This window comes from Arthrobacter sp. ov118 (assembly GCF_900116495.1).
Lineage (GTDB): Bacteria > Actinomycetota > Actinomycetes > Actinomycetales > Micrococcaceae > Arthrobacter.
This window is the reverse complement of sequence record NZ_FPAY01000003.1, coordinates 340,668-447,959: the sequence shown is the minus strand read 5'-3', so window position 1 is coordinate 447,959 and position 107,292 is coordinate 340,668. Positions and strand designations below refer to the sequence as shown.

101 protein-coding genes and 1 tRNA gene (1 of these 102 cut by a window edge) are annotated in these 107,292 nt (G+C 68.0%); 52 read left to right on the top strand and 50 right to left on the bottom strand.

What is annotated here, in order from left to right; genetic code table 11:
* The 6 genes from BM372_RS09620 to dhaM form a co-directional block, all read left to right on the top strand.
* The coding region (locus BM372_RS09620) for an AAA family ATPase (protein WP_143111452.1) at positions 1-942 on the top strand (942 nt) is incomplete at its 5' end.
* A 194-nt stretch (positions 943-1,136) separates the two neighbouring features.
* Positions 1,137-3,275 (top strand): S9 family peptidase, encoded by a 2,139-nt coding sequence (locus tag BM372_RS09615; protein WP_177235947.1) that lies wholly within the window; start codon positions 1,137-1,139, stop codon positions 3,273-3,275.
* A 57-nt stretch (positions 3,276-3,332) separates the two neighbouring features.
* Entirely contained in the window at positions 3,333-3,851 is a 519-nt protein-coding gene (locus BM372_RS09610; RefSeq protein WP_177235946.1) for an amino-acid N-acetyltransferase, read from the top strand.
* Positions 3,852-4,295: 444 nt separating this feature from the next.
* Complete coding sequence (gene dhaK / locus BM372_RS09605) at positions 4,296-5,297, top strand: dihydroxyacetone kinase subunit DhaK (RefSeq protein ID WP_090954508.1); 1,002 nt, start codon at positions 4,296-4,298, stop codon at positions 5,295-5,297.
* A gap of 2 nt (positions 5,298-5,299) precedes the next feature.
* Entirely contained in the window at positions 5,300-5,929 is a 630-nt protein-coding gene (gene dhaL, locus BM372_RS09600) for a dihydroxyacetone kinase subunit DhaL (RefSeq protein WP_090954506.1), read from the top strand.
* Positions 5,926-6,597, top strand: a complete 672-nt coding sequence (dhaM, locus tag BM372_RS09595) for a dihydroxyacetone kinase phosphoryl donor subunit DhaM (protein ID WP_090954504.1) — start codon at positions 5,926-5,928, stop codon at positions 6,595-6,597. Before dhaL ends, dhaM begins: the two co-directional genes overlap by 4 nt.
* A 52-nt stretch (positions 6,598-6,649) precedes the next feature.
* On the opposite strand, the gene BM372_RS09590 is transcribed toward dhaM, so the two are convergent.
* The gene (locus tag BM372_RS09590) at positions 6,650-7,486 is read right to left on the bottom strand and encodes an HhH-GPD family protein (protein ID WP_371261719.1); all 837 of its coding nucleotides are present in this window, start codon (positions 7,484-7,486) and stop codon (positions 6,650-6,652) included.
* 447 nt (positions 7,487-7,933) lie between these two features.
* Between BM372_RS09590 and BM372_RS09585 the strand changes: the two genes are divergently transcribed.
* Positions 7,934-8,515, top strand: coding sequence for a hypothetical protein (locus BM372_RS09585; RefSeq protein ID WP_090954595.1), 582 nt, complete (start codon positions 7,934-7,936; stop codon positions 8,513-8,515).
* Between the two features lie 20 nt (positions 8,516-8,535).
* On the opposite strand, the gene disA is transcribed toward BM372_RS09585, so the two are convergent.
* Complete coding sequence (gene disA / locus BM372_RS09580) at positions 8,536-9,612, bottom strand: DNA integrity scanning diadenylate cyclase DisA (RefSeq protein ID WP_090954502.1); 1,077 nt, start codon at positions 9,610-9,612, stop codon at positions 8,536-8,538.
* 365 nt (positions 9,613-9,977) lie between these two features.
* Between disA and BM372_RS09575 the strand changes: the two genes are divergently transcribed.
* Both BM372_RS09575 and BM372_RS09570 read left to right on the top strand, forming a co-directional pair.
* The gene (locus BM372_RS09575; protein ID WP_090954500.1) at positions 9,978-11,591 is read left to right on the top strand and encodes a peptide chain release factor 3; all 1,614 of its coding nucleotides are present in this window, start codon (positions 9,978-9,980) and stop codon (positions 11,589-11,591) included.
* Between the two features lie 189 nt (positions 11,592-11,780).
* Positions 11,781-13,139, top strand: coding sequence for a protein kinase domain-containing protein (locus BM372_RS09570; protein WP_090954497.1), 1,359 nt, complete (start codon positions 11,781-11,783; stop codon positions 13,137-13,139).
* Between the two features lie 52 nt (positions 13,140-13,191).
* Here BM372_RS09570 and BM372_RS09565 read toward each other — a convergent pair whose 3' ends face one another.
* On the bottom strand, positions 13,192-14,406 hold the full coding sequence (locus BM372_RS09565; RefSeq protein ID WP_090954495.1) for a PucR-like N-terminal domain-containing protein: 1,215 nt from the start codon (positions 14,404-14,406) through the stop codon (positions 13,192-13,194).
* Between the two features lie 97 nt (positions 14,407-14,503).
* Between BM372_RS09565 and BM372_RS09560 the strand changes: the two genes are divergently transcribed.
* Both BM372_RS09560 and BM372_RS09555 read left to right on the top strand, forming a co-directional pair.
* A complete protein-coding gene (locus BM372_RS09560; RefSeq protein WP_090954493.1) occupies positions 14,504-15,577 on the top strand; it encodes a ferredoxin reductase in 1,074 nt (357 codons plus the stop codon).
* 13 nt (positions 15,578-15,590) lie between these two features.
* Complete coding sequence (locus BM372_RS09555; protein WP_090954491.1) at positions 15,591-16,793, top strand: fatty acid desaturase family protein; 1,203 nt, start codon at positions 15,591-15,593, stop codon at positions 16,791-16,793.
* 234 nt (positions 16,794-17,027) lie between these two features.
* Here the strand turns inward: BM372_RS09555 and BM372_RS09550 are convergent, their stop codons facing one another.
* The 4 genes from BM372_RS09550 to BM372_RS09535 all read right to left on the bottom strand — a co-directional run bounded on the left by BM372_RS09550 (position 17,028) and on the right by BM372_RS09535 (position 22,663).
* Positions 17,028-17,663, bottom strand: a complete 636-nt coding sequence (locus tag BM372_RS09550; RefSeq protein ID WP_090954489.1) for a class I SAM-dependent methyltransferase — start codon at positions 17,661-17,663, stop codon at positions 17,028-17,030.
* Positions 17,664-17,678: 15 nt separating this feature from the next.
* Complete coding sequence (locus BM372_RS09545; RefSeq protein WP_256214147.1) at positions 17,679-19,847, bottom strand: copper-translocating P-type ATPase; 2,169 nt, start codon at positions 19,845-19,847, stop codon at positions 17,679-17,681.
* A gap of 248 nt (positions 19,848-20,095) precedes the next feature.
* The gene (radA, locus tag BM372_RS09540; protein WP_090954487.1) at positions 20,096-21,469 is read right to left on the bottom strand and encodes a DNA repair protein RadA; all 1,374 of its coding nucleotides are present in this window, start codon (positions 21,467-21,469) and stop codon (positions 20,096-20,098) included.
* Positions 21,470-21,529: 60 nt separating this feature from the next.
* The gene (locus BM372_RS09535) at positions 21,530-22,663 is read right to left on the bottom strand and encodes an FUSC family protein (protein WP_090954485.1); all 1,134 of its coding nucleotides are present in this window, start codon (positions 22,661-22,663) and stop codon (positions 21,530-21,532) included.
* 237 nt (positions 22,664-22,900) lie between these two features.
* Here BM372_RS09535 and pstS point away from each other — a divergent pair, with 237 nt between their 5' ends.
* The 4 genes from pstS (at position 22,901) to pstB (ending at position 27,089) form a co-directional block, all read left to right on the top strand.
* On the top strand, positions 22,901-24,022 hold the full coding sequence (pstS, locus tag BM372_RS09530; RefSeq protein ID WP_090954483.1) for a phosphate ABC transporter substrate-binding protein PstS: 1,122 nt from the start codon (positions 22,901-22,903) through the stop codon (positions 24,020-24,022).
* 195 nt (positions 24,023-24,217) lie between these two features.
* A complete protein-coding gene (gene pstC / locus BM372_RS09525) occupies positions 24,218-25,150 on the top strand; it encodes a phosphate ABC transporter permease subunit PstC (RefSeq protein ID WP_090954481.1) in 933 nt (310 codons plus the stop codon).
* Positions 25,151-26,260, top strand: a complete 1,110-nt coding sequence (gene pstA, locus BM372_RS09520; RefSeq protein WP_090954479.1) for a phosphate ABC transporter permease PstA — start codon at positions 25,151-25,153, stop codon at positions 26,258-26,260.
* 49 nt (positions 26,261-26,309) lie between these two features.
* Entirely contained in the window at positions 26,310-27,089 is a 780-nt protein-coding gene (pstB, locus tag BM372_RS09515; RefSeq protein ID WP_090954477.1) for a phosphate ABC transporter ATP-binding protein PstB, read from the top strand.
* Positions 27,090-27,141: 52 nt separating this feature from the next.
* Here the strand turns inward: pstB and BM372_RS09510 are convergent, their stop codons facing one another.
* The 3 genes from BM372_RS09510 to BM372_RS09500 all read right to left on the bottom strand — a co-directional run bounded on the left by BM372_RS09510 (position 27,142) and on the right by BM372_RS09500 (position 29,802).
* Positions 27,142-28,155 carry an inorganic phosphate transporter gene (locus BM372_RS09510; RefSeq protein WP_177235955.1) on the bottom strand — a complete coding sequence of 338 codons (1,014 nt, stop codon included), beginning with the start codon at positions 28,153-28,155 and terminating at the stop codon, positions 27,142-27,144.
* Between the two features lie 4 nt (positions 28,156-28,159).
* Positions 28,160-28,777 carry a DUF47 domain-containing protein gene (locus BM372_RS09505; protein ID WP_090954473.1) on the bottom strand — a complete coding sequence of 206 codons (618 nt, stop codon included), beginning with the start codon at positions 28,775-28,777 and terminating at the stop codon, positions 28,160-28,162.
* Between the two features lie 371 nt (positions 28,778-29,148).
* Entirely contained in the window at positions 29,149-29,802 is a 654-nt protein-coding gene (locus BM372_RS09500) for a hypothetical protein (protein WP_090954471.1), read from the bottom strand.
* A 192-nt stretch (positions 29,803-29,994) separates the two neighbouring features.
* Here BM372_RS09500 and BM372_RS09495 point away from each other — a divergent pair.
* The 3 genes from BM372_RS09495 (at position 29,995) to BM372_RS09485 (ending at position 31,206) form a co-directional block, all read left to right on the top strand.
* Positions 29,995-30,067: transfer RNA gene (locus BM372_RS09495), tRNA-Lys, on the top strand.
* Between the two features lie 150 nt (positions 30,068-30,217).
* Positions 30,218-30,715: a MarR family winged helix-turn-helix transcriptional regulator gene (locus BM372_RS09490; RefSeq protein WP_090954469.1), complete on the top strand. Its 498-nt coding sequence runs from the start codon at positions 30,218-30,220 to the stop codon at positions 30,713-30,715.
* Positions 30,716-30,840: 125 nt separating this feature from the next.
* Positions 30,841-31,206: a hypothetical protein gene (locus BM372_RS09485; RefSeq protein WP_143111451.1), complete on the top strand. Its 366-nt coding sequence runs from the start codon at positions 30,841-30,843 to the stop codon at positions 31,204-31,206.
* Positions 31,207-31,272: 66 nt separating this feature from the next.
* Here BM372_RS09485 and BM372_RS09480 read toward each other — a convergent pair whose 3' ends face one another.
* Positions 31,273-32,352 (bottom strand): lactonase family protein, encoded by a 1,080-nt coding sequence (locus BM372_RS09480; protein ID WP_177235944.1) that lies wholly within the window; start codon positions 32,350-32,352, stop codon positions 31,273-31,275.
* A 270-nt stretch (positions 32,353-32,622) separates the two neighbouring features.
* On the opposite strand from BM372_RS09480, the gene BM372_RS09475 reads away from it, so the two are divergent.
* On the top strand, positions 32,623-33,468 hold the full coding sequence (locus tag BM372_RS09475) for a putative protein N(5)-glutamine methyltransferase (RefSeq protein ID WP_090954465.1): 846 nt from the start codon (positions 32,623-32,625) through the stop codon (positions 33,466-33,468).
* A 45-nt stretch (positions 33,469-33,513) separates the two neighbouring features.
* Here BM372_RS09475 and BM372_RS09470 read toward each other — a convergent pair whose 3' ends face one another.
* The 6 genes from BM372_RS09470 to BM372_RS09445 all read right to left on the bottom strand — a co-directional run bounded on the left by BM372_RS09470 (position 33,514) and on the right by BM372_RS09445 (position 37,656).
* On the bottom strand, positions 33,514-33,936 hold the full coding sequence (locus BM372_RS09470; protein WP_090954463.1) for a YtxH domain-containing protein: 423 nt from the start codon (positions 33,934-33,936) through the stop codon (positions 33,514-33,516).
* Between the two features lie 162 nt (positions 33,937-34,098).
* Positions 34,099-34,362 carry a GlsB/YeaQ/YmgE family stress response membrane protein gene (locus BM372_RS09465; RefSeq protein ID WP_090954461.1) on the bottom strand — a complete coding sequence of 88 codons (264 nt, stop codon included), beginning with the start codon at positions 34,360-34,362 and terminating at the stop codon, positions 34,099-34,101.
* 241 nt (positions 34,363-34,603) lie between these two features.
* The gene (locus tag BM372_RS09460) at positions 34,604-35,575 is read right to left on the bottom strand and encodes an aldo/keto reductase (RefSeq protein WP_090954459.1); all 972 of its coding nucleotides are present in this window, start codon (positions 35,573-35,575) and stop codon (positions 34,604-34,606) included.
* Positions 35,576-35,668: 93 nt separating this feature from the next.
* Positions 35,669-35,878 (bottom strand): dodecin, encoded by a 210-nt coding sequence (locus BM372_RS09455; RefSeq protein ID WP_090954457.1) that lies wholly within the window; start codon positions 35,876-35,878, stop codon positions 35,669-35,671.
* Between the two features lie 52 nt (positions 35,879-35,930).
* The gene (locus BM372_RS09450; RefSeq protein WP_256214155.1) at positions 35,931-36,857 is read right to left on the bottom strand and encodes an SGNH/GDSL hydrolase family protein; all 927 of its coding nucleotides are present in this window, start codon (positions 36,855-36,857) and stop codon (positions 35,931-35,933) included.
* An 88-nt stretch (positions 36,858-36,945) separates the two neighbouring features.
* Complete coding sequence (locus BM372_RS09445) at positions 36,946-37,656, bottom strand: FadR/GntR family transcriptional regulator (protein ID WP_090954454.1); 711 nt, start codon at positions 37,654-37,656, stop codon at positions 36,946-36,948.
* A gap of 219 nt (positions 37,657-37,875) precedes the next feature.
* Between BM372_RS09445 and BM372_RS09440 the strand changes: the two genes are divergently transcribed.
* The 8 genes from BM372_RS09440 to BM372_RS09405 all read left to right on the top strand — a co-directional run bounded on the left by BM372_RS09440 (position 37,876) and on the right by BM372_RS09405 (position 46,261).
* Positions 37,876-39,360 carry a four-carbon acid sugar kinase family protein gene (locus BM372_RS09440; RefSeq protein ID WP_090954452.1) on the top strand — a complete coding sequence of 495 codons (1,485 nt, stop codon included), beginning with the start codon at positions 37,876-37,878 and terminating at the stop codon, positions 39,358-39,360.
* Between the two features lie 31 nt (positions 39,361-39,391).
* Positions 39,392-40,291: an NAD(P)-dependent oxidoreductase gene (locus BM372_RS09435; protein ID WP_090954450.1), complete on the top strand. Its 900-nt coding sequence runs from the start codon at positions 39,392-39,394 to the stop codon at positions 40,289-40,291.
* A gap of 118 nt (positions 40,292-40,409) precedes the next feature.
* Entirely contained in the window at positions 40,410-41,876 is a 1,467-nt protein-coding gene (locus tag BM372_RS09430) for a GntP family transporter (protein WP_090954448.1), read from the top strand.
* The gene (locus BM372_RS09425; RefSeq protein WP_090954446.1) at positions 41,876-42,787 is read left to right on the top strand and encodes a class II fructose-bisphosphate aldolase; all 912 of its coding nucleotides are present in this window, start codon (positions 41,876-41,878) and stop codon (positions 42,785-42,787) included. The genes BM372_RS09430 and BM372_RS09425 overlap by 1 nt, the downstream gene beginning before the upstream one ends.
* Before the next feature lie 132 nt (positions 42,788-42,919).
* The gene (locus BM372_RS09420; RefSeq protein ID WP_090954444.1) at positions 42,920-44,260 is read left to right on the top strand and encodes an acyltransferase family protein; all 1,341 of its coding nucleotides are present in this window, start codon (positions 42,920-42,922) and stop codon (positions 44,258-44,260) included.
* Positions 44,257-44,601, top strand: a complete 345-nt coding sequence (locus BM372_RS09415; protein WP_090954442.1) for a GNAT family N-acetyltransferase — start codon at positions 44,257-44,259, stop codon at positions 44,599-44,601. Before BM372_RS09420 ends, BM372_RS09415 begins: the two co-directional genes overlap by 4 nt.
* 135 nt (positions 44,602-44,736) lie before the next feature.
* A complete protein-coding gene (locus tag BM372_RS09410) occupies positions 44,737-45,453 on the top strand; it encodes a hypothetical protein (protein WP_090954440.1) in 717 nt (238 codons plus the stop codon).
* Positions 45,454-45,478: 25 nt separating this feature from the next.
* A complete protein-coding gene (locus BM372_RS09405) occupies positions 45,479-46,261 on the top strand; it encodes an SDR family NAD(P)-dependent oxidoreductase (RefSeq protein WP_090954438.1) in 783 nt (260 codons plus the stop codon).
* Between the two features lie 9 nt (positions 46,262-46,270).
* On the opposite strand, the gene BM372_RS09400 is transcribed toward BM372_RS09405, so the two are convergent.
* Positions 46,271-47,329, bottom strand: coding sequence for an FUSC family protein (locus tag BM372_RS09400; protein ID WP_090954436.1), 1,059 nt, complete (start codon positions 47,327-47,329; stop codon positions 46,271-46,273).
* Positions 47,330-47,504: 175 nt separating this feature from the next.
* Positions 47,505-49,106, bottom strand: a complete 1,602-nt coding sequence (locus BM372_RS09395; protein ID WP_090954434.1) for an MFS transporter — start codon at positions 49,104-49,106, stop codon at positions 47,505-47,507.
* Between the two features lie 407 nt (positions 49,107-49,513).
* Here BM372_RS09395 and BM372_RS09390 point away from each other — a divergent pair, with 407 nt between their 5' ends.
* Positions 49,514-49,771, top strand: a complete 258-nt coding sequence (locus BM372_RS09390; protein ID WP_090954432.1) for a hypothetical protein — start codon at positions 49,514-49,516, stop codon at positions 49,769-49,771.
* A gap of 8 nt (positions 49,772-49,779) precedes the next feature.
* Here BM372_RS09390 and BM372_RS09385 read toward each other — a convergent pair whose 3' ends face one another.
* Positions 49,780-52,350 (bottom strand): ATP-dependent DNA ligase, encoded by a 2,571-nt coding sequence (locus BM372_RS09385; RefSeq protein ID WP_371261718.1) that lies wholly within the window; start codon positions 52,348-52,350, stop codon positions 49,780-49,782.
* A 109-nt stretch (positions 52,351-52,459) separates the two neighbouring features.
* Here BM372_RS09385 and BM372_RS09380 point away from each other — a divergent pair, with 109 nt between their 5' ends.
* A complete protein-coding gene (locus BM372_RS09380; protein ID WP_090954428.1) occupies positions 52,460-53,575 on the top strand; it encodes a non-homologous end joining protein Ku in 1,116 nt (371 codons plus the stop codon).
* 59 nt (positions 53,576-53,634) lie between these two features.
* On the opposite strand, the gene BM372_RS09375 is transcribed toward BM372_RS09380, so the two are convergent.
* From BM372_RS09375 to BM372_RS09350, 6 genes are all read right to left on the bottom strand, one after another.
* Complete coding sequence (locus BM372_RS09375; RefSeq protein ID WP_090954426.1) at positions 53,635-53,922, bottom strand: DUF7218 family protein; 288 nt, start codon at positions 53,920-53,922, stop codon at positions 53,635-53,637.
* A 337-nt stretch (positions 53,923-54,259) separates the two neighbouring features.
* Positions 54,260-54,541 carry an HPr family phosphocarrier protein gene (locus tag BM372_RS09370; RefSeq protein WP_090578960.1) on the bottom strand — a complete coding sequence of 94 codons (282 nt, stop codon included), beginning with the start codon at positions 54,539-54,541 and terminating at the stop codon, positions 54,260-54,262.
* Between the two features lie 59 nt (positions 54,542-54,600).
* Positions 54,601-56,688, bottom strand: a complete 2,088-nt coding sequence (locus BM372_RS09365) for a PTS fructose transporter subunit IIABC (RefSeq protein ID WP_090954424.1) — start codon at positions 56,686-56,688, stop codon at positions 54,601-54,603.
* 2 nt (positions 56,689-56,690) lie between these two features.
* Positions 56,691-57,677, bottom strand: a complete 987-nt coding sequence (locus tag BM372_RS09360; RefSeq protein WP_090954422.1) for a 1-phosphofructokinase family hexose kinase — start codon at positions 57,675-57,677, stop codon at positions 56,691-56,693.
* Positions 57,674-58,492, bottom strand: a complete 819-nt coding sequence (locus BM372_RS09355; RefSeq protein ID WP_090954420.1) for a DeoR/GlpR family DNA-binding transcription regulator — start codon at positions 58,490-58,492, stop codon at positions 57,674-57,676. Before BM372_RS09355 ends, BM372_RS09360 begins: the two co-directional genes overlap by 4 nt.
* A gap of 921 nt (positions 58,493-59,413) precedes the next feature.
* The gene (locus tag BM372_RS09350; RefSeq protein ID WP_090954418.1) at positions 59,414-59,677 is read right to left on the bottom strand and encodes a DUF6458 family protein; all 264 of its coding nucleotides are present in this window, start codon (positions 59,675-59,677) and stop codon (positions 59,414-59,416) included.
* Positions 59,678-60,031: 354 nt separating this feature from the next.
* Here BM372_RS09350 and BM372_RS09345 point away from each other — a divergent pair, with 354 nt between their 5' ends.
* The 4 genes from BM372_RS09345 to BM372_RS09330 all read left to right on the top strand — a co-directional run bounded on the left by BM372_RS09345 (position 60,032) and on the right by BM372_RS09330 (position 65,269).
* Positions 60,032-60,649, top strand: a complete 618-nt coding sequence (locus tag BM372_RS09345) for an alpha/beta hydrolase (protein WP_090954417.1) — start codon at positions 60,032-60,034, stop codon at positions 60,647-60,649.
* 291 nt (positions 60,650-60,940) lie between these two features.
* A complete protein-coding gene (locus BM372_RS09340; protein WP_256214145.1) occupies positions 60,941-61,951 on the top strand; it encodes a LacI family DNA-binding transcriptional regulator in 1,011 nt (336 codons plus the stop codon).
* 190 nt (positions 61,952-62,141) lie between these two features.
* On the top strand, positions 62,142-62,885 hold the full coding sequence (locus BM372_RS09335; RefSeq protein ID WP_090954413.1) for an HAD family hydrolase: 744 nt from the start codon (positions 62,142-62,144) through the stop codon (positions 62,883-62,885).
* 53 nt (positions 62,886-62,938) lie between these two features.
* The gene (locus BM372_RS09330) at positions 62,939-65,269 is read left to right on the top strand and encodes a glycoside hydrolase family 65 protein (protein ID WP_090954411.1); all 2,331 of its coding nucleotides are present in this window, start codon (positions 62,939-62,941) and stop codon (positions 65,267-65,269) included.
* Between the two features lie 77 nt (positions 65,270-65,346).
* Here BM372_RS09330 and BM372_RS09325 read toward each other — a convergent pair whose 3' ends face one another.
* The 5 genes from BM372_RS09325 to BM372_RS09305 all read right to left on the bottom strand — a co-directional run bounded on the left by BM372_RS09325 (position 65,347) and on the right by BM372_RS09305 (position 70,392).
* Complete coding sequence (locus tag BM372_RS09325; RefSeq protein WP_090954409.1) at positions 65,347-65,955, bottom strand: response regulator transcription factor; 609 nt, start codon at positions 65,953-65,955, stop codon at positions 65,347-65,349.
* Positions 65,952-67,088 (bottom strand): sensor histidine kinase, encoded by a 1,137-nt coding sequence (locus BM372_RS09320; protein ID WP_218160860.1) that lies wholly within the window; start codon positions 67,086-67,088, stop codon positions 65,952-65,954. Before BM372_RS09320 ends, BM372_RS09325 begins: the two co-directional genes overlap by 4 nt.
* Positions 67,089-67,114: 26 nt before the next feature.
* The gene (locus BM372_RS09315; RefSeq protein WP_090954591.1) at positions 67,115-67,930 is read right to left on the bottom strand and encodes an ABC transporter permease; all 816 of its coding nucleotides are present in this window, start codon (positions 67,928-67,930) and stop codon (positions 67,115-67,117) included.
* Between the two features lie 19 nt (positions 67,931-67,949).
* A complete protein-coding gene (locus tag BM372_RS09310; protein WP_256214144.1) occupies positions 67,950-68,897 on the bottom strand; it encodes an ABC transporter ATP-binding protein in 948 nt (315 codons plus the stop codon).
* A 190-nt stretch (positions 68,898-69,087) separates the two neighbouring features.
* Positions 69,088-70,392 carry an MFS transporter gene (locus BM372_RS09305; protein ID WP_090954402.1) on the bottom strand — a complete coding sequence of 435 codons (1,305 nt, stop codon included), beginning with the start codon at positions 70,390-70,392 and terminating at the stop codon, positions 69,088-69,090.
* A gap of 136 nt (positions 70,393-70,528) precedes the next feature.
* On the opposite strand from BM372_RS09305, the gene BM372_RS09300 reads away from it, so the two are divergent.
* Together BM372_RS09300 and BM372_RS09295 are read left to right on the top strand one after the other, a co-directional pair.
* Positions 70,529-71,353, top strand: a complete 825-nt coding sequence (locus tag BM372_RS09300) for a hypothetical protein (protein ID WP_256214143.1) — start codon at positions 70,529-70,531, stop codon at positions 71,351-71,353.
* Complete coding sequence (locus BM372_RS09295) at positions 71,344-72,093, top strand: LamB/YcsF family protein (RefSeq protein WP_090954400.1); 750 nt, start codon at positions 71,344-71,346, stop codon at positions 72,091-72,093. Before BM372_RS09300 ends, BM372_RS09295 begins: the two co-directional genes overlap by 10 nt.
* A 24-nt stretch (positions 72,094-72,117) precedes the next feature.
* Here BM372_RS09295 and BM372_RS09290 read toward each other — a convergent pair whose 3' ends face one another.
* Complete coding sequence (locus BM372_RS09290; protein WP_090954398.1) at positions 72,118-73,455, bottom strand: DUF445 domain-containing protein; 1,338 nt, start codon at positions 73,453-73,455, stop codon at positions 72,118-72,120.
* Between the two features lie 50 nt (positions 73,456-73,505).
* Here BM372_RS09290 and BM372_RS09285 point away from each other — a divergent pair, with 50 nt between their 5' ends.
* The 5 genes from BM372_RS09285 (at position 73,506) to BM372_RS09265 (ending at position 76,363) form a co-directional block, all read left to right on the top strand.
* Positions 73,506-74,405, top strand: a complete 900-nt coding sequence (locus BM372_RS09285; RefSeq protein ID WP_090954395.1) for a glycerophosphodiester phosphodiesterase — start codon at positions 73,506-73,508, stop codon at positions 74,403-74,405.
* Between the two features lie 121 nt (positions 74,406-74,526).
* Positions 74,527-74,973 (top strand): DoxX family protein, encoded by a 447-nt coding sequence (locus tag BM372_RS09280; protein ID WP_090954393.1) that lies wholly within the window; start codon positions 74,527-74,529, stop codon positions 74,971-74,973.
* On the top strand, positions 74,934-75,776 hold the full coding sequence (locus BM372_RS09275) for an AzlC family ABC transporter permease (protein WP_256214142.1): 843 nt from the start codon (positions 74,934-74,936) through the stop codon (positions 75,774-75,776). Before BM372_RS09280 ends, BM372_RS09275 begins: the two co-directional genes overlap by 40 nt.
* On the top strand, positions 75,773-76,084 hold the full coding sequence (locus BM372_RS09270; RefSeq protein WP_090954391.1) for an AzlD domain-containing protein: 312 nt from the start codon (positions 75,773-75,775) through the stop codon (positions 76,082-76,084). The genes BM372_RS09275 and BM372_RS09270 overlap by 4 nt, the downstream gene beginning before the upstream one ends.
* 87 nt (positions 76,085-76,171) lie before the next feature.
* Complete coding sequence (locus BM372_RS09265; protein ID WP_090954389.1) at positions 76,172-76,363, top strand: hypothetical protein; 192 nt, start codon at positions 76,172-76,174, stop codon at positions 76,361-76,363.
* A 52-nt stretch (positions 76,364-76,415) separates the two neighbouring features.
* On the opposite strand, the gene BM372_RS09260 is transcribed toward BM372_RS09265, so the two are convergent.
* Positions 76,416-77,048: a TetR/AcrR family transcriptional regulator gene (locus tag BM372_RS09260; RefSeq protein WP_090954387.1), complete on the bottom strand. Its 633-nt coding sequence runs from the start codon at positions 77,046-77,048 to the stop codon at positions 76,416-76,418.
* Positions 77,049-77,223: 175 nt separating this feature from the next.
* Between BM372_RS09260 and BM372_RS09255 the strand changes: the two genes are divergently transcribed.
* The 6 genes from BM372_RS09255 to BM372_RS09230 all read left to right on the top strand — a co-directional run bounded on the left by BM372_RS09255 (position 77,224) and on the right by BM372_RS09230 (position 82,198).
* Complete coding sequence (locus BM372_RS09255; protein ID WP_090954383.1) at positions 77,224-77,571, top strand: thiamine-binding protein; 348 nt, start codon at positions 77,224-77,226, stop codon at positions 77,569-77,571.
* A 68-nt stretch (positions 77,572-77,639) separates the two neighbouring features.
* A complete protein-coding gene (locus BM372_RS09250) occupies positions 77,640-78,317 on the top strand; it encodes an O-methyltransferase (RefSeq protein WP_090954381.1) in 678 nt (225 codons plus the stop codon).
* A 187-nt stretch (positions 78,318-78,504) separates the two neighbouring features.
* The gene (locus tag BM372_RS09245) at positions 78,505-79,650 is read left to right on the top strand and encodes an acyl-CoA dehydrogenase family protein (RefSeq protein ID WP_090954379.1); all 1,146 of its coding nucleotides are present in this window, start codon (positions 78,505-78,507) and stop codon (positions 79,648-79,650) included.
* Positions 79,644-81,119: a bifunctional PIG-L family deacetylase/class I SAM-dependent methyltransferase gene (locus BM372_RS09240; protein ID WP_090954377.1), complete on the top strand. Its 1,476-nt coding sequence runs from the start codon at positions 79,644-79,646 to the stop codon at positions 81,117-81,119. The genes BM372_RS09245 and BM372_RS09240 overlap by 7 nt, the downstream gene beginning before the upstream one ends.
* A 5-nt stretch (positions 81,120-81,124) precedes the next feature.
* A complete protein-coding gene (locus tag BM372_RS09235) occupies positions 81,125-81,937 on the top strand; it encodes a glycosyltransferase family 2 protein (RefSeq protein WP_090954587.1) in 813 nt (270 codons plus the stop codon).
* A 42-nt stretch (positions 81,938-81,979) separates the two neighbouring features.
* Entirely contained in the window at positions 81,980-82,198 is a 219-nt protein-coding gene (locus tag BM372_RS09230; protein ID WP_090954374.1) for a three-helix bundle dimerization domain-containing protein, read from the top strand.
* Between the two features lie 69 nt (positions 82,199-82,267).
* On the opposite strand, the gene BM372_RS09225 is transcribed toward BM372_RS09230, so the two are convergent.
* The 4 genes from BM372_RS09225 to BM372_RS09210 form a co-directional block, all read right to left on the bottom strand.
* Positions 82,268-83,275, bottom strand: a complete 1,008-nt coding sequence (locus tag BM372_RS09225) for a zinc-dependent alcohol dehydrogenase family protein (protein ID WP_090954372.1) — start codon at positions 83,273-83,275, stop codon at positions 82,268-82,270.
* Between the two features lie 75 nt (positions 83,276-83,350).
* Positions 83,351-84,379, bottom strand: coding sequence for a universal stress protein (locus BM372_RS09220; protein ID WP_090954370.1), 1,029 nt, complete (start codon positions 84,377-84,379; stop codon positions 83,351-83,353).
* 197 nt (positions 84,380-84,576) lie between these two features.
* Positions 84,577-84,984 carry a (R)-mandelonitrile lyase gene (locus BM372_RS09215; RefSeq protein WP_090954368.1) on the bottom strand — a complete coding sequence of 136 codons (408 nt, stop codon included), beginning with the start codon at positions 84,982-84,984 and terminating at the stop codon, positions 84,577-84,579.
* A complete protein-coding gene (locus tag BM372_RS09210; protein ID WP_090954366.1) occupies positions 84,981-85,853 on the bottom strand; it encodes a helix-turn-helix transcriptional regulator in 873 nt (290 codons plus the stop codon). Before BM372_RS09210 ends, BM372_RS09215 begins: the two co-directional genes overlap by 4 nt.
* 165 nt (positions 85,854-86,018) lie before the next feature.
* Here BM372_RS09210 and BM372_RS09205 point away from each other — a divergent pair, with 165 nt between their 5' ends.
* Positions 86,019-86,342 (top strand): carboxymuconolactone decarboxylase family protein, encoded by a 324-nt coding sequence (locus tag BM372_RS09205; RefSeq protein WP_090954364.1) that lies wholly within the window; start codon positions 86,019-86,021, stop codon positions 86,340-86,342.
* 23 nt (positions 86,343-86,365) lie between these two features.
* On the opposite strand, the gene BM372_RS09200 is transcribed toward BM372_RS09205, so the two are convergent.
* From BM372_RS09200 to BM372_RS09175, 6 genes are all read right to left on the bottom strand, one after another.
* A complete protein-coding gene (locus tag BM372_RS09200) occupies positions 86,366-87,019 on the bottom strand; it encodes an IclR family transcriptional regulator (protein ID WP_090954362.1) in 654 nt (217 codons plus the stop codon).
* 22 nt (positions 87,020-87,041) lie between these two features.
* Positions 87,042-88,730, bottom strand: coding sequence for a thiamine pyrophosphate-binding protein (locus BM372_RS09195; RefSeq protein ID WP_177235943.1), 1,689 nt, complete (start codon positions 88,728-88,730; stop codon positions 87,042-87,044).
* Positions 88,731-88,767: 37 nt separating this feature from the next.
* Positions 88,768-89,304 carry a gamma carbonic anhydrase family protein gene (locus tag BM372_RS09190; protein WP_090954358.1) on the bottom strand — a complete coding sequence of 179 codons (537 nt, stop codon included), beginning with the start codon at positions 89,302-89,304 and terminating at the stop codon, positions 88,768-88,770.
* A gap of 90 nt (positions 89,305-89,394) precedes the next feature.
* A complete protein-coding gene (locus BM372_RS09185; RefSeq protein ID WP_256214141.1) occupies positions 89,395-90,828 on the bottom strand; it encodes a 2-hydroxycarboxylate transporter family protein in 1,434 nt (477 codons plus the stop codon).
* A gap of 117 nt (positions 90,829-90,945) precedes the next feature.
* Positions 90,946-91,821, bottom strand: a complete 876-nt coding sequence (locus tag BM372_RS09180; RefSeq protein WP_090954357.1) for a hydroxymethylglutaryl-CoA lyase — start codon at positions 91,819-91,821, stop codon at positions 90,946-90,948.
* 2 nt (positions 91,822-91,823) lie between these two features.
* A complete protein-coding gene (locus BM372_RS09175) occupies positions 91,824-93,059 on the bottom strand; it encodes a CaiB/BaiF CoA transferase family protein (protein WP_090954355.1) in 1,236 nt (411 codons plus the stop codon).
* Positions 93,060-93,247: 188 nt separating this feature from the next.
* Between BM372_RS09175 and BM372_RS09170 the strand changes: the two genes are divergently transcribed.
* Positions 93,248-94,552, top strand: coding sequence for an MFS transporter (locus BM372_RS09170; RefSeq protein WP_090954352.1), 1,305 nt, complete (start codon positions 93,248-93,250; stop codon positions 94,550-94,552).
* A 99-nt stretch (positions 94,553-94,651) separates the two neighbouring features.
* Here the strand turns inward: BM372_RS09170 and ctaD are convergent, their stop codons facing one another.
* Together ctaD and BM372_RS09160 are read right to left on the bottom strand one after the other, a co-directional pair.
* On the bottom strand, positions 94,652-96,382 hold the full coding sequence (gene ctaD, locus BM372_RS09165; RefSeq protein ID WP_090954350.1) for an aa3-type cytochrome oxidase subunit I: 1,731 nt from the start codon (positions 96,380-96,382) through the stop codon (positions 94,652-94,654).
* 305 nt (positions 96,383-96,687) lie between these two features.
* Complete coding sequence (locus BM372_RS09160) at positions 96,688-97,602, bottom strand: hypothetical protein (protein ID WP_177235942.1); 915 nt, start codon at positions 97,600-97,602, stop codon at positions 96,688-96,690.
* A gap of 187 nt (positions 97,603-97,789) precedes the next feature.
* Here BM372_RS09160 and BM372_RS09155 point away from each other — a divergent pair, with 187 nt between their 5' ends.
* Positions 97,790-98,701, top strand: a complete 912-nt coding sequence (locus BM372_RS09155) for a spermidine synthase (RefSeq protein ID WP_090954348.1) — start codon at positions 97,790-97,792, stop codon at positions 98,699-98,701.
* A gap of 52 nt (positions 98,702-98,753) precedes the next feature.
* On the opposite strand, the gene BM372_RS09150 is transcribed toward BM372_RS09155, so the two are convergent.
* On the bottom strand, positions 98,754-99,671 hold the full coding sequence (locus BM372_RS09150; protein WP_090954346.1) for a LysR family transcriptional regulator: 918 nt from the start codon (positions 99,669-99,671) through the stop codon (positions 98,754-98,756).
* 199 nt (positions 99,672-99,870) lie between these two features.
* Between BM372_RS09150 and BM372_RS09145 the strand changes: the two genes are divergently transcribed.
* Complete coding sequence (locus BM372_RS09145; RefSeq protein WP_090954344.1) at positions 99,871-100,620, top strand: 3-hydroxybutyrate dehydrogenase; 750 nt, start codon at positions 99,871-99,873, stop codon at positions 100,618-100,620.
* Between the two features lie 87 nt (positions 100,621-100,707).
* Here the strand turns inward: BM372_RS09145 and BM372_RS09140 are convergent, their stop codons facing one another.
* From BM372_RS09140 to BM372_RS09125, 4 genes are all read right to left on the bottom strand, one after another.
* Positions 100,708-101,343 (bottom strand): LysE family translocator, encoded by a 636-nt coding sequence (locus BM372_RS09140; RefSeq protein WP_090954343.1) that lies wholly within the window; start codon positions 101,341-101,343, stop codon positions 100,708-100,710.
* A gap of 96 nt (positions 101,344-101,439) precedes the next feature.
* On the bottom strand, positions 101,440-102,933 hold the full coding sequence (locus tag BM372_RS09135) for an amino acid permease (protein WP_090954342.1): 1,494 nt from the start codon (positions 102,931-102,933) through the stop codon (positions 101,440-101,442).
* A 251-nt stretch (positions 102,934-103,184) separates the two neighbouring features.
* Positions 103,185-103,625, bottom strand: a complete 441-nt coding sequence (locus tag BM372_RS09130; protein WP_090954340.1) for a protein-tyrosine phosphatase family protein — start codon at positions 103,623-103,625, stop codon at positions 103,185-103,187.
* 35 nt (positions 103,626-103,660) lie between these two features.
* Positions 103,661-104,578, bottom strand: a complete 918-nt coding sequence (locus BM372_RS09125; RefSeq protein ID WP_090954338.1) for an SDR family oxidoreductase — start codon at positions 104,576-104,578, stop codon at positions 103,661-103,663.
* A gap of 224 nt (positions 104,579-104,802) precedes the next feature.
* Between BM372_RS09125 and BM372_RS09120 the strand changes: the two genes are divergently transcribed.
* Both BM372_RS09120 and BM372_RS09115 read left to right on the top strand, forming a co-directional pair.
* Positions 104,803-105,765 (top strand): IclR family transcriptional regulator, encoded by a 963-nt coding sequence (locus BM372_RS09120; protein ID WP_256214140.1) that lies wholly within the window; start codon positions 104,803-104,805, stop codon positions 105,763-105,765.
* 223 nt (positions 105,766-105,988) lie between these two features.
* Positions 105,989-107,292 carry the 5' portion of a urocanate hydratase gene (locus BM372_RS09115; protein WP_090954337.1) on the top strand. 394 nt of this gene lie beyond the right edge of the window, so the window shows 1,304 of its 1,698 coding nt (coding positions 1-1,304); its start codon is at positions 105,989-105,991; its stop codon lies beyond the right edge, outside the window.

The window sequence follows — 107,292 nt, the reverse complement described above, 5'->3', positions numbered from 1 at the left end:
GTCGGCCAGGACGAGGCCATCAAGGCCCTGTCCCAGGCGATCCGGCGCACCCGTGCAGGGCTGAAGGACCCCAAGCGTCCCGGCGGCTCGTTCATCTTCGCCGGCCCCACCGGCGTCGGCAAGACCGAGCTGGCCAAGGCACTCGCGGAGTTCCTGTTCGGCGAGGAAGATGCGCTGATCACGCTGGATATGTCCGAGTACTCGGAGAAGCACACCGTGTCGCGGCTCTTCGGCGCCCCTCCGGGCTACGTGGGCTACGAGGAGGGCGGGCAGCTGACCGAAAAGGTCCGCCGTCGTCCGTTCTCGGTGGTCCTGTTCGACGAGGTGGAGAAGGCACACGCCGACCTCTTCAACTCGCTGCTGCAGATCCTCGAAGACGGCCGCCTGACCGACTCCCAGGGCCGCGTGGTCGACTTCAAGAACACCGTGATCATCATGACCACCAACCTTGGCACCCGGGACATCTCCAAGAGCGTTGCCACCGGCTTCCAGTCGGGCACGGACACGAAGACCGGCTACAGCCGGATGCGCGCCCGCGTCACCGAGGAGCTCAAGCAGCACTTCCGCCCCGAGTTCCTCAACCGTGTTGACGACGTTGTGGTGTTCCCGCAGCTGACCCAGGACGAGATCATTGAGATCGTGGACATGTTCGTCGGCCGGCTCGAGAAGCGCCTCAAGGACAAGGACATGGGCATCGAGCTCACCCCGGCGGCCAAGGTGCTCCTGGCGACCCGCGGCTACGACCCCGCGATGGGTGCCCGGCCGTTGCGCCGCACCATCCAGCGCGAGATCGAGGACCAGCTCTCCGAGAAGATCCTGTTCGGTGAGCTGCACTCCGGCGACATCGTGGTGGTGGATGTGGAAGGCGAGGGTGACGACGCGAAGTTCACGTTCGCCGGCAACGCCAAGCCGCGCATCCCGGAGATCGCTCCGAGCGTCTAGGCAGTACGGCGGCAAGGCCGTCCCGCTCCGTCAAAGGTCCCGTCCGCTCCGAGAGGAGCGGGCGGGACCTTTGCTTTTTCCCGGCCCCAGACCGGGATCCCTTCGAGTCGTCGCCGGGAAAGCTATCTGAAAGCAGTGTTTCACTCTGAGTGAACTTTCTGTGATCAACGCCACAGACGGTGTTGAATCGGTGCATGGCTGCCAAGGACTCAGAGACCCTGAGCGAACAACCCGAGACCCCTTTCCACGATCTGGACCATTACCTCGCCATCCCCAGGGTGAGCGGTCTGACGCTCAGTCCCGACGGCGGGCGGCTGGTCACCACCGTGGCCACCCTCAATGCCAAAGGCACCGAATACTGCACCGCGCTGTGGGAAGTGGACCCGAGCGGAGCCCAGCAGGCCCGCCGGGTCACGCGTAGCGCCAAGGGGGAAGCGGGCGCCGTGTTCGCCGCCAACGGCGACCTCTACTTCACTTCTGCCCGTCCCGACCCGGAAAGCCCCGACGCCGACCCCGTCAACGCGCTTTGGGTGCTCCCGGCCGGCGGCGGCGAGGCCCGTGTGGCCCTGTCCCGCTTTGGCGGCATCGGCAAGGTCAGTGCCGCCAAGAATGCCGACGCGTTGATCGTCACGGCCTCGGTTCTGGCCGGGTCCACCGGCGAGGACAACGATGAGGAACGCCGCAAGGCCCGCAAGGACAACAAGGTCGCGGCCATCCTCCACAGCGGCTATCCCGTCCGCTACTGGGACGCAGACCTCGGCCCGGAGCAGCCGCGGTTGTTCGCCGTCGAGCCCGGAGAGCAGCCGGAGGCCGGAAAACCGACGACGGTCGACGCCGCGCCGCGGCTGTTGCTTCGCAACCTGACTTCCGACGTCGGCAACAGGCTCAGGGACGCCGAATCGGTGGTCAGCCCCGACGGCAGGACCATCTACAGCAGCCTGACGAAGCCGTTGGCGAACGCGGATTCACGCACCGTGCTCGTCGCGATCGACGTCGCCACCGGCGCCCGGACGGTACTGCTGGACACCGAGAACGTGAACTATTTCCCCGGGCCGGTCAGCCCGGACAACCGCAGCCTGGTGGTGGTCAGTGAAAGCGACACCACACCGTTTGCGGCCCCGCAGGTCAAACTGCACCTCCTCGACGTCGCCGGCGAGGCAGCAGCGGGCCACGGAGCCGGGGAAAGTGCCTTGACGCCGCTGGCCGCCGACTGGGACCGCTGGGCCAGGCCCGCGGCCTGGCTGCCCGATGGTTCGGCGCTGCTTGTCACCGCCGATGAGGACGGCGCATCGCCGGTCTTCCTGATCCGCGTGGCAGGGGACCGGGGCGAAGCTGGCGGGGTGACCCGGCTGACTCCCGACGCCGCCGCGTACACCGATGTCGTGGTGGCGCCGGACGGGCGCAGCGCGTACGCCCTGCGCAGCTCCTACGAATTCCCCGCCGAGCCCGTGCGGATCGATCTCGACGGCGGCGCGGCGGTCCGCCTGCCCGCACCGGCGGAGCGCCCGCAGTACAACGGGACGCTCGAACGCGTGGAGGCGACGGCCGCCGACGGCGCCCGGGTGCCCGCGTACCTGGCCCTTCCCGAGGGGGCATCCGCTGCGAGCCCGGCGCCGCTGCTGCTCTGGATCCATGGCGGGCCGCTGGGATCCTGGAACGCCTGGACCTGGCGCTGGAATCCCTGGCTGCTGGTGGCACGCGGCTACGCGGTGCTGCTGCCGGACCCTGCCCTGTCCACCGGTTACGGGCAGGATTACATCCAGCGCGGCTGGGGCGCATGGGGCAAGGCTCCGTTCACCGACCTCATGGCCGTCACTGACGCCGTCGAGCGGCGCCCTGACATCGACGAGGCGCGCACTGCAGCCATGGGCGGCTCCTTCGGCGGCTACATGGCCAACTGGGTGGCCGGGCATACGGACCGCTTCAAGGCGATCGTCACGCACGCCAGTCTCTGGGCCTTCGACCAGTTCGGCCCCACCACCGACGCGGCACAGTATTGGCTCAAGGAGATGACGGCGGAGATGGCGCTGGAGAACTCCCCGCATCTGCACGTGGAAAACATCCGGACTCCCATGCTGGTCATCCACGGCGACAAGGACTACCGCGTGCCGATCGGTGAGGGGTTGCGGCTCTGGTACGAACTGCTCGCCAAGTCACAGCTCGCGGCCGACGAGAACGGCGAAACGGACCACCGCTTCCTGTACTTCCCGGACGAGAACCACTGGATCCTGCAGCCGCAGCACGCCAAGATCTGGTACGGCGTTGTGGAGCACTTCCTGGCCAGGAACCTGCTGGACAAGGACATTCCTGTCCCCGACGAACTGGGTCTCTGAGCTTCCCGGTCGGGCCGGCGGAAGCGACGCGACAGGCCCGCCCGTAAGATTGGGGCTGTGACTGAGACCGCCGAGACGATCCGCATCCGACCTGCCCGCACCGGCGACGTCGCCGCCATCAAGACTCTGGTGGCGCCGCTGGCCGAGCAGCGGATCCTCATGGCCAAGGAGACCGTGGCCTACTACGAGAGCTTGCAGGAGTTCCGGATCGCCGAATCGGACCGGGGCGAGGTGATTGGTTGCGGGGCGCTGCACGTCATGTGGGAGGATCTCGCCGAGGTGCGCACCCTCGCAGCCTCCGATGCCTGGCGCGGCAGGGGCGTGGGCCACGCGCTGGTGGAACGCCTGCTGGAGGACGCCCGGGACCTGGGCGTGTCACGTGTCTTCTGCCTGACGTTCGAGGTGGATTTCTTCAAAAAGCACGGCTTTGAAGTCATGGCCGACCAGACCGCCGTCGACCCCGTGGTGTACTCGGAGCTCCTGCGCTCGCACGACGAGGGCGTGGCCGAATTCCTGGACCTGGCCAGGGTCAAGCCGAATACCCTTGGCAACACACGAATGATCAGGCAACTCTAGGGCGCGCCGAATACGCCGGGTCTCTCAATCCAGCGGTGGAGGTTGAGGAAATAACGCCGCGCTTCCCTTCAGTAAATTTGGTGGATAAACTGGGCCTGGCTCAGGGGGTGGGCCGCCATATTTTCGGAGGCACGATATTGCATAAAGACGAGATTTTTCCCGAATTCTTCGCTTTCCGCAGTACGGACGCCGGTTCCCCGGCGGCGCCGCCAGCCCGGACGGAAGCTCCGGCCCAGCCACCGGCGGAACCTCTGAACCACTCGTCGCCAAGTTCGCCCCGGGCCCTGCAGGGCCGGCTCGCCGCGCCGCCGTTCTCGTGGCTGGGCGACGACGCCTGGCCGCACCTTCCGGACCGACAAGCAGGCTTGTAGTCCGCCTACCGCCTGTCATGCCCCGGTAGTAGGGTCTAAGCAAGCAGCCAGGACACCATCCAGGAGCACCGCCATGAAGAAACTCATCAATGATCCCAAAGCCGTGGTCGACGAGTCGGTGGAAGGGTTCGGGCTTGCACATGCCGATCTCGTGACCGTCTTCCCGGACCCGAAGTACATCGTGCGCAAGGACGCCCCGGTGGCAGGGAAAGTCGGCCTGGTCTCCGGCGGCGGCAGCGGGCATGAGCCGCTGCACGGCGGTTACGTCGGCAAGGGGATGCTCGACGCCGCTGTTCCCGGGGCGGTGTTCACCTCGCCAACGCCGGACCAGATCCTGCCGGCCACGCTGGCGGTGAACTCCGGCGCCGGCGTCGTACACATCGTCAAGAACTACACCGGCGACGTCCTCAACTTCGAAACCGCCGCCGAACTCGCGCAGGCCGAAGGCGTCGACGTCCGCACCGTCCTGGTCAACGACGACGTCGCCGTGGAGGACTCGCTGTACACGGCCGGCCGGCGGGGCGTCGGCGGCACGGTCCTGGTCGAGAAGATCGCCGGCGCCGCGGCCGAGCGTGGCGACAACCTGGAGGCCGTCGCGGCGATCGGCGACCGGGTCAACCAGAACGTGCGCAGCATGGGCGTCGCCTTGACCGCCTGCACTGTGCCGCATGCTGGAGTGCCCAGTTTCGAGCTGGAGGAAAACGAGATCGAGATCGGGATCGGCATCCACGGCGAGCCGGGACGGCACCGCATCCCGATGGAAAACGCCGACGGCATCACCGACCGCCTGCTCGACCCGGTGGTCGGCGACCTCGGGCTCGGCTCCGGAGACAACGTGCTGTTGTTCGTCAACGGCATGGGCGGCACCCCGCAGAGCGAGTTGTACATCGTCTACCGCCGGGCCGCCCAAAAACTGGCCGAGAAGGGCGTCACGGTGGCGCGCTCCCTCGTGGGCAACTACATCACGTCCCTCGAAATGCAGGGCTGCTCCATCACGGTCCTGCGCCTTGACGACGAGTTGACCGCGCTCTGGGACGCTCCCGTGCACACCCCGGCCCTTCGCTGGGGCGTCTGACCGTGGGGCTGGATGTCGGCTGGGCCGTGCGCTGGCTGACGCTCTCAGCGCAAGCCATGGCCGAGCACCGGGTGGAGCTGATCGAGCTGGACCGGCCGATCGGGGACTCGGACCACGGCGAGAACATGGACCGTGGCTTCCAGGCCGTCCTGGGCAAACTCGCCGAGGCGCCGCCGGAAACCCCGGGTGCGGCCTTAAAACTGACGGCGATGACGCTGATGTCCAAGGTTGGCGGGGCGGCCGGCCCCCTGTACGGCACCGCGTTCCTGCGGGCTGCCACCGCATTGGGTGACACTTCCGACGTCGACGCCGCCACGCTCGCCGCCGCATTGCAGGCGGCCCGCGACGGACTAGTCGCCCGCGGCAAGGCCGAACCAGGGGACAAAACCATGGTGGACGCCTGGACGCCCGCGATCGAGGCTGCCGCTGCTGCTGCGGCCGGTGATGGCGACGTCCGGAAGGTGCTGCTGGCCGCCGCCGAAGCGGCCGAGGCCGGCGCCGTGTCCACGGATCCGATGTTGGCCCGCAAGGGCCGTGCCAGCTACCTGGGGGAGCGCAGTATCGGGCACCGCGACCCGGGAGCCGTCTCCAGCGCACTGATCCTGCGCGCCGCGGCCGAGGCGGCCGAATGACCGTCCGGCTGGTCGTCGTCTCGCACAGCGCCAAAATTGCCGACGGCGCCGTCGAACTGGCGGCGCAGATGGCGCCCGACGTCGTCATAGTCCCCGCCGGGGGAACCGACGACGGCCGGATCGGGACGAGCCTGGACAAAGTTCTGGCGGCGCTGGAGCAGGCTGGTGATGACGGCGTCGTGGTGCTCACCGACCTCGGATCCGCGGGCATGACTGCGGAATCCGCGGTGGAGTTCGCGGCGGACCCGGAATCCGTGCTGATCGCGGATGCGCCCCTGGTGGAAGGACTGGTGGCAGCCGCGGTGGCTGCCCAGGCAGGGGCCGATGCGGCGGCGGTGAAGGACGCGGCCGAGGCCGTGTACCGGCCCCCGGCCCACCCTGCGGAGGCTGGGCACGGGCACCAGCAGCCACCCGATGTCACGGCGGACTTCGAACTCGTCAACCAGGCCGGCATGCATGCCCGGCCGGCGGCGAAGATTGCGGGCGGACTGTCCGCCATGGACGCCGATGTGACCCTCAACGGTGCCGATGGTGCCTCCATGACGGAGCTCATGATGCTGGCCGCCGGCAAGGGCACCGTCCTGCACGTGGAGGCCAGCGGCCCGGACGCGGCCAAGGCGGTCGGCTACCTGGAACGCCTGGTCAGATCCGGGTTCGGCGAGCCGTAGGCTGGCTGGCGGAGACCAAGACCTGGCGGTCATCCTAAAGAATCCGGGCCCGTCAGGCGGGGAGCCGGAAGCCGCCTCGGTGCAGTTCCGCGAGGCCGTCGTCCAGCAGGCCGGCCAGCGCGCGCTCCAGCTGCTCGGGGGCCGCATTGAGCCGGTGCAGGGCCGCGAGCGGGATTCCGATTCCGTGCGGTTCGAACCCCAGGTCCGCCGGGGCCCGGTGGAACAGCTCCGGCGCCACGGGCTCCTCGGCTACCCGCAGGACAGCCATAATGGTGCCGCGCACCTGCCGGTCCGTACCGTGCCAGGCCTGCCCCTTCGGCGTATACGTCGGCGGCGGCTCGCCGGCAGCAAGCCAGGCACAGGAGTTGCGGACCGGGCACTGCCCGCATTTGGGGGCCCGCGCCGTGCAGACCAGCGCACCGAGTTCCATGACGGAGGCGTTCCAACGCACCGACGCATCAGGATCCCGCGGGAGCAGCGCCGCCGCCAGCCGCATTTCGGCGGCGGTGAGGGCCTGCGACGGCAAGGCCGAACCGGAGACCAGCCGCGCATGAACCCGGCGAATGTTGGTGTCCACCACCGTTTCGCGGCCGCCAAAGGCGAAGGCAGCAACAGCGGCGGCCGTGTAGCTGCCTACGCCCGGGAGATCCAGGAGGTCGGCGTAGCCGGCGGGGACGGCGCCGCCGTGGCTGTCCCTGATGGCGACGGCTGCCGCGTGCAGCCGCAGCGCGCGCCGCGGATACCCCAGCCGGCCCCAGGCCCGGACGGCTTCCCCTGCAGGCTCGCGGGCCAGGTCGGACGGCTCCGGCCAGCGGCGCAACCACTCCTCCCAGACCGGAAGTACTCGGACCACCGGCGTCTGCTGAAGCATGACCTCGCTGACCAGCACACCCCACGGCGTGCACTCCGCCGCTCGCCATGGCAGTTCCCTCGCGCTGGCCTCGAACCAGTCGTCCAAGGCAGCATGCAGGGCGGGGAGTTCCGGCCCGCCAGGCGTAGCCGCGCCGCTAACTGACGCGGCTGCAGCAGGGCCGGCGGGCGCGGGCCCGGGCGGTTGAGCGGCGAACGCGGAGGGGGGTGGGGTTAGAGTCTCGATCCATTCAGCGTAATAGATCCGGCAACCGGTTCGGGACCTCGGATCCGGATGGTGGAGGGCCGCGCGGCGTGGTCGGCCGCCATAGCCCGCGCCGTTCTCTAGGCTAGAAGAATGGTCAGGCAAGGCAATTCAGGAACGGGCAGTTCGCGGCGGACGGGTTCGGGCCGAGGACAGCCGGCGCGCAAACCCGGCCGGCGCCCGCTCGCCCCTGTCTATCGCCGCCGTCGGTTGCTTGCCAGCTTGGTCCTGCTGCTCGTCATCGCCGTGGTCTTTGGCGGCTTTATCGCCGTCTCGAGCGCTATCAGCGGCGCTCAGCCTTCTGGCGGTCAGCCGTCCGGGACCGGCGCCGCGTCGGACAGCAAGCCGAACGTCTCGGCGTCGGACGGGGAGTCCACCTCCGCGTCGGCCGCCCCCACCGCCTCATCGGACGATGGCTGCGAGCAGAACCTGGTGACCGTCACGGCCGCCACCGACAAGGACAGCTACGCCGCCGGTGAGAAGCCGCTGCTGACCCTCAAAGTGACCAACAACAACAAGGTCCCCTGCGAGGTCAACATCGGGACCTCGCAGATGGAGTACATGATCACCAGCGGCTCGGACCGGATCTTCTCCTCCAAGGACTGCCAGGCCGAGAGCACGGACCTGATGAAGACCATCGCCCCGGGCAAGAGCGAGACCGCGAACTTCCCGTGGCAGCGCAACCGCACGGTGCAGGGCTGCCAGTCCGTTGAGGCCGCGCCCGGAGCCGGCGGCGCCTACTACGTCTTCACAGCCAGGCTGGCGAACAAGACCAGCACCAAGGCCGTGTTCCAGCTCAACTAATCGGTGGTCAGGGGAAAGGGTTAGAGGAAGCGGTCCAGGAGGCTGGCTTCGGCCATGCGGCTCAGGCCCTCCCTGACGGTCCTGGCGCGCTGGTCACCGATCCCGTCCACGGTCATAAGGTCATCGATCGTTGCCGCCATCAGGAACTGCAGGCCGCCAAAGTGGTCTACGAGGCGGTCAGCGACGGCCCGCGGCACGGCCTTGAGGCCGGACAACAGGCGGTAACCGCGCGGCTGCACGACGGCGTCGAGGTTGGCCTCTCCGCCGGCGAACCCGACGATCCCGGCGATCTTGCCCAGATCAATCAGCTCGGTGGGACCCAGGCCGACGAGGGCCTTGACCGCGTTGTCGATGTCCTTCGCGGATGCATCCGCCCCGGAGTAGTCACGGATGATCACGTCGCTGCCCGGGCCGCGGCCCACAGTGAGTTCGTCGAGCTGCAGCGACAGCAGACGGCCGTCCTCGCCCAGTTCCAGGACGTACTGGGAGATTTCTTCGGAGATCCGGCGGACCATTTCCTGGCGCTGAAGCGTCACCGCGACGTCGCGGACCGTCACCATGGCTTCGATTTCCAGTGCCGAGAGCGAACTGGTCACCTGATCCAGGCGCGAGCGGTAACGTTCCAGGGTCGCCAGGGCCTGGTTGGCACGGGCCAGGACCTTCTCGGAGCCCTCCAGGACGTGGCGCAGGCCGTTCACGTACAGCGCGATGATCTGCATCGACTGGCTGACCGAAATGACCGGGACGCCCGTCTGGATTGCCACGCGTTCCGCGGTCCGGTGCCGGGTGCCCGATTCCTGCGTTTCGATGCTCGAGTCCGGAACGAGCTGGACCGCCGCGCGCAGGATGTTGCTGGCATCCTTGTCGCAGACAATGGCGCCGTCCATCTTGGCCAGTTCGCGCAACCGGGTGGGGGAGAAATCGATGCCGATCTCGAAGCCGCCCGAACAGATGGACTCGATAGTCCGGTCGATGCCCAGAACGATCAGCGCGCCGGTGCGTCCCCGCAGGATGCGTTCCAGGCCGTCGCGGAGGGCGGTGCCCGGTGCCACCCTGGCCAGAGTGGCCTTGAGTGCATCTTCAGGGCTCCGAGCCATAGATTTCCCTTCAAAGGTGCAGGCAAGAACCTGCAGGTACGCCGGTTTCGAGGGTCTACCGGCAGGATCAAAAGTACTCAGTTCCCCGCTCCCCCAATGATAGAGGTAAAGCGGGGCCACTTCCGCACAGACAAGCCCTAAAGTGGCCCATTGCGACGTGCCGCCGGGCGCATCCGGAGTGGCCGCAGGCGGTGAGGTCCGCGGCGGCATTTTGGGGATTCTGCCGCCCGATAATTCAGGCTGCCTCGCGGGCGCCGGGCGGCCGCTTCGCGCGGGTTCAGCCGCCTGAGATAAACTGGATCCTTGGGTGTACCGCGGGCTCTCCGCGCCGTGACCCCGTCCACAGCCGCAGCGAAAGTAGCATCGTGTCTCAAGAAGTCCTTAGCCCCGCCCGAGTCCAGGAGATTCACAAGCAGGCGGCCCGGCGTCGGACATTCGCTGTCATTTCGCACCCCGACGCCGGCAAATCCACCCTGACCGAGGCCCTGGCGCTGCATGCAAAGGTGATCGGCACTGCCGGCGCCTCTAGCGGCAAGGCCAACCGCAAGGAGACGGTCTCGGACTGGATGCAGATGGAAAAGGACCGTGGCATCTCCATCAGCTCCGCCGCGCTGCAGTTCGCCTACCGGGATACCGTGATCAACCTCCTGGATACCCCGGGCCACGCGGACTTCTCGGAGGACACCTACCGTGTGCTGGCGGCCGTGGACTGCGCCGTGATGCTGGTGGACGCCGCGAAGGGCCTGGAGACCCAGACCATGAAGCTCTTCGAGGTCTGCAAGCAGCGCAATCTGCCCATCATCACCGTGATCAACAAGTGGGACCGCCCGGGCCTGGACGCACTGGCCCTTATGGACGAAATCACCGAGCGCACCGGGCTGCAGCCCATGCCGCTGACCTGGGCCGTGGGCATCTCCGGCGACTTCCGCGGCGTCTGGGACCTGCGCAATGACCGTTTCGCGCAGTTCAAACGCAATAACGCCGGCGCCAACATCGCCCTCACCGAGTACTTCACCCCCGAAGAGGCCGCCGCCAGCCAGGGTGACGACTGGTCCAATGCTGTCGACGAAGCCGGGCTCGTGATTGAATCCAACCTCGCGTTCGACGTCGGGGCCTTCCACGCAGGCAAGGCGACCCCGATCCTCTTCAGCTCGGCCGCATTGAACTTCGGCGTGAAGGAAATCCTCGACGCCCTGGTCGACTTCGCCCCGCCCGCTGCCCCGCGTCCCGACGTCGACGGCGCCGCCCGTCCCGTCGACGCGCCCTTCGCCGGGTTCGTCTTCAAGGTCCAGGCCGGCATGAACAAGGCCCACCGCGACCACGTCGCCTTCATCCGCGTCTGCTCCGGCGTGTTCGAACGCGGCATGGTGGTGACGCAGGGCCGGACGGGGAAGTCGTTCGCCACCAAGTACGCCCAGCAGGTGTTCGGGCGCGAACGCGAGGTCATTGACGAGGCTTTCCCCGGTGACGTCGTGGGCCTGGTGAACGCGTCCTCGCTGCGGGTCGGCGACAGCCTGTTCCTTGACCACCCGGTGGAGTTTCCCGCCATCCCGCTGTTCGCGCCGGAACACTTCCAGGTGGCGCGCTCCAAGGACCCCAGCCGGTTCAAGCAGTTCCGCCGCGGCATCGAACAACTCGAGCATGAAGGTGTCATCCAGGTGCTCCGCTCCGACATCCGCGGTGACCAGGCGCCCGTTCTTGCCGCCGTCGGCCCCATGCAGTTCGAGGTGGTCGAAGACCGGATGGCGCACGACTTCAGCGCACCCATGCGGCTGGAACGGCTGCCGTACTCCCTTGCCAGGATCTCGACGGCGGATGCCATGCCGGCGCTGGCCAACGTGCCCGGCGCCGAGGTGCTGCTGAGGTCCGACGGGGAGTACCTGGCCCTGTTCAACGACGTCTGGGCGCTGCGCCGGATCGAAAAGAACCACCCGGATCTGACGCTGGTACCGATCGGCACCCACAACCCCGCCAAATAGGGCGGGCAGCCCGGCCGGAAAGCCCGGTTAGGGCCGGGGATAGGGCTTGCCGGTTCCGGTTTCCGCGTTATCATAAGTAGGCTTGCTTTTTCTGCGGGCGCCGGGTTCAGCTATCCGGCTTCGGACCGATCCGCCCGATCCCATCGGCGGGCCCCATCCAAGGGACCACGTAGCCTTTTGACAACAACCATGGAACCCGGGCACCTCCTCAGCGGGCGCTACCGGGTCGAAGAACTCATTGGCCGCGGCAGCCAGTCCAGCGTCTACCGGGCCACCGACGAGACGCTGGGACGCGAAGTGGCAGTGAAGCTCTTCCGCGACGGCGCTGTGGACGAAGAACGGACGCGCCGGCAAAGCGACGAAGTGCGGATCCTCGCAGGCATGGCCCATCACGCCCTGATCACGCTGTTCGACGCCGGCGCGGACACCACCGACCCGGACCGCACCCTCAGTTACCTGGTAATGGAACTCGTCCGCGGCCCGGACCTCCGCCGCCGCTTCGCCGAGGGCCCGCTATTGGCCGCCCACATGGCGCTGATCGGCCACGATCTCGCCGACGGCCTGGCACACATCCACCGCCACGGGATCATTCACCGCGACGTCAAGCCGGCCAACGTCCTGCTCGTGGACTACAGCGCCGAGCACCCGCGACCGCGCGCCAAACTCAGCGACTTCGGCGTGGCCATCACCATCCGCAAAGACCACCACGGCGCCTCCGACGACAGCTCCGGCACCCCCGCCTACCTCAGCCCCGAACAGGCCGCCGGCGAACCCGCCGGCCCCGCCAGCGACGTCTACTCACTGGGACTGGTCCTGCTGGAAGGGCTGACCGGGAAGATGGCCTACCCCGGCGCACCCATCCAGTCCGCCCTTGCCCGGCTGCTGCAGGACCCGGACATCCCCGACGGACTCGCGCCCATGTGGGTGGCACTGCTGTCCTCCATGCTGGACAGGGACCCCGCGGCCCGCCCGCCGGCCCGCGAAGTGTCCCTGGCCCTGCGCCAGGAAGTCATCAACGGCGCCGGGCGCCACCGCCGCGACGCGGCAACGCTGCTGACCGATGAGGAAGGGCGCATGCGGGCAGTTGAGCGCTACGAGATCCTGGACACCCCGAAAGACGGCGTCTTCGACCGCATCGCAGCCCTGGCCGCACGCCTGTTCTCGGTGCCCGTGGCGATCGTCAGCGTGGTGGACCATGACCGCATCTGGTTCAAGGCGCACTACGGCACGGACGTCACGGAGATCGACCGCGACCCCGGGTTGTGCGCCTCCGCCATCCTGCAGGACGATGCCTGGATCGTCGAGGACGCCGCCGTCGATCCCCGGACACTGGCCAACCCGCTCGTGGCCGGCGAGTTCGGCCTGAAATTTTATGCCGGGGTGCCTTTGCGCACCCCGGACGGCTACAACCTGGGCACCTTCTGCATCCTGGACCGTGAACCGCGCAAATTCAGCGCCGGGGACATTTCCGCGCTGGAGGATCTGGCCGCGCTCGTCATGCACGACCTGGAGTTGCGGCGCCACAGCCGGCAGGCACTCGTCGGCTAGCCGCCGACGTCGTCTGCCGGGCTCCCGCTGACCGCCGCCGTTGCGCCTCGGTCTACCGCCGGCCGGCGTGCAGGGCCAGCTCCAGTTCGAAGCGGGCAGTGGGATCCTCCAAGTCATCGCCGAAGAGCTCGCGCAGCTGTGCGGTCCGGTAACCCACGGTCTGCGGGTGGATCCCGAGTTCGGCGGCCACCGGGGCCCGCTGGCCCCAGTGGCGCAGCCAGGAGAGCAGGGTTTCGGCGAGGCGTTCCCGCTGCGCCGGCCGGAGCCCCTCCAGCGGCGCCAGCCGCCGGTTGGCCAATTCTGTGATCGCTGACGGTTCGGCCCCGAGAATCACCTGCGCCAGATGCTCGTCGGCCCAGATCGGGGGATCGTCCGGTCCTTCGCGCGGAGGCAGCGCTGCCGCTGCCAGCACTGCCAGCCGCAGCGAATCCGGAATCCTCTCCCAGCCGCCGGACGGCCCCACGGAAGCGCCGCGCCCCTTCAGGGCGCGGCCCAGCTCCTCCCGGGCGGAGCGGGACTTGCGTGCCGGCATCAGGGCCACGACGTCGGTCTCCCGCTCGATCACCAGGGCGCCCTGGCCGAGCCGCAGCCGCAGGCCGGCAGCCCGGTCCAGCGGCAGCGTCACCACGGCCATGCGCGCCGGCAGCGACCAGTCGGCCATCGCCGCGGTGTGGCGGAGGGCCGCCTCGTCGGCCTGGCCGAGCAGGAGCAGGTCGAGCAGTTCGGTGCGCCGCCGGTCGACTGCCCCGGCGCGTTCGGACTGTTCGAAGGCATAGGCCTCGGCGCTCACAGCCGACAGTTCGTCGATGTAGGCGAGGATCGATTCGCCCAGGTCCACCACCACGCCTTGGCCCAGTTGGTGTTCCACCGAGACCCTGGACATCTCCCGGAACGTCACGCGGGCACCCATCCGGTAGGCGCTCAGCAGGGCGTCCATGCTCCGGCCCTGGCGGAACTCACCGCTGCCCAGCCCGGCCACCAGGTCGCGGCTTTCTTCGGACAACGCCGGCAGCCGGGTCCCGGGCAGTTGCAGGAATCGGTCCAGCGCCGCGGCGACGCCCCGCCTCAGGCCGCGACCGAACCTTCCCTCAATCGGCCGGGCATAGGCCGGAACCAACTGAGGGACGGCGTCGATGATGGCCTCGACGATTCCGGGCATCCTGGGACGAAGCATGTCGCTGACCTCCCTCGGCAAGGCCAGCCACGGAGGATCGTGGGCGGGGGCGGGGGCGGGGACTGCGGGTTCCCGGGCTGCGGAGACGTTCATGGAAAATCCAAAGAGTTGTTACGGCGGGATAGTTTTATAGTGTCGATCGTATGCCTTGGGTGAAGAACTATGGCGCAATCTGACATAAGGTTGATGAATGATCCGGTTCCGTAAGCTGGCGCGTGCCGCATCTCTACTGACCACCCCGCTAGCTCCAGAAGACATTCTGTCGCTGTTCAATCCTGTGTACTCCGCTCGCCAGTTGCGCGGCGTGGTCACCCGGGTGGTTCCAGAAACGGCCGATTCCGCCACCATTTTCTTCCGTCCCGGCCGCGGCTGGCAAGCTCACCTTGCCGGCCAGTGGGCCCGAATCGGCGTCGAGCTCGACGGCGTCCGGCACTGGCGGTCGTATTCGCTCAGCGCCCCCGCAGGTCAGGACCCGGCCATCACGGTTACCGACCTGGGCGCCGTGTCCGCGGCCCTCGTGCGGAACACCAAGCCCGGCGACGTGCTCTTCCTGGCGCCGCCGCAGGGCGACTTCGTCCTTCCGGAGCACCCGCGGCCACTCCTGATGCTGACCGCCGGCAGCGGAATCACGCCGGTTATGTCGATGATTCGCACGCTCGTCCCGCACCGCGCGGACTCCGACGTCGTCCTCATCCACACCGCTCGGACCCCGGCGGACGCCATCTTCCGTGAGGAACTGGCCGAACTGGCGGACCAGTTTCCCCATTTCCGCGTCATCCACTGGTTCACCGGCGAACGAGGCCGCCTGGACTTCAGCTCGGCTGCCGGCTTGGAACAGCTTTGCCCGGACTGGCGCCAGCGCGCAGCGTACGCCTGCGGCCCCGAAAGCTTCCTGGACGATGCCGAGGCGCTGTGGGAGGCCGAGACCGCCACCGCCGAGCCCTCCTCGGAGGCCACCCTCACCATCGAACGCTTCAGCACCAAGCTCGCCGGCGGCGAAGGGCACGACGGCGGCCTGGTCACGTTCGAGGCGTCGGACCGGGAAGTCGAAGCCGACGGCGATACCCCGCTTCTCGACGTCGGCGAGGACGCCGGTGTCCTGATGCCCAGCGGCTGCCGTATGGGCATCTGCCACAGCTGTCTCATCCCCCTCCGGGCCGGCCAGGTCCGTGACCTGCGCACGGACGAAGTCCATGGCGAGCCCGGCCAACTAATCCAGACGTGTGTTTCGGCAGCCGCCGGACCCGTTAACCTCGACCTCTGAGGAGTACCAACGCATGACGATTGTTTCCGACAAGACCGACGTTTCCGAGGAAGCTCCCACGGGCGACACTGCCCGGCCCAAGGCGTCCGCTGCCGCAAAGCCGCGGCCCGGTGCCCTGGCGGAGTCCGGCAGCCCGCTGGTCCGCCCGGATGCGGCCGCGCACCTCTCCGACGAGCAGGTCGCAGAGCTCGGCCGCGAACTCGACGCCATCAAGGACGAGGTCCTCGCCAAGCGCGGCGCCAGCGACGCCGCGTACATCCGCCGGGTGATCAGGGTCCAGCGCGGGCTTGAGATCACCGGCCGCGCCACCCTGCTGGTGAGCAAGCACAAAGCAGCCTGGGTCGCTGGCACGGCGATGCTTAGCTTCGCCAAGATCTTGGAAAACATGGAACTGGGCCACAACATCCTGCACGGACAGTGGGACTGGATGCGGGACCCGGACATCCACTCCACCACTTGGGACTGGGACTTCGTCACCCCGACGCGATCCTGGCAGCACACCCACAACGACCTGCACCACCGCTGGACGAACGTCGTGGGCAAGGACAACGACATCGGGTACAACCTGCTGCGGATGGATCCCCAGCAGGAGTGGAAGCCGTTCAACCTGGGCAACCCGCTCTACAACGCCTTGTTGGCGCCGGTCTTCGAATGGGGCATCGCGCTCTACGATCTTGAGTTGCCTGACTACCAAGAAGGCAAGAAGAGCAAAGAGGCCATGACCCGGGACTTGAAGGCGCTGGGGCTCAAGGCCCTGAAGCAGTTCACCAAGGACTATGCCGCCACACCCGCCGTCGCCATGTTGACCGGTTCGGGCAAGCAGGCGCTGTATGGCACCTTGGCCGCCAACGCGATCCGGAACGTCTGGGCGCATGCGATTATCTTCTGCGGGCATTTCCCCGACGGCACCGACACCTTCACCGAAGAAATGGTCGAAGGCGAAACCCGCGGCGACTGGTATGTCCGGCAGATGATCGGATCGGCCAACATCTCCGGGTCCAAGTTCATGCACCTGATGAGCGGCAACCTCTCGCACCAGATCGAGCACCACCTCTTCCCGGACCTTCCGTCCAACCGCTACGCCGAAGTGGCTCCCAAGGTGCGGGAAATCTGCAAGCGCTATGGATTGCCGTACACCACCGGGCCGCTGCTGAAGCAGGTCGGCTCCACCTGGGCCAAGGTCTTCAAGCTGGCGTTGCCGCCCAAGAAGGCCTAAGCACCGCGGTTCAAGCCGGTTTGAACTCGTTGAAGGGGCGTCTGCCATCGCGGCAGGCGCCCTTTGCCGTGCCTTTCCCGGCGGAGTCCGACGCTCCCGCCCAGTTACTTTGCCCGTGAGCGCCCCTAGCGGCGGATAACCCCCGGGAACCCGCCCCGTGGAAGTCCGGCGAACCGCGGTAACCGGGCAGGAGCGTCGTGCCCCCGGGCGGCGTGCGCGCGGTGGGGCGCGCGCTCAGGTCTTGCTGGCCACGCCCAGAACGTGGGCCAGCCGCGGGTTGCCGGGCAGGACCGAAAATCCGAAGCGATCGAGGCCCTGCACGGTTAGGCCGGCCCCGGCAATCATGGCGGCGGTGTCACGGTTCGGGTGGCACCCACCTGCCACCCGGCTCCACAGCGGTGTGACCAGGTCCTCGGCGGCCCCCAGCACGCGGTGTGCGGAGCGGACGTGTTCATAAAACAACAGCAGGCCGCCGGGGCGCAGGACCCGGACCACCTCCGCCAGGGCGACGGACTGGTCCGCCACGCTGCACAGCACCAAGCTGGAGACGACGACGTCGGCCGAGGCGTCCGCAGCCGGCAGCGCTTCCGCCACGCCGTCTTTCACGGTGACTGGCACCGGTGCCCTGCTGGCGGCGGCGAGGGCCAGCGCCCGGAGCGTGGGGTCCGGTTCGAGGGCCAGCACACCGGACACGGCGGACGGGTAGAACGGGAAGGTGGCCCCGTAGCCTGCCCCGATTTCGATGACGACACCACGCGCCGCTGCCACCAGCCGGCGGCGGTGCTCTGCTGCCCCGCGGGCGTCCATCCGCGGGCCTACGCGGGCATAGGATCTCCCGAAGGATGAATCGCGGCGGTTGGTTTCCGGCATGGGGCCTCCTTGCGGTCAGCCGACGGCGGCCGGGTTGAGCTTGAGCCGGCGCAGCAACTGGGCGTTCAGGGCAACCACAATGGTCGACGCCGACATCATCACGGCGCCCGCGGCGGGGGAGAGGACGATCCCCGCGAAGGCGAGGACTCCGGCCGCCAGCGGTACCGAGATGATGTTGTAGCCGGTGGCCCATACGAGGTTCTGCCACATCTTCCGGTAGCTCGCCTTCGACAGATCCAGCATCGACAGCACGGCCCGGGGATCATTGCCGGCCAGGACCACTCCGGCGGATTCCACTGCCACATCCGTGCCGCCGCCAATCGCGATCCCCACCTCCGCCCGGGCCAGCGCAGGGGAGTCGTTGACGCCGTCGCCCACCATGGCCACTTGCAGCCCTCGGGCCTGCAGTTCCGCCACCTTCTTGTCCTTGTCCGCCGGGAGGACCTCGGCGAACACTTCATCGATGGCGAGTTCCGTAGCGACTGCATGCGCGACCTGCCGGGCGTCGCCGGTGATCATGGCCACCTTGATGCCGCGTGCCTGGAGGGACCGGACGGCCTGGCGGGACTCGGGCCGCACCGCGTCCTCGAGGCTGACCGCACCCAGGACCATGCCGTCATCCACCACGTGGAGTACCGCGGCGCCGCGCTCCAGCCAGGCCCCGGTGACAGCGGCCATGTCCGGTGGGACCGTCAAGCCCAGCTCCCGGAGCAGGGCCGGGCCGCCCACCTGGACCGTCCGACCGTCGACAGTGGCGCGGACACCCCGGCCGGTCAGCGAGGCGAATCGCTCCGCCGTCGGGACAGCCAGACCCCGTACCCGGGCGGCGGCAACGATCGAACGGGCCAGCGGATGCTCGCTGTCGGCCTCCACGGCGGCGGCGAGGGCGAGTACTGTATTCTGCGCGGCGTCCTGGCCGGCGGCTGTGTCCGTGCCTGCGGCGGTGACCTCCTTCACCTCCGGCTCGCCCCTGGTCAGGGTCCCGGTCTTGTCGAACAGCACGACGTCGACTGTCCGCATGCGCTCCAGCGCCATGCGGTTCTTGATCAGTACGCCCGCGCGGGCCGCCCGCTCGGTGGAGATGGCGATGACGAGCGGGATGGCAAGGCCCAGGGCATGGGGGCAGGCGATCACCAGGACAGTCACGGTGCGGGTCACGGCGTCGGTGACGCTGCCCGCCAGGGTCCAGAAGATGAAGGTCAGTACACCGGTGCCGGCGGCAAAGTAGAAGAGGAACGCCGCGGCCCTGTCGGCGAGGGCCTGGGCCCGGGAGGATGATGCCTGCGCCTCGGCCACGAGGCGCTGGATGCCGGCCAGGGCGGTGTCTTCGCCGACGGCCGAAACCCGGACCCGCACGGCGTTGTCCGTGGCGATGGTGCCGGCCACCACCGGATCACCGGGCGCTCGCGGGACGGTCTTTGATTCGCCGGTGATCATCGATTCGTCGAATTCGGCCTGGCCGTCGCTGACTGTCCCGTCGGCCGGCATGCGGCCGCCCGGGCGCACCAGGATGGTGTCTCCGGCGCGGAGCTCGGCGACACCGACGGTCTCCGTTCCGGTGACGGTGACGCGTTCGGCCGTATCAGGCAGCAGTGCCGCCAGGGCGTCCAGTGCGCCTCGGGCCGAGCCGAGGGCGCGCATCTCGAGCCAGTGGCCCAGCAGCATAATGGGTACCAGCAGTGCCAGCTCCCACCAGAAGTCGAGGTCGAAGCCGCCGAGGCCCAGGGTGGTCACCCACGAGGCGATGAAGGCGACGCTGATGGCCATGGCAATCAGCAGCATCATTCCCGGTTGGCGCGTTCGCAGTTCGTTAAGCCCGCCCTTGAGGAACGGCTGGCCGCCGTAAAGGAAGATCGCCGTGCCGAGCGTGGGCGGAATCCAGGCCGCGCCCGGGAACGCGGGAGGTTCGTAGCCGAGAAGATCCGCGAACATCGGGCTGAAGAAGACCACCGGAACGGCCAGACCCAGCGTCAGCCAGAACCTGTCCCGGAACATTGCGACACTGTGCCCGGCATGCTGGCCGTGGCTGTGCACCGCGTGGTCGTCGTCGGCGGGGCCTGCCACAGCCGGGGTGGGGGTCCCCTTTGATGTGTGCCCGCTGCCGCCGACCTCGTGCCCGTGCTGTCCGGCGCGGGCGGTCTGGCCGGCCGGTCGGGCAGCCGGTCCGATGTGCTGGTGATCCATGATGACGCGCTCCTCGGAAGTAGGGCCAGTCTTTTCCCAACATACCCCCGGGGGGTATCATTGGCAAGGCATTTCCTTCGGAGATCGATCCCACCGCACCCCGGCAGACGCTCCTTCCCGGTTGCCCGCGCGTCTAGGGCAGTGCGGTGCCGGCAAGCCCCGGAAACCCGGGGTTGAGCAGGGGCGGGGGCGGCAGCAACTGGGATGGAGCGCACGATTGTCCATGGCCCCGCGTTGCCCGGCAGGCGTCAGCCGATCAGCAGCCCCAGGGCCTCGGCCAGGTGGCTGACTTCCTTTACCGAGAACCCCGCGGGAACCGGACCGTGCCCGTTGACGCTGGCCGGTACCACCGCATGGGTGAAGCCGAGCCGGTGGGCCTCGTGGATGCGCTGGTTGATGCCGGGCACGGGACGGACTTCGCCCGCCAGGCCCACCTCACCAAAGGCAATCAGCCGCTGGGGGAGCGGCTTCCTGGCCTTCGCGGAGGCCACAGCCAGGGCCACGGCGAGGTCCGTGGCGGGTTCGCTGAGCTTGACGCCGCCGACGGTCGCCACATACGAGTCGTCCTTGTTCAGCAGGCAGCCGGCGCGCTGCTGCAGCACCGCCAGCAACATCGCCACGCGTGAGCTGTCCAGCCCGCTGGTGGCGCGGCGGGGCTGCGAGCTGGCGCTCTCGGCAAGCAGCGCCTGGACCTCGGCCAGCAGCGGCCGCCGACCCTCCAGCGTCACCGTGATGCAGGTCCCGGAGACCGGATCCTTGGTCCGCGAGACGAACAGGCCGCTGGGATCGGCCAAGCCGGTGATGCCGTCCTCGTTCAGGTCGAAACAGCCGACGTCATCGGTGGGTCCATAGCGGTTCTTCACGGCGCGCAGCAGCCGCAGCCGCGAATGCCGTTCGCCCTCGAACTGGCACACCACATCCACGAGGTGTTCCAGCAGGCGGGGCCCGGCGATGGAGCCGTCCTTGGTCACGTGCCCCACCAGCAGCGTGGTCATGTTGCGGCGCTTGGCCGCGGCGATCAGGGACGCCGCAACCTCGCGCACCTGGGACACACCGCCGGCGCTGCCCTCGACGTCGGCGCTGCTCAGGGTCTGGACGGAGTCCACCACCAGCAGTCGCGGTTCAAGCTTCTCAACCTGCCCCAGCGCCTGTCCGAGGTCCGTTTCGGCAGACAGGTACAGGGATTCGGCGACGGCGTCGATCCGGTCAGCGCGGAGTTTGACTTGGGCCGCTGATTCCTCGCCGGTGATGTACAAGACGTCCTGGGCCGTGCGGGCGAACTTGGCCGCGACGTCCAGCAGCAGCGTGGACTTGCCCACGCCGGGCTCGCCCGCGAGGAGGATGACGGCGCCCGGCACCAGGCCGCCGCCGAGCACGCGGTCCAGTTCGTCCACGCCGGTGGGCAGGAACGCCGCCGTCGTGGCGTCGACGTCGGCGATCGGGCGGGCGGGTTCAAGGACGGTGGTGGCCGCCGTCGTCCGGGCGACGGCGGTGCCGGTCTCCTCCACGGTGCCCCATGCCTGGCACTCGCCGCAGCGGCCCACCCACTTAGCCGTCGTCCAGCCGCATTCGGCGCATTTGTAGCCGGGCGCCTTCGGCCCCCGGGAAGTCTTCGTAGCCATTGGTCAACAGTATCGGGGACCACGGACAATCAAGGGCCCAGAGGCAACCCCCGGAGCGGCCTATGCCTGCAGCGGGGGAAGAATGTCCCGGGCTTCCTTAGAATCCACGCCGGCCGCCTCGAGCAGGTCCACCATGAGCGGACGGAAGAGCATGACCACCGTTTCGCCCTCGAGCAGCCGCACGTCCAGCATCCGCGGATGCAGGCGGCCGGCGATCTCGCGCAGCTCGGACCGCGCCGTCCGCAGATGGGCGCGACGAACGCCGTCGTGCACCTCCGCCAGGCCTAGCGACAGCTCATCGACGGCGGCCGCCGTCTCCTGCAGGACGTCTGCGATGTTCTCCGTGGCCTCGTCCGAGAGCGCCGCATGGTTGATGGCGCTGGTCAGGCGGCGGGCAAAGACCCGGCTGTTTCGCAGCGCGAGGTCGAGATAGTCCAGCGACTGCTCCATCTGGTCCAGCTCGTCCCGGTGCCGGCGGTAGGCGGGAGCCAGGGTGGCCACTTCCCCGGAGGCCCGCAGGGACTGGCGCATGGCGTCCACGAGGGGCTGGCAGTTCCGCCCGCGGATAAGCGCATGCCAGGCCTGGGTGGAATCGCTGTAGCTCAGCGCCGAGGCGCATTCGCGCAGCACCTCGGCGAGCTCGTGCAGGAGCTTCCTGACGTCGTTGCGGGGCTCACGGCGGGGGTCCTTGGGAACCAGGATGGTCACCAGCAGCGCGAACACCCCGCCCACGACGGCGTCGATGCTGCGGGTGAACGGCCCCCCGGCCGGCGCCGGCAGGAGCACGACGAGCACCGACTGCAGGCCCAGCTGGGTGGTGAAGATGGTCCCGCTGTCCAGGAACCGGGCCAGCAGGATGGAAAACAGCAGCACGACGGCGGCCTGCCAGATTCCCGAGCCCAGCCAGTGCAGCAGCAGATCCCCGACCACGATGCCGATCGTGCAGCCCAGGCCCACCTCGATGACGCGGCGCAGCCTGGGGTCGCGGGAAAAGCCGAGGGCAATCAGGGAGGACGTGGCCGCAAACAAAGGACCGCTGTGGCCCAGGACGTATTCGGCGAAGGCGTAGGCGCTGACGGCGCAAGCGGTCATCTGGATGGCCGGGACCAGGGAGTTCCGGCTCCGGACCATGCCGGTGCGGAACCGGCCGCGCAGGAATCGTGCGCTTGCGGAAAGTCCAGTCACGGCGGCCATGCCCTCCAGTCTATTTGCTGCCCAAGCGCCGACATGGCCGATACGACTGTGACTCAGAGAACACAATGGCCCGCCGGCAGATGTAAGCCATTGGCCCGGCGTCGTTAACCGGCTGTTCACTTTGGACCGCCATTGTCTTCATCTGGGGCACCTACCTTCGGTAAAGGTACAAACCGTACGCATCCTTGCTGGTCCTCTCCGGCCATGCACGCAAAGCCCTGGAAGGGGTACATCAAAGTGAAGGCACTCCGCTTCGGCCGCAACGCGGCTATCGCTGTCATCGCCGCCGGCGCCCTCGCGCTGACCGCTTGCGGTTCGGACAACGCAACCAACACCGCCCAGACCGCCGCGCCGTCCGCCTCGGGCCCCGCGGTCACCGGCACTCTGACCGGCATCGGTTCTTCCGCCCAGGGCGCCGCCATGGACGTCTGGAAGACCAACTTCGCTTCCGCGAACCAGGGCGCCACTGTGCAGTACTCCCCGGACGGCTCCGGCGCCGGCCGCAAGGCGATCCTCGATGGCTCGGCCCAGTTCGCCGGCTCTGACGCCTATCTCAAGGACGAGGAACTCGCCAGCTCCAAGGACAAGTGTGGTCCCGACGGTGCCATCGACATCCCGGTCTACATTTCCCCGATCGCCGTGGCCTTCAACGTGCCCGGCATCATGGACCTGAAGCTCGACGCCGCCACAGTTGCCAAGATCTTCCGTGGCCAGATCGCCAACTGGAACGACCCCGCCATCGCGGCCCTGAACCCGGGCGTCACGCTGCCCGACCTCAAGGTCACCCCCGTGAACCGCTCGGATGACTCCGGCACCACCACGAACTTCACCGACTACCTGGCCGCCGTCGCCCCCGAGGTTTGGACCGACAAGGCTGCCGGCGTCTGGCCCGCCAGCCTGAAGGGCGAGAACGCCAAGGGCACTTCCGGCGTCGTCAAGACCGTCACCGACACCCCCGGTGCCGTGACCTACGCCGACGACTCCGCGGTCAGCGGCAAGCTCGGCACGGCCCAGATCAAGGTCGGCGACTCCTTCACGAAGATTTCCGCCGACGCGGCTGCCAAGGCAGTCGACGCCGGGAAGCCGGTTGAGGGCCGCAACGCCAACGACCTCGCCATCAAGCTGGACCGCACCACCACGGCCGCGGGCGCCTACCCGATCGTCCTGGTTTCCTACCACATCGTTTGCACCACCTACGACACGCAGGCCACAGCTGACCTGGTCAAGGCCTTCGTCAAGTACGCCGCCTCCGATGCGGGCCAGAAGGCCGCGGCCGACGCCGCCAAGTCGGCGCCGTTGTCCAAGACCCTCCAGGACAAGGCAGTGGCAGCCGTCGATTCCGTCAAGGCCAAGGCCTAGGGATAGCCTGCGCCGCGAGGCATAGTGGAAACACCATCCTGACGAAGGTTCCCTGCTCCGAAACGGACGCCACAGGCGGCGCCACGGAGCAGGGAACTGACGCGTTTGTTCAGAACAACAAGAATTGCCGGACACCGGCTGCGCAGGCCTCCGCAGCCGGCCCCCGGCCCCCTATCCAAACCGAAGGACCGTGAAGTGACCACCACCTCCCTGACCAAGTCCCGGGGCGCGGGCCGCGCCGGTGACAAAGTCTTTTCCGCCGCCACCTTGGCAGCAGGGTGTCTGATCCTCGCCGTGCTCTTCGGCGTGGCACTGTTCCTGGCCATCCAGGCGTTCCCGGCCCTGGTTGCTCCGGCGGACAAGATCCAGGGCGGCGAAGGATTCTTCACCTACATCTGGCCGCTCGTCATCGGCACCCTCATTGCATCTGTGATCGCCCTGGTGATTGCCACGCCGATCGCCATCGGTGTGGCGCTGTTCATTTCGCACTATGCCCCGCGAAAGCTCGCCTCCGGCCTCGGCTACGTGGTTGACCTGCTGGCCGCTATCCCTTCGGTGATCTATGGCGCCTGGGGCGTTGCGTTCCTCGCCAAGGAGATCTCCCCGGCCTACGACTGGCTGGCCGAAAACATGGGCTGGCTGCCGATCTTCCAAGGCCCCGCCTCCGCCACTGGCAAAACCATCCTGACGGCCGGCATCGTGCTCGCCGTCATGGTCCTGCCTATCATCACCTCCCTGACCCGCGAGATCTTCCTGCAGACCCCCAAGTTGCATGAAGAGGCCGCGCTGGCACTCGGTGCCACCCGCTGGGAGATGGTCCGGATGACCGTGTTGCCCTTCGGCCGGCCTGGAATCATCAGTGCCGTGATGCTGGGACTCGGCCGCGCCCTCGGCGAGACCATGGCCGTGGCGCTGGTACTGTCCTCCGGTGCCCTGACCGCCAGCCTGATCCAGTCCGGCAACCAGACCATCGCCGCCGAAATCGCCCTGAACTTCCCCGAGGCCAGCGGGCTGAAGGTCAGCACGCTGATCGCCGCGGGCCTGGTGCTGTTCGTCATTACCCTCGGCGTGAACATGATCGCCCGCGGAATCATCGCCCGGCACAAAGAATTCTCGGGAGCCAACTAAATGACCTCCACCCTGACCCCGGTACGCAAACGCTCGGCACTGACCAAAGGGCAGTTGCCCAAGGCCGCTCCCTATATCGTCCTGGCCGTTGCCCTGGTCCTCGGCGCCGCCATCCTGGCGCTGATCGGCTTCAACGCCTTCGGCTGGGGAATCGTCTCCGCCATCCTCTTCGCCGCCGGACTGGTGGGCTGGAGCCTCGTGGTGGAAGGCTCCCGCAAGGCCAAGGACAAACTGGCCACCTGCCTGGTTGTGGGCTCGTTCCTGGTTGCCCTGCTGCCCCTGTTTTCAGTGATCTGGACTGTGTTGGTGAACGGGATCCCCGGGCTCCTGGATCCCGGCTTCCTCAGCACCTCCATGAACGGCGTCACCGGTGCCTTTGACAACAAGACTGTCGAGGAAGGCGCCCCGTTAGTGGGCGGCATCTACCACGCGTTCATGGGCACCCTGCTGATCACGGTGCTCGCGACCATCATCTCCGTCCCGGTGGGCCTGCTCACCGCGATCTACCTCGTCGAATACGGCGAAGACCGCCCGCTGGCCCGTGCCATCACCTTCTTCGTGGACGTCATGACCGGCATCCCGTCCATTGTCGCGGGTCTGTTCGCCGCGGCAGCCTTCTTCGCGGTGGTCGGGCCGGGCACCAAGACAGGCGCCGTTGCCGCCGTCGCATTGTCCGTGCTGATGATCCCTGTGGTGGTCCGCTCCAGCGAGGAAATGCTCAAGATCGTGCCCAACGAACTCCGCGAGGCGGCCTACGCCCTGGGCGTCCGCAAATGGCGCACCATCCTCAAGGTGGTCCTTCCGACGGCGATCTCCGGCATCGCGTCCGGGATCACCCTCGCGATCGCCCGCGTGATCGGCGAAACCGCGCCGATTCTGGTCACTGCCGGGTTCGCGACCACCATCAACACCAACGTGTTCAGCGGCTGGATGGCCTCGCTGCCCACGTTCATCTACACCCAGATCCTGAACCCCACCTCGCCGTCCAACCCGGACCCGTCCTCCGTGCGGGCCTGGGGCGCGGCCCTGGTGCTTATCATCCTGGTGATGCTGCTCAATCTCGGCGCACGCCTGATTGCCCGCATCTTCTCCCCCAAGACCGGCCGCTAGGCCCAGCCCCGCGTCCGCCGTTTATACCTCCAGCAAGTGAAGGAACACCATGTCTAAGCGCATCGACGTCAAGGACCTGAACGTCTACTACAGCAAATTCCTGGCCGTCGAGGGCGTCAACATTAACATCGACGCCAAGTCCGTCACGGCCTTCATCGGCCCGTCGGGCTGCGGCAAGTCCACCTTCCTGCGCACCCTGAACCGCATGCACGAGGTCATTCCCGGGGCCCGCGTTGAAGGTGAGGTGCTGCTGGACGGGGATAACCTGTACGGCCCCGGCGTCGACCCGGTCACGGTCCGTGCCCAGATCGGCATGGTGTTCCAGCGGCCCAACCCGTTCCCCACCATGTCCATCCGGGACAACGTGCTGGCCGGCGTGAAGCTGAACAACCATAAGATCTCCAAGGGCGAGGCCGATGTGCTGGTGGAGCGTTCCCTGCAGGGGGCGAACCTGTGGAACGAGGTCAAGGACCGGCTCGCCAAGCCTGGATCCGGCCTGTCCGGCGGTCAGCAGCAGCGCCTGTGCATTGCCCGGGCGATTGCCGTGGAACCCCAGGTGATCCTCATGGACGAGCCCTGCTCAGCCCTGGACCCGATTTCGACGCTGGCCATTGAGGACCTCATCAATGAGCTCAAGGACCAGTACACGGTGGTGATCGTGACCCACAACATGCAGCAGGCGGCGCGCGTGTCGGACAAGACGGCCTTCTTCAATATTGCCGGCACCGGCAAGCCGGGCAAACTGATCGAGTACGGCGACACCCCGACTATCTTCAGCAACCCGGCTGAGAAGGCCACCGAGGACTACGTCTCCGGCCGCTTCGGATAAACACCGGTGGGGACTTGCGAGGCAAGGGACCGGTGGGGGCAATCGATGCGTGCTACCGTCCTGCGAGCGGCGAGAGGGCCAGCTGCAGGACGAACGCGGCGGCGGCGCAGGCAACCGGCGTGAGGACCCAGAAGGCCAGGATGCGGATCACCAGCAGGCGGTTGGTGCCCGGGAAGCTTTGGTTGGCGCCGGCGCCGAGGGTCGCCGCCGTCACCGTATGGGTGGTGGAGACGGGCCAGTGCAGCCCGATCGCGCCGACGAGCAGCATCACCGAGCTGTAGATCTGGGCAACAAATCCGCGGATCGGGTCGATCCGGGTTAGCCGGTGCCCGATCGTGTAGGAAATCCGCCAGCCGCCGGCCAGCGTCCCGGCCGACAACAGGAGGGCCGTCAGCAGGGCGACCCACACCGGCACCGAACCGCCGTCGGAGAGCCCGGCCGCCAGCAGCGCCAGAACCACGACCAGGCTGGTGCGCTGGCCGTCCTGCAGGCCGTGTCCGAACGCCACGGCGCCTGCGGCAACGGCCTGGGCCATCCGGGACCGGGTGTTGACGACGTTCGGTGGCGTGTACCGGGCGGCCCAGCTGGCTGGCCAGGTCAGCAGGTATGCCCCGACATAGGCGATCACCGGCGAGACCAGCAGCGGCAGCGCCACCTGGTACAACAGGGACGCGTCGACCCCGGTGACGGAATGACCGCCGACGGCGACGCTCGCGACGCCTGCTCCGGCGAGCCCGCCAACCAGGGCGTGCGTGGAGGACGCCGGGATACCGCGCCACCACAGGTAGACGCCCCACAGAATGGCGCTGAGCAGTCCCGCCAGGAGGATGGTGAGGCCGTTCGTGCCGGCCGGCAGCGTCAGCCAGGCCTGGCTGACGGCCAGTACCAGGGCAGCGCTCAGCGCGGCGCCGATGAAGTTGAACAGTGCGGCCAGCAATACCGCCACCGTGGGGGTGAGCGCCCGCGTCCGCACGGCGAGGGCAACGGAGGAGGATGCGTCCCGGAAGCCGTTGAGGAACGCGAAGGCCCCGGCGCACACCAGCACCAGGGCAAGGAAAAAGAACATCACGTCAGGATTCCTTGACGATGATGCTGCCCACCTGGGTGGCGATCCGGCGCATGTCCTTCGTGACATCCACGAGCTGGTTCGCGATGTCGCGATGGCGCGCGTACGTCATCGCCTTCATGTCGTGGAGCATGTCCGCAACCCAGACTCTGTGCGTGCGTTCGGCACGTTTGGCCAGGCGCAGGATCTCGATCCAGTAGTCCTCGAGATCATCGAGATTGTTTAGCTGCCGCATGGCCTCGACGGTGAGTTCGGCCTGCCTGCTGATGATTTCAAGCTGGTCCGCCGCACGCTTGGAGAGCCGCTCGAGCTTGTAGAGGGACACCAGCTCGGCGGCGGCATCGAGTTTCTCCAGGGCTTCGTTGAGGTACCGGGACAGCGCGTACATGTCCTCGCGGGGGAGCGGGTTTATGAAGCTGGTCCGCATGTGGGTCAGGAGGGCGAAGTGCAGCTCCGCCGATTTGGCCTCATGGTTGTGCATGTCCTCCACGAGCCGGGCATGCTCGCTGGCCGGTGCGCCGAGGATCTCCGAGAGGGTTCCGGTGGCCAGCGTGATCTGGCGCGCCATCTGGGCGAGCAGGTTAAGTCCGGCGGTCTCCTGCGGAAACAGGCGCAGCTTCACAGGGTGTCACCGGTCTTCCGAGGAGAGTTTTGCGGGTGCAGTCGGCCGCCCGTGTGACTTGACGGTGGCCTGCGCATGCCCCTTACTTTACCGTCCGACGTCGCCGGCACGTGCGCAGGCGACGCGACTGTCCCATAACCAAAGGGCTCGGCGCAAAGAGGCACAAAAAATGGTGCCGAACCGGATACGCCTCTCGGCGGTAGGCCGCTCTAGGCGGCTAAATGTTGAAGCCCGGGGGTTTCGCGGTTCGGCACCGCTTTTAGTTTTCTACGTCGCTTCATCCAAGTCAACATTGACAGTGGGGCCCGGCCGTGCGTTCCCGGGCGGCGCCTGGCGCCCATCCGCGGCCTCGCGGACGCCCGGCCGCCCGCCTAATCGAGTTCGCCGAGCCGCCACGCGTTCGCGGCGTGCTCAAGGTCCTCCGCCGTCTTGACCAGCAGGTGCGAGTTGCGGGTGAGCTTGCTGGCATGGACTTCGTTGCTGTGCTCGGCCCCATCGGCCAGGGTTGCCTGGCCCAGGGCCACCACCCGGCAAAACGCTGCGGAGCGTTCAAGCGCAACGTCGAAATCGCCGTCGAACGCGCCGGAGAGGATGGCGTCGGCCATGGTTTTCATCTCGTCCGCGCCCGGCGGTTCAGCGGCACCTGCCACTACATGCGACACCTGGGCCGTGTCCTTTCCCGCCTTGAAATACACGGAGATCCGCTCCGGATCCTGGATGGTAGCTGCCCGCAGGGCATACAGCCGCCACAGGGCGCCGGGGAGTGACCGGGCCGGGCTTTCGGCCCACATTTCGGCGATCGCCTCCAGGCCCTGCTCGTCGGCAAGCTTCACCAGCCGCCTGGTCACCTTGGGGTCGTCGCTGTCTCGGCCGCGGCGCACCAGGGCCTGGGCGGCAAGATGGGCCGCCTCCGAGACGCGGGCGGGATCGGCCCCGCCGGCAAACGGCTCAAAGTCGATCGGCGCGAAGGGTTTCGGCTTGTGGTGCCGTGGGCCGGGGACGCTGGATCCTGCGTGCTCGTTCATCCCACCACGCTACTCCTGTGCCGCCGGGGAATCGAGGACGGCCGGCCGGTGCAGCCGATGAAGCCCCACGCCGGTGCGGACCGGAGTCATAAGCCGGGCCAGGTCTGGGGTACAGTGTTAACGTTCAGAAATGGACTGGGCTGAAACGCGCCGTCGCCACGGATTTATCCGCTGCTTCGGAGCTATCAGTTGGGGCCTTTAGCTCAGTTGGTAGAGCATCGGACTTTTAATCCGTGGGTCGTGGGTTCGATCCCCACAGGGCCCACTCTTTTAGCGAAGAGTGGAACACCCCGGTTTCCTGGCAGCAGGGACCGGGGTTTTTTGTGTCCGCCGCCGGACCGTGCGGACTGGCCGCGGCGCTGCGGCCGCCGGGATTGTTCGGCTGGCTAGATATCAGTTCAGCTAGGATTGCCGGATGGATTCCCATGGTGCGCCGCCTTCCGGAAACGTGCATGGCCGCGAGGGCGGGGTGGACGCCGCTGCGGCCGTCCTCCAGGCCCTTAGGGAGTACGCGACCTCGGAAGCGGCGACGAGGCGGTCCTCCCGCGACTCGATGGGAATGGGGGAGACCGACCTCCTGGCCCTGCGCTACCTGCTGCGTGCCGAAGCGATTGGGGAGCGGGTCGGCCCCAAGGATCTCAGCCGCGTCCTGGGCATCACTACCGCTTCAACGACTTCTCTGATCGACCGCCTGGTGGCCAGCGGGAACGTCCGGCGTGAACCGCATCCAACCGACCGGCGCTCGCTCGTGATCGTGCCGACGATCGCCACTGATTCCGACGTCCGTGCGGCTCTCGGCCAGATGCACCGGCGGATGATGGACGTGGCTGAGTCGATGAGCGCTGACGAGGCCCGGGTGGTCATTTCGTTTCTGCACCGGATGGGATCGGCCATGCGAGATCACCGGCCTTAGGGCGCGCCGCCCGGAGATGCGGGACCAGCCGGCGCGTCCAGCTAGTTAGCCAGTCTAATTATATGTATGCTTACTACTTGGTTTTTTCGATCTCAACTGTTCGACCTCAACTGAGAGTAGGCGTCGTGGCTGAAACCCTAACCATTGCCGGGGAACCCTGTGATGACCCGCCGCTGAAGGGGCGCGGGGCACTGGCGCTCGTGGATCCCGGTGTAACACTCCCGGATCCGATATTCCCGCACATGACGCTCCCGGACACGGTTGCCCGGGATGTCTTGCCCTGGACGCCGGAAGGCCGGGCACCGCTGCACTGCGGGTCACCCATGGAGTGGCGCTCGCCGGAGCCGGCCGCAATGGCGTCCTACTCGTTCGAGCCCGCCGGCCGGGCCGCGGCCCTCCCTGCCCTGTGGCGCTGCCGATGCGGCTTCCAGCTGGACGGCTCCGGCCAGGAGGCCGTGGTGCCGGCGGCGGCCGCCTGGCAAAGCCGCTGACCCGCCTCGCCGCTGCGGCAACGGGACCTTAACCCCTCAATCCCGCAAACCTCAATCGCGCATACTTCAATCTCGCGGCGCAGGCCCGGTTCGCGCCGGCACCAGCGCGGTAGGGGACGGCACCTGCAGGCGGCCCCGGGGCTTGCCCGGCAGCCCGGTTTCCGCGTCGAGCGGGAACGTCACGATGTCACCGGACCGTTCGTGGGCCACGTGGAGCCATCCATCGCGGACCAGGTGGTGCCGGGGCCAGTCGCCGCCGCTGGCAACGTCGGCCAGCGGGCGCAGCGCCGCGCCGTCGGCCTCAACCTCCAGCGCACTGACCCGGTTCGAGCCGCGCACGCCGACGTAGGCGTGCCGGCCGTCGGCTGTCAGGGCGATTTCGGCCGCCGAATCTCCCGGCAGCGCCCCGCCCGCGGTGGCCGGTCCGACGAAGACGAGCTGGAAGTCCCCGGAGTCCGGCGACTTCCCGGCCACGGCCACCTGAATCGAATATTCGGTCACCACAAAGACATGCCCGCCCTGGTGCTGGACCAGGTGCCGGGGTCCGCTGCCCTGGGGCAGGACCACCTCATGATCCAGAACCAGCCCCGGCGCCGGTCCGCGGCGGACAGTCCAGATCCGCAGCAGGTCGTGACCGAGATCGGTGGTCATCACCCGGCCGTCGGCCAGCATGAGCGCGGCGTGGGCGCGGCTGGGCCGACGTTCTGCGCCCGGCGCATCACCGTAGGGGTCGCGGGAGGGTGCGGCGGCTGCCCGGTGCAGGATTCCGCCGTCGCCGTCGAGCTCGTACAACAGCACCTGGCCGTCGCCCCAGCAGCAGACCACAAGGAAGCGGCCGGAAGGCTCGACGGCGGCATGGCAGGCCGCCTCGCCGGCCTGCCATGCCGGGCCGGCGGGCACGAGGCCAAACCCGCCGGAGTGGCGGTAGGCCCGGGCCGTCCCCGCCTGCTCGGCCACGGCATAAACCATCGGAAGTGAGGGGTGGACGGCCAGGAAGGACGGGGAGTCGGCCGCCGCCGCGTCACCGAGCCAGCGCAGGGCGCCGTCGGCCATCATGGTGACTGCGCCGATTCCCGTCGCGCTGCCGCCCGAGTCTGCCGTGTAGGAGCCGGTCCAGATGAGGTCCTGTTCAGGGAAGGATTCCATGATGACATCCTGCCAGCCACGGACGGCGCGGCGTCGTTAGGCCCCCGGATCAACAGCCGGTTTCGCCCCGACCAGGCGCCGCGGAATTGTTTCATCTCCCAGGCGCCGCGCGCGGCTGCCTTGGGTAGCATGGGGAGTCCGAGCAACTGAAGCGCAAGGAGGTGGGTCGCATTCACGCAAGTCCAGAAAGGGTGCCCTCCCTGCGCTGCCGGCCTGCCGGCCGCGGCTAGCTCACGTGGGGCGTCTGAGAACAGGCCATAGGGCGCTCCCATGCCAGTAGTCCGTCCGCATTCCCCGCACCGGGATTCCCCGCGCGACACCCTCACGGCCAGGCTTCGGGCGGCGGGATGCGTTTTCGCCGAAGACGAGGCCCGCCTGCTGATCGACGCGGCCCGGACGTCCGAGGAACTCGAGGCCATGGCCGACCGGAGGGTTGCCGGCCTGCCCCTTGAACACATTTTGGGCTGGGCGGAATTCTGCGGACTCCGCATTGCCGTCGCTGCCGGAGTCTTCGTGCCGCGGCGACGGACGGAATTCCTCGTCCGGCAGGCGGCCGTGCTCCTGGACGCATGGCGCCAGGAGGCGGGCGGGGCCAGCCGCGCAGCACCGGTAGTCGTCGATCTGTGCTGCGGGTCCGGTGCCGTCGGGGCGGCGCTTGCCGCGCGCTGCGGGCCCGTCGAGCTTCACGGCGCCGACGTCGACCCCGCAGCCGTGCGCTGTGCGCGCAGCAACATTCTGCCCCTGGGCGGGGCGGCCCACGAAGGCGATCTCTATAATCCGCTGCCGCCGGAACTCCGGGGCCGCGTCCGGTTGTTGGCCGTCAATGCCCCTTATGTTCCGTCGGCGCAGATCGAAACCATGCCGCAGGAGGCGCGCCTGCATGAGCCGCGGGCCTGCCTCGACGGCGGGCCCGACGGGCTGGACCTGCAGCGCCGGGTAGTCGCCGGTGCGCCGCAATGGCTGGCGCCCGGCGGCCACGTGCTGATCGAAACCAGCCGCCGGCAGGCCGCGGAGACGGCCGCGATTCTTCGCTGCCACGGACTGGCACCCCGGGTGCTGCGGTCGGAAAAGCTGGGGGCCACGGTGGTGGCCGGCCTGCTGGATTCTCCCGCTTAAGGGCGGCTACGCCGCCGCTTAGGCCAAGCGGCGGCGTACTCCGGCCTAATAGGGGCGGATATCCGGATCGATGTTGGTGGCGGGGCTGGCCGGAGAGGGCCCGCCTTCGTCAGGCCGGTCCTGTCCTTCCCTGTCACTAAGGGCCGGGTCGGAACGGAGGCCGGGGGCCGTCGGAGGGGTTTTATCCGCCGCGGATCCGCTGGTGGCGTTCGGCTGGCCGGCGTCGCGGTGAACGGCGGAACTGATCACGGTCCCTGCCCGGCGGGCGGCCTCGGTGAGCTGCTCGGAGACCTCGGGTGCCTTGTCCTTGACCACCCCGGCTGCCGCCGCGACCTTGTCCTGGACAGGCTTGCTCTGCCAGAGTTCCGTGCTGCGGGCCTTGAGCTTTTCATACGCTGCGCGGCCGGACCGTGAGCCCAGCACGTAGCCTGCGGCCAGCCCGACGCCGAGAAGAAGTTTGCCCTTCATTCTGTGCTCCTGTTCCTTGAAGACTTAAATGAATAATAGACGTTCCTGACAATGAGCGCGCGGCCCAAAATATACGGTCATGATGCCGCTGCGCTCGGAGGGAATTGTGCGAAAAAGCCGGCCCCGGGAAAACCCGGGACCGGCTTCCGGCCTCACTCCGCGTTAGCGAACCGAACGCTTGGAGATCATGCCGTAAACGAGCAGGACGATGATCGCACCGCCGATGGCCAGCAGCCAGGTCGACAGCGAGAAGAACTCGTTGATGCCCACGTGGAACAGTGCATTGCCAATGAATCCACCCAGGAGTGCGCCGACGACGCCCAGGATCAGGGTGATCAAAATGCCACCGCCCTGACGTCCCGGCAGGATTGCCTTAGCAATTGCTCCGGCGATGAGGCCCAGAATCAGAAATGCGAAAAAACCCATTTTATCGTTCCTTCTTCTTCATTGAGGAGGCACCCGGATCCCGGGTGCGCTTCATCCTTCTGCCCTAATACTAATCATGCTTACTATCAAAGTTCCACCCGGCACCCCGCAGGATTCTTTGAGGCGGGGCAAAAAGCACCGAATTTACCGGGCCCATTCACCCGTTTCACGCCGCATTCATGCAGCGTCCACACGGCGTAAGTGGTTTCCTCCCACGCAGGCCGCCGCCGCAAGTAGCGGCCTACCAGGCGTAGTCTTCGGGGGCGGTGCGGTGGCCCGGGAAAATCTCGTCGAGACGCTTGAGTGCATCGGCGTCGAGCCTTAGTTTGTGGGCCCTGATCGCTGCCTGGAGCTGCTCCAGGGTGCGCGGGCCGATGACCGGAGCGGTGACTGCCGGCTGGTGGAGCAGCCACGCGAGGGCCACGTCGCCCGGTTCCTGGCCCAGTTCATCGGCGAAATCCTCGAAGCGCCGGATCTGCTTCTGGTGCGCCTTGAGCGCCTCGAGGGCGCGCCCGGCGGTGCGGCGGACGCCGGCGCCCTCCTTTTTCAGCACCCCGCCCAGCAGCCCGCCATGCAACGGCGACCACGGAAGGAGCCCCAGCCCATACTGCTCGGCGGCAGGAATGACTTCCAGTTCCACGTCCCGGGTCAGCAGATTGTAGATCGACTGTTCGCTGACCAGCCCATTATAGTTGCGGCAGGCGGCTGTTTCCTGGGCACGGGCAATGTGCCAGCCGGCAAAGTTGCTGCTGCCGGTGTACAGGATTTTTCCTTGCTGGACGGCCACCTCGATGGCCTGCCAGATCTCCTCCCAAGGCGTGTTTCGGTCCACATGATGGAACTGGTAGAGATCGATGTAGTCCGTCTGCAGCCGCTTCAGACTGCCGTCGAGCGCCCGGCGGATATGCAGGGCCGAGAGCTTGGACTCGTTGGGTCTGTCCGTCATGGTGCCGAACAGCTTGGTGGCGAGCACCGTGCGCTCACGACGCTCGCCTCCCTGGGCGAACCAATTGCCGAGTATTTCCTCGGTCCAGCCGCGGTGGCTCGAACCGCCGTATACGTTGGCGGTGTCGACGAAGTTGATTCCGGCAGCCTGCGCGGTGTCCAGGATTTCGAAGGCCTCCGCCTGCCCGGTCTGCGGACCAAAGTTCATGGTGCCCAGGCACAGGCGTGAGACGGTGAGGCCGGAGCGGCCCAGATGCGTGTAGCGCATTAGCGCTCCTCTCCGTCCTGACCTCCTCCGCCCTGACGTGTCGCGGGTTCCCTCCGGCGGTGGATCGGCGCGTGGTCTGGCCGGAGGCTGGTGTCAGCGCTCCAGGCGGAAGCCGAGCTTGATAGTGACCTGCCAGTCGGCGACCTGCCCGTTTTCAAGGTGGCCGCGGATTTCCTTGACCTCGAACCAGTCCAGGTTCCGCAGGGTTTTGGCGGCCTCCGCAACGCCATTCCGGACGGCTGCATCGACGCCCTCGTTCGAGGTTCCGACAATTTCAGAAATGCTGTAAGTGTGATTAGACAACTTCGCTCCTCGTGATCGCCATCGATGCCCGGCTGCGGGCCGTTCCTGCAGACTAGCCGACGGAACCCGGCCGGACTAGGGGTGCGGGACCGGGGGTCCCGGGCGGCGGGCCCGGCAGCGGGCGCTTGGCCTGCCGGGGCAGGATGTCGGCCCGCGGCCTGATCCGGTTCACCATCCAGGGCAGCATGTAATGGGCCACCCAGGCCAGGTCTCCGGCCCGGGCTTCCCGCCAGTTTCCGGGCGGCATGGGACGGGGCTCCAGCGGCCGCAGGCGGTGCGGCGCGTTCAGGGTGTCCAGGACCATGGCGGCAATGGTGTGGTGTCCCAGCGGCGAAAAGTGGAGACGATCCGGATCCCACATTCGCGGATCGGTCAGTTGCCGCAGCGCCCACAAGTCAGCGATGACGCTGTTGTGCCGGGCGGCGATGACGCGGATGTTTTCGTTGAAAACCGCCACCTTCCCCCGGACGTGCCCGAGCACGGCGGTCTCGCCCCAGTCCGGCCCGGTGAACAGGACCACGGTGGCCCCGGTGGCGGAGAGCGCCGCCACGGCGTCGTCGAGGGTTGCGACGAGACGGTCGGGATCGCCGCGGTGGAACAGGAGGTCGTTCCCGCCGGCGGAGAGGGTGACGAGGTCCGGTTTCAAGTTCAGGGCCGGTCCGAGTTGCTGCTCAAGGATGTCGCGCATGACCAGGCCGCTGATGGCCAGGTTTGCGTAGCCGAAATCGCCGCGGCCCTCGCCGAGTTCCTCGGCAACCCGGTCCGCCCACCCTCGCATGCCGCCCGGGCTCAGCGGCTCCGGGTCTCCGACGCCCGCCGTAAAGGAATCACCCATGGCCACATAGCGGCCCCAGGGAGCTGAGCGCCTGTCTGGATGCCCTCCTGAGGAACTCCGATCCCCGGGTTGCCACGGCCCCGCGGTGTGGAGTTTGGCGCCGGTATGGCCGGCGTCTGGTTCAGGGAACCTGGCGGCGTTCACATCATCAGCAATACGCCGATAATGCATGCCGCGGTAGGTACTTATGCCCCTAGCGAGGCGTTGCAGCGCATCCCCAAACGCATCCGCCTCAGGCGGTACCTTGGGCCAGGACGTAGGTCTTCAGGTCATCAAGGGTCTGCTGCATGTGGGCGTCCATGGCGTCGCGGGCGCGGTGCGGGTCGCGGGAGGCCAGGGCGTCCACGATGTTCTGGTGGTGCCCGATGGCATGCTTCTGGATGTCGGGCACTTTGGACGTCTCGGTCCGCCGCTTCTCCAGGACGCGGTGCAGCGGTTCGAACAACGCGGCGACGAAGACGTTTTCCGAGGCCTGCAGGATGAGGTCGTGGAAGGCGAGGTCTGCCTCGACGAAGGCCGCCAGATCGTTGCCGTCGTGCGCCAGCCGCATCCGTTCGACGTGCCCGCGCAGCATCTGGATGTCCGGATCCGGCATGCGTCCGGCGGCCAGTTCGCAGGCGCCGCTCTCCAGCATCCGGCGCAGCTCAATGAGCTGAATGGCCGCTGAGGCGTCGTTGGTGCCTTCCGAGGCCGCCCGCAGCACGGCGTCAAGGGAACCCCAGCGGTTCACCGGGTTCACGAACGTGCCGCGGCCGCGTTCCACGCTCAGGATCCGCTGGGCTTCGAGGGTTTTCATGGCCTCGCGCACGGTCATCCGGCTGACTTCGTGCCGGGAACTGAGCTCCAGTTCGCCGGGGACGCTCGCGCCGGGCGGAAATTCGCCGGCAATGATCCGGTCCAGCAGTTCGTCGGCCACAACGCCGACCAGCGATTTCCTAGCCAATTCTCCCCGTCCAGCGACTCCGCTTTGACTGATGTCGTACCCGGTGCGTTGCCTGTCGGCGTGCTCCCTGACGGCCAAGTCTACTTGCGCGTCCTTGTGCCATATGCCACACTAGCACCTGAATATAAGATGTCTGACATCTTACATTTAGACCCTTGTGGCGGTTCCCCCAAGAGCCGCGGCTTTCCACCGATTGATCCCCACACAATGGAGTGAATAGTGCCCCTCGAAGCAGACGTGCTGGCCGCCTTCCCGGCGGAAGTACAGATCCCCGCCCGGCTCGTGGCAGACAGCGTGGCGGCCTCGTCAGAGGCATCCCCGCGCGTCCTGGTAGTGCTCGACGACGACCCCACCGGCACGCAGTCCGTGGCGAACCTGCCCGTGCTGACCCGCTGGGAAGTGGCGGATTTCGCCTGGGCCTTCGCTTACGAAGTCGACGGCCAGCACCCCCGCGCCGTCTACGTGCTGACCAACACCCGCAGCCTTGACCCGGCAGAGGCGGCGTCCCGCAACGAGGAAATCGTCCGGAACGCCCTCGCCGCCGCATCGGCTGGTCCGGCGCTGCGGCTCAGCTTCGTCAGCCGCAGCGATTCCACCCTCCGCGGCCACTTCCCGCTCGAACCGGACGTCATTGCGGCCACCGTCACCGCCGTCAACGGCGAGGCGACGGACGGCGTCGTGATTGTTCCCGCGTTCCCCGACGCCGGACGCGTGACGATCGGCGGCGTGCACTTCACCCGCGGCACCGGCGAGAACGCCGGGCAGCTCACGCCGGTGGCCGACACCGAATTCGCCCGCGACGCGAGCTTCGGCTTCGCCAATTCGGAGATGGCCAAGTATGTGGAGGAGAAGTCGCAGGGCCGGTTCCCCGCGGACTCGGTGATCGTGCTGGACCTGGACATCATCCGGGCCTCCACCGATCCGCAGATCTCCGCCAAGGCCATCGCCGACGCCATCGACGCAGCCGCGAACTCCACGCCGATCGTGGCCGATATCGTCACCGAAAACGATCTCCGCGCCCTGTCACTGGGGCTGGAAGAAGCAGAGCGCCGCGGCAAAAAGCTGCTCTACCGCGTCGGGCCGCCGTTCGTCCGCGCCCGGATCGGCCAGGAAATCCGCAGCGAACTTACCGGCGAAGAGGCCTACGCCGGCAACACCCCTTCCGTTGCCGGCGGCCTCATCGTGGTCGGCTCACACGTCGGCGTCACCACCCGCCAGCTCAACGCCCTCACCGAACAGCACAGCGCGGCACGGATCGTGGAGATCGACGTCGAGAAGCTGCTGGGCGACAAGGCAGCGGAGTACCTCGACGAAACCGTTGACACGGTGGTCGCGTCCCTCCGCGGCGGCGACGTGATCGTCCACACGAGCCGGCTGCTGATCAAGACGGACGACGCCGCAGCGAGCCTGAAGATCGCCCGCACCGTTTCCGCCGCCGTCGTCGCGGTGGTGAACCGCACGCTCAAGACGTTCCCGCCCCGCTTCGTGATCGCCAAGGGCGGCATCACGTCCTCGGACGTCGCCGCGCACGGCCTGGAAATCCGGCACGCCATTGTCCGCGGCCCCATGCTGCCGGGCATCGTCAGCCTCTGGGAACCGGTGGACGGCCCGGCCAAGGGCATCCCGTACATCGTCTTCGCCGGCAACGTGGGCGATGACCAGTCCCTTGCCGATGTCACGCGCAAGCTCAGCAACACTTTCTAGTCGACCAACACGTCATTCGATGGAGAACACCATGACCAGCAACTACACCCTCACCGTCCTGGGCCTCGGCGCCATGGGCCTGCCCATGGCCACCCGCCTGGCAAGCCAGCTCACCGTCCACGGCTTCGACATCGCCGAGCCGCGCCTGAAGCTGGCTGAAGAGGCCGGCATCCGCACGTTTGACTCCGCCCGGAAAGCCTCGGAAGGCGCCGACGCGCTGCTGCTGGCAGTACGCAACGGCGAGCAGCTCAATGACGTCCTCTTCGGCGAGGACGGCGTGGCGTCCGTGCTGAAGCCGGGCGCCGTCGTGATCCTGGGCAGCACCGTGGGCACCGACGCCATCCCGGCCACAGTGGACCGCCTGGCCGAATTCGGCGTCGAGCTGGTCGACGCCCCGCTATCCGGCGGGCCCAAGCGTGCCGGCGAAGGCGACCTGCTGATCGTGGTGGGCGCATCGCCGGAGGCCCGGGAAAAGGCCGCCCCGGCCCTGGACCTGCTGGCCTCCACCCTGACCGTGGTGGGCGACAAGCCCGGCGACGGCCAGGCCCTCAAGACGGTCAACCAGCTGCTGTGCGGCGTCCACATCGCCGCCGCCGCAGAGGCCCTGGCCCTGGCGGACGCCCTTGGACTGGACCAGGCCAAGACCCTCGCCGCCCTCGAAGCCGGCGCGGCAGGCTCCTTCATGCTCTCAAACCGCGGCCCGCGCATCCTGGAGGCCTACACCGAGGATGGCGCCGAAGTCCTCAGCCGCCTGGACATCTTCGTCAAGGACATGGGGATCGTCGGCAAGGCCACCCGCACGGCCGGACTCGCCGCGCCCGTGGCCGCGGCAGCCGAGCAGCTCTACCTCCTCGGCCAGGCCCAGGGCCTGGCTGCAGCGGACGACTCCGCCGTCATCAAGGTCGTCGCCCCCACCAAGCGCACCGCCTAAGACGGAAATTCCGCGGACGACGGCGGCGGCCCCTCCGCCGTCGTCGGTCCTTCCTTCACACCTTCCTGCTTGAGACCTTTCCGGTCCGAAATTTTTCCGTCCGAGGAGACAACCCGTAATGACCCCCCTGCTCAATTCCCTGATGGTGCGCGCCGCCGACGCGCCCGTCATCAAGCCCGCCGTGGAGCTGGGAACTCCGCTGCTGCTGACCATCGCGGCTGCCGGCGTCGCCCTGCTGCTGCTGATGATCATCCGCTTCAAGATCCAGGCCTTCGTGGCCCTGCTGACCGTCAGCATCCTGGTGGCCGTGGCCGCGCAGATCCCGCTCAAGGACGTCTTCACCGTCGTGGCCAACGGGGTGGGAAGCACCATGGGCAAGGTGGCCCTCCTGATCGCCCTCGGCGCCATCCTCGGCCGGATGATCGAGGTCTCCGGCGGCGTGCAGTCCCTCGCCGACCACTTCACCGCCAAGCTCGGCGCCCGGCGGGTGGCCGTGGCCCTCACCGCCGTCGGCTTCCTCGTCGCGATTCCGGTGTTCTTCGAAGTCGGCGTGATCGTCCTGGTGCCGATCGTCTACGCGTTTGCCAAGATCGCCAAGGTCCATCCGGTGAAGTTCGGCCTGCCCATGGCCGGCATCATGCTGGCCATCCACGTGGCCGTGCCCCCGCACCCGGGGATCGTTGCCGGCGCCGGCGTGCTTGGTGCTGACATCGGACTGATCGCCCTGATCTCGCTGACGATCTGTGTGCCCCTCGGTTTCCTGTCCTACTGGGTTGCATCCATCATGAACCGCAAGACCTACGAACTGCTGCCGTCCGTCAAGAAGCAGGTGGAGGAGTTCGGCTCCGGCGCCATGGTCCGCGTTGGTCACGAGGGCCCGGGCAGCAAAGCGATTGCACCGCCCCGGCCCGGAATGATCATCTTCCTCATCGCCACCCCGATCGCGCTGATCCTCCTTGGCACCGTGGGCACCCTAGTGATCGACAAGAACGACTTCTGGTACGGCGTCGCTGCCTTCGTTGGCAACCCGGTTTTCGCCCTCCTCGTCGCCGTTGCGCTCTCCTTCTTCCTGCTGGCCGTCCGCCGGCAGTGGTCCCTCGTGGAAACCGGGGAGATCTTCGAAGGCGCGCTCCCTCCAATTGCCTCCATCCTCATGGTGGTTGCCGCAGGCGGCGTCTTCGGCAGCGTCCTGCAGGTGAGCGGAATCGGCAAGGCCCTTTCCGAGTCCCTGGACACCCTGGGCGTGCCGCTGCTGCTGCTTGGCTTCATCATCTCGCTCGCCCTCCGCGCCGCCCAGGGCTCGGCCACGGTGGCCATCGTCACCACGGCCGGCCTGCTCTCCTCGGCCGTCACCGGCGGCGGATACTCACCGGCGCAGATTGCCGTGATCACGATCGCCATCGGCTTCGGCGCCCTCGGCCTTTCGCACGTGACCGACGCCGGCTTCTGGGTTGTGGTGCGCTACTACGGCCTGACCGTCGCCGATGGCCTCCGGACCTGGACGGTCCTCACCACCGTGCTGGGCCTAGCCGGCTTCGCCCTGACGTTTGTGGCCTGGATGCTGGTGGGGGGACTGAGCGCCTGATGCGGACCCGACTCGACACCCTGGTCAGTGCCGCCCTGCAGCAGGGCGCGGCGGTGCCCGCGTTCACCTGCTACGACTTCACCACCGCGCTCGCCGTCGTGGGGGCCGCGGAGGAGGCGGGACGCGGCGCCATCCTGCTCGTCGCGCCGAAGACCGCGGCCGCGCCCAACGGGCTGCGGCTGATCACGGCGCTCCGCGGACTCGCCGACGCCGCCGCCGTCCCGATCGCGGTGCAGCTGGACCACGCCGCCGACCTGCAGGTGATCGGCGAAGCCGTCAGCGCCGGGGCCGACTCGGTGCTGGTGGACGGATCCTCACTGCCCTACGAGGACAACATAGCCCTGGTCCGGGACGCCCGTGCGGCCCTGGCCGCGCAGGGGAGCACCGACGTCGTGATTGAAGCTGAACTCGGCGGACTTGCCGGCGACGAGGACCGGGCCTTCGGGACCGGCGCCGAGGCCGACGCCGCGCACAACGCCGCCGGCAACGCCGCAGGCAATGCAGAGGCGGATGAACCGGCCGGCCTCACCGACTCCGCCCAGGTGGAGGACTTCGTTGCCCGCACGGGCGCGCAGCTGCTCGCCGTCGCCGTGGGCAACGTCCACGGAAAGTACAAGGGGGAGCCCCGGCTGCGCTGGGATGTGCTGCAAGACATCGCCGTGCGGACCCGGATCCCGCTGGTCCTGCACGGGGCCTCGGGCATCCCGGCCGAAGAACTGGTCAAGGCCGCTTCCATGAACGTGGGCAAGGTCAACTTCAATACCGAACTGCGGACCGGCGTTTTGGCGGTCCTGGAGGAACAGACCCCCGCCCACCGCGCCGACGGCGAGAACCTCCAGGCGCTGCTCGGCCACTGGAATGCCTCCGCAAGGACCTTCGCGGCCACCGCCCTGGCGACGCTCTCCCGCTAAGGACAGCCAGAGGCACCACACGGCGGACCCGGGCCCTCCTGCTTAGGAGGACCCGGGTCCTCCTGCTCTGGCCGACGGGCAACTCCCGGGCCGACAATGGAGGCATCACAGCCGGGCTTCCTAGGGGGCGCCATGGTTCCACAGCAGCGGGCAGCCGGTGGGCCACCTCCGGCGCCGGACCGCGACCCGGTGATCGACCTTGCCCGGTTCTTCTGCCTGGCCCTGGTGGTGGTGGGGCACAGCATGATGGTGAGCCCGGTGCTGCACCCTGACGGCACCGTCACGTCCGAGAACACCCTGGGCGACCAGCGCTGGTTTGAGCCCGTGGTGTGGGTCCTGCAGATCATGCCGCTGTTCTTTGTGGCCGGCGGGATCACGGGCCTGCAGTCCTGGCGGCGGCTGCACGCCAGGGGCGGCACGGCTATGTACTTCGTGCAGGGGCGGCTGCTGCGCCTGATCCGTCCGGCCGCCGTCCTGCTGGCCGTCATGTTCACCGGCCTGTCGGCGGCCCTGCTGGCGGGTGTTGACCCGCAGGTCATCCAGTTGCTCACCAGCGGCGCCGGGATGCCGCTGTGGTTCCTCGCCGCGTACCTGGCCGCGCAATTCAATCTGCCCTGGCTGGCGGCCCTGCACGGCCGGGCCCCGTGGCTGACCCTCGCCGGGCTCACTGCCCTCGTGGTGGCCGTCGATTGCCTGCGCGGTGTGCTGCCGCCGCTTGCCTACCTGAACATGGTGTTCGTCTGGTGTGCCGTGCAGCAGCTCGGGTTCATCGTGGCCGACAGCCGGCAGTTGAAACCGGGACGTTCAGCACTGTTTGGCATCATGGTCGCCAGCAACGCGCTGTTGGGGCTGCTGGTCCTGCTCGGGCTGTACTCGGGCAACATGCTGGTGAACCTCAACCCGCCCAATTTGACCTTGCTGCTCCTGGGCGTCTCGCAGGCCGCAGCCCTCCAGCTGTTCCGGCCGGCGCTGTTCCGGATCGCGTCACAGCCCTGGGTGCGCCGGTTGGTGGGCCTGGCCGGACGGTGGTCCATGACCGTGTATCTGTGGCACCTGCCGCTGCTCGCGGCGATGTCCGGGATGCTGCTGCTGACCAACTTTCCCCAGCCGGCGGGTGGAACCGCGGCCTGGTGGTGGGGGCGGCCTTTGGTGCTGATATGCGTGATCGCCCTGCTGCTGCCGGTTGTGGCGCTGTTCGGCAGGCTGGAGGGGCGGCCGACGCCGTACGATCCTTTGACGGGGCGCCCGGCGGCCGCCGTGCTGCTGGCCGCCGTGGCCGTTTTTGTCCCGGCGGTCGACGCGGTGTTCAACGGGCTCACCCTCGGGCTGCTGGGCGGGGGTGCTGCGTGCTTCGCGCTCGCCGTCGTTCTTTTGGCACGGATTCCGGTCCGGCACACACCGCGGACAGCCCGGTCCGGCGCATCAAAACCGCCATTGCCACACCCGCCATTAAGTGCCAATGTCGAACCATGACGGAGAACTCGGCAGCCACGGAAGACACTTTCAGCCCGGACGTCGCCACCACCCGGAACGACGAGCTGCACCGGTATGAGCTCCACGTCGGCGGCAAGCTCGCCGTCCAGGTGCGCTTCATCGACAGGCCGGGCCACATCGACTTCATCCACACGGACACGGCCCCGCAGTTCCAGGGCCAGGGGCTCGGCAAGGTGCTGGCGCACTTTGCCCTCGACGACGTGGTGGCATCCGGCAAACGGATCATTCCGAACTGCCCTTTCATGTACCGCTACCTGCGCCGGCATGAGACGTACCACCAGTACGTGGACTGGCCGGATCAGGTACCTGAGGGCGCCTAGGCCCCTCCGCCGGCGTGCCGGTACTGCCCGTACGCGCGGGCGTCCGTGACCGGCTTGTGGGCCGGACAACAACCTCGTAAGGTTTGAGAAGAGTTATGCAGCTGGCTCTTGGACAGGCCCCCTTTTGGAGAACCCATGAACCACAAACTTCGCGTGCTCGTCCGGGTGGATGTCGATCCCGCACATGTCACCCTCGAAATCACCGGTTGCGTGACCCAGTCGGATTCGGCGACCCTCATGCACATCGTGCGCCGCGCCTGCCGGCTCGAGGCCGGGGCGGAGGTGGTGATCGACCTCCACGGCGCCTCCCACCTGGACCCCGAAGTGCTCCTTGACCTCCGCCGGCTCGTGGACTCCAAACCCCTGCCGATCGCTGAGGGGGATGCGCCGGCCGTGCCGTTCCGCCTGGTGCTGGACGAGCCGACTGTACTGCCAATCTGCCTTCTGCACGTCGGCGCCGACGGTGAAGTCCTGCATGTCGCCGCCGAGGGCGAAGTCCTCCCCGGACTCGACGTGGCGCCGGACTCCGCGGCCGCCTACGGGCCGGGGGATGCCGACAGCGCGCTGGCCGCGGAAACCGGCGTCCTTGACCTTGACAGCATCAACGGGCTGGCCCTCTCGGAGTACTTCGAGGGCGCGCTGGATCCGGCGGCCACGGTCCGGGCGTTATCTGACACTGCGCTGTGCCAGCTCGCCGACGCCCTGTACCGGCACCTGGACACCAGCACCCCTTATTTTGGGGCGCACACCTGGTACGAACTCGCCGCCGAGGAGCTTCAGAACCGCCACCTGACGGGCGGGGACGGTCCGGAGGAAGACGAAGAATTGTCGCCGGACACGGCGGTGGCCTGAGCCCGACCGCGGCTACGCTGTCGGTATGAACGCACACGCACCCTCGACGCCAGGTACCGCCGCTCTGATCACGGGCGCAACGGCAGGCATCGGCGCCGAATTCGCCCGCCAGTTGGCTGAGCAGGGCCACCGTGTGGTCCTTGTGGCCCGCGACGCCGGCCGCCTCGCGGCGATGGCGGCGGAACTGGAGAACCGCTATGGTGCTGCAGCGGAGACGATCGCCGCGGACCTGACCGAGGACGCCGGGGTTGCCGCCGTCGTTGCCCGCCTCACTGATCCCGCGCGGCCGGTGGAGATCCTGGTCAACAACGCAGGGATCGGGTTGCTGAAGTCCTTCGAGGACAACGACATAGCGGACGAGAAAAAGCACCTCAGACTGCACGTGGAAACCGCCATGGAGCTCACCCACGCCGCCCTGCAGGGCATGCTCGCGCGCCAGTCCGGCAGGATCATCAACGTGGCCAGCGTGGCGGCGTTCCTGCCGCGCGGATCGTACTCGGCCGCGAAGGCGTGGCTGCTGAGCTTCTCGCGCTCGGCCAACTTGGTCTACAAGACGCGCGGCGTGCAGGTTACTGCGGTCTGTCCCGGGTTCACCCATACCGAATTCCACGACCGGATGGGTATGGACAAGACGGTGGCGCCGCGCTGGATGTGGCTGGACGCCCGGCAGGTGGTCAGCGAGGGACTGGCGGACAACGCCAAGGGCAAGGCCGTCTCGATCCCCAGCCGGCGCTACAAGGTCCTGACGGCGGTGACCCGGGTGCTGCCTGCCCGGCTCGTCGCCGGGCCGCCGCGGCGCGCAAAATAGGCGCGGAGCCTACGTCCGGGAGGGGACCATGCGCCTTCGCCTGACCAGCACCACCACCAGGATCCCGACGCCGGCGCCCACCAGCGTCTCGACGGCCCGTTCGGCTATCAGCACGTAGGGGTCGGTTGGCGCCGCCAGCTGCCCGATCAGCAGGATCACCGGGGTGAAGAAAACCATGGCGAGGCCGTAGTGCCGGGTCATGAACAGCTCGGTGCTGAACTGCAGGACGATCACCAGGCAGGCCAGGACGGCGGCCTCGTGACCGGGGAAGGCCGGCAGCGGTGACCCCGGCCAGGGCAACAGTATGGCTGCGACCACCACGAGTCCCAGGAGCGTGCCGACGATCCGGTGGATGCCGCGATAGACACTGCTGGGCAGGTCCGCCCCGGAGAGCGGCACCGCCGCCGCGGCCATGGCCCAGTGCGGGTGGCCGCTGCCGCTGAGCACCCCGATGCTCCCGGCAGCACCGACGGCGGCCACGTAGCGGAGGGCGTGCAGGCGTGCCGCCCGGCGACGTGCCCCGCGCAGCGCCGCGACTTCCCGCCGCCAGCCGCGCCGCCAGGTGCCGCCCCGGAACCAGCCGCCAAAGCCGACCATGATCGAGAACGCGACCGACCCGGCGGCGATGAGGACGGCGGCAGGCCAGGGCACGGGGGCCGGGACGGACGCGCACGCGCCGAGGGCGAGGATCCCGAAAAACGGACCGGCAGGTTTCAGGGTGGTGCTGTCCGCGAACAGCGACCCCGCGCCGGCGAACATGGCTTCCACGATCACCAGCACCCATGAATCGACGTGATGGGCGGAGAGGAAGACGCCGAGGCCTACGCCGGTGAGCAGGAGGACGGCGGCCTGGCCCTGGTGGCGGAGCCTGAGCTGATGGGGCTCGGTGCGCCCGTACATGCCTGTCAGTGCGCCGAAAACTGCGTAACCGATCAGTTCCGGATGCCCGGCGGACAGCAGCGCCAGGCACGGCACGGCCACGCTGATCGCCACCCGCCACGCCGAGACGTGGTCCTTGTTGGCCGGGGCCAGGCTGTGCAGCGAACGGACGTGGCCTAGCAGGGACATGGCACGGCCTCTCCGTTCTTGTGGAACTTACCGGTTTCGGGGATTTCTGACAGTGGTCCGGACACGCCTAAGGCCTGGTCCGTATGCTTCCCCCCGAGGGGTAAGCATACGGACCAGGCTTCAAAGGGCGGGGCTGTGTTACGAAGTCTGGCTACTGCTGCCGGCTGGGGCCCGTTTAGGCCCCGACGGAGACTTTCGCGGCGTCGCCGCGCCCTGTGACGGGGTCTGCGGTCTGCGCGACCATCGGCATGTCCATGTGCTCGAGGTCGATCAACGGGTTCTCATCCTGGGTGGCGACCAGCTCGCGGGCCTCTGCTTGGGTGTCCACGCTCGGCATGGAGCCAGGCAGCGGCATCTGGGCGGATTCCTTGAGGAAGTAGATCGCTACCGCGCCGATCGCCGAGGTGGCCATCAGGTAGTAGGCCGGCATCATGTCGTTGCCGGTGGCATTGATGAGGGCGGCAACGATGAACGGCGTGGTGCCGCCGAAAATGGCCACCGAGAAGTTGTAGGCGATGCCCATGGCGCCGTAGCGGCTGGCCGTCGGGAACTGTGCCGGCAGCGCTGATGCCAGGTTGGCGACGTAGAACGTCACCGGGAAGGCAATCAGGGAAAGGCCGGCCAGCGTGGACCAGATTTCGCCGATGCCGATCAGCAGGAACGCCGGCGTGGCCAGCACGACGGTGCTGATGGCGCCGATCCACAGCACGGGGCGGCGGCCGATCCGGTCAGAGAGCTTGCCGGTCAGCGGGATGCAGAGGCTCATGATGACCAGCACGGGGATGGTCAGCAACGTGCCGTGCAGTTCGTCGAAGCCCTTGGATTCCGTCAGGTACGTCGGCATGTAGGAGGTCAGCGCGTAGCCGGCCGTGTTTGCCGCCGCTACCAGGATCATCGCGACGATGATGGAGCGCCAGTAGGCCTTCACGATGCCCACCGGGCCCTTGGAGGCTGCCGTGTCTGCGGCGGCGGCGTCCTTGGCCAGGTTCTCCTGGGCATCCAAAGTGGCCTGGAACTGCGGCGATTCCTCGATCTTGCTCCGGAAGTACACGGCGATCAGGCCGAGCGGGCCGGCAATGAGGAACGGGAGGCGCCAGCCCCACTGTTCCATGGTGTCCTGGCCGAGGGTCAGCTGCAGCACCGACACGAGGGCTGCGCCAAGGGCGAAGCCGAGGTAGCTGCCCATGTCCAGGAAGCTGGCGAAGAATCCGCGCCGCTTGTCCGGGGCATATTCGCTGACAAAGGTGGTGGCGCCGGCGTATTCGCCGCCGGTGGAGAAGCCCTGGATGACTTTGAAGAGGACCAGCAGCACCGCGGCCCAGATGCCGATCTGGGCATAACCGGGCAGCAGGCCGACGGCGAAGGTGCTGGCCGCCATGATCATCAGTGTTGCGGCGAGGACCTTCTGCCGGCCCACCTTGTCGCCGAGCCAGCCGAACACGACTCCGCCGAGGGGGCGGGCGATGAAGGTGGCGGCGAAGGTTCCCAGCAGGAACAGGGTCTGGACGGACTTGTCCGCGTCCGGCAGGAACACCGGCCCCATCGTGGTGATCAGATAGCCGAACACGCCGACGTCGTACCATTCCATGGTGTTGCCCACAATGGTGCCGCCGAGGGCTTTTTTAAGCATGGGCTGGTCGACAACGTTAACATCGGACTCACGGAGTCGACGGCGGCGTAGCTTCGGTTTCCGTGCGCCCTTGGGTGCGCCTTGGTTAGTTCCGCTGGCGTGCAAAACGCCTGCTGAAGAGTCGGTCGTGCTTCGGTCAATGGGCATTTGGGCCACTCCTGTGGAGGTCATTTGCTTGCGACTTGTAGCTGCCCCGCTCCGGGCAGGCCTTCAATTTTACGGGATTTCTCTGGAGTTTCCGACTCAGGTGCCGTAGGATGCCCGATTTTAGGTGCGATTTGGCGTGGATCTGCCAATTTCTTTTGCCCTGTCTGACCGCATGGTTACTGGGAACAGCAGCAGCCGGCCGTGTCGCGGCCAAAATTTTCTGCTCGAGCCCCCGAAAGCACGCATTTTGCCGAGGATCCAGCCCTCGGAAGGTTCGCCCGCCGCCCCTACAGACATCTCATCCCAGCAGTCCTAGGATGGATGGACACTTCATTTCACAGCACTCATTCGTAGCGCCCCTCGTGGCGCTCAGCCACGGCGGTCGTTTGCAGCGGAAAGGAAGATCAATGGCGGTTCATCAGTTCGGAGAAGAAATCCAGCCCGAGGTCGCGGGCCATCTGGCGCAGTCCATGGCTGAAGCTCCCGGACCCGAGGCCTTGCGCCACGCGCTCCCGTCGGGGGCCCAAGGGCAACAATGGCCCGACGGCAGCGGGAAACACCGTCATCCCAAGGACCGCGACACCGCCCGCGGGCGGCAGGGCCAGCAGGTGGCGACGGGAGCCATGCACCGGCAGAGCCGACCGCAGATGCCCCACCACGACTAGGTCCGCGATTAGGAGCCGGCGGCAGGTTCAACCACGACGTCGGACGGCGTCTTATCCAGGCGCCAGCCGCGCCAGACGGGGTGCCTCAGTTTCCCGCTGCCGGTCCAGTCGCCGAAGGTGACCTCGCCGACGAGTTTGGCGCTCACCCAGTGGGCGTCTGCCGCATCGGCGTGCGGCACGTCCCGGAACGGTGAGGTCTTCCTCGGCAGTGCGTCCAGCTGCTGCCTGAGTTCCTTCAGTTCACGGGTGCTGAAGCCGCTGCCCACCCGGCCCACGTACCGCAGTTTCGCGCCGTCCGGAACGCCCAGCAGCAGCGAGCCCACCGAGTCTTGGCGGCCGCCTTTTCCGGGCCGCCAGCCGCCCACCACCACCTCCTGGGTCCGCTCCACCTTGAGCTTGAGCCAGGACCGGCTGCGTTGCCCGACGTACCGGCCGTCCGTGCGCTTGGCCATAATGCCTTCCAGCCCCAGCTCCGCGGCGCTTTCGAGGATGTGGGCGGCATCGCCGTCGATGACGAAGGACAGTTCCACCGGGCAGGCTGAGGGGCGGAAGAAGGCGTCGAGACGTTTCCGGCGCTCGCTGAGGCGCAGGCCCCGCAGGTCCTCGCCGGCGTCGGAAAGCAGGTCGAAGAGCATCAGCTTCACCGGGATGGACGTCTGGACCTTCGCGACGTCGGCGGCCTTGGTGAGTTTCATCCGGCCCTGCAGCAGCCCGAAATCGGACCGGCCACCGCGGCCGACCGCGATGATCTCGCCGTCAGCCACGAAGTCCTGTTCGGGCCAGCAGGAACGGTCCGTCAGCTCGGGGTAGCTCGCGGACATGTCGTTGCCGTTGCGGCTGATCAACCGGATTTTCGTGGCGTCGCCCACGATCAGTGCCCTTACGCCGTCCCATTTGAGCTCGTACTGCCAGTCTTTGTCCGGCAGGTCCGCCAGTGTTCCTGAGCTGGCCAGCATGGGGCTGAACTCGGAGACGTCCCCGGGGGGCGGCGGATTCGCAGTGCCGGCGTCGGTATCTGCGTCGGCAGTGTCGCGCTCGGCGGTGTCACTGTCCGCACGGTCTGTGTCCGCCGTGTCACTTTCCGCGGTTTCCACGGCGCGGCCCGGCCCCGCGTGCCCCTTCCTCGAGCCCTGCGGGTCCATCAGGTGGATGAGCCACTGGTCGTTGCCTTGTCCGGTGTGGATCAGGGCGAACCTGCGCGTGCCGCCGAGGCCGCCGCCCTCTTCGCCGGTCAAGGTGGCGATCACTTCCTTGCCAGCGATCCATTTTTCGCATTCGTAGTGGCCCCGATCCCAGATCGTGACCGTGCCGGCGCCGTACTGGCCCTTGGGAATGGTGCCCTCGAAGTCGGCGTAGTCCATCGGGTGGTCCTCAGTCTGGACCGCGAGGTGGTTTTTGGTGCCCGTCGTAGGAACGCCTTTGGGCAGCGCCCAGGAGACCAGGACGCCGTCGCGCTCCAGCCGGAAATCATAGTGCAGCCGGCTGGCGTGATGTTCCTGGATCACAAAGGTTTCCCGCAGCGTCTCGCCGTCCTTCCCGGCTAGATGGCGTTCCGCCGTGAACGGCTCGGGCGTGGCCGCTTTGTCCCTTTTCGTGCGGTACAGATCCAGGCGGGGATCGGCGTCGCCGCCGTCGCCAGCCTCCTTCGGGGAATCTTCAGCGCGGGAACCACCAGCCCGGCCGCCGGAACCCAGGTCTTCCCTGTGGTCGGGGCCGTAGTCCGAAGCGCGTCCGCCGGTACCGTGTCCGCCGGTACTGGCGCCCCCGGAGATGGGCGCGAACGGTTCCTTGCCGGCTGCCACCCGTTTCATCACTTCGTGGTAATCCAGGTGCTGCAGGGAAGCGGATCCGAGCTCCCGCCAGGTCCGTGGCGCTGCCACTGTCGGGTGGTGGCGGCCGCGCAGCGAATACGGCACGATCGTCGTCTTGGCGGCGTTGTTCTGGCTCCAGTCCACGAGCACCTTGCCGGTGCGGAGCGTCTTTTTCATGTCGCTGACGGCAAGATCCGGGTGGTCGGCTTCCAGGGCGCGCGCCAGTTCGTGGGCAAAATCGGAGATCTGGTCCGAGCTCTGGGACCCGTCCAGGGCGGCGTAGAGGTGGATGCCCTTGCTGCCGCTCGTCACGGGAACGGGGTCCAGGCCCACGTCCTGCAGGATGGTGCGGGCCAGTTTGGCCACTTCCACGCACTCCGCCAGTCCTGCGCCCTCGCCGGGGTCCAGGTCCAGGACCAGCCGGTCCGGCGGCAGCGCATTCCCGTGCGAGTCCACCCGCCACTGCGGGACGTGAATCTCCAACGAGGCGATCTGGGCGAGCCACGTGAGGGTGGCCGAATCATTGACCAGCGGGTACTGGATGGTCCGCTCCTTGTGCGTAATAGCGGCGCGGGGCACCCATCCCGGGGCCGAATGGTCGAGGTTTTTCTGGAAGAACATTTCTCCGGGGGCGCCGGCGGTCCCGACGCCATGGACCCAGCGCTTCCGGGTGGCCGGCCGATTCCGGGCCGCCGGAATGAGCACGGGCGCCACCGCGGCGTAGTACGCCAGGACGTCCGCCTTGGTGGTGCCCGTCTCCGGATACATGATTTTTTCCAGATTCGTGAGCACCAGTTCGCGCCCGTCCACCCGGACACGCTCCTTACCCTTGGGCAAAACCCTTCACCTCCGTGCAACTGTGATGTTCACTTGATCCATGAGAGCCATCTGGAAAGGTGCCATAGCGTTCGGGCTGGTCAACGTGCCGGTCAAGGTCTACAGCGCGACCGAGGACCACGACATCAGCCTGCACCAAGTCCACAACGACGACGGCGGGCGGATCCGTTACCAGCGCCGCTGCGAGGTCTGCAGCAAGATCGTTGACTACGAGGACATCGACAAGGCGTATGAGGAGGACGGCCGCACGGTGGTGCTGACCCGTGATGAGCTCAAGTCCATTCCCGCGGAGAACAGCCACGAAATCGAAGTGGTGCAGTTCGTCCCGGTCGACCAGCTCGATCCGATGATGTTCGAGAAGAGCTATTACCTCGAACCGGACTCCAAGTCGCCCAAGGCGTACGTGCTGCTGCGCCGGGCTTTGGAAGACACGGACCGGGTGGCGATCGTCCAGTTCGCGCTGCGGGACAAGACCCGGCTCGGCGCATTGCGGATCCGCGACGAGGTCCTGGTCCTGCAGTCGCTGCTGTGGGCCGACGAGGTGCGTGAGGCCAGCTTCCCGGCCCTCGAAGCCTCGATCCGCATCTCCGCCCAGGAACGGGAAATGTCCGCGGCCCTGGTCGATTCGATGGCTTCCGATTTTGAGCCGGACCACTTCACGGACGAGTACCAGGAGCAGCTGCGCCAGCTCATCGACGCGAAGCTGGAGAAGGGCGAGTCGCTGGACACCGAGGAGACCTTCGGCGTTCCGGCCGAGGCGGGCGAAGGCGAGGTCATCGACCTCATGGAGGCCCTCAAACGCAGCATCGCGAAGAAGCGGGGCGGGGCAGACGCCGAACCCGAGGCGGAACCGGACGAGGAGGCCGCTCCGGCGACTGACAAGGCCCCGGCCAAAGCTCCCGCGAAGGCGGGGGCGTCCAAGGCCGCTGCGTCGAAATCCGGCGCCGCCAGGTCCACAGCCGCTGCTAAGACGTCCGGTGCGAAGACAAGCGCCGCGAAGACCTCCGCTGCCAAGAGCTCCACGACGAAGAGCTCCGCCACCAAGACAGCTGCTGCCAAGACCTCTGCCACGAAGACCCCTGCCGCCAAGACCGCGGCGGCTAAATCCTCGGCTACCAGGACTCCTGCCGCGAAACCGGCCCGGAAGGGTGCATGAGGCAGGACGCCGGAGGGTGCATGAGGCAGGACGCCGGCCAGCGCCGTCGACCACGGTGATCAGGAGTTCCGCAGGGCGGAGATGAGTTCGCTCTTCTTCTTCGCCGAATAACCCTTGAGACCGATTTCCTTGGCCCGTGCCTTCAGCTCCGGGACCGTCCAGTCCTCGTAGTCGCCCGCATGGCCGCCCTTGCGGCCGACCGCCGAACGGCCGCGCTTGGCGGCGGCGTTGGAGACCCGGGCAGCTTTTTGTTTCGAGGCGCCGTCCTCGACCAGCTTCTCGTACAGTTCGGGATCCTTGATGCCGGGGCTCTCGGAGCCGCGGGGCTCGCCCTTCTTTGTAGGCATGGCTACTGCGGCCTCCGTTCGCCGTCCGCCGGGCCGATCGCGTCTTCGCGCAAGGCGTCATTGACTGCAGTGGCCACCGGGGCGTCGACGTGGATGCTTTCCTGCACACTTGCCATGGGCTGGTCTCCTTTGGCTTGATTTCGGGGGCGACGAACACCTGCTGTAGCTGCCCGCGGGGGACAGCTCCACCGTTTCCAAACTATCGGCGAGGATTCGCTAAAACAAGCATCTACTAAGCCCGCTTATGAAATCCTTTCGAGGCTGTGCCCCCTCCAACGACGGCGGCCCGGCAGCACCTCAACGAGGTGCTGCCGGGCCGCAGGGATTGGCGGTGCTGCTATTCGGCGTCGTGGTCCGTCTCAAGGATCTGCACGAGGCGGTCCAGGGCGGCGTCGGCGCCTTCGCCCTCGGCACGCAACACTACAACCTCGCCGTGAGAAGCGCCCAGGCTCATCAGGGACAGGATGCTGGCGGCGTCCATGGCCTCGTCCTCGGGCTCACCCAGGCGGGCGATGGTGATGTCGAGGTTGTCGAACTCGCCCGCAGCCTCGGCGAAGATGGCGGCCGGACGGGCGTGGAGCCCAACACGGCTGGCAATGGTGGCGTTACGTTCGGTCATTTCTGCTCCTTGAAGTCAGCTTGGTGAGTAGGTGTTTTGAAAGATCCGTCCGGGCGGACTCAGGCGGCTACGGGAACGGTCTCCACCGTATCAACCGGCTTCTTGACTGCCCAGCGCTTGAGTCCGATCACGGCAAAGGCGCTCACGACCGTACCGGCCGCGATGGCGACGACGAACATCAGGAAGTTATCGATCGCGAAGAAGACGAAGATTCCGCCGTGCGGGGCCTTCGACCCTACGCCTGCCGCCATCGAGATTGCACCCGTCACGGCACCGCCAAGCATGCTGGCGGGGATGACGCGGAGCGGGTCCGCGGCGGCAAACGGGATGGCGCCTTCCGTGATGAAGGAAGCTCCCAGCAGCCAGGCGGCCTTGCCGTTTTCCTGTTCGGCCAGGCTGAAGAGCTTCCTGTTCAGCACGGTCGCAGCCAGTGCCATGGCCAGCGGCGGAACCATGCCTGCGGCCATGACGGCTGCCATGATCTGCCACGGAGCCTGGTTGGTGATGGAGGCTGCACCCAGGCCGGCGACGGCGAAGGAGTAGGCAACCTTGTTGACCGGGCCGCCGAGGTCGAAGCACATCATCAGGCCCAGGATAACGCCCAGAGCGACGGCGCTGGCGCCGGTGAGGCCAGACAGGAATTCGTTGAGCCCGACAGTGACCCGGGCGATGTAGGCGCCCAGGAACACGAACAACAGACCCGACGCCACGAGCGACGCCACTAGCGGGATGATGACGACCGGCATCAGGCCGCGCAGCCAGCGGGCCACATGGAGCTTGCCGATCGAATGGGCGACGTAGCCGGCGATCAGGCCGCCCACGATACCGCCGAGGAACCCTGCGCCCATGAAGACGGCAACGGCGCCGGAAACGAAGCCCGGGGCGATGCCGGGCCGGTCAGCGATGGCATAGGCAATATAACCGGCCAGCGCGGGCACGAGGAAGCCCAGGGACAGGGCGCCGATCTTGAAGAGCACGGCCCCCAGGTAGGCGCCCAGCGGGCCCCACGCCAGTTCCGGGTACACGGTGGGCAAGTTGAAGAGGCTGTTCTCCGCCAGGATCTTGTCCGCGAAGGCGGTGATGTCGTAGCCGCCCAGCAGGAAGCCGAGGGCGATCAGCAGACCGCCGCCCGCCACGAACGGGATCATGTAGCTGACACCTGTGAGCAGCGCCTTCTTCAGCTTGGTGCCGATGTGCTCGCCCTTTTCCTCGGCCTCGAGTTCGGCCTGCTCCTCCGCGCCGAAGTGCGGCACGCGGCGGGCATGCGGGTTATCAGCAGCGGCGAGTGCTTCCGCGACCATCTTGTCCGGCTCGTCGATGCCGCGCTTGACCGGGGCGTTGATCACGGGCATGCCGGCGAAGCGCTCTTTGCCGCGCACGTCCACGTCCACGGCGAAGATCACGGCATCGGCTGCGGCAATCACGGCGGAGTCAAGGGCCTGGGCGCCCGAGGAACCCTGGGTTTCCACCTGCAGGTCCACGCCGGCTTCCTTGGCCGCGGCGACCAGCGAGTCGGCGGCCATGTAGGTGTGGGCGATGCCGGTGGGGCAGGCAGTGACGGCGACCAGGCGCTTGGGGCCCTTGGCCTTCGCGGCGCCGTCTCCGGTGTCCGCGACGGCGGCCGCGGCAGCCCCGGCAGTCGCGGGGACGGCGGTTGCGCCGGCGCCGGGTGCGGCTTCGGCGTGAGGGGTGGGCTTGTCGGCCAGCGCGGCCTCGACGAGTTCGACGATCTCCGCCTGGGTGGTCGCGGCGCGCAGGCTGCCCGTGAAGTCCTTCTTGATCAGGGACCGCGCCAGCTTCGAGAGCAGCTTCAGGTGGTCCTGGTCGGCGCCCTCAGGAGCGGCAATGAAGAAGATCAGGTCCGCGGGTCCGTCCTTCGCGCCGAAGTCGACCGGCTGGGACAGCCGCGCCATCGCCAGGGTGGGTTCGGTGACCGCCGTCGAGCGGCAGTGCGGGATCGCAATGCCGCCCGGGACGCCCGTGGCGGTCTTGGATTCCCGGGCGAAGGCGTCGGCGAAGAGGCCCTCGACTTCGGTGGCGCGTCCGTTGGCTGCAACTCTGCCTGCCAGGTGCCGGATCACGTGCTCGGGCGAGCTGCCCAGATTCTGGTCGAGCTCGACCAGTTCGGTGGTGATGAGCTGTGTCACTGTCAATCCTTCCGGAGGGCCGTGATGGTAACGGCATCAGGGGTGGTTTGGTTGACTGCCGGGACCGTGGAGCCAGGCAGGGAAGCGGCGGCGGCACCATGGGCCACCGCCTGACGGAGGCAATCAACCGGGGCGGCGCCCTGGCTGGAGGCGAGCAGGTATCCGGCCAGCGAGGAATCGCCGGCGCCGACAGTGCTGACCGCGGTGACCGGCGGATGCGTGGCCAGCCACGCGCCGTCGGCCGTCACAAGAACGGCACCCTTGGAGCCCAAGGTGGCCAATACAGCACCCACCCCGGAGCGCACGACCGCGGCGGCGGCCGCTGCTGCAGCCTCCGGGTCCGCTTCAAGCTCCTCGGCGGATTTGTTCGTGGCGAACCCGGTTGCGGCTGCCAGTTCCACCAGTTCCTCGGCGTTGGGTTTCAAGAGGTCCGGCTTTCCCGAGGTTTCGCCGGAGACCGCTGCGGCGAGAGGTTCGCCGGATGAGTCGACGGCGACCCTGGGTGCGGCCTCGCCATCAAACTGGGAACGCAGCCGCCGGGTGACGGTGGCGTAGAAGTCGGCTGGGACTCCGGGTGGGAGCGAGCCGGCCAGGACAACCCAGGCGGCGCCGCGGGCCTGGTCCAGCAACAGGCCGATCAGTGCCTCCTGCTGGTCCTCGCTGAGGACCGGTCCGGGTTCGTTGACCTTGGTGGTGACGCCGCCGGGTTCGGTGAGCGCCACGTTGCTGCGCAGCGGCTCGCCGATCGGGAGGGCCGCGAAGGGCACGTCGGTCTCCCGCAGCCCGGCGAGGACGGGATCGGCCTCGGCGCCGGGGAGGACGGCGATCGTCTTCAGCCCCGAGGCCACGAGGGCGCGCGAGACGTTGACGCCCTTGCCGCCGGATTCCTGGCGGACGGAGACGGCCCGCTGGACTTCCCCGCGGAGGAGGGGGCCCGGCAGGGCCACGGTGCGGTCCAGGCTGGGGTTGGCGGTGAGGGTGACAATCACGCGACCAGCACCTCCACTCCGGCTTCCGCAAGGGCGGTGGCGAGTTCCCGGCTGGGTTGCATGTCTGTGATCACAGTGTCCAGATCTTTCAACGAGGCGAACTGGACCAGCGTCTCCGCGTCCAGCTTGGAGGAATCAGCCAGCACCACAATGCGGCGCGCTGAGTGGACGAAGGCCGCCTTGACGGCGGCTTCTTCAGGATCGGGTGTGCTCAGCCCGAAGGCTGCATGGATGCCGTTGGTGCCGATAAAGGCGATGTCCGGGCGGATCCGGCGTGCGGCCTCCACCGTGGACTGGCCGACCGCGGCCTGGGTCAGCCCGCGGACTTTGCCGCCGAGCACATGCAGGGCGATGCCGGACTGGCCGGACAGCCTGGAAGCGATCGGCAGGGAGTGGGTGATGACCACGAGTTCGGCGTCGGATCCCGCCGCCGGGACCGTGCCCGTCCCGGCGGCACCGGCGACCCGGGCGGAGAGGAGTTCGGCCAGGGCCTCGGTGGTGGAGCCGGCGTCGATCAGGATGCTGCCGGCAAGGCCCTGGGGAATGAGGGCCAGGGCGGCCTCGGCGATGCGCACCTTTTCGGGCTGCCGCTGGACAGTCCGCTCGAGGACGCTTTCCTCCGTGGTGCTGACGCGGTCCGGGGAAACCGCGCCGCCGTGGACGCGGCGGACGCTGCCGGCGGCCTCCAGGGTGGCGAGGTCGCGGCGGACAGTTTCGGTGGTGATGCTGAAGCGCTCGGCCAGGTCCGTGACACTGGCCCGGCCGCTGGCGTAGATGAGCCCCACGATCAGCTGCTGGCGCTCTTCGGCGAACACTTACCCTCCATTGCGTACTGCGTCGGTACTGGTTCTGGTTTTTGCCCTGCGGATCTGCTCTTGCCGCTTCAGTGACTCCGATCACATGAAATGGAATTGCTTGACTTTATCTTTGTTCTTGTTGGTTTGTCAATGGAAAAACCACATGAACGCAGACAGGGTGGCTTTGGGGGGCCGGGGACATGTCCACTGGACGGCTCGCTGCGTGGGCATGCCCTTTCGTAGGGCGGATCGAGAGGGGACATGTCCCGTCTTTCCCGCAAGGAGCGGGCAGTTTGGGTGCATGTCCGCTGGTTGTCCGCTGGGACGGATATGCCCATTCTCTGGCACAGGCTGCGAGGAACATGTCCATTCCTGGAGTGGCGTCCTTGGGCGGCGGGAAACTTGGCCGCTGGTTGTCCACCGAAAAGGGGACATGCCCGTTTTGGATCGGGCTGCGGGGCACATGTCCATTCCTCAGGGGAGGTCGTGGGGTCGCACGGGACATGTCCAGTGGTGGGGCGGGCCTCTGGACATGTCCGCCGGATGGAAGGCGCCGCGAGAGACATGTCCGGTGGTTCTCCAACGCGAGCAACATGTCCATTCGTCGGGCGCGATCACCGGGGACATGTCCAGTGGTTGCCTCGAGGAGTGGGCAATTACGGTCCATGTCCGCTCGTCGTCCGTTGCGTGGGATATGTCCATTCTTTGGCACGGGCTGCGCGGAACATGTCCATTCTTCAGATGGCATCTTGGGATGGAGGGGACATGTCCAGCGGTTCGACGGTGTGCGCGGGTCCACGATGTGCGCGGGACATGGCACTCGTGGGGGCGGATCCTGGAGGGCATGACCAGTTTTCCGGGCAGACGCCGGTCCCGCTTCAAAGTCCGGCCCGGCTATCGGGTCGTGGGTTTCCGCGCCGCGTAGGCTGCGGGCGAGTTTCAGATGTCTGCGTCGCGGCTCTCATTGCGGGTGACCGTCTCGCCTGTGTTCGGGTCTACTACAGTGCGACTTTCGCTGACCCGGCGCGAGCGGCCGCGGCCGGGGGAGGCCATGACGAGTGACGCGATGAGCCCAATGACACCGACCACCATGAGGATGTAGCCAATCATGGTCTGGTTCACATTGGGGATCAGCCCCGGGGCGACGGCCCAGGCGAGGATGGCGCCAATGGCGATGAGGAAGATCGCGGAACCGAGTCTCATAACGTGCTCCTTGATGCCTCGGGCCAGATGAGGATGCCAAGCATGCTGTCCGGTGTCACGCTACAACCCCTTCTTGGCTGTTTCAATCAACCAGCCAAGAAGGAATTTCCGCCGTTTCCCGACGTCGGCGGTGTTTTCGGATCGTCGCACCCGGTCCGGACAGGCGCACCGTGGCAGCACGGGCGCACCGTTTTCGGTCGTACGCCCCGCGGATCCGAGCCGCGGAAGTCCGTTTCCGTGGCGCATTGTGTGTGGAGCCAAGCAGAGGCGGCGGAGGTTCGTTTCCATGGCGGAAGCGCCCCTGCAACCAGGCAGGGGAGCGGAACGGCAGCCCGTGCTGGATAGGCTGGGCCCATGGAAACGGTCCTCTGGTCGAAACCCGAACACGAACGCGCCGGCACGCCGCTGCTGGTGATGCTCCACGGCTATGGCACGGACGAATCCCGCATGTCCAAGTTGTTCGGCTCGCTGCCAGCGGAGTTCAGCTGCGCCGCCCTGCGCGGACCCAAGGACTTCGGAGGCTACTACGGCTGGTTCGTCCTGGACTATTTCCTGACCCACGACTTTGCCGACGTCATCGCGGCCACCAACACGGTTTTGGCTTGGATCGAGTCGGTCAAGGCCCGGCACAGCAGCGTCAGCCTGCTCGGTTTTTCGCAGGGAATGGCCATGGCCAGCACGCTGCTGCGGCTCCGGCCGGAACAGTTCCGTGCCGTCGTTGGGCTGTCCGGCTTTGTCCTCGATAACGAACTCCTTGCCATGAGCGAATCGTTTGACGCCCGGCCGCCGTTCTTCTGGGGCCGGGACAAGGCCGACGTCGTGATCAATGACGCCGCCACCGAACACACCGCGGACTGGCTGCACCGGCATACGCAGCTGACGGCCCGGACCTATCCGGGCATGGGCCACACGATCTCCAAGGCCGAGCTGGTGGACGTTGCCGCGTTCCTGCGCCACTACGTCCTGCGCTAACCCCAACCCGCACGGCCGGCCGCCCCGGTTCTGGCTAGACCGGTTCCCGCTAGATGGCGGCGGCCAACCCGTGGTCAACCCGCGCCAACCCGCGCGGCGGGCACCCGCCCAGGCCGGACCCGCGGCCAGCGAGGCGGCCCCGGGTCCGCCGCTTCCCGCCCAACCCCTGCAATCCTCCACTTGCGCGAAAAAAATGTAAGCGCTTACAATCAACCTCGGCCATGAACACCGGGCTTACTACTTCAGGGGAAGAAAGGGCTGGGCCCAGTGCTCGAGGCTAGAACTCCGCGCGTGACAATCCAAGATGTCGCAGCGCTCTCCGGACTCTCCATCTGCACCGTCTCCCGGGCGCTGCGGAACCTGCCCAACATCTCCGAACGAGCCCAGGCCCGGGTTAGCGATGCCGCAGCCAAGCTCGGTTACAAGGCCTCGTCCGCCGCCTCCCGCCTCGCCGGCGGCAGCACCGGCTCCGTGGCCATCATCGCCCCCACGGCCACCGCCTGGTTCTTCGCCCAGGCCGTGGAAGCGGCCGAGGAAGTCTTCGCCGACAGCGGCTACGACACCGTGCTGATCAGCCTCCGGAACCGGCCCAGCGTGCAGCAGAAACTCTTCGGCGACCTTGCCGGGCTGTCCCACCGGGTCGACGGCGTGCTGTTACTCAACATCGCCCTCGACGCGGCCGAGATGGCAGCCCTCGCCGAGTCGGGCCTCGCCGTGGCCAGCGTCGGGATGCACGACGTCCCGTGGGACAACGTGGGCATCGACAACGAGGAAGCCGCCCGCACGGCCACGAACCACCTGTTGGGGCTGGGCCACTGGGACCTCGCGATCCTCGCGGGCAGCGAAGCCGGGGCGCCGTCATTGGTGACCGCCGGCGATCGGCGCCGAGGCTTCGAACGCGCCCTGGCCGAGCACGAACTGACGGTCGACCCGGACCTCGTGATCAACGCCGGATCCAGCATTGAGGGCGGCCGCAGGGCCATGACGGAACTCATGGAAAACCGCCGCGTACCGTCCGCGGTTTTCGCCGGCTGCGACGAAACGGCCTTCGGCGCACTCATGGCCCTCAGGGATCTCGGTTTGTCAGCACCGAAAAACGTGTCCATCATAGGAATAGACGATCATCAGATGAGCTGGTTCCTGGGGCTGACCACAATCGCCCAGCCGGTAGCGGATCAGGGCGCCTTCGCGGCCAACCTCCTGATTGAAAGACTTCACCGCTCGGGGCTCCCGAACCCCCCGTCGCACCACACCCTGGAAACGAAGCTCATAGAACGCAAGAGCACCCGCCGCCGCCGCTGAAGGCTGGCGGCGCTTTCCCCGGGCCGTCCGCACCGCGCCCGGCCCCGGCGCCCGCAGATGCGCGCCAGCACTTCACCCGGCGCCCGCAGGCGTGCGCCAGCATTCCAGCCAGCACTCCAGAACCGCCCCATCTCCATATCCGCGTCCTACCCGTTGTCTTGCCTGTCCGCCGTCTGAAAGGACTTTGACCATGACCGCAGTTCCCGACACCTCCGGACTGGCCGGTGCCATCTCCGGCGCGTCCGCCATCCTTTTCGACCTCGACGGCGTCCTGACGCCTACCGCGGTGGTGCACGAGCACGCGTGGCAGCAGCTCTTCGACGGCTATCTGGCCTCGGTCCCGGACGCAGCCCCGTACCGCGAGAGCGATTACTTTGACCACATCGACGGCAAGCCGCGGTTCGACGGCGTCCGGGACTTCCTGGCCTCCCGCGGAATTGTGCTGCCCGAGGGCCCGGCGGACGACGACCCAGCAAACGAGACCGTCCACGGGCTCGGCAACCGCAAGAACAAAGTCTTCAACGACATCGTGGAGGCCGGCGGAGTCCAGCCGTACGAGGGCTCCGTCCGGTTCGTCGACGCCGCGCTGGCGCGCGGACTCAAGCTCGCCGTCGTCTCCTCCTCCCGGAACGCCCCGGCCGTGCTCAAGGCCGCCGGTCTGTCCGACTACTTCCCGGTGGTGGTCGACGGCGTCGTCGCCGTGGCCGAGGGGCTGCCCGGCAAGCCCAGCCCGGCCACCTATGAATATGCCGCGCGCCTCCTGGACCTGCCCAGCCAGGACTGCGTCGTGGTGGAGGACGCCGTCTCCGGCGTCCAGGCCGGCAGTGCGGGCACCTTCCGTTCGGTGATCGGCGTCGACCGCGGAGCCGGCCGGCAGACGCTCCTCGACGCCGGCGCCACGGTAGTGGTCAACGACCTCGCCGAACTGCTCTAGCCCGCACCCGCCAATCCGCACTGCTTAATCCCGCCCGAAGGAACCCCTGAACCATGGCTCTTATCACCTCGGACCGCGCCCGGTTTCCCAACGACCCCTGGCAGCTGGTCGAGACGGTCCATCTCCCCGGCAACGCCGGCACCCTGGAGACCCTGTTCAGCCTGGGCAACGGGCACCTGGGCATCCGCGGCGCACACTGGGCCGCAGCCGACGCCGACCTTCCCGGCACGTTCATCAACGGCTTCCACGAGACCTGGGACATCAAGCACGCGGAGAACGCCTACGGGTTCGCCCGGACCGGGCAGCGGATCCTCTACATTCCCGACGCCAACAACTTCACCGTCATCATCGACGGCGAGCAGCTGAGCCTGGACGAGTCCACCGTCCTGGACTACCGGCGCAGCGTGGACTTCGCCAGCGGCGTCTACGAGTGCCGGATCATGTGGCAGTGCCGGTCCGGCGCCACCGTGACCACCACCGAGCGCCGTGCCGTCGGCTACGAATCCCGCGGCGCGCTTGGCATCAGCCTCGAAGTGGCCGCCGACCGCGATATCTCCGCGGACGTCACGTCCTCCGTCATCAACCGCCAGGACCAGCCGGTGGAGGACCACTCCGCCCACGATCCGCGCCGCGCCGGCCGGCACGCCGGGCGCGTGCTGCTGCCCTTGCGGCTCGACGGCGCCGACGGTTCATTGCGCATGTCCTGGGAAGCGGCGGAATCCAAGCAGCGGCTTGGCATGGCCGTGGACCACTGGACCTCCGCCGAAGTGCAGCCCTTTGCCACCCAGGTGGACCAGGACGAGAGCAGTGTCCGCTACGTGCTCGCCGTCAGCGCCGACGCGCCGTTCGTGCTCGAGAAGAGCGTGAGCTACGCCGTGGGTCAGGCCGCGGAGGACCTGACGGACAACGCCGAAGCCGCCCTCAAGCCGCTCAGCGAGATTTTCGCCCAGAGCCAGGCCCACTACCGCGACTACTGGAAAACCAGCGACATCGTGGTGGCGGGACAGTCCGAGCTGCAGCAGGGCATCCGTTGGAACCTGTTCCAGCTCGCCCAGGCCACAGCCTGCGCCGATGTGGCCGGCATCCCGGCCAAGGGCGTGTCCGGTTCCGGCTATGAGGGCCACTACTTCTGGGACCAGGAAGTGTACCTGCTGCCCTACCTGACCTACACCAACCCGGGCAACGCCCGGCAGGTCCTGGAATTCCGCCATGACCTCCTGCCCGAGGCCAAGATCCGTGCCAAGGAACTCAGCGTCGACGGAGCACTGTTTCCCTGGCGCACCATCAATGGGCTGGAGGCCAGCGCCTACTACGCGGCCGGCACTGCCCAGTTCCACATCGCCGCCGCGATCGCGTTCGCCACCAACAGGTATATCTGGGCCAGCGGAGACACCGAATTCCAGGAAACCCTCGGTGCGGAGCTGCTGATCGAAACCGCCAGGATGTGGGCGTCCCTGGGCTTCTTCGGCAAGGACGGGCTCTTCCACATCCACGGCGTCACCGGCCCCGACGAGTACACCGCCGTCGTCAACGACAACCTCTACACCAACGTCATGGCCCGCTTTAACCTCCGCGCCGCAGCCGGCCTGAACTACCCCGAGGTCAGCGACGCCGAGCGCCAGCTCTGGGAGCAGGCCGCCAACCGTATGCAGATACCGTACGACGAGGACCTTCAGGTCCACTCCCAGGACAACGACTTCATGACCCTGGAACCGTGGGACTGGACGACGCCGCGGTCCAAGTACCCGCTGCTGCTGCACTTCCACCCGCTGGTGATCTACCGGCACCAGGTCCTGAAGCAGGCGGACACCGTGCTGGCCATGTTCCTGCAGTGGCAGGACTTCTCCGCCGAGGAAAAGCGCCGCGCCTTCGACTTCTACGATCCCATCACCACCGGGGACTCCACCTTGTCCGCCTGCGTCCAGGGCATCATGGCCGCCGAGGTCGGCTACGGCAAGGCCGCGCTGGACCACTTCACGCACGCCCTGTTCATCGACCTCGACGACACCCACGGCAACACGATCGACGGCGTGCACATCGCCTCCACCGGCGGGGTGTGGAGCTCCCTGGTCAGCGGCTTCGCCGGTCTCCGGGACCAGGGCGCCGTGCCGTACTTCGACCCGCGACTGCCCGCCGAATGGGACGGACTCGCGTTCCACCTGAAGATCCAGGGCCGGCTCCTGCAGGTCGCGTTGGCGCAGGAGTCCATCACCTTGGCGGTCCGCGACGGCGCCTCGCTGGAGGTCGACGTGCGCGGCGAACTGCTCGCCGTGGGCGGCGAGCCGGTCCGCGTACCGCTGGCGCCCCTCGCGGCCCCCGAACCCACGGTCTTCCCCAGCGGTCCGCCGACGGCGTCGATCCCGGTGGTTCGCGCCAGCGTCTGACGCTCCGCCAAGGCAACGCGGAGTCACTTACCGCCCATAAGGCCCCTCCGAAGGGGCCGGAAGTGACCCCGCGTTGCTTAGAGGAGCCAGCCGTTGTCCTCCGCCGCGCGCACGGCCTCGGCCCGGGTGCGGGCACCTGTCTTGCCCATGGCGCTGGAGAGGTAGTTGCGGACGGTCCCCTCGCTCAGGAACGTGGCCTGGGCGATGCTGGCGACCGTCCCGCCGTGGGATGCTGCCCGGAGGACGTCCGTCTCTCGCCCCGTGAGGGGGCTTTCCCCGCTGGTCAGTGTCTCGGCTGCGAGGGCCGGGTCCACAACGCGCAGCCCGCGGTGGATCCTGCGGACGGCGTCGGCGAGCTGCCGGGCCGGGGTGTCCTTGACGACGAATCCGCCGGCACCGGCCTGCAGTGCCCGCCGGAGGTAGCCGGGCCGGCCGAAGGTGGTGACCATCAAGACACGGCAGGCCGGCGCCGCGGCACGGACCTCGGCGGCCGCGGCTATGCCGTCCAGCCCCGGCATGTCGACGTCGAGCAACGCCACATCGGCGCGGGACTCCAGCGCGGCGGCCAGCACTTCGTCGCCGCGGCCCACCTCGGCCACAACCTCAATATCGGGTTCCAGGCCGAGCAGCGCAGCAATGGCGCCGCGCACCAGGGCCTGGTCGTCCGCGATCAGCAGCCGGATCATGCGCTCACCCGCACACGGAAGCCGCCCATCGGGGAGGGGCCAAGGCTCACTGTCGCCCCGTGCGCAGCCGCGCGTTCCCTCAGGCCCCGCAGGCCACCGCCGGCGGAAGCCCCGGCCGGGCCTCGGCCGTCGTCGTCGATCTGGATCGCGCTTCCGCTCAGGGTAACCGTGCACCGGTCCGCACCCGAGTGCCGCACCACGTTGGTCACCGCTTCCCGCAAGACCCACCCGAAAAGCTCCCGGGACTTCGCCGGAACCTCGTCCGCCGCACCCGGAAGCTGCGGCTCGATCCCAGCCGCTTCCAGCGCGCTGCGGGCGCTGGCCAGTTCGGAGCTGATGTTCACGCCGCGGTGTCCGCTGACTGTGGCCCGGACATCCGCCAAGGCGCCGCGGGCCAGGTCCTCCAGCTGCGCAACCTCCACAGCGGCCTTCTCCGGAGCGATCGCAATCAGCCGGCCCGCGAGTTCTGCCTTGACGGCGATAACGGTGAGCGAATGGCCCAGAATGTCGTGCATGTCCCGGGCCACTCTGTTCCGCTCCTCGGCAACGGCGAGTGCGGCCAGCTCGTTCTGGGCGCTGCGCAGCTGCCGGACTGTCTCGGTCTGGCGGCCGAAGGCATGCATCATGAGTCCGCCGGACAGAATGATGGCCGGCTGCACCAGAGCCTGCTCCCAGGCTTCGCCGGCGGCGAGCTGCAGCAGCAGGGCAGAAGCGCTGAGCCCGGCGATCAGGTAGTAGCCGGTCCGGCCCGGGTACGCCTGCATCGCTGCCGCCACCGCAACAAAGGTCCAAGTCCATGAGGACTCCGGACCCAGAGTCAGAAACAGCAGGAGGTCGACGGCGAGCAGGACGCCGAACGCGGCGAGCTTGAATTTCAGCGTCCGCCCCCAGCTCAGCGGCGGGAGCGCGGCGTACACCACAAACAGCGCCACCATGTTGGCTCCGATGGCGAGCTTGAGCAGCACCGGGGTGTCGTCCACCATGCGGGCCGTCCACGCACCCGTTCCCCAAAGGAGAGCCGAGACGCCTGCGCCGATGTACCAGCGCCGGGCGCGGGGCTGGGCCAGCGCGGAGCGCCAGTCCGTCCCCGCGTCAGGTCCCGGCGCGGTCCAAGTTTCGTTCGAGCAACTCATATGGCTACCTTAGGGGCGGGCCTGGGCTAAACGCGTTTGGTGTCGCGCCGGAACGCCAGCGCGGCGCCGGCGCCGAAGAGGACAAGCCAAAGCAGGACGTTGCCGACCGCGAGCCAGTTGAACGCCTCGCCGGACAGCGGGGCGCGGGCGATCTCACCGATCCCGTACGTCGGTGTCCACACGCCGACCGCCTGCAACAGTTCCGGCAGCTCGCTCAGCGGCATGAAGATTCCGCCGAAGAAGGCGAGGAATGCCAGCACCGGGCCCATGAACTGCATGACGTTTTCGGATGGCACCAGGTAGCCAACCAATAGGCCGAGGGCCGTGAACACGAGCGATCCGAGCCAGGCAGCCAGCCCGGCCAAAATCCACACCTGCCACGGCATCCGAACCCCTGTTGCGACACCGGCGGTAAAGGTGGCGAGCACGGCGAGCAGGCCCAGCACCAGGCCCCCGAGGATCTTCACCGCGATGTTCGCGGCGGGCGTCAGCGGGGTGATCCGCAGCTGCCGGCTCCAGCCCAGGGCGCGTTCCAGCGCGACGGCGCCGCCGGCTGCCGTGGAGGCGAGCATGGCTCCGTACACGGCGAACGAGATCATTGCGTAGGCTGCGACCGAGGTTCCGCCGGCACTGACCGGCTGGCCCGGGTCCAGGGGTTCGTTGGTGTACTTCGCCCCGATCAGCACGAACATGATCACGGGAAAGGCCACGGTGAAGAACACGGTGCGCTTGTTGCGCAGCCGCCGTCGCAGCTCTATCTGAAGCAGTGTGAGGTTGAAGCCGCCCAGCGGCGGGACACGGCGTTCGACGGCGATGCTGCCGGGAAGAGGAAGTGTGCTCATGTCAGGAATCGTCTCCGCGCTATTCTCCGGCCGCGCCGGGGTCATCCGAGGTCAGTGCCAGGAAGGCGTCCTCGAGGTTATGTGAGGTAATTTCCAGGTCGATGGCGTCGGTCCGGGTCAGCAGGTAACGGGCGACGGCGTCGGAGTTGCGGGTCCGGACCGTCAGCTGCCCGCCATGGAGAGCAACGGAATCCACACCATCGACGGCGGCCACGGCCGCCTGCTCGAGGTCGGTCACGGTGGCACGCACAGTGCGCCCGGCGGCCAGGGCCTTGATTTCTGCGGCCGTGCCGTCAGCCACGATCCGGCCCCGGCGGATCATGACGATACGGTCCGCGTATGCATCGGCCTCGTCAAGGTAGTGGGTGGCAAAGATAACGGTCCTGCCACGGGCGGCGTCGCTCCTGATTGTGGACCAGAAGTCCCGGCGCCCCTCCACATCCATCCCGGTGGTGGGCTCGTCGAGAATCAGCAGCCCGGGGTCGGAGAGCAGGGCCATGGCGAAGCGGAGGCGTTGCTGCTGGCCCCCCGAGCACTTCTCCACGAGCCGGTCGCCGATCTCCAGGATGCCCGCCCGCTGGAGCACCTCGTCGACCGGGCGGCTGTCAGCGAAGAGAGAAGCAGTCAACCGGACGGTCTCGCGGACGGTGAGGTCCTTGAGCAGTCCGCCGGTCTGCATCACCGCGGAGACCTGGCCGCGGGCGATGGCGGCACGTGGTGTTGCCCCGTAAATGCTGATTTCGCCGCTGTCCGGCTTGCCCAGACCGAGGAGCATGTCGATCGTGGTGGTCTTGCCGGCGCCGTTCGGGCCGAGGAAGGCCACGATCTCGCCGGGCCGGATGTGCAGGTCGACGCCGTCGACCGCCTGCACGTTTCCAAAGGACTTGCGCAAGCCGGAGGCTTCAACAGCCGCGGGCGTGGCGCCGGGTGCGCCCACCATCGGGCGGACCATGAGATTTTCTGACATGGGTGGAGGGTTCTCTCGTTTCGTGGCCGGAGCATCAGCCCCGCTTACCCTTTGATCCTGCCGGCGCCGCCGCCCCGCGCCCCCGTACTTCCATCACCTATCGGGCATGACAAATGTCATCGCGGTGCTAGCGCAGTAGTGTGGGCAGTCCGCGGGGGCCGTGCGCGCCAGCGTCTGAGACGCTGCGCTCCTAGCCGCTGACCAGGCCACCACTGGCGGGTTCTTCCGCGCCTCCGGCCAGGGGATGGGCCAGTTCGTCGGCCGGCATCCGGGCGGCCGCCATCGCGACGACGGCCATCGCCGGGCACACGGTCCCGGCCACGAGGAAGATCAGCCACAGCGGCACCACCTCGGCCACGGGCCCGGCGAGGGCCATGGAGAACGGCATGAGGGCCAGCGAGACGAAGAAGTCGAGGCTGGAGACGCGGCCGAGCAGATGAGGCGGCACGCGGCGCTGCAGCAAGGTCCCCCAGATCACCATGCCCACGCCGCCGGTGGCGCCGAAGATGAACAAGGCTGATGCCACGGCCCAGAAGCTGTCCATGATTCCGACGGCGGCGACCGGCAGACTGCCGGCCCCCCAGGACACCATCATCACACTGAGGTAGCGGCGCGGCAGCGGAAACGAGGCGGTGGCCAGCGACGCCGCTGCGCCGCCGGCGCCCATGATGGCGAGCAGGAAGCCGAACATCCGCGCGTCCCCGCCAAGCTGGTCCCGGACCACAAAGGGGAGCAGGACCTCGATGGGGCCGATGAGGAACAGCACGGAGATGCAGGCCCAGAGCAGGGTCCACAGCAGCCAGGGCGTCCGGAGGGTGTAGCTGACGCCCTCGCGGAGGTCCTCTCGCAAGGACGCGGCAGTTGCGTCCGCCTGCCCGCCTGCCCTGTCCGCAGACCCCGGCCCGGCCTGGCGGTGGAGCAGGTTCAGGATCGCGAAGGCCGTCAGGTGGCAGGCCGCCACGCCCGTAACAGCGTAAGCGGGGGACAGCGCGGCCACCAGGATCCCCGCGACGGCGGGACCGGCGGCCTGCTGCAGAATCGGCCGCAGGGTCCCCTCCATGCCGTTGGCCGCCAGCAGGTCCTCGGCCGGCAGGATCCGCGGCAAAATGGCGGAGTACGCAGGGAAGAAGAACGCCGCCCCGACGCCGAGCACAAAAGCGCCAAGCGCCAGATGCCAGAGCTGCAGCAAGCCCGCCACAGCCAGCCCGCTGACGGCGGCAATGACGGCGAGGTTGGTCCCCTCGACCGCGATGATCAGGAGCCGCTGGGGCAGGCGGTCCGCGGCGATCCCGCCGACCAGGAGAAACGCAACCAGTCCGACGCTGCCTGCGGCAGCCACGAGCGAGAGCTCCAGGGGTCCGCCCCCAAGGTAGATCACTTCATAGACCATCGCCACGGCCCACATCCCGGAACCGAAGATGGAGATCGCCAGGGCCGTGATCAGCACACGGTACTCCCGGTGCGCGAAGGGGCGGAGGGCTCGCAGGGCGGGCATGCGCCCCAGTCTAGCGACCGGTCTGGAGCCGGGCCCGGAGTCTGCCCGGGGGCTGAGTCGGCCCAGCGGTGCCCCGGCGCTGTCGGTGCCCTAATGTTAAGTGAACTTACTTTTACGGTTCCGACGAGAGGCGATCATGGCCAAGCGCAGCAACCCGGCAATGAAAATTGCTCAGGAAACAGCCCACAGCGCGATGTTCGACGCCGCCGGCCAGCCCCGGCCCGGCCTCCACAACATGCTCCTGCGCGCCGTGGAAGTCCAGCGTCCGCTGGTGCTGGCCAACATCCGCCGGCTCCAGCGCAGGCATCCGCACGCCACGGCGGCGGAGCTCGCCGCCATCCTGGAACGGGACTACCTGCTGGCCGTCACCGGCGGCGGGGCGGTGGTCGGCGGAGCGGCTGTGATTCCGGGCGTCGGAACTGCGGCCGCCCTGGGCCTTTCGGCGGCGGCGGCCGTCGGCTTCCTCGAAGCCACCGCACTGTTCTCCACCTCGCTCGCCGAACTGCACGGCGTGCGGATGGTCGATCCGGACAGGGCCAGCACGCTGGTCATGGCGATCATGCTCGGCGAGGAAGGCACCCAGCTGCTGAGCTCGCTTAGCGGACAAGCCGCGGGCCGGGGCAAGGGGCCCACCCAGGCCTGGACCACGGCCTTCACCCGTAGCGTTCCCCTCGCCGGCTTCGGTACCGCGCGGGCCAAGATCCAGACGATGTTCCTGCGCTCCCTGCTCAAGACCCAGGGCACAGCCTGGCTGGGCCGTGCCCTGCCCTTCGGCATCGGCGCCGTCGTCGGCGGAGTGGGCAACCGGGTGATGGGCCGCGCGGTGGTCGCGAATGCCAAGGAAGCCTTCGGGTCCCTGCCTGAGACGATTCCGGGCGACCTGCAGGACCTGGGCGAGTACCGAATCGCTCCGGACCGCCGGCGGACCCCAGACAGGGACGGCGGCAAGCCTTGGATCTGAATGCTGACCTGGGGGCGTCCTTCGGCACCTGGACCATGGGTGAGGACGCGGCCATGTTCCCGCTTGTCACCAGCGCCAGCGTGGCCTGCGGGCTGCATGCCGGCGATCCGGTGACCATGCTGGACACCTGCAGGGCGGCCTACGAGCTCGACGTCCGGGTGGGGGCGCACGTCGGCTATCCGGACCTGGCCGGCTTTGGCCTGCGCGCCCTGGACATGACCTTCGATGATCTGTTCGGCGCGGTGCTGTACCAGCTCGGCGCCCTCGACGGCGTCGCCCATGCCGTCGGCGCCTCGGTGGACTACGTCAAGATGCACGGCGCGCTCTACAACCGCACCGTGCGCGACGCCGAACAGGCGTCCGCCGTGATCGCCGCCATCCAGGCCTACGACCCCGGGCTCCCCGTCCTGGGCCTCCACGGTTCGGCCCTGCTGGGCATCGCAAGGGACGCCGGCCACCCCGTCTTCGCCGAAGCCTTCGCGGACCGCGCCTACCTCCCGGACGGCACCCTCATGCCGCGCCTGCAGGACGGTGCCGTGCTGCACGACGCCGGGCAGATCGCGGAGCGGGCCGTCCGCCTCGCCACGAAGGGGGAAGTGGAGGCAGTCGACGGCACTGTCCTACGCATTGAGCCGCACTCGCTGTGCCTCCACGGCGACACGCCCGGCTCCATTGCCACGGCCACCGCGATCCGCGGGGCCCTGGAGGCGGCCGGCGTGGAGCTGGAGAGTTTCGCCTGAACCGACTCGCGGGCCGGGAGCGTGTCAGCCGAACAGCAGGGTCGCCACCGTGAAGATGGCCAGCCCGGCCAGGGCCCCCACCACTGTGCCGTTGAGCCGGATGAACTGCAGGTCCTTGCCCACCTGCAGCTCAATCTTCTGGGAGGTCTCCTCGGCATCCCAACGTGCTACCGTCTCCGTGATGACTCCGGCGATGTCTGAGCGGTAGGTCTTGACCAGATAGCCCGCGGCGTCGCCGATCCAGGCGTTCACCTTGCCGGCGAGCTCGGGATCGACCACCAGCCGGGTGCCGAAGTCATGCACGGCCGCCTTGAATTTGACGGTCAGTTCGCTGTGCGGATCATCGACGGCGGTCAGCAGCGCCGTCTTGATGGTGTCCCAGGTGCGCGAAGCGAGCTCCCGGACCTCAGGGTCGCCGAGCACCTGGGCCTTGATGCCCTCGGCCCGGGCGATCATGACCGGATCGTGCTGCAGGTCCTGCGCGAGGTCCTTGAGATACTTGTCGATCGAACGGCGTACCTGGTGCTGCGGGTCGGACTGCACGGCGCGGGTGAACTTCAGGATCTCCACGTACACCTTGTCGCCCACGAGCCCGTCCACGAACGACGGCACCCACGTTGGGGAACGGTCGGTGACCAGCCTGTTGACCGTTTCCTGGTTGTCCCGTACCCAGTCCACCGCGCGGTCCACCAGCAGGTCCACCAGCGCATGGTGGTGCCCGTCGTCGAAGATCCGCTGGGCGAGCCGGCCCACTGGCGGTCCCCACGGCGGGGTGAGCAGGTGCTTGCGGACCATTGCCTCGATCACGGCCTGGACGTCGTCGTCGTTGAGGACCTTGAACGCGCCGCGGATGACGGCGGCACCCTCCTTGGCAACCCGGTCCGGCCCGCCGGGACTGGACAGCCAGGCGCCCGCCTTCCGGGCAATGTCAGCGGACGCCAGCTTCTCCTGGACCACCTGCTCGGAGAGGAAGTTGGTCTCCACGAATTCCCCCAGCGAGGCACCGATCTGGTCCTTGCGGCGGGGGATGATCGCGGTGTGCGGGATCTTGATTCCCATGGGGTACTTGAACAGGGCCGTGACGGCGAACCAGTCGGCGAGGGCACCGACCATGCCGCCCTCGGCCGCGGCGCGGACGTATTCGAGCCAGGGATACTGCTTCTGGAAGGCGAACGCGATGACGAAAATGACGGCCATGACAATCAGGAGCGACAGGGCCAGGAGCTTCATTCGGCGAAGTGCCGCTGCCTTCTCGGCGTCGCCGGCCGCCGCGGACCGCCGTCGTGCGGTGCCGTCCTGCTCAACGCCGCCCGGAAGTCCCGCGGCATCGGTCAGGGAGCTTGGCTGAGTATTAACCTGCATGAGCCCAGCCTAGACCCGCCGGGGAACCGGCCGTCCGCTAACGTGGCACCATGACGACTGACGAGTCCGCCGCAGCCCGTCCTCAGGTCTACGCCCACCGCGGCTCCAGCAGGGCCTTCGCCGAGCACACGCGGGCCGCGTACCTGCAGGCAATCGCCGACGGCGCCGACGGTGTGGAGTGCGATGTCCACCTGACCCGGGACCAGCATGTGGTGCTGCTGCACGACGCCACCTTGGACCGCACCTCGGACGGCACAGGGCAGGTCGCGGACCGGACCTTGGCAGAACTCCGGCGGCTGGATTTCTCCTCCTGGAAGGGAGCGCGGATCCCGGAGGCCTACGGCGCCAGGAGCGAGCAGTTCCTGACCCTGCCGGAGCTGCTCGATATCCTGCGCGCGGCCGGCCGCAGAATTGGACTGGCGATTGAGCTGAAACACCCCAGCCCGTACCAGCTCCGTCTCGAGGACCGTGTCCTCGAAGTCCTGCGGAACGAGGGCTGGGACCCGGCAACGTCGATGCTCGCGAACATCAGGGTTTCCTTCATGAGTTTCAGCCCCGACGCCGTCAAGCACCTGCTGCAGACCGTGCCGACGGAGGCCGTCTGCCAGCTCGTGGACGACGTCAAGGTCGCCGACATCCGCGAGGAACTGCGCCTGGGCGTCGTGACCGGAAGCGCCCTGGCCAACGTCATGCGGGCCGCGCGGTCCGAAGGCGAACGGATCCTGGATGCGGCTGAGGCGGGCATCGCCGGCCCCGGCATTGGATACGTCCGCGCCCACCCGCAAGCTGTGCGGCGCTGGCGGGGCTCGGGGCGCCGGCTCCGGGTGTGGACGGTTGACGCCGAAGCCGACGTCGAACGGTGCAGGGAGCTCGGGGTCCATGAGATCACCACAAATTGCCCGGCCCAGGTCCTGTCCCAGCTCATGCCCCACACCCAGACTCCCCGGTAGCCTTCCGTCGGCGTTCAGGCTCCTGCGCCGGTCCGGGCGCTCCGCGGTCCGTGCTGACCAAGCGGGCGGACAGCAGCCGGGCGGATTACAACCGGCGTAGCCGCTGTGGTTGAGTGGTTGCATGCCATTTCGCTGGTCCGGCCGGACCCTCCACACGTTGTCCGCGGCGGCGATGAGTGCCCTGCTGCTCGCCAGCGCGGCCAAGCACTTCCGCGAGCCTGAATTCTTCCACCAGGTGGTTCCCGACGCCCTCTGCCGGAACGACTCCGGCGAGCGGCGCAACGGCCCGCTCGCCGTGCTCTCCCGCGAGGAATGGGTAGCGGCAAGCGGACTGCTGGAAGCGGCCGCCGCCGTCGGGCTCCTGATCCCGGCCACCCGGGCCGCCTCCGCGACCGGCGTCACAGCCCTGTTCACCGTGTTCCTCGCCGGCCACCTTGATGCCCTGCGGACAGCCTACGGGCCGGAGGGCACGCGGCGCGGGCGCCAGATACACACGCTGCGCCTGCCGCTCCAGGCGCCCCTCATCGCATGGGCCTGGACCCTGGCAAAGCGGAACCGGCGGCCGTGAAAATTCTGCAGTCGCCGGCGGTGCGGATCGGACTGTCGATCAGCGTAGCCACCGGTCTCTACGGCGTCTCCTTCGGCGCGCTGTCCGTAACCTCCGGCCTCGATTTCTGGCAGACCATGGCCCTGAGCCTGCTGCTGTTCAGCGGCGGCTCCCAGTTCGCCTTCATCGGCGTGGTGGCCGGAGGCGGATCCGGCGTCGCCGCCATGGGTGCCGCCACGCTGCTGGGCATGCGCAACGGCATTTACGGCATGCAGATCAACGCGCTGCTGCAGCCGCGTGGGTGGCGCCGGTTTGCCGCTGCGCAGCTGACCATCGATGAATCGACGGCCACCAGCACCGGGCAGACTGACCCGCAGGAGCAGAAACGCGGCTTCTGGACTGCCGGCATCGGCGTCTTCGTCCTCTGGAACCTCTTCACCGCCCTGGGCGCGCTCGCGGGCGGCGCGCTCGGTGACCCCAAGCAGTGGGGGCTCGACGGCGCCGCCGTCGCAGCGTTCCTGGGCCTGCTCTGGCCGCGGCTCAAAGGCAGGGAACCTGTGGCCATCGCGGTCGTCTGCGCGCTGGCCACCGTGCTGGCCGTGCCGTTCGTCCCTCCCGGAGTGCCGATCCTCGTCGCCGCCGTCGTCGCTGCCGGGATCGGCTGGTTCAGCCACGCCCGCAGCGACGAGGGCCTCGAACCCGACGTCGATCCCTACGCTGAACACCACGAGCAGCGCCACGGCCACACAGACCACACCGGCCACGCCGACCCTTCGGGCCACACGGGAGACCTGCCCGCCGACCGCGACGGAGGCACCGCATGAACCTCTGGACCTGGCTGCTGCTCTCCTGCCTGCTGGCCTACGCCTGGAAGCTGCTCGGATACCTGGTGCCGGCCAGCCTGCTGCGCAACCCACGGATGTCACGAATTGCCGGGACCATGACGATCGGGCTGCTGGCATCCCTGACGGTGGTCAATGCTGTTGCCACGGGCCAGTCCCTCGCGCTGGACGCCCGGCTCGGCGCGTTGGCCGCGGCGGCCCTCGCCCTGTGGTTCCGGGCACCGTTTTTGGTAGTGGTGATCGTCGGAGCCGCCGCGGCCGCGGGACTGAGGCTCCTGGGCTGGGACTGAGCTGTAGCAGGCGGGCTACCGCCCGCCGTCGGCCGGAATGGTCTTTAGTCCCTACTTGCCCCGTGGACCGCATGGGAGCATTCGAACATGAGCGATCGGAACGAACCGGAGGATGCTGAGCCGCGCAACGACCAGCGCGGCAAGCAGTACGGGACGATTGCTTCCGCCGGGACCGAGTCCACGAGGGAACTGCGCGATGTGGCCCGCCGCCGCCGGGAATCCGAGGAGAAGCTGCAGCAGCACCTGCTCGAAGCGAAAGAAAAACCAGCGGAAGGCTAGTGCCGCCCGGTGGGGCCTTTACAGCACCCACCCCATGGCTGGAATCTGCCGCCTAGCCAAGAACTGCGTCGAACGAGGTGCCCGGCAGCGGCGCCTGGGGCGGCAGTGCCCGGTTCGGCCGCTCCGTCCGGATAGCGTCCTCGACCAGCGCCACGGGACGCCGCCACGCGTCGGAGCCCGCCTCCATGGTGTCCACTGCTCCGATCAGCATGGCCAGCAGGCGGATCATGTCCGTCATGGAAATATCGCTGCGCAGCGTGCCCTGTCCCTGCCCGCGGCCCAGCAGCACGGCGATGGATTCGATCAGGCCCCCGGTGATCCCGGCCAGCAGCCCGCGCCGACCGGCGACCGCGCCCAGGAGGTTGGCTTCCTCGCTGGCGACCCGCATCATCGCGTCGACGACCCGGAAGAGCCCGGCAGCGGCGTCGGGATCGTCCAGTGCATCGTCAATGGCGGGATCCACGTGGAGCTGAAGCTGCCGGTTCAGGGCCGCGAGGACGAGTTCTTCCTTGTCCGCGAAGTTGCGGAACAGGGTGGCCGGGCCCACCCCGGCGGTGACGGCGATGGTCTGCAACGGCACTTCGGGGCCGTGTTCGCGGAAGCACTGCCGGGCCGCGGAGATGATTTTGTCCACGTTGCGCGCGGCGTCGGCGCGAAGCGGCCTGCGGTCTACTGCCCGGTTCATTTGCCTAGGGTAGCAACGCTCGGGGCCGACGAACCGGTTACCGGCGGGTAGTGCCTTATATGACACTTATCGGCGCGCATCCAGGGGCCGCGGCGGCGGAAAGCCCGTGAAAGACTGATGCGCGACGGCACGGAATTTCCGACCGGCTGTCCGGACCATTGAAGGGAATCACCCCATGCTCGTCGCATTCTCCGTAGCGCCCTCCGGTGACCCGGCCAATGGCCAGGCGCCTGGCGACGCTTCAGTCCACGACGCCGTCGCCGCCGCCGTGCGGATCGTTCGGGAGTCCGGCTTGCCCAACCGGACAAGTTCCATGTTCACCGAAATCGAAGGGGAGTGGGACGAGGTGATGGACGTTGTCAAACGCGCCACGGACGCTGTGGGCGCCTACGGTTCGCGCGTCTCGCTGGTCCTCAAGGCTGACATCCGGCCCGGTTACAGCGGCGAGCTGACCGGCAAGGTGGAACGCCTGGAGGACGCCATCGGAGCGCAGGGGACCGCCGGCCCCGGGCTCGCCGAGTAAGGGCCGGCGAGTAAGAACCGGCAACATCCGGGCTACCGCCAGGGCCGGGCGGCTGGAACACTTGGGGCATGATCGAGCATCAGACCACCCCCGGCTGGGTCGCCGTCGAAAACTTCCTCTCAGAAGTTGTGGTCCGCCCGGACCGCGGGCTCCAGCGCGCCGTGACCGCCGCCGTTGACGCCGGCCTGCCGGCTATCGAAGTGGCGCCCAACGCCGGCAAACTGCTGAAACTGCTGGTCCAGCTCTCCGGCGCCCGGCGCGTCCTGGAAATCGGCACCTTGGCCGGCTTCAGCACTATCTGGATGGCCCAGGGATTGCCCGACGACGGCCGCCTGGTCACCTGCGAATACCTCCCCAAACATGCCGCCGTGGCGCGCACCAACATTGACGACGCCGGTCTGGGCCACAAGGTGGACATCCGGGTGGGGGCCGCGGTGGACACCCTGGACGCCCTCGAAAAGGAGTCGGGTCCGCCCTTCGACTTTGTGTTCATCGACGCCGACAAGGAAAACGACCCGCAGTATCTCGAGTGGGCCATCCGGTTGGGCCGGCCCGGCACCACGATCGTGATGGACAACGCGGTGTGGGAAGGGGCGGTCCTGGACACCTCCATGGATCCTGAGAACGCCCCGGGGATCGTCAGCGCGCTGCAGATGATGGGCGAGGACCCGAGGCTGGACGGCACCGTCATCCAAACAGTGGGGTCCAAGGGCTGGGACGGCTTCGCCTTGGCGCTCGTGCGGTAGGCGCGGGAAGGCCTCAGACGGCAGCGCGGGAACGATCGGCGCCGCGTCAGGACCGCGGCGGCCGCGTGTGGACCGGCCAGCGGAACCTAAGAGCTAAGTATGCTTAGATCTACTTGTTCGCGGCCCGGCTGCCGGCCGTGGACACGCCCAACCTAGACGCACGGCCCGAAGGGACTAGACCTCCGCCATGAACGGGACCCCCGCAGCCCCTCGACCACGGCCGGTCAGGATCAGCTCCGATCCGGCCTACCTGGAGACGATCGGTCCTCTGTTGTCCGCCGCGCAGGCCGCCGTAGGCGATGTCCCCGCGCTGCTGGACCTGGCCAAGGCCGCAGGCGCGACGGCGCCGAAACCGGGAGAGGGCCGAACCGCCTACCTGTGGGAGATCCTCGCCTCCGTCACCGCCGTCGACGTCGCCGCGGGACGTGTGCTGGAGCCGCACCTTGACGCCGCAGCCATCCTCGCCCAGGCGGGCCTCAAGCCAGGCCTCCACGCCGCCCTCAACGGGTCGCCGGCAGACGGGGACTTCGCGGATTCGGACGGCGCCAACGTCGCCGGCGGCCACTTTTCAGGTGCATGGGGCGTGTTCGCGGCAGAGGCCCCCGGCCTGCGGCTCGAGGCCCGGGAAACGGCCGGCGGATGGGTGCTGCACGGCTTCAAGCCCTGGTGTTCGCTGGCCGCCCGGCTGGACCATGCGGTCCTGACAGCGCACTTGGAAGGCGGCGGACGGGCCGCCTTCGCGGTGGATCTGACCGCCCCGGGCGTGAGCGTCGCGGATCCCGGGTGGACCAGCAGGGGGCTGCGTGAAATTCCCAGCGGCACCGTCCAGTTCGAGGCAGTGCCGGCCGTGCCGCTGGGCGGGCCGGGCTGGTATTACGAACGCCCCGGCTTCGCCTGGGGCGGCATGGGTGTCGCCGCGTGCTGGCTGGGCGGCGCCGTGGCCGTGGGCCGGAGCTTCACCGCTTCGCTGCGGAAGGCCGCGGACGGCGGACGCGAGCCGGACCAGATCGCTCTGGCCCAACTCGGTGAAATTGACCGCACCCTGGCGGCCCTGACCGCCTACCTGGCCGCAGCCGCGGCGAGGATCGACTCCGGGGAGCTGGCGGGCAAGGGCGCCTGGCAGGAAGCCCTGCGCGTCCGCGGAAGCGTCGCTGCCGCCGTCGAACGCATCCAGAGTCTCGTAAACCAGAACCTCGGCCCCGGCCCACTCGCCTTCGACGAGCAATACGGGAAGCGAATGGCGGATCTCTCGCTGTACATCGGCCAGCATCACGCAATGCGCGACGACGCCCAGCTGGGCGCCTTAACCCTGACGGGAGACGATCCATGGTGAGTTTCAGCCACACCGACGTCGGAACGAGCGAGGACGCGTGGGCGGCAAGCGGGGTGACGGGACTTCCGCAGCTTCCGCTGGACGCCGCTGAACTCGCCGGCCGCACGTTCATTGTCCTGGCCGCCCACCCCGACGACGAAACCCTGGGGGCAGGCGGGCTCATGGCCAGCATGGAGGCCCTCGGGGCCGACGTCCGGGTCCTGCTGTGCACGGCCGGCGAGGCTTCGCACCCCGCTTCGCTCACCACGACGCCGGAACGACTTGCCGCGCAGCGCCTGGAGGAATTCGGCGGCGGCCTGGCGTGCCTCCTTGGCGACCGCAAGTGGCAGTACCTCGGGCTGCCCGACGGCGGACTCGCCGACCACCGGGAGCAACTCCGCGCCGCGCTGCAAGCCGAAATCGGCGCTGTCGCCGCGGCAGGCGGGCTGCCCCCGGAACGCATCGTCGTAGTCGCCCCCTACCGGCATGATGGCCACACGGACCATGACGCACTGGGTTCCGTCGCCGCCGAGGTCAGCGCCGCGGGCGGATACGGGCTGCTGGAGTACCCCATCTGGTACTGGCTGTGGGCCGAGCCGACCGATCCCGCCTGGCGTTCCTGGCTGCGTTTTCCGCTGGGTGCGGTGGACCAGCAGGCCAAAGCCGCCGCCATGGCTGCCCATACATCACAGGTGGAGCCGCTCTCCGAGCTGCCGGGCGACGAGGTGCTGCTGCCCCCGGCCTTCCTTGCCCACTTCGAGCGGTCCTGGGAGACCTTCGCCTGGCATCCGGCGAATTCCCCTGCCGGGGCTGCCCCCGCGTCCGTTCCCGGTGCCGCCTTTGGCGGCGACGGCGGGTCCCGCCGGTACACCGCCGGTGACGCGGAACGCATCTTTGACGCCGTCCACCGCGGCGATGAGGACCCCTGGGAGTACACCACCAGCTGGTACGAGCAGCGTAAGCGTGCGCTCACCCTGGCGGCCCTGCCCGAAGAACACTATGCTGCGGGCCTCGAGATCGGGTGCTCGATTGGGACCCTGAGCCTGGAGCTTGTGCAGCGGTGCGACAGCTTCCTCGCCGTCGACGCCAGCAGCGCCGCCCTGGCGCAGGCCGCCGCCCGGCTTGCGCACGTGCCCGCGGCGCGCACGAGCCACCTCACCGTCCCGCATGAGTGGCCGGACGGGCAATTCGACCTCATCGTGGTCTCTGAGGTGGGCTATTACCTGTCCCCGGACGAGCTGGCCGGGCTGTTCGAGCGGGTCCAGGCCGCGCTCGTGCCTGGCGGGACCCTGGCGCTGTGCCATTGGCGGCACCCGGTCACCGGGTGGGAGCTCGACGGCGACGCCGTCCACGCCGCGGCCCGCCGCCAGCTGGGCTGGGCCGGAGCCGGGCTTTACCGGGAGCCCGATTTTGTTCTGGAAGTGCTCCTCGCCCCCGACGCTGCCACCCCGTCCTCCGCACCGTCCCCTGCCCCGGCACGGGGACGGTGACCCGGATGGCCGCACTGGCCGCCCTGCCGCTGCCGCGCGGACATCGGATCGAACGGGTCGTCGTCGTGATGCCCGCGCACAACGAGGAAGAGCATCTTGAGCCGGCGCTGCAGGCCCTGCAACAGTCCGCGGACGCCCTGCACTGGGTCCGGCCCGACGTCCTCGTGCGGGCGACTGTCGTGCTGGACAGCTGCACGGACGGCTCCGCCGACATCGCGGCCGGTTTCGCTGCCACGGATCCGCGGGTCAGCGTCCTGACCGTCGGGTACCGCAGCGCCGGCGCCAGCCGGGCCGCGGGCGTCCGGGCCGCGGGCATCGGAGTAACGGGCATCGGAGTAGCGCGGCGGCGGCCCCCGGGTCAGCGTAAGACTCCCTCGCCTTGGGCAGGCCGTACCTGGCTGGCCAACACCGACGCCGATTCCCGGGTGCCGGAAAACTGGCTGGTGCGCCAGCTCGAGTTCGCCGAGGCCGGGGCCGATGCCGTGTTGGGATCCGTGGAACCGGACCCCGCCGGAATGGACCCGGAATTGCTCCGCCGCTGGCGGGAACACCACCCCTTCCACGAGGACCATCCCCATATCTACGGCGCCAATTTCGGCGTCCGGGCTTCCGCCTACCTGGCCGCCGGAGGGTTCGCGCGGATCACGTCCGAGGAGGACCGCGCATTGGTCCACGGCCTTCGCAGCCGCGCGTTCACGGTCACGGCGACCGACAGCACCCGGGTCATGACGTCCGGCCGGACCCACGCCCGGGCGCCCCACGGCTTCGGCGCCTACCTTCGGACTCTGGGCCGGGCGCTGCCGCCGCCCACCGCCTGACGATTCGTTGACGCCCGGACCTGGCCGCCCCACACTGATGGCATGACTGGTGCGGAAAAAGAACCCGGCATCGACCCCGTTGTTGACCGCCTGGCGGCCCGCTTTCCCCACGTTCCGCGCTGGCACATCGCGGGAGTTGTGGGCGAGGAATTCGATGCCCTGAACGCCGGCCGGATCCGGACGTTCATCCCCACCCTCGCTGAACGAGGCGCCCGCGTGCGGCTCCAAAGCGAGTTCGGGTTGCGCGCCGCCACCGACTAAGGTGCGGCGAGTTCGCCGGAAGCCTGCGGATGGTGCCGCACGTTTCCGGCGACTTCGACGGGGGCGGTGTCAGGGCTCCTCCATGTGCAGCACCGCCGCGCCCGTGATGCGGTCCTCGGCAAGGTCCTGCAAGGCCCGGTCCGCGGCCGTGAAGGGGTAGGGAACGGTAGTGGGACGGAGCGGGATCTCGGCGGCGATCCGGAAGAACTCCTCGCCGTCGGCCCTGGTGTTGGCGGTAACGCTGCGCAGCTGGCGCTCCTCGAAAAGCTCCGTGGCGTAGTGCAGCGGAGGAATATCGCTCAGATGGATGCCGGCGATGGCGAGCGTACCGCCCCGGTCCAGGGCGCGCAGGGCCGCCGGAACCAGGCCGCCGGCGGGTGCGAACAGGATGGCGGCGTCGAGCGGTTCAGGCGGCGGGTCCTCGGCGGCACCGGCAAACGTGGCGCCCAGCTCCAGGGCCAGACGGCGGGCCTGCGCGGACCGTGTCATGACGTACACGCGGGCTCCACGGTAGAGGGCGATCTGGGCCGCCAAGTGGGCGGAGCCGCCGAAGCCGTAGATGCCCAGCCGCCCGCCGATGGGAAGCTCGGCCCGGGTCAGCGCCCGGTAGCCGATGATGCCCGAACAGAGCAGCGGGGCCGCCTCCTCGTCGCTGAAGGCCTCGGGGAGGCGGTAGGCGAAGTCCTCCGCCACTGTCACCAGCTCGGCATAGCCGCCGTCGCGGTCCCAGCCGGTGTACGTGGGGGACAGACATAGGTTTTCCTGGCCCCGCAGGCAAAACCGGCAGGCTCCGCACGTGCCGCCCAGCCAGGCCACGCCGACGCGCTCGCCGATGCTGAACCGGCTGGCCGCCGGGCCCAGCCCGATCACCTCGCCCACGGCTTCGTGGCCCGGAATGATGCCGGGTTTGCGCGGCTCGAGGTCGCCCTCGGCCAAGTGCAGGTCAGTGCGGCACACGCCGCAGACCCGGACCCGGAGCAGGACCTCGCCGTGCCCGGGGTGGGGATCCGGGCAGTCGGCTGGCACGAGGGGCCCGCTGGAGATCGGTCCCGGCTGTTGAACCCGCCAGGCTCGCACGGCGGCCTCCTTTTCTGCGGTCCTCTGTGGTTTTCTGCTGCTGGGGGTTACGCGGCTGCGGTTCCCTGCGGCAGGTCAGCGGCTGATCAGGACGTTGCAGCGTGCCTTGTGCAGCACCGCGGACACCGTGTTGCCGGGGCCCGCCGCCGGATTGTGGGTTCCGATCACCAACGCGTCGGCTTCGGCCGCGGCGGCGAGCAACTCCCGGGACGCGGCATGGCCCTTTCGCAGGAGGCCGGAAATGTCCAAGCCTGGAGCGGACTTCCGGGCGTCATCGACGGCGCGGTCCAACAGTTCCTGGCCATGGAGCGGAGCATGGCGGCCGTGCTCTTCGGCGGCGCGGGGACCCAACGGGTCCACGTGGACGAGCAGCAGCGGGGCCCGGAGAACCTCCGCGAGCCGGACGGCCTCGGCCAGGGTTCCAGGGCTCCGGGAGGAGGCATCAATGCCCACCACCACGGGCCGCCCGGGGCTGCGCGGGCGTCGGATGGCCATCAGCGGGCAGGGCGCTGAGCCGGCGAGTTCCAGGCAGACCGAGCCGGCCAGCGGCCCCAGCACGGCCCCGATTCCGCGGCTTCCGACCACCAGCAGCCGGGCGTCTCGGCTGGCTTCGCGCAATACGGGCGCCGGCAGACCGGTTCCAATGACGCCCTCCACGGCCGGTCCGCCCGGGGTGCCGGGCCCGGCGGTGCGTGTCGCCCCATCGCCTAAGCCCCTGCCACGGGAGGGGAACTCCGGGCCTCCGTCTTCGGCGGTGGGCTGCGGCCCGGCCTCACCGGGCGATAATCCGGCGGGCGGCTCGACGTCGGCCGCTCTAGTTCCCGACGCCGCCGCGGCGGCGCTACGGGCCAGTTCGACGCCCTCGGCCAGGATGGTCTCGGCGGAGTGCCGCAGCCCGCTTCCGGCCACGCCTTTGACGGGGCCCAGGTTCTTGGTGAAGACGGGCCATACCCAGGCGTGGACTACCCGTAAATTCAGTCCGGCGTCGGCGGCGTACGAGACCGCCCAGTTGACGGCCTGCTGGGCGGTCTCGGACCCGTCGTAGCCGACCGCCACCGTGCCGCGTCCGTGCACTGCGGGTTCATGCACTGCGGGTGCGGACATGCTTCCTCCCGGGTTGGCGGCCATGCCCCTCCCCAGCGCGCGGGTGTCCCCAGTAGAACGCGGCGGCCCCCGGCGCGCTAGGGACTTTGGTCCCGCGAGTCTGCGGTCCCTGGCCTTTGGGGGACCAGCACGGACACCGGTCATGGCACAGCACTAGCCGGCGTCAGCGATTCACCTCCGGCTAGTTCACCAACGGGTCAGGGCTGGGTGCCGTTGTACTCGTCGTCAGTGATGTGCTCGAGCCAGTTGGTGGTGGTGGCCGGGTCGTCGCCGTTTTCCAGCATGGCGATGTGCTCCATGAAGCAGCCGGGCGCGGCGGCGTGCCAGTGCTCTTCGCCGGGCGGGGTGTACAGGGTCTGGCCGGGGTGGACCTCGATGATCTTCCCGTCACGGCCACCGAACCGGGCAACGCCCTGGGTGACGCGGAGGTACTGCCCGCGGGCGTGGGAGTGCCAGGCCGTGCGGGCGCCGGGAGCGAAGCGGACAGTTGCGACGACCATGCGCTGATCGGCTTCGTGGGGCAGCGCGATCGGATCCAGCCATACATCGCCGACGAACTGCTCCGGCGGGTTCTTGCTGGTGGGGCGGGTCGGTTCAATATTCATGCGTTCTCCTTGTTTGTAGTGCGGGTTGGTTCGGTCGCCGCCCAGCTGGCGAGCAGCCGGAGGCCGTCTTCTGACGGGGTGCCGGGGTCGGCGCTGTAGGCCGTGAGCGTGAGCCCGGGCGCGTTCGGGAGCTCGAGGGCGTCGAACGCCAGGTGGAGGTCTCCGACGGCAGGGTGGTGGAAGTCCTTGTAGCCTCCGCGGTGGAGGCGCACGTCGTGCTGTGCCCAGCGGGTGCGGAAGTCCTCCGACCGGGTGGACAACTCCCCGATCAGCTCCGTGAGGGACTTGTTGAACGGGTCGCGGCCGGCCTCGGTGTGGAGGATGGCAACCGCAGTATCGGCAGCCTTCTCCCAGTCCGGGTACAGGACATGCGAGCGGTGGTTGAGGAAAGCGAAACGTGCCAGGTTCACATTTGCGGTGGCTTGGCCGTATGCCTCGGAGTACAGGGCGCGCCCGAGGCCGTTGACCGCCAGGATGTCCAGCCGGCCGTTGCGGACGAACGCGGGCACGCCGACCATCGAGTCCAGCAGCCGCTGCACGCTGGGGGTCACCGCCTGGCTTGGCTGGCGCCGCGGCCGCGCGGACGGCGACGCGGCGCGCGCCAGGTTGTACAGGTGCTCGCGCTCGGCGTCGTTCAGCTGGAGCGCCCTCGCGAGCGACTCGAGCACGTTTTCGGAGACCCCGTTCAGCGAGCCGCGCTCGAGTTTGGTGTAGTACTCCACCGAGACGCCGGCCAGCTGTGCGATCTCCTGGCGCCGCAGCCCGGGGACGCGTCGGGTGCCCCCGAACGTCGGCAGGCCCGTTTGCTCCGGGGTGAGCTTTGCTCGCCGGGTGCCGAGGAACTCCCGGATTTCCTTGCGGTTGTCCATGCAGACCACGCTACGGCGGCATTGGGTTCTGAGGGAGTCTCTGCCAGTACCACCTATCGGCAGGGTCTCCCACGCCGCGGGAGGCACGCGTTTAGCTTGTAGTACCCACTGACCGGGTCATCGCCGCCACCGTGCGCGTTGACCCCGCTGAAAGGAAGAACCACCATGCCAGAGAATCCCCTTGCCGACTTCGCACCCGCTCTCGTGGGATACACCAACGAGGTCCTGTTCGGCCAGGTGTGGGAGCGAGCGGAACTTTCACCGCGCGACCGCAGCCTGATCACTGTCGCGTCGCTTGTCGCGGGCGGCAACACCGAGCAGCTGACTTTCCACCTCGATTACGCCAAGAAGAATGGCCTCACCGAGCAGGAGCTCATCGAGGCCATCACCCATCTCGCCTTCTACGCCGGCTGGCCGAAGGCCATGTCCGCGATGACCGTCGCGAAAAACCTTTTCACAACACCTGGCCCGAACCCCAAGGAGAACTGACCTGCCCTACTTTTGTACCGGGCCTACTTTCGTCTTTCCACGGCTTCCGCGATCCTTTCGGCTGCCTTAATGACCAAGGTTCCGAAGTCCTTGCCGGGGGACTCCGACACCCGGGCCAGAGGCATGGCCAGGCACACGGCGGCGATGATTCCCTCGTCGGTGCGGACGGGTGCGCTGACGGAACCCAGCCCGGGGGTGCGGGCCCCGACTGATTCAACCCAGCCCGTTGACGCCAGTTCGTCCAGGGCGTCCTCGTCGGCGGCAAGGAGACGGCCGCTGGATCCGTGGGGCAGGGGCAGCCTGGAACCGCTAGGCAGGGTGGCGCGGAGTTCGTGACGGCTGTCGGCACTGAGGAGACAGACGCGTTCATCTCCGCGCCGGACCCACAGCTGCGCGGTCTCGTTGGTGCGGTCCCGCAGGTCCTGAAGGACTGGCCCGCCGGCGTTTTCCAGTGATGAGCGCACGAACCGGTCGCCCAGTCTGAACGCTCCGCTTTCGGCTCGGCGGAGGAACCCGTAGTCGGCCATTTGCAGGGCCAGGCGGTGGGCCGTCGACAGCGAGAGGCCGGTCCGCCGGGACAACTCGCTGGCTGAGACGGCGGACCGGCCCACCGCATCGAGAATGGCGGCGGCACGTTCGAGGGTGCGGTTGCTTCCGTTGGTGTCAGTAGACGGCATGTGGACAGCCTATGATGCCCGCTTAGCCCTTGGCGGCCACGGACTCCGTCATGTATTCGGCCACAACCTTCTGCGAGATCGCCACGTCCAGGACGAAGACGCCTTCGTCGTGGGTGCTGAGCCAGTCCTGAAGTTGTCCCAGGTCGGCCAGCCTGCACACCTTGGTCCCCTCGGCACCCAGGGCACGGCCGACGGCGGCGAAGTCCACCTCGTCGATGAGCATCGCCTGATCGTGCAGCCCCTTTACGGCATACTGGTGCAGCTCTGCGCCGTAGGCGGAGTCATTGAGCACCACCAGCACGCCCTTGCGGGTGACCCGGAGGAACGTCTCAAAGTCGGCCAGTCCCATCAGACCCCCGCCGTCACCGCTGACCAGCACGGTGGTGCGCTCGGGACGGGCTACTGAGACTCCGGCGGCGGACCCGAAGCCCAGTCCGATGGACTGGAACGCGGTGCCGACGAGGATCATGGCGTGCGGGTCCGGGACGGAAAGGTACATCGGTGCCCAGCCGATGAAGTGGCCGCCGTCCATGACCACGGAGCGTTCAACCGGAAGGATCTGGTCCAGGGCGGCGACGACGGCGCGCGGGTTGAGGCGGCCGTCGGGACCGAACTCGACAGGGTCTTCGCTGGGGTGGGACGAGCGGAACTCCGGGCCTGATACCTCGGGGACGGTGTCGCGCCAGGTGGATGCTGCGTGGGGGAGGCGTTCGAGAAGGCCTTCGATGAACGGGCGGATGTCTGCCCGGACATACTCCGCCGCTGCCGGCTGGCCGGTGTCGGGTTCATTGTCGATCCGGATGATCGTGGTGCCCTCCGGGAATAGGGTTCCGTAGCGTGTCTGGAAGATGTTCTGGCTGGCCCCCACCACCAGGACGAGGTCCGCCTGGCGGGCAACGTCGAGGCGGTGGCGGCGGGTGAAACCGCCGGCGATGCCCAGGTCCCAGGGGCTGTTGAAGGCGTTGGCGGCCATGACCGAGGTCATGAAGAGTCCGCCGAGGCGGTCGCCCACTTCGCGCAGGGAAGTGGTCGCATCGGCCAGCAGTACGCCGCGTCCGGCCAGGATCAGGGGCCGCCGGGCCGCGGCGAGCATGCCGGCTATCCGGTCCAGGTCCTCTGGCTCGGCGGGCCAGACGGGCTTCGCAGGCAGCGGCTCGAGGGGTTCCGGTGCAGAGGGCGGGGCGGTGGCCAGGTTGTAGGGAATGGCGAGCACGACCGGCTGGACGGTTTGCAGTGCGAGGTCGAAGGCGCGGTGGGTGATGGCGGCGGCGTTGCCGGGGCCGGCCACGAGGGTGACTACTCCGGCTGCCTGGGCAGCCTTGGCCTGGTCGATGTCGAACGGCCGCTGACCGCTCGAGGGCGCGTCTCCCACCACCAGAACCAGCGGGATGCGGGCGATACGGGCCTCGGCAAGTGTGGTGTAGGCGTTGGTGAAGCCGGCGCCGTAGGTGGTGGTTGCGGCCGCCACGTCCCCGGTTGCCCGGTAGTATGCGTCCGCCATCGCGACGGTGGCGGATTCGTGGCGGGCCGAGGTGAAGGGGAAACCGCGGCGGGTCAGCCGGCTGATCAGGTGGACGTTGCCATTGCCCATCAGGCCGAACAGATGGCCCGCCCGCTCCGCGACCACGTCCGCGACAGTCGCGGCCACGTGGCCCTCGTCCGGAAGTGCGGATCCCTCGTCCGTCAGAACTTCGGTGCTGGTACTCGTCATGGCTTTTCTCATGTTCCTAAATTTGGGGCCCGCCGCGTTAGGCGGAATGAACCAGGGATGCCGCGTCGCGGTGCCTTCGGCTGAGCGCGACGTAGGTAGCGGCGTTCTGTCGGCAGTGCTCGATTTCCTCCGGCGTGAGCGCGCGGCGCACCTTGGCGGGGACCCCTGCCACGAGCGAGCCCGGCGGCACCTCGGTGCCCTCCAGGACCAGCGCATTGGCAGCTATCAGGGAGCCTGCGCCGATCACCGCGCCGTTCAGGACGGTCGCATTCATGCCGACGAGTGCCCCGTCCTCCACAGTGCAGCCATGCAGCACAGCCCCGTGTCCCACACTGACGCCATTGCCGATGTGCGCGGGGTAGCCGGGGTCGGCGTGCACGACGGCGGCGTCCTGGATATTGCTGCCTGCACCGATCAGGATGTCTTCCGTGTCTGCCCGAACGACGGCCCCGTAGAAGATTCCGGTGCCGGCGCCAACAGTTGCGGAGCCGACGATGGTGGCTGTAGGAGCTACCCAGGCATCGCCGGCTATCGAGGGAGTGCGGCCGTCAACGGCCAGGAGGTTGTTGCTCAAGGTGGTCCTTCGTTGTTGGTGAGTTACGACGGCGCCGCCGCGCTTCCGGTGTGGGGCGGCGCCGTCGTTCTTCCCTGCTGTTGATGGCTGCTAGCTGAGGAACGGGACGATCAGCGACGTCACGAACAGGACGAGTGCTCCGCCGAGGCGGTTGGTGAGGGCTGCGAATGGCATGAGGTGCATGCGGTTGGCCGCGCTCAGCACCGAGACGTCGCCGCTGCCTCCGGTGTCGGCCATGACCAGCCCGGGCGTGATGGATGCTTCGACGAAGTTGAACTTCACGAGCCACCCGAGGAAACCGGAGGTCAGCGTCGCGATGATGACGGTGCAGATCGTGAGCAGGATGAACAGGGGGTTGCTCAGCGAGGCGAAGACCTGCGTCATGTCGATGTAGGTGATGCTGACGCCAACCAGCAGGGCCGGTACCAGCACAGCGCCAATCAGGTCACCCCAGTCCGCGGTTGAATCCTCCACGTCCTGGGGGAGGAGCTTGAAGATCTTCACTACCGCGGCGGCGATAATGGTCCAGGCGTAGGGGTGCAGCCCCGGAATGAAGGCGGCCACGAGGTTGCCGAAGACAAAGAGGCTGCCGGCAATCAGCAGGCCCTTGCCCAGTGCAATGAAGGAGGAGGTGTCCCGCTTGGGCGGCAGGGTGAGGTCCCCGCCGCGCCCGGTGATCCGCAGCAGCTGGCCGTGCCCGTTGAAGCCCACGAAGAGCTGCTTCTTGCGCTTGCCGAGGCCGTTGTAGATGCCGGCAATGAGGATGCAGACCACGTTGGCCATCACGACGGCGGACATGAGGTCACCCATGAAGGTGGCGGAGTCGCCGCCGGTCGCCGCGGCGTACATCTTCGACATGGGCAGGGCGCCGACCCCAAGGCCGCCGGCCATGATGGGCGCGGCGATGAAGAGGATGCCGTCGACGAACCCGAAGCCTGTCAGCGCTGCTATGAGCCCGACCAGGACGAAGGTGGCGATCAGGCAGCCGATGAGGGGGACCGCGAAACGCGGGCCGGCCTTCAGGAGCAGCGCACGCGGCATGCCGAGGATGGAGCCGGCGATGATGCCGACGACGAAGAAGTCCAGGAAGCCCTGGCCGTCAACGAAGTTCTTCACCACCGAGACGATGTTCTCCGGCATCCACCCCAGGAACACCAGGGTGGCGGGGACGAAGGTGCACAGGATGGTAGGGAGACCGAAGTCCCTGACCACGGGGAAGAGATTGCCGATCCAGATGAAGAGGCCGCCGAGGAGGATGGTGGTGGCAAAACCGACCACCATCGTGTCCGGGAGGTTGCCCGTGAGGGCGGCCGCGAGGACCAGGCCCGCGAGGACGAGGTAGAGGGGAGCAGGGACGCTCGCGATGCGGAATCCCTGCTTGCCGGGGTAGTGGGTGCCGGGGCGGGGCCCGGCGGTGCGGGTTACGGGATGTTCGACGCCGCCGGTGGGGCCGGGGATGGTCTCGCTCATGGCGTTGTCCGTAGGTTCGCTGGTGAAGTCCGTGGTGCGTGGGCTTGTAGACATCATCGTCTCCAAAACGGTGAGAAGGAATTGTTACTTGGTGGGGAGTTGGCCGACGGGGTGTTGCCTGGGTGTCGGTCGGGTGGTCATTTGGCTGGCGATTCTTTAGCGGGCGATTAGTTACCGGGCGGGGTCCAGCAGCCCGGCGGCTGGGGAGTGCGTGACGACGTCGCGGGCGAGGCGGACGGCGTCGGCGAGGCGGTCCTCGTCGATGCCGGTCTCATGGCCGGCGTCGTGCAGGTGCCGGACGAGTTCCTCGGTAGCGATGTTGCCGTGGGCGCCGGGGGCGAAGGGGCAGCCGCCGTAACCGCCCAGGGCGGCGTCGAAACGGATGATGCCGGCGTCCACGGCCGCGCTGGCGGTGGCCAGTGCCTGGCCGTGGGCGTTGTGGAGGTGGAGGTAGTAGGTGAGGTCCGGCTCTGCCTCGCGCACGTGTTCCATGCTGGCCATGACCTGCTTGGTGGGGGTGGCGCCCAGGGTGTCCGCCAGGCCGACGTCGTGGATGCCCATGTCCTTGAAGGCGCGGACCACGCGCAGGAGGTAGTCGGGGTCGATGGTGCCTTCGAACGGGCAGGTGAAGGCCGTGGAGATGCCGGCGACAAAGCGGGTTTCGGGGAACCGGGCCACGGCGGAGGCGAGGCTTGCGAGGGCGTCCTCGATGGCCTGTCCGGCGTTGGCGTTGCTGTGCGCCTGGCTTGCCGAGGTAACCACCGCGATGTCGGTAGCGCCGGCGTCGACGGCCCGTTCGATGCCCCGCCCGTTCAGGGCCAGGCTCGTGTAGGTGACGTCCGCGAGAACCGGCAGGGATGAAATGACCTCGGCGGCGTCGGCCATCTGGGGCACGCGCTTCGGGTTGACGAATGATGCTGCCTCAATCCGCTTGATCCCCGCTGCGGTGAGGGCCGCGGCAATCTCCAGCTTGTGGGCTGTTGAGACGATGACCGATTCGTCCTGCAGCCCGTCGCGCAGGAAGACATCGGTAATTTCCACCTTCATGCTCAGCGCACCTCCTGCAGTTCGAGTCCGGCGATTTCGTCGGCGTCCATACCGGCAAGCTCCCGCAGGACCTCGTGGGTGTGCTGGCCCAGCTCCGGGCCCACCCAGCTAACGCGGCCCTGGTGGCCGGGGATCTTGGGCACGACGCCGGGGAAGCGGATCAGCTCCGGCTCGTTTTCGATGACCACTTCGTGGGTCTGGATCATGTCGCGGGCCAGGTAGTGCTTGTCGACGGCGATGCTGGGCGCGTCGTACACGGGACCGGCGGGTACGCCGGCGTCATCCAACTTATCGAGCACTTCGGTGAGGGGCATGCTCCCCGTCCAAGCAGAGATGGCGCCGTTGAGCTCTTCCTCGCGGGCGCCGCGGGCCTCGGTGGTCAGCAGGGTCCCGTCCTCAGCGAGGTCGGTGCGACCAATGGCACGCATGAGGCGGACGAAGACGGAGTTCGAGTTTCCGCCGATGACCACCTCAAGGTCGTCCTGGCACAGGTAGGAGCCGGTAGGGACGACGCCGGGCAGGGCGCCGCCGGTCCGCTGCCGAATCATGCCGTACGCGTCATAGTCCGGAACGAGGGATTCGAGCAGGCTGAAGACGCCTTCATAAAGAGCGACGTCCACCACTTGGGAGCCTCCCGTTTCTACGCCGCGTGCTTTCTGCAGCATGAGCATCAGGGCACCGATAACCCCGTAGAGGCCAGCCACGGTGTCACCCATGCTGGCGGCCGCGCGGCCGGCCGGACGGTCAGGCTCGCCGGTGATGTACCGCAGGCCGGCGAAGGACTCGGCGGAACTGCCAAAGCCTGCGCGGTTCTTGTAGGGACCGGTCTGGCCGTAGCCAGAGATCCGCACCATCACCAGTTCGGGGTTGAGTTCCTGAAGGACGTCCGGACCCAGGCCCCACTTCTCGAGGGTGCCGGGGCGAAAGTTCTCGATCACCACGTCACACTGGGCTGCGATCTTTTTGGCCGCTTCGCGTCCGGTCTCGGACCGCAGGTCCAGAACAACGGACTTCTTGTTGCGGCCGATGGTGCGGAACAGCATGGAGGTCGTGCCGCGCGTTTTGCGCCAGTCGCGCAGCTCGTCGCCGCCCTGGGGCTTCTCGATCTTAATGACTTCGGCGCCGAAGTCGCCAAAGAGCCGGGCTGCGAACGGCGCCGCGATGAAGCTGCCGAGCTCCAGTACGCGTATGCCTTGGAGGGGGAGGGTGTTGCCCTCGAGATGAAGTTCCTGCGTCATGTCGTTCCTGCCTGCGTCGTTGAATGCCGGTGTTCCCACTGGGTGGGATAAGCTTGTCATTGGGCGGATAGAAGATAGCAGGGTAATGTGATGCGCGCAACAGTCTGCTCAGGCGGGTTGGCAAAAAGCCAACGTTGACTGTGTGAGTCTTTAGCTTGTGAATGTTGACTGTGTGAGGGTGGCGGGTAATGGAAGCTAGGGATGCCGCGGCGCAGCAGCGGCCCGGCGAGCCGGTGGTGACGCCCCGGAGCGGCACGCTGGTGGACGCCGAGATCGATGAGCTACCCGCGCCGGAGCCCACCCGTGTGGGCAGCCGTCGGCAGCTTGCCTATCTGGGTCTGTGCCTGGTGCTGATCGGGCTGAATCTGCGGACAGTCTTCTCCAGCTTCTCCGCGGTGCTTCCGGAGGTCAGCTCTCAAGTGCCGCTTCCGGCTTGGGCGGTGGCGGTGCTGACTACTGTTCCCGTCACCTTGCTGGGCGTCTTTGCCCCGCTCGCCCCGGTCCTGGCCCGGCGGTTCGGTGCCGAACGCGTCCTGCTCGGTGCCATGGCGGTCCTGACCGGGGGGCTCCTGCTGCGACCGGCGGAACTAGGAATGCCGGGAACCGGGAGCCATCTGCCCGCCCTCCTTGCCGGGACGGCGGCCGGCGGGGCCGCGATCGCCTTGTGCAACGTCCTGCTCCCCGGGCTGGTCAAGCGCGATTTCCCGCACCGGCTCGGCCTCATGGGCGGGCTGTACACCACGGCCATCTGCGCGTCCGCGGCACTCGGCGCCGGCTTCACCTACCCGATCTACGCCGCTACGGGTGAGTGGACCCTGGCCTTGTGGTTCTGGGCGGTGCCCGCCGCCGTCGTACTTTTCCTGTTCCTCCCCGTGGCAGTCCGCCCGCGCTCCGTGCGGCACCAAGCCGTTCGGGGCGGCGTGAACGTGTGGCGTTCCGCCGTGGCGTGGCAGGTCACCATCTTCATGGTGCTGCAGGCAATGATGTCCTTCAGCGTGTTCGCCTGGCTGGCACCCATCCTGCGGGAGCGGGGTGTGGCCGGGGCGACGGCGGGGCTGATCGTGTCGGTATGCATCGTGCTGCAGATGCTCGGGTCGCTTTTTGCGCCGGCGCTTGCCGCCAGGTTCCGTGACCAGCGGGCCATAAACACGGTGGTGGCGCTGATGACCGGCTTCGGGTTCGCCCTGAGCATCTTCGGCCCCCTGGACCTGGTGTGGGTGTGGGCCGGCCTGCTTGGACTTGGCCAGGGAAGCCTCACCGCGGCCGCGCTCACCATGATCATGCTGCGCACCCGCGACGGACACACTGCCGCGCACCTGTCCGGCATGATGCAGGGCGTGGGCTATGGGCTGGGCTCGACAGGAACACTGATGGTGGGCCAGCTGCACCAGGCGACGGGCTCCTTCGCCGCCGCCGGTGTCCTGTTCCTGGTGGTCGGCCTGCTGGCGGCGGTGTTTGGCTACCGGGCCGGCCGCAACCGGTACGTCAGCTAAGGCCTGGGTCCCGCAAACCGGAGTGCACCTTTCGCTACAAGGTACCGGCTACTGGCTACCGGCGCCCGGTCCGGGCAAGGGCTCTGGGGGTGCCGATTTTCACTCGGCGGTGTCCTGCTGGTCAGCGTTGCCGAGCGCTGCCGCGGCCGGCGCAGGCGATTCCGCGGTGTAGCTCTGCGCGAGCTCCGGGTGGTGCAGGTCCAGGGCGGGACGTTCGGAGCGGATGCGGGGCAGGGACGTGAAGTTGTGGCGCGGCGGCGGGCAGGAGGTGGCCCACTCGAGCGAGGCACCAAAGCCCCACGGGTCATCAACTTCCACGCGCTCGTTGCTGCGCCACGTGATGTAGACGTTCCAGAGGAACGGGATCAGCGAGGCGCCGAGGAGGAAGGATGCGTTGGTGGAGAACTGGTTCATTCCCGTGAAGTTGTCCTGCGGCATGTAGTCGGCGTAGCGGCGCGGCATGCCGTCGACGCCCAGCCAGTGCTGGATCAGGAAGGTGCCGTGGAAGCCGAGGAACAGCATCCAGAACTGGATCTTGCCGAGGCGCTCGTTGAGCATCTTGCCGGTCCACTTGGGCCACCAGAAGTAGAAGCCAGCGAACATGGCGAACACAACGGTGCCGAACACCACGTAGTGGAAGTGCGCCACCACAAAGTACGTGTCGGAGACGTGGAAGTCCAGGGGCGGCGAGGCCAGGATGATGCCGGTCAGGCCACCGAAGAGGAACGTGGCCAGGAAGCCGATGCTCCACAGCATCGGGGTTTCGAACGTCAGGGAGCCCCGCCACATCGTGCCGATCCAGTTGAAGAACTTCACGCCGGTCGGAACGGCGATCAGCATGGTCATGAAGGAGAAGAACGGCAGCAGCACCGCGCCGGTGACAAACATGTGGTGCGCCCACACGGTCACGGACAGGGCGGCGATGGAAATGGTTGCGTAGACCAGGCCCTTGTAGCCGAAGATCGGCTTGCGGCTGAAGACCGGGAAGATCTCGGACACGATGCCGAAGAACGGCAACGCGATGATGTACACCTCGGGGTGGCCGAAGAACCAGAACAGGTGCTGCCAGAGAATGGCGCCGCCGTTCTCCGGGTCATAGATGTGTGCACCAAAGCGGCGGTCCGCACCCAGGGCGAACAGGGCGGCGGCCAGCGGTGGGAAGGCCATGATGACCAGGATGGACGTCACGAGGGCGTTCCAGGTGAAGATCGGCATCCGCCACATGGTCAGGCCCGGGGCGCGCATGCAGATGATCGTGGTGATGAAGTTGACCGCGCCGAGGATGGTGCCGAAGCCGGAGAGCGCCAGGCCGAAGACCCAGAGGTCACCGCCCACGCCGGGGCTGAACGTCGCGTCCGACAGCGGTGCGTACGCCGTCCACCCGAACGACGCGGCGCCCTGCGGGGTGATGAAGCCGGACACGGCGATCGTGGAGCCGAAGAGGAAGAACCAGAATGCCAGAGCGTTCAGTCGCGGGAACGCGACGTCGGGTGCACCCAGCTGCAGGGGCATGATCACGTTCGTGAAGCCGGCGAACAGCGGCGTCGCGAACATCAGGAGCATGACCGTGCCGTGCATGGTGAACAGCTGGTTGTACTGCTCTTTGGTCGCCACAATCTGCAAGCCCGGCTCGAACAGCTCGGCGCGGATCAGCAGCGCCATGACACCGGCGAGGCAGAAGAACACGAAGGACGAGATCAGGTACATGTAGCCGATGGTCTTGTGGTCGGTCGAGGTGATCCAGTTGACCACTATGCGGCCCTTGCGCCGGGGAACCACGGCCGGAACTCCACGGACCGTCACATCTGGTGATTGCTGATATCCGGACATGGTCTGCCACTCCTGAGGATCGCCTTGCAGGCCCCCCGCTTGTAGAGCTAAGTGCGGCCGGAACCAGGAGATTCAGGAACCGACAGCACCAGACTAACCCCTTGGCGGGACTGTGTGTATGTACTTCGCACAATAAAACAGCCCCCTCGGTTTCATTCTGGAATGCCGCTAGTTTTCATGGCCTGCAGCTGGTTCCGTTGGCCACTCGCTCGTCATCGGCGACCGCCCTCGAAGGGGCCGTCGCTCGGCATGCCGACGCTCCCGGAGGTGCCCCTCCAGGACGCGCCGGGCCCGGACGTGCCGCGCTACTGCGCGTTCCGGTAAGGCTCCGCGAGCGTCGGATCTGCCGGCCATGAGTCGGACTCCGTGCCCTCGTCTGCCAGGGGGTTGGGCGGGTACGTTCCGGTCAGGCCCGCCGTCGTCACTTCCGGGCCCGGCAACTGAACCTGCGGCGGCGGAACGGCCGCCCCCGTGTCCGGGATCCGGTGGATGGGAGCGGGGTAAGCACCCGGACGTGCAACAGTGCCGCGGGAAGCGGCAGGCGGGGCGCCCGCGCTCAGGCTGCGGCTGAGCCGGCCGGCCAGGACCCCGGCTCCGGCCGCCAGCAGCAAGAAGGTTCCGGGGCGCTGGCGCGCGAAGGATTTCACCTCGTCCAGCAGCGAGTCGGGATTCCGCCTGTCGAGCCAGCCGGCGACGGCGGAGGAACGCTCCGCCGCCTGGCGGACGAGGTCGGAGGCGACGCCGGGCTGGTCGGAGGCGGAGGCCATGGAGTGAAGTTGGGAAGAAATCGAGCGCAGGCCTTCGGCGGCTTTTTGCTGCTGGGTGCCGGCCTGCTCGGTGAGGCCGGATTTCGCCTGGTACAGAAGGTCCCTGGCGTTGGTCTTCACCTCGGCGGCGACGTTGGCGGCCTCGGTCTGTACCGTCCCGGCCACGGTCTGGGCTGAATCCGCGGCGGTACGGGAGACTTCGGCGGCCTCCTGCCTGGCCGTTTCGGCGGCGGAGGCGCCAGTGGTGGAGGTGCCCGTGGTGGAGGTGCCGGCGGGTGAGGTGAGAGGCGGGGCAGTCACCGAAGCGGTGGTGGCATCCCCTGCAGGGGTGCTGTAGATCTCGCCGTCGGCCTCGCGCGGAAACGTCGATGCCGGCCGGAGGGGGGTCTGGCCCGCATCCTGATTCGCCGCGGTGCCGTGTGGCCCGTGCTGGGGCACTTCGTTCTCTGTCATCTTCGCTCTCTTTCCAAGAAGATCGGCTGCTGATCACAACCCGGCCATGCCGGGACTTAAATAGTAAGCATGATTACTAATGGATCGTAAGTACCAACTGCTCAGCACTTTGGGCCCGGGCGGGGCCAGCGGGGCCGGATGCCCCCGTGAACTAGGCTGGAAACATGGACAAGGCGGGGGATCTCTGATGGCGAAGCGGGGGAGAGCGGCCCGGAACGCGGCCGGAAATTCACCGGGGGTCGTGGAGGTGCCCAAGGGTTCCCGCCCCGACGGCCCGGCCGCAGGCATCTACTACATCGATACCGGTGACTGTGAGCTGATCCCGGACCAGGACAATTCCACCGGCTGGCTGCTGCGCATCAACGGTGTCATGAGCTCGCACATTGACCTCGCGGACCCGCTGTTCCTCGACTTCGAGTACATGCGCTGGATCTCGGCGCTCGTGGAGTCGCGCTGGCCCCGGGAATCAAAGCCCAAGCTCCGAGCCCTGCACCTTGGCGGCGGGGCATGCTCGCTGGCCCGCTACTTCCATGCCGCGTATCCCGACGCCCGGCAGGTGGTGGTGGAACTGGACGGCAAACTCGCCGATTACGTGCGCGGCTGGTTCGACCTGCCCAAGGCGCCCCTGCTCCGCCTGCGCGTGGGGGAAGCCCGCGAGGTCACCGAGAGCCTCACCGGGCAGACCCGGGACGTGATCATCCGCGACGTCTTCGCCGGTTCCCTGACGCCCCGGCCGCTCACCACCCGGGAGTTCAACAGCCACGTCCGGCGCGTGCTGGCCCCGGGCGGGCTCTACGTGGCCAACTCCGGCGACGCCCCGGACCTAAAGAACGCCCGCGAGGATGCGGCCACGATTGCGGATTCATTCAAGCACACCATGATCATTGCCGATCCTGCCATGCTCAAGGGCCGCCGCTACGGCAACATGGTCATGGCCGGCAGCGACCTGCCCTTCGACGACGACCCCGGGCTCGCGCGGCGGCTGCTAGGGGGTGCGGTGCCGGCTCACATCTGGAACGACGCGAAAGTGCGGGCGTTTGCGGCAGGTTCCCCCGTTCGCCGCGACCCGAAGGCCCCGGTTCCGGCCCCGGCCGAGTAGGCCCATTCATCGGCTGCTCCGTAACCGCCCCTTGGGAGCCCCTCAACGGCGCTTACGGAGCAGCCGATCCGGGTCTTGGCCTGCCCAGCAGCGCATCGCGGTGCGCCGCCGTCTGCTCCCGGAGTGCCCGCACGAGGGCCGCCACGGCCGGCCGGCGCAGGGAGTCGGGCCTGAGCACCATCCAGTAGGGCAGCGTTTCCGCGAAATGCTCCGGCAGGAGCCGGACGAGATCCGGATGCAGGTCGGCCGCGAAGCATGGAAGGAAGCCGATTCCTGCGCCGGCGCGGGTGGCTTCCACGTGGACAAAGACGTTGGTTGAGCTCAGCCCGTCCCGCATCGCCGGCACCAGCCGGCGCGGGGCGTCCAGATCATCCACCTGCAGCATCGAATCGACGAAGTATACGAGCGCGTGGGCCGTCAGTTCCTCCACGGTGGCCGGGGTGCCGTATTCGGCCAGGTAGCCGCGGGAGGCGTACATTCCCAGCATGTACTCGCCAAGCTGCGCGGCTTGTGCCCGGTGCACCTGCGGCTCGCCGACCACCACCTCGATGTCCAGACCGGAGCGCTGCTGGAGGGCCCGGCGCGTCACGGTGATGATCTCGACACTGAGCCCGGGGTGGTCGCGGCGGAGCCGGGCCACGGCCGGGGCGGCGATGTAGGCGCTGAAGCCGTCCGTGGCGGTCATCCTGACGACCCCGGTGATGGGGTCCGGGGCGTGCCCGCGCTGGTCCAGGGTGCGTACGGCCCCTTCCACCTGTTCGGCCACCCGCACGGCCTCGGCGCCGAGTTCGGTCAGCTCCCAGCCGCCTGAAGCGCGGGAGAGCACCCGGCCGCCGAGCGCCTTCTCCAGCGCCGCGATCCGCCGCGAGACGGTGGTGTGGTTCAGTCCGAGAGTCTGGGCCGCCGTCGTAAATTTTGCCGTGCGGGAGACGGCGAGCAGGACCAACAGGTCATCCGGGTTGGCATTCATGTCTGCAATTCTGCACACACCGGGTGCCCGTTTGGCTATTGAATCGCCGTGGATGTGCGGTAATACTCAATGAACCCATTTCGGTGCTATGAGTCACAGCGCGTGTCACCGTGGACACAGAGGAGAACCAGAATGAGCGTAAACCACCGCTCTGCAACACCGCCTGCAGCACCCGCGGCTCTATAAGGAAGGCTGATTTATGGAAAACACGCTGAACGGACGCAAGGCACTGGTGACCGGCGGTGCCGGCGGGATCGGGGCCGCCAGCGTCCGCGCCCTGGCTGCACGCGGGGCAAAAGTGGTGATCGCCGACGTCGACGAGGCCGCTGCCGCAAAGCTCGCCGACGAGGTCGGCGGCTCCTCGTGGGCCGTCAACCTGCTCGACGTCGAATCGCTCCAGACGCTCAGCCTGGACTGCGACATCCTGGTGAACAACGCCGGAATCCAGCGCGTCAGCCCCATCGAGGAGTTCGATCCGGCTGACTTCCGCCGCATCATCACCCTCATGCTGGAGGCGCCTTTCCTGCTGATCCGTGCCGCGTTGCCGCACATGTACGCCAACAATTTCGGCCGCGTCATCAACCTGTCCTCCGTCCACGGCCTGCGGGCCTCGCCGTTCAAGAGCGCGTATGTCTCCGCCAAGCACGGCCTGGAAGGCCTGAGCAAGGTGACGGCACTCGAGGGCGGCGCGCACGGCGTCACGTCCAACTGCATCAACCCCGGGTACGTCCGCACGCCCCTGGTGGAGGCGCAGATTGCCGACCAGGCCAAGGTGCACGGCATTCCGGAGTCGGAGGTCCTCGCCAAGGTCATGCTGACCGAATCGGCGGTCAAGCGCCTGGTGGAACCGGAAGAAGTGGCGTCCCTGGTGGCGTGGCTGGCGTCCGACGACGCCGGCATGGTCACCGGTGCCAGCTACACGATGGACGGCGGCTGGTCCGCGCGGTAACCACCAACGCGGGGTCACTTACGGCCCATTCGGAGGCCCCGGACGGGCGCTGAGTGACCCCGCGTTGTGCTGCGCCAGAGCGGTTCGCTAGTTCTTCGTGCCCGTCAGCGCCAGGGTGCCGCCCAGTCCGATCATCATCACGCCGCCGGTGGTGCTGAGCGCCGCGATCCGCCGGGGAGACCGGGCGAACCAGTGCCGGGCCGTTCCGGCCACGAGGGCCCACGCGCTGTCGGACGCCAGGGCGATCAGCAGGAACACCGCGCCCAGCGCGGCGAGCTGCACCGGAATCCCGCCGGCGGAATAGTCGACGAACTGCGGGAGCACGGCCACGAAGAAGACGATCGACTTCGGGTTGGTCGCCCCCACGAGGAATCCCTCCCGGAGCACCCGCGCGGTCGACGACGGGTTGGAGGGATTTGCCGCCGTCGGGCCCCCGCCACGGTGCCGGATGGCCTGGATCCCCAAGTACACCAGATAGGCGGCGCCGGCGAATTTCACCACGCTGAAGAGCACGAGGGACTGGGCCAGCACCACTCCGACGCCCAGGGCCACGGCCGCGATCTGCACCATCTCGCCGGCCGCGTTGCCCACGACGCTCAGCAGTCCGCCTTTGCGCCCCAAGGCAAGGGTCCGCCCGATCACGAACAGCACGCTGGGGCCCGGCATGGCGATGAGAATGAGGGCGGCCAGGGCGAAGGTCAGGAGGTTGGCGGCGGGAACCATGCCTGATCTTAGCCCCGCCGGCGGCGCTCCCGGGAGACCCTCCGGAGACCTCCCGGGGGTCGGGCGGCGCTCCCGGGAGGCGGTGCGCCAGTACCGCTACCGACCGGCAGGCACCTGGGGGAGCTGCGCCGTTTCGTCGGTGAGTTCGGCCCGCTCCCGGCCGTGACCGCGAACCCAGAGCCGGTAGGCCACCACCAGCAGGCCGAGCCAGACGGCGCCGACGTACAGTGCCACCCGGGTGTCCTCGAAGACGCCCAGAATAACGATCACGAGGGCCATGAAGGCGATGGTCAGCACTGACGCTGCAGGCCACCAAGGGGACGGAAACTCCGACGCCGGCAGCCCCTTGCGGGCGATCTCGCGTTTCATCGCGACGTGGGAGGCCAGGATCATGGCCCAGACCCACACGGTGGCGAAGGTCGCGATCGAGGCGATCAGCAGGAAGACGTCTTCCGGGATCACCGCGTTGAGCACTACACCCACCAGCAGGATGCCCGTCATCATCACCACGGTCATCCACGGCACCCCGTGGCGGGAGACCTTGCCGAAGCTTGCCGGAGCGTGGCCCTGCCGGGCCAGGCCGAACAGGATCCGGCCGGCGCCGAAGATGTCGCTGTTCACGGCGGAGAGCGCCGCCGTGATCACCACGGCATTGAGGATGTGGGGTGCCGCCGGAATGCCCAGGCCGCTGAAGATCTGTACGAAGGGGCTGCCGTTGCTGCCGATCTCGTCCCACGGGAACAGGCTCATCAGCACGCCCAGGGTCAGCACATAGAAGAGCAGGACACGCACGGGAACGGTGTTGACGGCCTTGGGGATGACTTTCTTCGGATCGGCCGCTTCACCTGCCGTGATGCCGAGCGTCTCCACCCCGCCGAACGCGAACATCACCACCGCGAAGGAGGCGAGGAGCCCTTCGAACCCGTTGGGGAACAGGCCACCGTGCTCCACGAGGTTGCCCAGCCCGGGCGCCACGGTGGCGCCGCCGGTCTGGAACCCGAACACGACGATTGCTGCACCGCCCGCGATCATCGCGATGATGGCCGCCACCTTGATCAGCGAGAACCAGAACTCCAGCTCGCCGAAGACCTTGACGCTGAGCAGGTTCAGGGCCGCCAGGAAGAAGATGATGGCCAGCACCCACACCCAGCGCTCCACGCCGGGAAACCAGAATCCCATGTAGATGCTGAAAGCCGTGACATCCGCGATGGCCACGATCGCCATCTCAAAGACGTACGTCCAGCCCGTGACGAACCCGGCCAGCGGTCCCAGATAACGGCTCGCATACTGGCCGAAGGACCCGGAGACCGGATGCCGTACCGCCATTTCACCCAGGGCGCGCATCACCATGAACACCGCGGCGCCGCCGATCATGTAGGCGAACAAGACGGCGGGCCCGGCCTTCTGGATAGCGGACGCCGATCCGTAGAACAGCCCCGTGCCAATCGCCGAGCCCAGCGCCATGAACCGGATGTGGCGGACATTCAGTCCCCTGCTGAGGACGGAATCAACCGCTGCGCTGACGGCTGTGACGGCGCTGCCGCTGCCTGCTGCACGGGCCGGCGGGGTCTCGGTTTGGGCTTGTTGCATGCGAATACCTTCTCGTCATTGGGAGGGGGATCGCTATCCAGCAGACCATGTCCGGCGCGCTTGTGATGAGTTTCACGGCAACTCCGTGTCTTTGATGCCAGACTCGGCGGCGTACGCCTGGCGTCGGTCACCGCGTCTCCCCATCTTTGCCTGCGTCCGACGGCGTGTGGTTTCCCGACGCCGGCGCGTCCCGGCGTCGTGCGGGCAAAGGCGGGGAAACTCCGCGCGGTGAAGACTTGGCGGCGGTTAGGTCACGCGTCCTGGGGCTTGAAGCGGGCCACGTACCGGCGCTGCCCGGGCGTCTCCACGGTCCGGCGCCGGTAGTTCCGGCGCACGTAGATGACTGCCTGCTCTGGCGGGACCCCGTCCAGGATGGCGATGCAGGCCAGGGCGGTGCCGGTCCTGCCGACGCCGCGCATGCAGGCGACCTCCACCCGCTCGGACTCGGCCCGCCGCCAGGCTTCCGTCAGGGCGTCCAGGGCGTCGGAGTGGTCGGCAGGCAGCCGGAGATCCGGCCACCGCACCCACCGTGATTCCCACGCCGCTGCAGGCGGTGGCTTGCCCAGCAGGTACACGCCGAACTCGGGGAGCGGCCCGGGCGGAAGCGGGTAGTGCAGGCCGCGGCCGCGGATGCACCGCCCCGAGGGCAGGACCAGGACACCGGCCTGGGACGCCTCCCACGTATCCTTCATGATCCAGATCGTAGTCTTTCCTCCGCGGCTTGGCCTCACCGGTATCCGGTCGGGTCCGCCGGGAGTCCCGATTCCTGCACCTCCACCAGATACCGCCAGCAGTCGGGCTGCGAGCCGTCGACGTCGGTGAAACCGTATTCGCGTGCCAGCCCGCCGGAGGAGTAGGAGCCGCCGGTGCGGCGGTGCAGATCAGGGTCCGCTGCGAGGGCCGCGACCGCCCGCCCCACGAACAGGGGACTCTCCGAGATCGCGGCAAAATGCGGCTGCGTGCCGGCTGCCTCGCGCCAGTTCGCCTCGATCACGCCAAAGTGCTCAAGCATCATTTCGGACCGCATCCAGCCGGGCGTCAGCGCCAGCGCCGAGCACCCGGAGGGCTTCAGCTCCTCCCCCTGGCTGAAGGCGAGCCGGAGCACCGCGTTCTTGGCAAGATCGTAGGACATGGAAACCCGGTAGTGCCCGGCGTTGTAGTCGCGGGTTCCGTCGGTCATCTCCACCACCAGGCCGCCGGGCCGGCGGATGAGCAGCGGCAAGGCGAAATGGCTGGTGATCAGATGAGTCTCTACGGCACCGCGGAGCATCCGCAGACCGGCGTTCAGATCGTGCGCCCACAACGGCGTTTGCCATTCGATGAGGTCTTCGCCGCCCCAGATGTCGTTCACGAGGACATCCAGCCGGCCTTGCTCCGCGTCGATCCGTTGCACAAGGGTTTGAACTTCGGATGGCTCGCGGTGGTCGACGGCGGCGGCGATCCCCGTCCCGCCGGCGGCGGTGACCAGTTCGGCTGTCTCCTCTATCGTTTCCGGACGGTCATAGTCGGAACGCCGGCCGGACGTCGTGCGGCCGGTGCAGTACACGACGGCCCCGGCCTCGCCGAGGGCGACGGCAGCGCCGCGGCCGGCGCCGCGCGTCGCTCCCGCCACCAACGCCACTTTGCCTGACAGCACCGCAGCCATGCCCTTCCTGCCTTTCTCCGGGAGACCCCTGCCGTCGAAACGCCTCCAGAAAACACCGGCGGGGCGGTGGGGGGATAGGGGCAGAAGGCCCGCGGCGCCATCGGATGCAACATTGTCCGTAATCCCAGACACCGGGAGGGGTGTGCGGGCTGCCGGACGCAGGCCGCCGGGCGCATGCTTAAGTACGGGATACCGGACAGTGCCCGTTTTTTCGAAGAGGAACCATGCCAGCCACCAGCTCCACCTTGAGCCATCCGCCCGCCGCCGCCATAGCACCGGCTACGGCCGGAAACGCAGCCGAAAGCACCCCCGAGACGGCCGTCGACGCCGCCGTCGACACCGCCGTCGAAGCCCCGACCGAGGCCGCGGCAGCGTCCGCCCCCAAGCCTGCCCGCAGGGCCGCCGGCGTCAAGGCGGCGTCGAAAGTGCCGGCGGCGGAAAACACGCTGCGCATCCTGAAGCTGCTGGCCTCCCGGCGCGGGCCGATGGCGGCGTCGAACATCGCCACCGCGTTGGGCCTGCCTCGCTCCAGCGTCTACCACCTGCTCGGCGTGATGGAGGCGAACGGCTTCGTGCTGCACCTGCACGAGGAGCAGCGCTATGGCCTGGGCATCAGCGCCTTCGAACTCAGCTCGGCCTATTCCCGCCAGGAGCCGCTGTCCCGGCTGGGCCGGCCTATGCTCGCCTCGCTCGTGGACGTGATCGGCGAAAGCGCGCACCTGGCCGTGCTGCACGGCCGCGATGTGCTTTACATCGTGGAGGAGCGGGCCAAGAACCGGCCGTCCCTTGTGACCGACGTCGGGGTCCGGCTGCCCAGCCACCTGACCGCGAGCGGCCGCGCCATTCTTGCCGCGCTGCCGAAGTCCCAAGTGCGGGCGCTGTACCCGAATGCCGCCGCGTTCACGGCCCGGCACGAAACCGAGTCGCCCATCATGAAGTACTCCGCGCTGTCCTCGCACCTGGACCAGGTCCGGCAGCGCGGCTACGCCACCGAACACGGTGAGGTGACGCCCGGTTTCGGCTCGATCGCGGCCGCCGTGACCGACCACGTCGGATGGCCGACCGCCGCCGTCGCCGTGACCTTCCTCGAGGACAAGCTGCCAGCGGAGGACTGGCCCGCCCTCGCCGCACGGGTGCAGAAGGTCGCCAACGAACTCTCGGTCCGGATCCACGGCCGCCCGGCCTGACCGCCGCCGCCCCCACCCCGGATGCGCTATCACTTTTGGCTCCCATTCCTCCGTTTTGGCAACCGGAAGTGATAGCGCAATGGGGGAGGGGAGGGTCTGGAATGCCGGACAGCACCGGGCTGAACCCCCTGTCTGCGGTCCTGCGGACAGGCTTTAGTTGATACAGAACCACTTCCCGCGAACACCACTCTCCGCGAACACCACTCCACAGAAGGAGCCCCTTATGGCACCCGCCGATTTCACCACCGGTGCCCGCCCGGTCAAAGCAGCCCGCGGCACCGAGCTCACCGCCAAGAGCTGGCAGACCGAAGCCCCGCTGCGCATGCTCATGAACAACCTGGACCCCGAGGTCGCCGAGCGGCCGGAGGATCTTGTGGTCTACGGCGGCACCGGCCGCGCAGTCCGCAGCTGGGCCGCATTTGACGCCATCACCCGCACCTTGGAAACCATGGAAAAGGACGAGACCCTCCTGGTCCAGTCCGGTAAACCCGTCGGCGTTTTCCGCACCAACGAGTGGGCCCCGCGCGTCCTGCTGGCCAACTCCAACCTCGTCGGCGACTGGGCCACCTGGCCTGAGTTCCGCCGCCTCGAGGCCGAGGGCCTGATGATGTACGGCCAGATGACCGCAGGCTCCTGGATCTACATCGGCACCCAGGGCATCCTGCAGGGCACTTTCGAGACCTTCGCCGCGATCGCCCGCAAACTTACCGGGAACGTGGACGGCACCCTCGCCGGCACCCTGACCCTTACCGGCGGCTGCGGCGGCATGGGCGGCGCCCAGCCGCTCGCCGTCACCCTGAACGACGGCGCCTGCCTGATTGTCGACGTCGACGAGACCCGCCTGCGCCGCCGCGCGGTTAAGCGCTACCTCGACGAGGTCGAAACCGACCTCGACGCCGCGATCGCCAAGGTCCTCAAAGCCAAGGAAGAGCGCCGCGGCTGGTCCGTGGGCTACGTCGGCAACGCCGCCGAAGTCTTCCCCGAGATCCTGCGCCGCCACAACGCCGGCGAGCTCACCGTGGACATCGTCACGGACCAGACCTCCGCCCACGACCCCCTGAGCTACCTGCCCGAGGGCATCACTGTCGAGGAATGGCACCGCGAGGCCGCGGCCGACCCGGACGGCTTCACCAAGAAGGCGCAGGCCTCGATGGCCAAGCACGTCCAGGCCATGGTGGAGTTCCAGGACGCCGGCGCCGAGGTCTTCGACTACGGCAACTCCATCCGCGACGAGGCCCGCAAGGGCGGCTACAACCGCGCCTTCGAATTCCCCGGCTTCGTCCCGGCCTACATCCGCCCGCTGTTCTGCGAGGGCCTCGGCCCGTTCCGCTGGGTGGCGCTCTCCGGTGACCCCGAGGACATCGCGGTCACGGACCGGGCCATCAAGGAGCTGTTCCCCGAGAACAAGCACCTGCACCGCTGGATCGACGCCGCCGGTGAGCGCGTCGAGTTCGAGGGCCTGCCGGCGCGGATCTGCTGGCTCGGTTACGGCGAACGCGCCAAGGCCGGTCTGCTGTTCAACCAGCT

Coding starts and splice junctions, on each gene's coding strand:
- BM372_RS09615 (WP_177235947.1), top strand. CDS start 1,137: ATGGCTGCCAAGGACTCAGAGACCCTGAGCGAACAACCCGAGACCCCT.
- dhaK (WP_090954508.1), top strand. CDS start 4,296: ATGAAGAAACTCATCAATGATCCCAAAGCCGTGGTCGACGAGTCGGTG.
- dhaM (WP_090954504.1), top strand. CDS start 5,926: ATGACCGTCCGGCTGGTCGTCGTCTCGCACAGCGCCAAAATTGCCGAC.
- disA (WP_090954502.1), bottom strand. CDS start 9,612: ATGGCTCGGAGCCCTGAAGATGCACTCAAGGCCACTCTGGCCAGGGTG.
- BM372_RS09570 (WP_090954497.1), top strand. CDS start 11,781: ATGGAACCCGGGCACCTCCTCAGCGGGCGCTACCGGGTCGAAGAACTC.
- BM372_RS09565 (WP_090954495.1), bottom strand. CDS start 14,406: ATGAACGTCTCCGCAGCCCGGGAACCCGCAGTCCCCGCCCCCGCCCCC.
- BM372_RS09560 (WP_090954493.1), top strand. CDS start 14,504: ATGATCCGGTTCCGTAAGCTGGCGCGTGCCGCATCTCTACTGACCACC.
- BM372_RS09555 (WP_090954491.1), top strand. CDS start 15,591: ATGACGATTGTTTCCGACAAGACCGACGTTTCCGAGGAAGCTCCCACG.
- BM372_RS09550 (WP_090954489.1), bottom strand. CDS start 17,663: ATGCCGGAAACCAACCGCCGCGATTCATCCTTCGGGAGATCCTATGCC.
- BM372_RS09545 (WP_256214147.1), bottom strand. CDS start 19,847: ATGGATCACCAGCACATCGGACCGGCTGCCCGACCGGCCGGCCAGACC.
- radA (WP_090954487.1), bottom strand. CDS start 21,469: ATGGCTACGAAGACTTCCCGGGGGCCGAAGGCGCCCGGCTACAAATGC.
- BM372_RS09535 (WP_090954485.1), bottom strand. CDS start 22,663: ATGGCCGCCGTGACTGGACTTTCCGCAAGCGCACGATTCCTGCGCGGC.
- pstA (WP_090954479.1), top strand. CDS start 25,151: ATGACCTCCACCCTGACCCCGGTACGCAAACGCTCGGCACTGACCAAA.
- pstB (WP_090954477.1), top strand. CDS start 26,310: ATGTCTAAGCGCATCGACGTCAAGGACCTGAACGTCTACTACAGCAAA.
- BM372_RS09510 (WP_177235955.1), bottom strand. CDS start 28,155: ATGTTCTTTTTCCTTGCCCTGGTGCTGGTGTGCGCCGGGGCCTTCGCG.
- BM372_RS09500 (WP_090954471.1), bottom strand. CDS start 29,802: ATGAACGAGCACGCAGGATCCAGCGTCCCCGGCCCACGGCACCACAAG.
- BM372_RS09490 (WP_090954469.1), top strand. CDS start 30,218: ATGGATTCCCATGGTGCGCCGCCTTCCGGAAACGTGCATGGCCGCGAG.
- BM372_RS09480 (WP_177235944.1), bottom strand. CDS start 32,352: ATGGAATCCTTCCCTGAACAGGACCTCATCTGGACCGGCTCCTACACG.
- BM372_RS09475 (WP_090954465.1), top strand. CDS start 32,623: ATGCCAGTAGTCCGTCCGCATTCCCCGCACCGGGATTCCCCGCGCGAC.
- BM372_RS09470 (WP_090954463.1), bottom strand. CDS start 33,936: ATGAAGGGCAAACTTCTTCTCGGCGTCGGGCTGGCCGCAGGCTACGTG.
- BM372_RS09465 (WP_090954461.1), bottom strand. CDS start 34,362: ATGGGTTTTTTCGCATTTCTGATTCTGGGCCTCATCGCCGGAGCAATT.
- BM372_RS09460 (WP_090954459.1), bottom strand. CDS start 35,575: ATGCGCTACACGCATCTGGGCCGCTCCGGCCTCACCGTCTCACGCCTG.
- BM372_RS09435 (WP_090954450.1), top strand. CDS start 39,392: ATGACCAGCAACTACACCCTCACCGTCCTGGGCCTCGGCGCCATGGGC.
- BM372_RS09430 (WP_090954448.1), top strand. CDS start 40,410: ATGACCCCCCTGCTCAATTCCCTGATGGTGCGCGCCGCCGACGCGCCC.
- BM372_RS09425 (WP_090954446.1), top strand. CDS start 41,876: ATGCGGACCCGACTCGACACCCTGGTCAGTGCCGCCCTGCAGCAGGGC.
- BM372_RS09420 (WP_090954444.1), top strand. CDS start 42,920: ATGGTTCCACAGCAGCGGGCAGCCGGTGGGCCACCTCCGGCGCCGGAC.
- BM372_RS09415 (WP_090954442.1), top strand. CDS start 44,257: ATGACGGAGAACTCGGCAGCCACGGAAGACACTTTCAGCCCGGACGTC.
- BM372_RS09410 (WP_090954440.1), top strand. CDS start 44,737: ATGAACCACAAACTTCGCGTGCTCGTCCGGGTGGATGTCGATCCCGCA.
- BM372_RS09405 (WP_090954438.1), top strand. CDS start 45,479: ATGAACGCACACGCACCCTCGACGCCAGGTACCGCCGCTCTGATCACG.
- BM372_RS09400 (WP_090954436.1), bottom strand. CDS start 47,329: ATGTCCCTGCTAGGCCACGTCCGTTCGCTGCACAGCCTGGCCCCGGCC.
- BM372_RS09395 (WP_090954434.1), bottom strand. CDS start 49,106: ATGCCCATTGACCGAAGCACGACCGACTCTTCAGCAGGCGTTTTGCAC.
- BM372_RS09390 (WP_090954432.1), top strand. CDS start 49,514: ATGGCGGTTCATCAGTTCGGAGAAGAAATCCAGCCCGAGGTCGCGGGC.
- BM372_RS09385 (WP_371261718.1), bottom strand. CDS start 52,350: ATGTATCCGGAGACGGGCACCACCAAGGCGGACGTCCTGGCGTACTAC.
- BM372_RS09380 (WP_090954428.1), top strand. CDS start 52,460: ATGAGAGCCATCTGGAAAGGTGCCATAGCGTTCGGGCTGGTCAACGTG.
- BM372_RS09375 (WP_090954426.1), bottom strand. CDS start 53,922: ATGCCTACAAAGAAGGGCGAGCCCCGCGGCTCCGAGAGCCCCGGCATC.
- BM372_RS09370 (WP_090578960.1), bottom strand. CDS start 54,541: ATGACCGAACGTAACGCCACCATTGCCAGCCGTGTTGGGCTCCACGCC.
- BM372_RS09350 (WP_090954418.1), bottom strand. CDS start 59,677: ATGAGACTCGGTTCCGCGATCTTCCTCATCGCCATTGGCGCCATCCTC.
- BM372_RS09345 (WP_090954417.1), top strand. CDS start 60,032: ATGGAAACGGTCCTCTGGTCGAAACCCGAACACGAACGCGCCGGCACG.
- BM372_RS09335 (WP_090954413.1), top strand. CDS start 62,142: ATGACCGCAGTTCCCGACACCTCCGGACTGGCCGGTGCCATCTCCGGC.
- BM372_RS09330 (WP_090954411.1), top strand. CDS start 62,939: ATGGCTCTTATCACCTCGGACCGCGCCCGGTTTCCCAACGACCCCTGG.
- BM372_RS09325 (WP_090954409.1), bottom strand. CDS start 65,955: ATGATCCGGCTGCTGATCGCGGACGACCAGGCCCTGGTGCGCGGCGCC.
- BM372_RS09320 (WP_218160860.1), bottom strand. CDS start 67,088: ATGAGTTGCTCGAACGAAACTTGGACCGCGCCGGGACCTGACGCGGGG.
- BM372_RS09315 (WP_090954591.1), bottom strand. CDS start 67,930: ATGAGCACACTTCCTCTTCCCGGCAGCATCGCCGTCGAACGCCGTGTC.
- BM372_RS09310 (WP_256214144.1), bottom strand. CDS start 68,897: ATGTCAGAAAATCTCATGGTCCGCCCGATGGTGGGCGCACCCGGCGCC.
- BM372_RS09305 (WP_090954402.1), bottom strand. CDS start 70,392: ATGCCCGCCCTGCGAGCCCTCCGCCCCTTCGCGCACCGGGAGTACCGT.
- BM372_RS09300 (WP_256214143.1), top strand. CDS start 70,529: ATGGCCAAGCGCAGCAACCCGGCAATGAAAATTGCTCAGGAAACAGCC.
- BM372_RS09290 (WP_090954398.1), bottom strand. CDS start 73,455: ATGCAGGTTAATACTCAGCCAAGCTCCCTGACCGATGCCGCGGGACTT.
- BM372_RS09285 (WP_090954395.1), top strand. CDS start 73,506: ATGACGACTGACGAGTCCGCCGCAGCCCGTCCTCAGGTCTACGCCCAC.
- BM372_RS09280 (WP_090954393.1), top strand. CDS start 74,527: ATGCCATTTCGCTGGTCCGGCCGGACCCTCCACACGTTGTCCGCGGCG.
- BM372_RS09275 (WP_256214142.1), top strand. CDS start 74,934: ATGGGCCTGGACCCTGGCAAAGCGGAACCGGCGGCCGTGAAAATTCTG.
- BM372_RS09270 (WP_090954391.1), top strand. CDS start 75,773: ATGAACCTCTGGACCTGGCTGCTGCTCTCCTGCCTGCTGGCCTACGCC.
- BM372_RS09265 (WP_090954389.1), top strand. CDS start 76,172: ATGAGCGATCGGAACGAACCGGAGGATGCTGAGCCGCGCAACGACCAG.
- BM372_RS09260 (WP_090954387.1), bottom strand. CDS start 77,048: ATGAACCGGGCAGTAGACCGCAGGCCGCTTCGCGCCGACGCCGCGCGC.
- BM372_RS09255 (WP_090954383.1), top strand. CDS start 77,224: ATGCTCGTCGCATTCTCCGTAGCGCCCTCCGGTGACCCGGCCAATGGC.
- BM372_RS09250 (WP_090954381.1), top strand. CDS start 77,640: ATGATCGAGCATCAGACCACCCCCGGCTGGGTCGCCGTCGAAAACTTC.
- BM372_RS09245 (WP_090954379.1), top strand. CDS start 78,505: ATGAACGGGACCCCCGCAGCCCCTCGACCACGGCCGGTCAGGATCAGC.
- BM372_RS09240 (WP_090954377.1), top strand. CDS start 79,644: ATGGTGAGTTTCAGCCACACCGACGTCGGAACGAGCGAGGACGCGTGG.
- BM372_RS09235 (WP_090954587.1), top strand. CDS start 81,125: ATGGCCGCACTGGCCGCCCTGCCGCTGCCGCGCGGACATCGGATCGAA.
- BM372_RS09230 (WP_090954374.1), top strand. CDS start 81,980: ATGACTGGTGCGGAAAAAGAACCCGGCATCGACCCCGTTGTTGACCGC.
- BM372_RS09220 (WP_090954370.1), bottom strand. CDS start 84,379: ATGTCCGCACCCGCAGTGCATGAACCCGCAGTGCACGGACGCGGCACG.
- BM372_RS09215 (WP_090954368.1), bottom strand. CDS start 84,984: ATGAATATTGAACCGACCCGCCCCACCAGCAAGAACCCGCCGGAGCAG.
- BM372_RS09210 (WP_090954366.1), bottom strand. CDS start 85,853: ATGGACAACCGCAAGGAAATCCGGGAGTTCCTCGGCACCCGGCGAGCA.
- BM372_RS09205 (WP_090954364.1), top strand. CDS start 86,019: ATGCCAGAGAATCCCCTTGCCGACTTCGCACCCGCTCTCGTGGGATAC.
- BM372_RS09200 (WP_090954362.1), bottom strand. CDS start 87,019: ATGCCGTCTACTGACACCAACGGAAGCAACCGCACCCTCGAACGTGCC.
- BM372_RS09195 (WP_177235943.1), bottom strand. CDS start 88,730: ATGACGAGTACCAGCACCGAAGTTCTGACGGACGAGGGATCCGCACTT.
- BM372_RS09185 (WP_256214141.1), bottom strand. CDS start 90,828: ATGTCTACAAGCCCACGCACCACGGACTTCACCAGCGAACCTACGGAC.
- BM372_RS09180 (WP_090954357.1), bottom strand. CDS start 91,821: ATGAAGGTGGAAATTACCGATGTCTTCCTGCGCGACGGGCTGCAGGAC.
- BM372_RS09175 (WP_090954355.1), bottom strand. CDS start 93,059: ATGACGCAGGAACTTCATCTCGAGGGCAACACCCTCCCCCTCCAAGGC.
- BM372_RS09170 (WP_090954352.1), top strand. CDS start 93,248: ATGGAAGCTAGGGATGCCGCGGCGCAGCAGCGGCCCGGCGAGCCGGTG.
- ctaD (WP_090954350.1), bottom strand. CDS start 96,382: ATGTCCGGATATCAGCAATCACCAGATGTGACGGTCCGTGGAGTTCCG.
- BM372_RS09160 (WP_177235942.1), bottom strand. CDS start 97,602: ATGACAGAGAACGAAGTGCCCCAGCACGGGCCACACGGCACCGCGGCG.
- BM372_RS09155 (WP_090954348.1), top strand. CDS start 97,790: ATGGCGAAGCGGGGGAGAGCGGCCCGGAACGCGGCCGGAAATTCACCG.
- BM372_RS09150 (WP_090954346.1), bottom strand. CDS start 99,671: ATGAATGCCAACCCGGATGACCTGTTGGTCCTGCTCGCCGTCTCCCGC.
- BM372_RS09145 (WP_090954344.1), top strand. CDS start 99,871: ATGGAAAACACGCTGAACGGACGCAAGGCACTGGTGACCGGCGGTGCC.
- BM372_RS09140 (WP_090954343.1), bottom strand. CDS start 101,343: ATGGTTCCCGCCGCCAACCTCCTGACCTTCGCCCTGGCCGCCCTCATT.
- BM372_RS09135 (WP_090954342.1), bottom strand. CDS start 102,933: ATGCAACAAGCCCAAACCGAGACCCCGCCGGCCCGTGCAGCAGGCAGC.
- BM372_RS09130 (WP_090954340.1), bottom strand. CDS start 103,625: ATGAAGGATACGTGGGAGGCGTCCCAGGCCGGTGTCCTGGTCCTGCCC.
- BM372_RS09125 (WP_090954338.1), bottom strand. CDS start 104,578: ATGGCTGCGGTGCTGTCAGGCAAAGTGGCGTTGGTGGCGGGAGCGACG.
- BM372_RS09120 (WP_256214140.1), top strand. CDS start 104,803: ATGCCAGCCACCAGCTCCACCTTGAGCCATCCGCCCGCCGCCGCCATA.